Below are 115,343 nucleotides of genomic sequence, written 5' to 3'. Positions count from 1 at the left end.
GCGCATGCAAAAACACGTGCTGATTAATAACTCCTACCATCAGGCCGATAAAGAGCGACATGCCATTGAAGTGCTGATTCGTCAGCGCTGTAACGCGCTGGTGGTTCACGCCAAAGCTCTTGGCGATGCGGAACTGGCCGAATTAATGGATCAGGTGCCGGGGATGGTGCTGATTAACCGCCTGCTGCCGGACTACGCCCATCGCTGCGTGTGTCTGGACAATGTCAGTGGCGCAGTGATGGCTATCCGCATGCTGCAGCAACAGGGGCACCAGCGTATCGGCTATCTTGCTTCCAGCCACCTGATCGAGGATGTGGAACAGCGTCGCACTGGCTGGTTGCAGGCGCTGAAAGAGCAACATATCACGCCGCCTGACAGCTGGATGGCCAGCGCCGAGCCTGATCTACAGGGCGGCGAAGCAGCGATGGTGGAGCTGCTTGGCCGAAATTTACATCTGAGCGCGGTGTTTGCCTATAACGACAGCATGGCGGCAGGTGCGCTGGCCGCGCTGAAAGATAACGGCATTGCCGTGCCGCAGCATCTTTCCGTGGTCGGGTTTGATGACATTCCTGTTTCACGTTACACCGATCCGCAACTGAGCACAGTGCGTTATCCCATTATTTCAATGGCTAAACTGGCCACAGAACTGGCGTTAAAGGGGGCGGAAGGGCGCCTTGATAACAGTGCAGAACACTGCTTTATGCCGACACTGGTCCGCCGCCATTCAGTCTCTTCAGGATAAAATGTGGTGCCGATCACTAAGATGAACAATTGTGCGATGTAACCGTTTTCAATTTGTGAGTAAATTCACAGTTAATTAACATTACCTTCCTTATGATGGCAATCAGTTAGAAAAATTGAAACATCATGTAACACCGGCTGAATCTGCAATAACGGCAGGGCAAGCTGCAGTAAAATGATTTATCACACAGCATTCTGGACAGCGGTAAGGTACAGGGACGTCGGGTTTTGTTTTACAAATAATCGGCTTTGCGTAGAGTTGAACGCCTTGCCGGATTTCAGCGCCTTACTGGCAATGTGAGACGCAGAGTACGACCCTACAAAAAACCGGAGATACCATGAATAAGAAGGCTTTCGCGCTTACTGTCCTGGCCGCCAGCATGATGTGTGCTACTGACGCCCATGCAGCGGATACCCGTATCGGCGTGACCATCTATAAATACGATGACAACTTTATGTCCGTCGTACGCAAAGACATTGAAAAAGAAGCCCGGAACAGCCCTGACGTTAAGCTGTTGATGAATGACTCGCAGAACAGCCAGTCCACCCAGAACGACCAGGTAGATGTCATGGTGGCCAAGGGCGTGAAGGCGCTGGCTATCAACCTGGTGGACCCGGCGGCGGCGGCAGTGGTTATCAGCAAAGCCAAAGCAAATGATATTCCGGTGGTTTTCTTCAATAAAGAACCAACGGCTAAAGCACTGGCCAGCTATGACAAGGCCTACTATGTTGGCACCGACTCAAAAGAATCCGGTGTCAAGCAGGGTGAGCTTATTGAGAAACACTGGAAAGCAAACCCGAACTGGGATCTGAACAAAGATGGCGTGATTCAGTATGTGCTGCTGAAAGGTGAACCGGGCCACCCGGATGCGGAAGCCCGTACCAAATACGTGATTGATACGCTGAATAAAGACGGCCTGAAGACCCAGCAGCTGCACCTGGATACCGCCATGTGGGATACCGCACAGGCGAAAGACAAAATGGATGCGTGGCTGTCTGGTCCAAACGGCAACAAAATTGAAGTGGTTATCGCCAACAACGATGCGATGGCAATGGGGGCCGTAGAAGCGCTGAAAGCTCATAACAAAACTTCCGTGCCGGTATTTGGCGTAGATGCGTTGCCGGAAGCGCTGGCGTTGGTGAAATCAGGGGCGATGGCCGGTACTGTGCTGAACGACGCGCAAAACCAGGCGAAAGCCACCTTTGATATGGCGAAAAACCTCGCCGCAGGCAAATCGGCCACCGAGGGCACCAGCTACAAACTGGAAGCCAAAGTAGTACGCGTTGCCTACGTGCCGGTTGACAAAGACAACCTGGCACAGATCGCGAAGTAAACTGTCACGGGTATGGGCGCAGTCAGGTGCGCCCTTTTCCGGGGCAGCCGTCAGGTTCCGGTTTCACTCAATGTTAAGCCAGGTAGAATTATGGGCAGCGATAAACAACCCGAACAGCGCGAATATTTGCTGGAAATGACCAACGTCAGTAAATCATTTCCCGGTGTTAAGGCACTGGACAACGTAAATTTAAAAATCCGCCCGCATTCGGTGCACGCTTTAATGGGTGAGAATGGCGCCGGAAAATCAACATTATTAAAATGCCTGTTTGGTATATACAGCAAAGACAACGGAAGTGTTGTTTTCCAGGGCCGTGAAATCGATTTCAAAAGTTCTAAAGAAGCACTGGAAAATGGCGTTTCAATGGTTCATCAGGAATTAAACCTGGTGCTGCAGCGCACGGTAATGGATAACATGTGGCTGGGTCGTTATCCGCGCAAAGGTTTTTTTGTCGATCAGGACAAAATGTACCGCGATACCAAAGCGATATTTGACGAACTGGATATTGACATCGACCCACGTGACAAGGTCGTTTCTCTTTCTGTTTCGCAAATGCAGATGATCGAAATTGCCAAAGCTTTTTCCTATGATGCGAAAATCGTCATTATGGATGAGCCAACGTCATCATTAACGGAAAAAGAAGTTAACCACCTTTTTACTATTATTCGTAAGCTGAAAGATCGCGGCTGCGGTATTGTTTATATCTCGCACAAAATGGAAGAAATATTCCAGCTCTGCGATGAAATCACTATTCTGCGCGATGGACAGTGGATCGCTACCCAGCCGCTTGACGGACTGGACATGGATAAAATCATTGCCATGATGGTAGGACGCTCACTCAGCCAGCGCTTCCCGGATAAAACCAACACGCCGGGTGAAACCATCCTTGAAGTACGCAACCTGACGTCCCTGCGTCAGCCTTCTATTCGTGATATATCGTTCGATCTGCGCAAGGGTGAAATTCTCGGCGTGGCAGGGCTGGTTGGCGCAAAGCGTACCGATATTGTGGAAACGCTGTTTGGAATCCGCGAGAAGTCGGGTGGGACAATCAGGCTTCACGGTAAAAAAATTAATAACAACAGCGCCAACGAAGCGATTAACAACGGTTTTGCGCTGGTTACAGAAGAGCGGCGCGCAACGGGTATCTATGCTTTTCTGGATATCGGGTTTAATTCACTGATTTCAAATATCCGTAAATATAAAAACAGCCTTGGCCTTCTTGATAACAGCCGAATGAAAAGTGATACCCAATGGGTTATTGATTCCATGCGGGTAAAAACACCGGGGCATGCCACATCAATTGGTTCTTTGTCCGGGGGGAATCAGCAAAAAGTTATTATTGGTCGCTGGTTATTAACCCAGCCAGAAATTTTGATGTTGGATGAACCTACGCGCGGTATTGACGTCGGGGCGAAGTTCGAAATTTATCAACTGATTGCTGAACTGGCGAAGAGAGAAAAGGGCATCATTATTATCTCTTCCGAAATGCCAGAGCTATTAGGTATTACCGACAGGGTTCTGGTAATGAGTAACGGCATGGTGGCAGGTATTGTTGAAACCAAAACGACTACGCAAAACGAAATATTACGTTTGGCATCGAAGCACCTTTAATAAGGTAAGGGCTGTGACCATGAATGCTGTAAATAAAAAAAATGCGCTCACCTGGTTAAAAGAGGGTGGGATATATGTGGTGTTGCTGGTATTGCTGGCAATTATTATTTTCCAGGATCCGACATTCTTAAGTTTGACCAACCTGAGTAACATTCTTACCCAGTCTTCTGTCCGTATTATTATTGCACTTGGCGTAGCCGGACTGATCGTCACCCAGGGTACCGATCTTTCTGCCGGTCGTCAGGTGGGGCTGGCGGCGGTGGTGGCGGCGACGTTGCTCCAGGCCATGGACAACGCTAATAAGGTTTTTCCTCATCTGGACACGGTGCCTATTCCATTGGTGATCCTGGCCGTCTGCGTCATCGGCGGAATAATTGGTCTGATTAACGGCCTGATTATCGCTTATCTTAAGGTGACGCCCTTTATCACTACCCTGGGCACCATGATTATCGTTTACGGTATTAACTCGCTCTATTACGACTATGTGGGTGCCTCTCCGATTGCCGGGTTTGATGATAAGTTTTCCACCTTTGCGCAGGGCTTTATCCGCTTTGGTGACTTCAAGCTTTCTTACATCACTTTTTATGCGGCCATTGCCATTTTCTTTGTTTGGATCCTCTGGAACAAAACCCGCTTCGGTAAAAACATTTTTGCCATCGGCGGTAACCCGGAAGCGGCCAAGGTTTCTGGGGTGAACGTTAACTTCAACCTGATTCTGATTTATGCCCTGTCCGGTGTGTTCTACGCATTCGGCGGCATGTTGGAAGCTGGCCGTATCGGTTCTGCTACCAACAACCTGGGTTTTATGTACGAACTCGACGCCATTGCTGCCTGCGTGGTCGGTGGTGTCTCCTTCGCCGGTGGCGTGGGCACGGTTGCTGGCGTGGTAACCGGCGTACTGATCTTCACCGTTATTAACTACGGTTTAACCTATATCGGAGTGAATCCTTACTGGCAGTATATTATCAAAGGCGGCATTATCATTTTCGCTGTAGCGCTGGATTCACTCAAATACGCCCGCAAGAAGTAACTTTTGTTGTCAACACCAGGACCAGACGGTTTATACCGTCTGGTTTTTTTATCCCTGCATGAACACCACTTCCTGTGGAGGTGGTCAGCAATAAGCTGGCTCTGCCAGTCATGCTACTCATGGGAAAATCCGAATCTATTATCCCCATAACTGCCAGGGATTTAACCATGAGCAGATTCCAGAAAGCATCTCATGTGCTCTGGTGTTGTCAATATCATATCGTATGGACACCCAGGTACCGGTTTCGCATCCTTAGTAACAATGTTGGTAAAGAGGTCTGTAAGCCGATAAGGATCTCAGGTGAGCAGCCCGGGATAGAAGTAGTGGAGCTGAATGTCCAGACAGACCATGTCCCTTTGCGGGTAAAAGTGCCTCCACGGCTTTCGATTTCCCATGTAACAGGCGACTTAAAGGGTAAAACAGCCCTTCGATTGTTCAGTAAATTTCCCTGCCTGCGTAAGAACAAGCAGTGGGGGAATGATTTTTGGGCAAGAGGTTATTGTGTCGATACCGTAGGTATAAACGAAGAAATGATAATAAAGTACGTGAAGTATCAGGAAAAACATGAAGTTGAAGAGAGCCAGCTTCCACTGAAAGCAGTGTGAAGGGAAGGCTCTCTGAGTCTGGACTTAGTGCGCCCCTGTGGGGCGAAATCAATGCCACCTGCTATACAGGTGGTTTTTTACGGGTAGCGCAAACGCCATCCTCAGAATTTGAATGATGCGAGGGATTGTGCAAAAGTAATAACAGACTGGCAGTGACCTTCAGAAACATTCTGCCAGAGGTGCTATCACTCTGGCTTTAAAAGGGACTGCCCTGCTTCCCTGGTCATGTACTGAGCTTACCGCGGTGAGGGGCAATCCGGGCTGGCTTTCTGTTGTTAACAGGAAAGCAGGCTGCACCCGTGCTATTGCCAACAGTATCTGGTTTGCACAATGCACCTCCAGTGCTGCTGGCTCTGTCATTAACGCGCCGCTCGCAGGTGTATTTAATCTTATTCTGTGCACAGACAGTGTTTACCGCAGAAATCAAACCGGCGTGGTGCTGAAAGTATGAACGATCCTGCGGTGGGAATCCGACTAAATCACGATGGACGTCTGATTTTCCTCAGGCGGGCGCACAGAAAGCTGTTTGCAACAAAGAAGGATCTCTCACTGGTGTAATGATATGTGCAATGCTGTTCTATACGCCAAAGACAATGTCCTTCTGCGGCATATCCCTGACCAAAAATACAGCCTTAGAATGGAGCAATCAGTGTATGTCAGTGTCGTGATGGCAATCAGCGCAGCCACTGAGGAACGAGTGGGCAGCGACCTGGTGATGTCATATAAACGTAAGGTTATGGCTTTTCGGCACGGCAGGGAGAAACGGCCGCATCGGAATTCAGATTGCCGCCAGGGGGCGAGAACCGAAACGGCGGTCGGAACTGAGCGGGCGCAGGTTGCGCTACATCGGCAGGCGCGGCGGGTGCTTTCAGCTTTTGCTCAAGCTCCAGCAGCTGTTCCGGCGTCACCGCCGGATAGCTTTGTGCATCTTCCGGTACTTCGTATCGCGCTGGGATAGGCACCATTGGCCCCAGAAAACGAGGCTCACGCTTCATCAGATAAAGGTCGGTGAGCGCACCCAGCCGTGCGCCTACTTCCCGCAGACGAATATTCAGCATATTTTTGGGGGAGGGGACGGCGTAGCACTGCGCCTGAATGCCCATATGCATGGCGATAAACAGCGCCCGCTCGCAGTGGAAACGCTGCGTGATAATAATAAAGTCATTGGTGTCAAACACCTTGCGGGTACGTACAATAGAGTCCAGGGTGCGGAACCCGGCATAATCCAGCACGATATCCGAAGGTGGAACGCCTGCTGCGATCAAATCACGACGCATGGTCACAGGCTCGTTATAACTGTGCTGTGCGTTATCGCCACTCAGCAGCAGATAATTAACTTTGCCGCTGTTATACGCATTGAGCGCACCCTGAATGCGATAAAGATAATATTGATTAATACCTCCGCTACGATAATATTTTGCCGTTCCCAGTACCACGCCAACCTGACGGTGGGGCAGCGATTTCAGGCTGGAATAAACCCAGGGTACTGTTTTCGCGCTGATCCAGCGATCCAGGGCGAGCGCCGATGCAGCCAACAGAATAACGATGATAATCAGACCGTAAATCAAGCGTTTTACCATGCCGGACGCTGCTCAAAATTGGCGTAAAAAGGTGGCTCAAGGCTACTTTACCCAGCGAGGTGAAGCAAGCAGCATAACGGTACAGGGTAGGATTTTGTGCTTATGTTGCCCCAGACTGGCAGCACAGGCGAGAACTCGCCCGATGTTATAAGCCGCACTGGTGCTCACTAGTGATTATCGGACGTCGCGTCCGTTCGCCGGGCGAAGAGCCACCCGGCGAACGCCCTCAGATAGAGGTACGTCGATAGTGACGGTATTGCGGCAGCCAGAAGTTGGCGGAGATGGCGCGGGACAGGACATCCTCCGTGGTGGCAACGGCTACGCCGGCTTCCTGTGCCGCTTTGCCCACCGCCATGGCAATCACCTTTGACACGCCCTGAATATCTTTGACCTCGGGCAGCACCGGGCCTTTGCCATCGTTAACCAGCGGGGAACATTCCGCCAGTGCGCGGCTGGCTGCCATCAGCATCGAATCGGTTACGCGGGTTGCACCAGAAGCGATAACGCCCAGGCCAACACCGGGGAAAATATAGGAGTTATTACACTGGGCAATAGGGTATGTTTTTTCCTTCAGCGTCACTGGTGTGAACGGGCTGCCGGTGGCAACCAGCGCTTCGCCATTGGTCCATGTCAGAATATCCTGCGGCGTTGCTTCCACGCGCGAGGTGGGGTTGGACAACGGCATCACGATGGGCCGTGGGCAGTGCTTATGCATTTCCCGAATAATCTCTTCACTGAACAAGCCAGTCTGACCGGAGACACCAATCAGGATGTCCGGCCGGGCATTGCGGACCACGTCAAGCAGCGATAGCGAATCGGATGAAGAATCCCAGTCGCTCAGATTGTCGCTTTTCTGCACCAGCTTGCTTTGGAAACTGATCAAATTGGGCAATTTGTCGGTAAGCAGGCCAAAACGATCGACAATAAACACGCGGGCGCGCGCTTCATCGTCACTCAGGCCTTCCGATTTCATTTCAGCAACAATTTGCTCGGCGATGCCGCAGCCCGCGGAACCGGCCCCAAGGAATACCACCTTTTGCTCACTTAGTTTGCTGCCAGCCGCGCGGCTGGCGGCAATCAGCGTACCCAGCGTCACCGATGCGGTACCCTGAATATCGTCATTAAAGCAGCATACTTCATTCCGGTAACGTTCCAGCAGCGGCATGGCATTTTTCTGCGCAAAGTCTTCGAACTGCAGCAGTACATTCGGCCAACGACTTTTTACTGCCTGAATAAATTCATCAACAAACTGATCGTACTCTTCGCCGGTAATTCGCGGATGACGCCAGCCCATGTACAGCGGGTCGTTCAGCAACTGCTGATTGTTGGTGCCGACATCCAGCACGATAGGCAGGGTATAGGCCGGGCTGATGCCGCCGCAGGCGGTATAGAGCGACAGTTTGCCGATTGGAATGCCCATTCCGCCGATACCCTGATCGCCCAGCCCAAGAATTCGTTCGCCGTCGGTGACCACAATCACCTTAACGTTCTGCTTGGTGGCGTTTTGCAACATATCTTCAATATTTTCGCGATTCGGATAGGAGATAAATACGCCACGGGCGCGGCGATAAATTTCCGAGAAGTGCTCGCAGGCGGCCCCCACAGTTGGGGTATAGATAATCGGCATCATCTCTTCAAGATGATTGTCCAGCAGCCGGTAGAACAGCGTTTCGTTAGTATCCTGGATGTTGCGCAGGTAGACATGTTTATCGTTATCGTTTTTGAAGTCCTGGAACTGACGCCAGGCGCGTTGCGCCTGTTCTTCGATGGTTTCTACCGTTTCGGGCAGTAGTCCACGCAAATTGAATTCATTGCGTTCCTCAACGGAAAAGGCGCTGCCTTTATTTAATAGGGGAAATTCCAGTAAAATAGGGCCAGCATAAGGGATATAAAGTGGCCGTTTACTTTCGTGTTCGAGTTCCATGTCAGTAATACTCATTCGGAGGATAATGTTGTGGGGCAATCCTAGAATAATTCGCATGAAAGTACAGCTTTTGTTAGCAGCTATTCACAAGGGCTGTTGATTTTGTGCAATTGACAACATTAACGTAAAGGAATCAGGGTGATATCGCGGCACCCCAGCGCCTGAAGCGTTGCCTCAGTTGCGTGGCGCTGAATCAGCTTCGCATCAGCTTCTTCAGCCAGCATTGCACGCTGAATATCCTGCATGTCATAGCCGCTCATATTGAGCAGAATAAGCGCTGCCTGTAGTGGCGGAAGGCTGGGATTGAACGCGGCATTCTCGGCGTAGCTGCCGGAAAAAATGGTGCCATCAGCGGTTTGCAGGGCCACGCCGCTCAGTGCCTGAGAATAGGGTGCGTAACTGCGGTTAGCGGCGTCTAACGCGGCCCGGTGAAGGGGATTGCCCTTGATGACGAGACCGTGGTCTACTGGGTCGAGCAGCAGGGTGTGGATCGATAAATCGCGCGGGCCAAACGTGTCCGGCAGATAATCCACCAGCAGTGCAGGCGGGCGTCCGGGCAGATGAATCGACAGGGTGGTTGCGCTGTTCAGTTCATTCATAAACTGGCGACAGTGGCCGCACGGCGTATAGTTGATGGTCATTGCCACCAGCCTGGTTTCGCCGCGCATCCACGCATGGGTAACGGCGCTCTGCTCGGCATGCACGGTTTGCTGCATGGTTGCGCCGGGGAATTCCATATTAGCGCCAAACCATAAGTGGCCGCTTTCGCCCAGTGCGACAGCGCCAACGTTAAAGCCGGAAAGGGGCGTTACCGCGCAGGCGGCCGCCAGCGGCAGCAAAGCAAACGTCAGTTCACGGTGGTCAAGGCCGCTTTCGGACAAAATGGCGGAGACCTGGCCGGATGTAAAGTAGCCTGGAAAATCGTTGGCGTTGAGAAAAGGAAAAACGGCAGTCTGCAACAAAGGCGGCAGGCTGGCCAGGGCAGTCTGAAAACGGGATTGCATGGCAAATCTCTTTCACGATTACGGCCCGTTATCATGGCGGGCCGCGAGGTTTATTAATGTGATTTTTATCACGCTAATAATGCAGTTTATGAAACAAATATAAAAAATATGTGAATGGAATCAAAGTTCATTGCCAGAGATGTAACAACAGTGGAAACAGTAACGGTGCCAGTAAAGAGGTAATAATGCCGCAAATTACCAGTGCCAGCGAGCTGTAAGTCCCTTCCTGATAATCCAGCTCGGCACAGCGCGCTGTCCCCAACGCGTGGGAAGCATTGCCGATGGCCAGACCTCGCGCGGATTTCAGACGAATACGAAGTCTGTCCAACAGCATATGTCCAAATACCGCGCCCAGCACTCCGGCTATTAGTACGCAGATGGCGCTGATTGCCGGGACACCTCCTAGCGTGGACGATACCGCCATGGCAATCGGCGTTGTCACCGACTTTGGCATAACGGTGGCGGCGATCTGTGGCGTCGCCCCCATCCACAGCGCAATGGCGGTACCGGAGATCATCGCGGTCAGGCTGCCAATGAAGCAAATGCCAATAATCGATTTCCAGCGTGCGCGAATCTGATGCAGCTGCTCGTACAGCGGTACAGCTAGGGCTACCACTGCAGGCTGAAGTAGCTGATTCAGCACCTTACTGCCGTCGAAGTAGCGAGCGTAAGGCATATTGATGACCAGCAGTAACGGAATAATAGCCGCCATAGAAATCAGCAGGGGATTAAAAAATGAGAGGTTAACCCTGGCCGCCAGTTTACGTGCAGAAAAAAACGTTCCCAGCGTCAGCGGCAGGGACCACCAGATGTCACTCATCGCTCGCTCCCGGCTTGAGCGTCGCACGACCGTGCAGCTTGTGTGAAGCCAGACCGACGGTAATCAATACGATAAAGGTACTCAGCGCCACGGAAACCACAATCGGGCCAAACTGGGCGCGGAGAATATCGGTGTGTTCCATTACGCCAACGCTGATGGGAACAAACAGCAGCGCCATGTAGCGGATCAGCAGTCTGCTGCCTGGCTGTACCCAACGGACCGGCAGCAGCTGGCTGGCAAGCAGCGCAAACAAAAGCAGTATGCCGATAATGCTGCCGGGGATCATCACCGGTAACAGTGAGGCGATGCCGTTACCGGCCCACAGTGAGAGGTAAATAATCAGGAAAGCGCGAAGATAGCGCCCGCCTGCATAAAGCGTACTGCGCATGACAAGACCCTGTTTTTATTAGCATTAACCTTACGAGTAACGTGCTCTTTGTGTCACTAAGCGTATGTTCCTGAAGACACCCCACCTGCGTAAAAAAGGGCGGAATATCCGCCCTTGCTGTCTGGTGGTGCGATGGCGCTGCCGCAGGGTTATGTCACCTGCATGCCAGGCTGTGCGCCGCTGTCCGGGGAAAGCAGAAAAATATCGCTGCCTCCGGGGCCTGCTGCCATCACCATACCTTCAGAAATACCAAAACGCATTTTACGCGGTGCGAGGTTGGCGACCATCACTGTCAGACGGCCATTGAGCACAGCCGGATCTGGATAGGCTGCGCGAATACCGGAAAAAACATTGCGTGTTTCACCGCCCAGATCCAGGGTCAGGCGCAGCAGTTTGTCCGAACCATCGACAAATTCGGCGTTTTGTATCAGCGCAATGCGCATATCTACTTTGGCAAAATCATCAAACGTAATGGTTTCCTGCAGCGGCGCATTGGCCAGCGGCCGACTCAATGCCTGCTTATTTGCGGCAGCGTTGTCTTGTTTTGAGGCGTCCAGTAGCGCATTCACCTTGTCCATCTCAATACGCTGATAGAGTGCCTTAAAGGGCGCAACAGTATGACCTAGCAGCGGCTGCTCAATATCATCCCAGTTCAGAGACTGATTGAGGAAAGCTTCTGCACGTTCGCTCAGGCCCGGCAGCACCGGTTTTAGCCAGGTCATCAGCACGCGGAACAGATTGATGCCCATTGAGCAGATCGCCTGCAGGTCAGCCTCGCGGCCCTTCTGCTTTGCCACCGTCCATGGGGCCTGTTCGTCAACATAGCGATTGGCCGCATCGGCCAGCGCCATGATGTCACGGATGGCGCGGCTGAATTCACGACTTTCCCAGGCTTCAGCAATGCGGGCAGAGGCATCGGTAAAGGTTTTATACAGTGTCGGATCGGCCAGTTCAGCCGAAAGTTTGCCGTCGAAGCGTTTAGTGATAAAACCCGCATTACGCGACGCCAGGTTCACCACTTTATTGACGATATCGGCATTAACGCGCTGGACAAAATCTTCCAGATTGAGGTCGATATCATCAATGTGCGGTGAAAGCCTCGCGGCGTAATAATAACGCAGGCTGTCAGCATCAAGATGTTGCAGCCAGGTGCTGGCCTTAATAAAGGTGCCGCGGGATTTAGACATTTTCGCGCCGTTTACCGTGACATAGCCGTGAACAAACAGGTTGGTTGGCTTGCGAAAACGGCTGCCTTCCAGCATGGCCGGCCAGAACAGGCTGTGGAAATAAACGATATCTTTGCCAATAAAATGATACAGCCCGGCGTTTGAATCCTTGCGCCAGAATGCATCGAAATCGATGTCGCCGCGGCGGTCGCACAGGTTTTTGAACGAGCCCATATAGCCAACCGGCGCATCCAGCCAGACGTAAAAATATTTACCTGGTGCATCCGGGATTTCAAAACCGAAGTAGGGCGCATCGCGGGAAATATCCCACTGTTGCAGCCCGGCTGCAAACCACTCCTGCATTTTATTAGCAACCTGGGCCTGTAACGCCCCGGAACGGGTCCACGCCTGCAGCATGGTGCCGAATTCTGGCAGATCAAAAAAGAAATGTTCCGAATCGCGCATCACCGGCGTGGCACCGGAAACAGCAGACTTTGGATTGATAAGCTCCGCCGGGCTGTAGGTGGCGCTGCAAACCTCACAGTTGTCACCGTATTGATCGACCGCTTTGCATTTCGGGCAGGAGCCCTTCACAAAACGATCCGGCAGAAACATGTCTTTTTCCGGGTCGTAAAGCTGAGAAATAGTGCGGTTTTTGATAAAACCGTTCTCTTTCAGACAGGAATAAATCAGGGTGGACAGTTCACGGTTTTCATCACTGTGCGTCGAGTGATAGTTATCGTAACTGATATTGAAACCCGCGAAGTCGGTCTGATGCTCCTGACTCATTTCGGCAATCATCTGCTCAGGCGTGACGCCCTGCTGTTGTGCCTTCAGCATTATCGGCGTTCCGTGAGCGTCATCGGCACAGATGAAGTAAACCTCGTTGCCGCGCATTCGCTGGTAGCGCACCCAAATATCTGCCTGAATATGCTCGAGCATGTGGCCAAGATGAATAGGGCCGTTGGCGTACGGCAATGCGCATGTTACCAATAATTTTTTCGCGACTTGAGCCATAGTAAGAGCTGCTATACCTGTTAAAAAAGGGGGTTGATGGTAACCGAAAGGGGCTTCCTGCGTAAACCATCCCTCACCGCCTGAGGCATTTTTTGCATGTGCTGCACCTGTCCCCGCCATATCTGATATGCTCCGCTGAACAAAATTGCACAAACAGGAGCCGTGGCAATGTCATATCCTGAGGAAAAATACTCGCCGGAAGCGCTGTACGCGAAGGTGGCCGGTGTATTAAGCACCTTTGAGCATGCCACCCTTGATCAAAACCTCATCCAGCTGAACGCGTTGCGTCATTGTGTGTTGATGGACCAGACGCTGCATCTTGAACTGGTGATGCCCTTTGTCTGGCAAAGCGCTTTCGCAGCGCTAAAGGAAGCCAGCAGTGCAGAGCTGCTGCGTCTCACGGGTGCCACTGCTATCAGCTGGCGGCTGAATCATCATATAGCCACCCTGAAACGGGTAAAAAACCATGTGGGCGTCAACGGGGTTAAAAACATTATTGCGGTCAGTTCAGGCAAAGGCGGGGTCGGCAAGTCCAGCACCGCGGTGAATCTTGCACTGGCGCTGGCGGCGGAAGGGGCGAAGGTCGGCCTGCTGGATGCGGATATTTACGGCCCTTCAATTCCAGATATGCTGGGTACACGTGATGAACGTCCCACCTCGCCTGATGGCAGGCACATGGCACCAATCCTGGCACACGGGCTGGCGACGAACTCTATCGGCTATCTGGCCAACGATGACAATGCTATGGTCTGGCGTGGCCCAATGGCCAGCAAGGCGCTGATGCAATTGCTCAATGAGACCCTGTGGCCGGAACTGGATTATCTGGTGCTGGATATGCCGCCAGGCACCGGGGATATTCAGCTTACGCTGGCGCAAAATATACCGGTAACGGGTGCCATTGTGGTGACTACGCCACAGGATGTGGCGCTTGCCGATGCGCGTAAGGGAATTGTGATGTTTGACAAAGTCAGCGTACCAGTACTTGGCGTGGTGGAAAATATGAGCATGCACATATGCAGCCAGTGTGGTCATCGGGAAGCCATTTTTGGCACCGGAGGGGCCGAAAAATTAGTGGAGCATTATCACAGCCGCCTGTTGGCTCAGATACCGCTGCACATCACCCTGCGTGAAGATCTGGATGATGGACAGCCAACGGTAATTCGCCGTCCTGAAGGGGCGTTTACCGCGATATACCGCGAACTGGCCGGTCTGGTCGCCGCACAGCTTTACTGGCTTGGCGAGGTGATACCGGAAGGAATTGCATTCCGTACCATGTGATCCCGGTAAACACTTTTTGTGAGAACACGCACATTACCTGCGGCAATGCAGCAACAGATACGGCCCCTGGTCGCCTTCGCCGTTGTTGATTTGCTGCCAGCCGTGACGCTGATAAAACGTCAGCACGCGGCCATTGGCGCTCATGCACTTGAGCCTGCCGGTGGAGGTAAAGCCATTCTGTATCGCTTCCATTTCGTCAGTATGGCCCGCTGGTGCACTGCATGATCAACGATGTTGTGCAGGCACTGACCGCCAGTGTTTTACTGGCGTTGGGCGCTTCACCAGGGAGGGTTACTGAGCCACAGGAGGCGACGGAACTTGTCACGCTTGCCGATGCCGTGCTGATCAATGTTGGTACTCTGACCGCCGCGCGTGGTGAAGCCATGCTGGCGGCGGCAAATCGCGCCGGTAAACCCCGGACGCTCGATCCCGTGGTCGTGGGTGCCTTGACCTTTCGCAGTGATTTCTGCCAGCGCCTGCTGGTATACCGGCCAGCAGCCATTCGCTGCAATGTGTCGGAGATTAGTGCACTGGTCTGACAGGGCGGGGGTGACAGCCTGCACGCTGCTGAAGCGGCGCTGTGGTGGCGGTGGGTTACGTCATTGATGGCACGCAAGGTTTAAAAATACCGGGCGGCGCATCGCTGATGACGCGGGTGGTTGGCACTGGTTGCCTGGTTTGCCGCCCTGCCCGGTGGCAGGTTGACACACATTGCCAGCGCCTGTCGCATGATGAGCCTGGCGGTGGAGAGCGCCAGGGTCGCTGCCAGCGAGCCGGGCAGTTTTGGTCGGCAGTTTATTGACGAACTTTTCCAGCTGTCAGAGGCATGTGCGGTATGAACGCTGTTGATATGTGCACTATCGCTGATACGCGTTCCGGCCGTTTGGGCAGTTTTATCGTGTTGTTTTTCGACGAATGCTATCGTTTGTCTGAGGAGTGTGGGGGATGAAACGGATTAATGCGCTGACCATCGCAGGCACCGATCCCAGCGGCGGCGCGGGTATCCAGGCCGATTTGAAAACCTTCTCGGCGCTTGGCGCTTACGGTACCAGCGTGATCACTGCGCTCGTCGCACAAAACACCTGTGGCGTGCAGGCTTTCCACCGCGTAGAGCCGGATTTTGTTGCCGCACAGCTCGCCTCGGTGTTGAGCGATGTGCGTATCGACAGTGCAAAAATTGGCATGCTCAGTGACAGTGACAGCGATATCGTTGAGGTGGTGGCTGATCGGCTGCGGACTGCGGCGATCCCGTGGGTCGTGCTGGACACGGTGATGCTGGCAAAAAGCGGCGATGCGCTGCTTTCTCCACAGGCAATGACCACGCTGCGCCAGCGCCTGCTACCGCAGGTATCGCTGATCACTCCTAATCTGCCTGAAGCTGCGGCACTGCTGGCGTGTGATATTGCTCGTAGCGAAAGTGAGATGCGCCAACAGGGAAGAGCGTTGCGGACAATGGGTTGTCGTGCGGTGCTGATGAAGGGTGGACACCTGGATGAGGCAGAAAGCCCGGGCTGGCTTTTCACCGCAGAAGACGAGCAGCGCTTCTCTTCACCGAGGATAAACACGCAAAACACACACGGCACCGGCTGTACGCTTTCCGCGGCGCTGGCGGCACTGCGGCCACGTCATAGCGGCTGGCACGACACCGTAGTACAGGCTAAACGCTGGTTGCAGGGTGCGCTTGAGCAGGCTGATTCGCTGGAGGTGGGGAAGGGGCAGGGTCCGGTGCATCATTTTTATCGCTGGTGGTAATGGCATTGTGCAAATCATGCTGAAAAAAGAGCAGCGGTCGCGTGCGCTATGGCCTGATGTGCCGTGATGACGGCATGGTCCTTGATGACGGCACCACCGGCTGCCTTGGCGAGAATCACTTCCTGATGACCACCAGTACCGGCAATGCGTCCACCGTGTTGGAGTGGCTGGAGCTGTGGCCCCAGACCGAATGGCCGGGTTGACAGGTGTTTTTTACCTCGGTCACCGACCACTGGGCAACCATCATTCTGACCGGGCTGAAAGCGCGTGAGTTACTGGCCGGGTTCTGCGACATCGACCTGTCGCGTGACAGCTTCAAATTTATGGGCTGGCGAGGCGGCAAGGTCGCTGATGTCCCGGATGGTGCGTTGCGCACGGCGACCATAGCGAGCCGGAAAATGATGGTCAGGATTATCTGACTCTTCACTCAATAAGCCGTTGTAACTAAAACCGCTCCTGTTTATGGAAGGATCCCGCAGGTGATGGCCTGTCCTGCTCAGTGTCTGTGATGCACTTGTCTGCCCGTTGTATCTCGCTCAGTTGCTCACGCAGGCTGTCGATCAGCGCAGCAGGTAATCGTATCCGACAGACGCATAGGAATGCCCGATACAGACCGTAGCAGACTGGCATACCTCTTTGCCATCACTTCCCCGGACTCTGCCAGCAGGTCGTGTAGTGCGTTGGTTTGCATCAGCCCAGTTGAGAACGTACCCGGTGCGGTGCCAGGGATTCGATACGGCGAAGAATCCTAAATTACATGCAGTATTTCCTTCAGGTGCCGTGCCGGATTTGCGAGGGAAGTTTATCAGGGGCTGGGCGCACGGCTCTACAACCGATCCTGATTCTGGTCGTACGATTGGTAGCGATCAGGATCACGGCATTCCTGACCATGCGCATTGGGCTGGCATCGAGTCCTATTCCCGATTTGATATTTCGCATCACCGACAAGAAACAGTCCGGGAGGGGAAAAAATCAGGCAGTACGTAGCGCGAACCGGACAAATCTCTCAATCTCTCCTGCACCAGCAGTTAATATCGCGCCGGAAACCCGGCCAAAGAATCTGGCGCTGATGTACATTGTTACAACAGATCAGACTGACAATATCAAACCCGACCCTACGCCAACAAATATTGTAGTCACCCCTTCCTCACTCAATACTGGCGTTGGCAGTACGCAGCAGTTCACCGATCAGGTATTGCCTGCAGATCTGGCACCCAGCTTTCCGGTAACGTGGATTAGCACCAATACCGCAGCAGGAATTATTGACGGTAACGGGCTATTTAGGGCCGTTGGCCCAGGCAGCACGGACATTATCGCCAGCGTCAGTTCCGGGCTTAGTGTGCGTGTGACGGTTCGGGTAGATATTCTGCTAACCTCGATCTCGCTGGCTGTGATCCCCGATCAGATCGCGGGTAAAATTCAACTGCTGAATACCGGCACTATGCGTTCGGTGATCCCCGGGTGTTTTCAGCGTGGAAATCGTATTAATGATAATACCAGGGCGATGCCCCGGTCTGAGAGGGATTAATCATATAACCAGCGTCCAGCTCTGGCAGATTCAGCAAACATTCTCAGCGTGAATGGAGGGCGCTCAGAGATTATTTTTCTCATGATTTCGCGGCCTTTAGTTAATCGCTTCAGTAATGGTATTTTTATTATCGGACAGTAACGGTTCATATTGATTGCAGAAACATCAATACCAAATTTCTGACCAAAATCTTCAATCACATAAGGAAGTTCATCGGGAGCACAATAGTCCTGTAGATGCATGTCTAATTCCAGAGGGATTGGACGCCACTTCCAGTTAAGCGAAGTTGATAGCTCGTTACGAAAGAATTCAAGAACCTCTTCGTCCGTTACCATACCTTATCATTACCCCGAGCAATTTTATTGTAATCACGAACGGTTTTATATGAAATTTGTGATACATCAGAGGCTAAAATTACCCAGCCAACGACAGGAATAGTTCGGCCAACAAACGTACCTACTTTGGCTACCGTTCGGGGTTTCATTGTCCAGTGAGTGTAACCGGCACTGTTGCAAAAATAAGGAGGTGATAAACTCATCGTCACCTTTTGCTGACGGAGCAGTACATGAACCCATTCAAAGGCCGGCATTTTCAGCGTGACATTATCCTGTGGGCTGTACGCTTGCACTGCAAATACGGCATCAGCTATAGTGAACTGCAGGAGATGCTGGCCGAACGCGGTGTCAACGTTGATCACTCCACGATTTACCGCCGGGTTCAGCGTTATGCACCTGAAATAGAAAAACGACTGCGCTGGTACTGGCGTAATCCTTCCGATCTGAACCCATGGCACATTGATGAAATGTACGTGAAGGTGAATGGTCGGTGGGCTTATCTGTATCGTGCCGTCGACAACAGGGGGCGCACCGTCGATTTTTATCTCTCCCCACGTCGTAACAGTAAAGCTGCATACCGGTTCCTGGGGAAAATCCTCAACAACGTGAAGAAGTGGCAGATCCCGCGATTGATCAACACGGATAAGGCACCCACTTATGGCCGTGCGCTGGCGCTGCTCAAACGCGAAGGCAGATGCCCGCCTGACGTTGAACACCGACAGATGAAGTACCGGAATAACGTCATTGAATGCGATCACGGCAAACTGAAAAGGATAATCGGTGCCACGCCAGGATTTAAATCCATGAAAACGGCTTACGCCACAATAAAAGGTATTGAAGTGATGCGGGCACTACGCAAAGGCCAGGCCTCGCCATTTTATTATGGTGATCCGCTGGGCGAGATGCGCCTGGTGAGCAGAGCCTTTGAAATGTAGGGCCTTTCAGTAAAAACAACAGGACCTCATAGCGAACTTTGCAACAGTGCCGTTTGAAGGAGACCTTATTCGTTTGCGAACTCGCGAAGGTATGGCTATTACCCGTGCAAAAGGAAAGCTACGGGGAAAACAGCCAAAACTTTCTGATAAGCAGCAAAAAGAATTATGTCGGATGCATGATACAGGACAGTATTCAATCAGCGATCTCGCCGAGTTATTTTCAGTTTCACGACCAACGATCTACCGGACTATTGCACGTAACAACAGGTAACTTAAAATGATAAATATAAATTCATATACTCAAGGCGCTGGAGTTTCTTCGCTTAGTACTGCCTCTGAAACCTTTGAAAAAAAGCAATCAAGTGAAAAAGGAATTACAAAAGAAATAGTTTCTGTCAATAACTCTCTCGCAGAGCTAACCATATCCAGTAATAATCCATGTCTGACCACCTACAATATCAATGAAAAAAAACCAAAAGAGTCAGAAACAGCTCACCACCTTGCCGGAGAAATCATTAAAAATGTAAGGAATTCACATAATCCTGTGACTGGCGGCAACGTTCCTTTGAATAGCCAGAACACCAAATCAGAGCAGAAATCCAACATAATCAGAAGACTTCAACATAAACAAGAATCATTCGAAGATGCTGTCGAAAGATTTCCCACGTGTGATGTAAAGATACAGGAATTGCTTAAATCCATCAGGTCAGACAAAGAGTTATGGAAAGAAGTTAATGACAAACTAGAAATAAGAGTTATTAAAGCGAAAGATGAAGAAATCGTTTTTCATCCTGAAAATGAAAAAAAATAAAGATGGTCTGGTAAATATCATGTTTATCTCACAGTTAATAATGAAGATAAAAGGCTTGTTATAGACCCCTACATTGGCGGTGAGAAATCATGCGCTCATATTGATGAGCAGGATTTCATAAAATCATACTGGAAGGGTAAAGAAGGGAAGGAATATATATTGGAAACAATCGCGCCGGTTAATGAGAACTATGGCGATAATGATAATTACACTCCCGAGTTCTCAATATCTGATTACATAGATAATTTATTCGATCCTGATACTTTTGAATCACACAAATTCTATTACGGATAGACTTGTTTGATGGTATATGCAGAAACCGCGAATGCAATGATTGAAGAGCTGACGTTGTCGTAAGCCACATCGGAAGTCGCAAAATTTTGGCGGCTTCCCGCTTACAACACCTTATGCCATTAAATTATATCCTATATATAGCTAATCAGCACCATGATTATTTCAATGCTGATAAATCTCTGAAAGATGGTTATAAATTTTTTCATCACAGGTTTAATGGGGGAATTATCACATCGATAAAATTAAAGATTTCAAGACAGTTAAAATAGAATTGAAACATTACAACCAGGACAATAAAATGCATATTCTTAACACAGGAACATCCAGTGACATATCTCTTCAGTCTAATGTGCATGTAAAAACAACCTACCAAAACAATGAGCGAGGAAATATATCAAATAATATACATGAGGTAAAAAATTCACTTGCGTGCTTTGGCACAAAAAAACATACAGACAGTGCAAATATAATAAAGAACATACTCCGAGAGAGGATAGCATCTAAATGCTATTTAACTATGTTCTCAGAAGGATTTCATTTCAAAAAGGACAAATATAAACTTTCTCCGAATACAGGAAAGGAAGCCTTAGCATATTTAGATCGGATTTCAAGGGAAAATATTCATGAAATTATAAAACAGACTCAGCCTTTGTCTAAGAAGGAAAGGTTCCTGTTAGCTAAAATAATTGATACGGATGTTGTATTGAGGCATCAAACTAACTCTAACCTCTCAAATAAAGGCACACTTAATATATTTTCAAACAAAAAACTGCAATCATTAGACACTCCCCCAACGACGCGCGCTTTAGATGAAGAAATTACTGATTTATCGAATCATGATTTTGTATTTTTTGGCGTTGAATTCTCAGATAAAAACACCATCCACCCTATCAACACAAAATATAAAGGATGGGATTTTGGGTCTAATGCCTATATAGTTAAGGATGAGTTCAAACATGCTTATGTTACATTAGATCATCACTATGGTGGATATATTACCTCCGATTTTGAACATGAGCAAAAAGAATTCACATCACAATTTGAAATAGCAGAAAAAGAAATCTCAAGCATTTACACAAGCAACAAGAAAAATAATGATATTGCTATGTATTCTACGAAAAGCATGAAGCTCGCCATTGGATTAAATCTGATTAAATTTATACAAAACACTTCAGATATGAAACTAAAAGAGTTCGCTCTGAGTGGACAGCTAAGTACTCTGGATATTGACAGATTAATCAATTTCATATTTCAGCCAGAGTGTCATTTGCCAAGAATGATAAGTACAAAAAAATTTCAGGAGATTCGTTTGGCAGATATTTCATTGAAAGATGCAATAATGGCTGCGAACTTAACAAGAATTGACGAACTAGTAAAGGATAAAAAGGATGCATATAATGCTATAAAATTAGTTTTATTTCTACACAAAGAAAGGGAAAGCATGACTACTTTAATAGCTAAAAAAATCATTAGCTATATTCTGGATAAATGTTCTTTTACGAAAGAACTAAGAGAATCACTAGAGAGTGATGTGATTAAAATAATGAAAGGAAATGTTAAAAACAATGTATTATCGAAAGTGAATTTTTTCCATTTTCAGAGTGATTGAGGTTAAAAATAGGATAACGGAAATTTCGGCGGTTCCGGCGCAGAACCCCATTACACACCTTTACCCTCAGTGAACCGGGATGCATTATTGTCCGGCGAACCATTAAGCAGAGCCTGCCCCGGGGCTTTAAGAGAGCCGTCTCCGTTGATATAAGCATAAAGCGTGGTGGTGGTCATCCCCAGTTGCCTTGCCACATCTGCCGCAACAGCATTCTGATACGCCATCGTCAGTGTCGCACGATCCATTTTGCGGGGACGACCACCTAACCGCCCGCGCGCTCGTGCAGCCGCTAACCCGGCCTGAGTGCGTTCAGCAATCAGTTCGCGTTCGAATTCACCGAATGCGGCGAAAATACCAAAAGCGAGGCGACCATTGGCCGTTGTGGTGTCAATTTCAGCTCCGGCTCCCGCCAGCACCTTCAGATGGATACCCCGCACCCGTAAATCTTCAACGGTATTAACAAGGTGGCGCAAATCGCGTTCCAGCCGATCCAGTTTCCAGAGAACCAGGGTATTACCCGGCTGAAGTGCTTTAAGACAGGCCTTTAGTCCCGGTCGGGCATCACTCCTACCAGAGGCGATATCTTCGTATATCCGCTCAGGCTCAATTCCGGAAGAAAGTAACGCATCCCGCTGTGGCATGATGGTCTGTACGCCATCAGATTTGGACACACGGGCATAACCGTTCTGTAGCACAGGGGCACTGTTGCAAAGTTCGCTATGAGGTCCTGTTGTTTTTACTGAAAGGCCCTACATTTCAAAGGCTCTGCCCATCGGCCATTCACCTTCACGTACGTTTCGTCAATGTGCCATGGGTTCATATCGGAAGGATTACGCCAGTACCAGCGCAGTCGTTTTTCTATTTCAGGTGCATAACGCTGAACCCGGCGGTAAATCGTGGAGTGATCAACGTTGACACCGCGTTCGGCCAGCATCTCCTGCAGTTCACTATAGCTGATGCCGTATTTACAGTACCAGCGTACAGCCCACAGGATAATGTCACGCTGAAAATGCCGGCCTTTGAATGGGTTCATGTACTGCTCTGTCAGCAAAAGGTGACGATGAGTTTATCACCTCCTTATTTTTGCAACAGTGCCGTTGTATTTAGGATCTGAGCCGCAAGTCGCTTGTGGCAAGGGGAGCAGGTATTGAGGGAAAAAGAGTGCTGCATCATGGCGGGTGTTGAAGCATGAGGCTGTTTTGGTTCGAGAGAAAAAATAATGATGTCCGGTCATCTTTTTTTTGTTGGCTGATTGCTTTGATGCTGAGTTATTCGTTCTGCAAAACTCAACTGAAATCACTGTGAACAAAGGTGTGTTAAGCACAAATTCACTTGATATTATAAAATGCAGTAATGTGTTCTTATCATTGTAAATCAGTTTATTAAGTATTTAATGGCATATGATGGATATGCATAACGTTCTTCGCAATGTCGACGCCAACTGGCATAGGTTTCATAGCCCACTCCCTTCTGATTAATCGGGAAAATAGAATGTTATTCAGATTATGCACTCTGCTTAAAAAAAGATCGTACGTCGGTGAACCATCATCTGTGTCGGCGGTTGCTAAACAGGGTGTGCGGCTTAATAAGCACGGGCAAAAGCGGGATAACTCCTTATTGGTTATCCCGCTTGTTTTTTATCCTTAAGGGAAGTATGTTTCCACTGTCGGTGTGGGAGTAACAGCAGCCTGGTTGTTTTACCTTTCTGCCCTATGCCAGCAGTTCACAGGAAGGCGGCAGGCGGCAGGAAATGGCGCCCGGCATCACCTCAATAAGAAATGAGCGGCCTGTCAGCGGTTCACCATCCAGATTAAAGGTCATTTCATGCGGCGCGGTGATTTCCAGCCAGGGCAAAGAGGCACGGATAATGTTGGGATTATCGCCATCACCGCCAAAAATGGAATTCAGCAGCGTGGGCAGCACTTCCTGAGAGGTGACGATGCTCAGTTCCAGCTTGCCGTCATTGATTAATGCGCCGGGACATAGACGCTGACCGCCGCCCGCCAGACGACCGTTACCCACCGCCACCACCAGCGCATCGCCATGCCAGCTGAAATCCGGTCCGCACAGTTCACAGTTGTCGGCTTTCAGCGTGTCCATGCGCATCAGACCATGAATAAAGTAGGAGACGCCGCCCAGCGCAGATTTTAGTTTTTCCGGTGTTTCGGTGGTGATGCGTGCGCCAAAGCCACCGGACGCCATGTTGATAAAATAGCGTTGCTGATTAACCACCGCCAGATCAACCGGAGTAGCTTTACCGACTATCGCCAGCCGCAGGGCATTTTCCATCTCCTGCGGGATACCTGCGCTGGTGGCAAAATCATTGGCCGTACCCAGCGGAATGATCCCCAGCGCCGGACGCTCGCTGTCGGATAACGCGATCAGCGCGGTGGCAACCTCATTAATCGTGCCATCGCCGCCCCCGGCAATCACGGTGGCGGCCCGCAGCGACACGGCCTCCTGGACGTAACGTGCGGCGTCACCGTGTTCCCAGGTGACGCGCACTTCCAACGACACACCTTCCTGACGCAGGGTCTTAATGGCGTTGCGCAGGACTTCGTTACCTGCTCCTTTACCGTTGAGGACGACCAGCGTAAGCGAATGTTTTTTCATGTATTTTTCCTGTCAGAACGGGCTTAAAACTGCTTCAGTTATAGCATATTCAGCGGGAAACGGCGTGAAGAGAAAAAAACCTGTTCAAAATGGCACTGCTTTAGCCAACGTCGTGCAGGGCTATTTCAGCGTGATGGTAACGAAAGTGGGTAACTGCGGCACGAGTTCAGACCGCGCTGCGTTTTTTGATGGCGGGCGCGGCTCAGAGCGGCGCGGATGCGGGTTAGTCAGGCCTGTCGGGCATTGCAGCCGGGAAATTGCGTATCAGCAGCGCGAACGCCAGATCGATCTCTTCCGGTAGCGGGACCCAGACAAGGTGGCCGTTGCCGGGGGCAACGCTTACTGGCAGCGCCCTGGCGTTTTCCATATGTTGCAGCGGAAAGGTGATGTTTCCCGCCGGCGTCATTAATTCCAGGCTGTCGCCGACGCTGAATCTATTTTTAACCGTAACCTGTGCCAGCGTACCGCGGCGTTCGCCAGTTAATTCGCCGACAAACTGCTGGCGATCGGATGCGGAAAAACTTTGCTGATAGTTCTGGTAGCTGTCGTGGGTGTGACGACGAAGGAACCCCTCGGTGTAGCCCCGGTGTGCCAGCCCTTCCAGCGTCTCCAGCAGGGCGTTATCAAAAGGTTTTCCGAGGGCAGCATCATCAATCGCACGACGGTAAACCTGTGCGGTGCGGGCGCAATAGTAGTGGGACTTGGTGCGGCCTTCGATTTTCAGCGAATGTATGCCCATGGCGCTCAGGCGGCCCACATGCGCGACCGCCCGCAGATCTTTCGAATTCATGATGTAGGTACCGTGCTCATCCTCAAAGGCGGTCATATACTCGCCCGGACGCATGGTTTCTTCAATCAGAAACATGCTATCGGTAGGCTGGCCTTGACCGAGAGTCGGCTCAACGGTCTTCACCGGAATAGACTGATGCTGATGGACAATTTGCCCCAGCTCATCCTGCTTGCCTTCCAGCACTTTATATTCCCAGCGGCAGGCGTTAGTGCAGGTGCCCTGGTTTGGATCGCGTTTGTTGATATAGCCAGAAAGCAGGCAGCGGCCGGAATAAGCCATACAGAGCGCACCGTGAACGAAAATCTCCAGTTCCATATCAGGCACCTGCTGGCGAATCTCCTCGATTTCCTCCAGCGACAGCTCTCGGGAAAGGATCGCGCGGGTCAGGCCCATTTTCTGCCAGAATTTAACCGTCGCCCAGTTCACCGCGTTAGCCTGCACCGACAGGTGAATATCTGTCTGTGGAAAAGTGTCGCGCACCATCATAATCAACCCCGGATCGGACATGATCAGCGCATCCGGGCCCATGGCTACCACCGGTTGCAAATCGCGGATAAAGGTTTTCAGCTTGGCGTTGTGTGGCGCAATATTCACCACCACGTAGAATTTCTTGCCCAGCGCGTGGGCTTCATTAATGCCTGTGGCCAGGTTTTCGTGGTTGAATTCGTTATTGCGTGCCCGCAGGCTGTAGCGCGGCTGGCCGGCGTAAACCGCATCTGCGCCATAAGCAAATGCATAGCGCATATTTTTCAGCGTCCCGGCCGGGGAGAGCAGTTCCGGTTTGAACATAAGGATTTTCCGTTGAGATCTGATGTCAGGTCAGATATTGCCGTGCAGGGTGGTGCGGTGACGGCCTCGCTAAGTGCGAGCGCTCTGTGATAACCGCCGCGACCCTGCAAAATATGCGGGGATTGTGCATGCTGATGTCAACAATGTAAATTGCGCTAGATCAAGCGGTAGACATCTGCCTCCCAGCGATAGCCCATGCCGTAAACGGCGCGGATAAAAGGCTGGTTGGCATCCTGTGCTTCCAGCTTACGCCGCAGGTTCTTTATGTGGCTGTCGATGGTGCGATCGGTGACCACGCGGTAATCATCATAAAGATGATTGAGCAGCATTTCCCGCGAAAACACTTTGCCGGGTTCCTGAGCGAGGGTCTTCAGCAGACGGAACTCGGCGGGGGTCAGATCCAACGGGGTGTTGTTCCAGCGAGCCTGGAAGCGGTCCTCATCCACCACCAGCAGCGAAGTTTTCTTCGCTTCTTCAGGCGTATGTCGGCAGCGCTTAAGGATGGTTTTGACTCGGGCCACCACCTCTCGCGTGCTGAAGGGTTTACACACGTAGTCATCCGCGCCGATCTCCAGCCCCAGCAGTCGGTCAATTTCTTCGGTTTTAGCGGTAACCATAATCACGGGCAGCTCGGAAAAACGGCGAATTTCCCGGCATACCGATAAGCCGTCCATGCCCGGCAGCATCAAGTCCAGTAACAGCAAATCCGGCGGGGTTTTCTTCACCCAAGTCAGTACCTCATCACCGCGCAGCAGATGATGGGTGCGGTAACCGGCCGCCTGCAAATAATCAACCAGCAGCTGGCCGAGTTTTGGCTCGTCTTCAACGATAAGGATCAGTGGGGATGGTGAATTCATAATACTCCTGGCGCAGCGTGAGGGTAAACGACCCTCTTTAATGTTGTAGTCCAGGTAAGTGTACTGTAATTCTCATTCCTCCGGCAGGGGCGCTTTCGGCGCTGATGCTACCGTCATGCGCTTCCACGATATTCTGGCAGATTGACAGTCCCAGACCGGAGCCACCACTGGCACGATTGCGCGAACCTTCGGCGCGGTAAAAGCGTTCAAAAATCTGCCCGCGCTGCTCGTCGGTAATGCCTGGCGGGCTATCATCGAAACGGATAACCAGCTGATTTCCCTCGTTAGCAAGGGATATCGTCAGGCCACCGCCCGCATCGGTATAGCGCAGACTGTTTTCTGTCAGATTGGTAAACAGCTGCATCATACGCGTCGCGTCGCCAAACAGCACTGCCCGTTCAGGCAGATCTAGTGTGAGACTCAGATTGTGCTGTTTGTAGCGATGTCTGAAGTTACCCGCCACCATCTCCAGCAGAGGTACTAGGTTAATATCGCTTTTGCGGTAGGCCAGCGCGCCCTTATCGGACAGTGAAAGCTGATGGACGTCCTCGACCAGTTTGGTCAGGGTGCTGACTTCCCCCTGCAAAGAGGCAATGGATTCCGGCGTCAGTTTGCGCACGCCGTCCTGAAGTGCTTCCAACTCACCGCGCAGGATCGCCAGCGGCGTGCGCAGTTCATGGGAGATATCGGCCATAAAGGCCCGTCGCATACTTTCGTTTTTCTCCAGCGTGCTGGCCAGACGGTTAAAATCCTGTGCCAGCCGGCCCAGTTCGTCGCTGCAGTTTGCCGTTACCCGGCTGGTAAAATCCCCCGCCGCCAGCTGGTGGGTGCCTTCCACCAGACGCCTGACCGGTGCCAGAAAACCGCGCGACATCAGCCAGGTCACCAGCGCGGCTAACAGCATGGTCAGGCCAACGATAATCCAGCTGGTGCGTTTTTGTTGCTGGTCAAAGTTGATATCGGCGCTGCGGGTCAGGCGTTCCGGCGGCGAGCCAATCACCCAGCCAACAATATGCCCGTCGCGGGTGCTGATGTTACGGCGATGGCCTTCGGGCGGTAGCGGGTTGCGGGGACCAATCATCACATGGTACTGCTGGTCAATCACCCAGAACTGGGTACGCCAGCCGTGAGGCGGCAGCAGCGTGCTGGCGTCCGGGTTTTGCTCAATGGAATGCAGGATTTGAAAGGCCAGCTGGTTATTGCTACGCAAAAAATCCCAGTTGCCGTGCTGCTCATACTGGTCGGCCAGCGCGCCAGCGAGCAGGTTCAGCCGCTGCTCATTGCCTTTTTTGATGTAGTCGATAAAACCATGCTCGAAGCTAAGGCGCACTCCCCAGTGCATGGTGGCCAGCACCAGCATGCAGGTTGAAAAAATAGCGATAAACAGTTTGGCGGTAATGCCGATGCGCAAGCGGGCAAACATCATGATTTCCTCTGGCGGTTTAACGCCACATTTTTAGCGACATCCGGGGGAACACGTCGGAACACCAGCACAGGAAGGATAGTGACCACAGCCATGCAGAGCCAGCTTTAAATAAACGCCTCGCGTACGCCGGGTGTGCCTGCCAGCGCCTGCTGGCCGAATGTTGCCAGCAGCAGTCCTGTCACGGTGACGCCGATGCTGGTTGAAAGCTGCATAATCATCGACAGCAGACTGTTACCGCTGCTGGCCAGATCGTCAGGTAGCGATCGCAGCGTCAGTGTGTTCATGGTCGAAAAGCGAACGGCGTTAATCATCCCCAGTATAAACAGCACCAGCGGCAGCAACCAGCTCCAGCCCATCAATGCCACCAGCGGAAACAGTAACACCACAAGGCCAAGGGCGATGGTGGTAAATATCAGTACACGGCGATAGCCAAAGCGGTTAACAATCGGCACCACAATACGCTTTATACCCATATTGCCCAGCACCATGGGAATCATCATCAGTCCGGCATGAAACGGACTGAATCCCATGCCAATTTGCAGGAACAACGGGGCTATAAACGGCAGCATGGCGCTGCCAATCCGCCCGGTGAAATTGTCTGCGAGGCCGATAGCGTAGAGCGGGTGCCTGAATAGCGTCAGGCTGAACAACGCCTGCCCGTTGCCGCGGGCATGCAGCAGATAAGCAGACAGCGCGGCGATGCCGCCGGAAGCCAGGGCAGCAGCGGGGAAAAATTCAGCCCTTTCATACCATCCAGCGCCATCATCAGCGCGGACATGCCTGCGGCCAGCAGGATAAAACCGGTAAAGTCAAAGTGGCGTGGCGGCAGTTTCAGATTGGGCAACAGCAGCAGCGTGGCCACTGCCAGGCCAACCGGCAGGATAATCAGGAAGATCCAGTGCCAGCTGGCGTACTGCACCAGCACGCCGCCCAGCAGCGGCCCTACCTGTCCCGGCAGCGTGACAAAGGTCATAGCTGCCATGTATTGCTCGCGGGGGACCGTCTTCATGACCGTCAGTCGGCCTACCGGCACCATCATTGTGCCGCCGAAACCCTGTATCACCCGCGCGGCAATAAGCTGATTGAGCGTGGTTGCCTGGACGCAAAACAGCGATCCCACGCTGAACAGTACGATTGCGCTGAAAAAAACAGTTCGCACGCCAAAGTGATCCGCCAGCCAGCCGCTGACCGGCAGCATTATGTCCACGGTCAGCACATAGGCCACCACCACCGTATGCATATGCAGCAGGCTTTCGCCATTGAGGGCAGGGCAGTATTTACAATGGTGGTGTCCAGCGACTGCATAAAGAAGCCAAAGGCGACAATCCATAGTTGCCAGCGCACCACGGGGGAGAGGATCGTCCGGTCTGGCCTGGGCGCTGTTATCAAACACCGATGACTCCGTCTGGTTGAGGTCTGGGTTTACGCCGTAGTTTATCCATATACAAATAGACCACTGGCGTGGTGTACAGCGTTAGCAGCTGGCTCATCACCAGCCCACCCGCAATGGTGATCCCCAGCGGCTGACGCAGTTCTGCGCCGTCACCCGCGGTAAATACCAGCGGCAGCGCGCCGAACAGTGCGGCCAGCGTCGTCATCATAATTGGCCGGAAACGCAGCAGGCTGGCCTCAAATATGGCATCACGGGCGTTCAGTTTGTCGTTGCGCTGTGCCTCCAGCGCGAAATCCACCATCATAATGGCATTCTTTTTTACAATACCAATAAGTAACAGAATACCAATCAGCGCAATCAGGCTAAAGGGGGCACTGAACAGTTCCAGCGCCAGCAGTGCGCCCAGCCCCGCCGAGGGCAACGTCGAGAGAATAGTCAGGGGATGCACGTAACTTTCATAGAGTACCCCCAGCACGATGTAGACGGTGGCGATAGCGGCCAGAATTAGCCACAGCTGGCCGCTTTGCGTCTTCTGAAACGCCTGTGCTGTTCCGGCAAAGCTGCCGCGCACGCTGGCCGGCACGCCCAGCGCGGTCATGCTGCGCTCAATGGCATCGGAAGCCTGTGAGAGAGACACGCCTTCCGGCAGGTTAAAGGAAATCGTCGAGGCGGCGGACAGCCCCTGATGGTTCACCGAAAGTGGGGCGTTGGCCGGTTGCCAGCTGGCGAAGGCAGAGAGCGGAATGGGCTTGCCCTCGTTGTTGATAACGAACAGCAAATCCAGTGAACTGATGTCCTGGGTATAGCGCGGGTCAATCTCCATTATTACCCGGTACTGATTAAGGGGTTGATAGATGGTGGAGATCTGGCGCTGGCCGAAGGCGTTGTTGAGCAGACCGTTCACTTCAAGGACGTTTATCCCCAGCTGCGCGATGCTGGCACGGTCATAGATCAGCGCCATTTCTGCCCCTTTATCCTGTTGATCGGAGTTCACGTCAGCCAGCTCGGGCAGCGCGGCAAAAGCCTTGCGGATATCTGGCTCCCAGTTGCGCAAATCATCTAGGCTGTCTGAAAGCAGCGTGTACTGATAGCCAGCATTGGACTCACGGCCACCCATGCGTAAATCCTGCACCGCCTGCAAATAGAGACTGGCTCCCGGCTCTTTTGCCAGCCTGACCCGCAGTCGGGCCATCACCTGCTGCGCCGTTTCACCGCGTTGCTTTAGCGGCTTGAGTGAAATAAACATCATACCGCTGTTGGTGCGCGAACCGCCAGTAAAGCCCACCACGCTGTCCACCGCCTGATCATCACGAATAATTTTCATAAAATCCTGCAGCTTGCCGCGCATCGCCTGGAAGGAGATGCTCTGGTCAGCCTGGATATAGCCCATCAACCGCCCGGTATCCTGTTCCGGCATAAAGGTTTTCGGTATCGTGGCATAAAGATAAAAGGTCAGGCCTATTGTGGCGACAAACACCAGCAGCGCCCAGCGTGAATGGCCCAACACCCAGTGCAGAGAACGGCCGTAACTGCAATGAACCAGAGCAAACAGGCTACCAAACCGCTGACGCCGGGGGGGATGGACGGGACGGGCTTTCAGTAACCGTGCACACATCATCGGCGTCAGTGTCAGCGAAATCAGCAGGGAAAGGGCAATCGACACCGAGAGGGTCAGGGCGAACTCTTTAAAAAAACGGCCGATCACGCCGCCCATCAGCAGCAGCGGCAGAAAGACCGCCACCAGCGACAGACTCATCGACAGCACGGTAAAGCCCACTTCGTTGACACCGCGCAGGGAAGCCTGTAGCGGCTTCATCCCTTTTTCAATATGGCGGGTGATATTTTCCAGTACCACGATGGCATCATCCACCACAAAACCCGTGGCAATGGTCAGCGCCATCAGGGAGAGATTATTCAGGCTGAAGCCCAGCAGGTACATGGCAGCAAAGGTGCCGGTCAGCGATACCGGCACGGCAATTGCCGGGATCAGCGTGGCGCGACCGGACCGTAAAAAAAGAAACACCACCAGCACCACCAGAATGACCGCAATCACCAGCGACTGTTCCACTTCCGCCAGTGAGGCGCGGATAGTGGGGGAGCGGTCCTGGGAGATATCCAGCTGGATACTGGCGGGAATAATGCTGCGCAGTTTCGGCACTTCGGCACGAATTCTGTCCACCGTGTCGATAATATTGGCTTCCGGCAGCTTACGGATTATCAGTAAAATGGCCGGTTTGGCATTAGCCATACCGGCATTACGCACATCCTGTACTGAATCGGTAACGCTGGCGACATCCTGCAGGCGCACGACGGCACCGTTTTGGTAGTGTACTATCAGCGGCTGAAACTCAGCGGCTGTTTTCAGCTGATCGTTGGTTTTGACCTGCCAGCGCTGCTGGCTGTCTTCAATCATCCCCAGGGGACGGCGCTGATTGGCGTTGGCAATGGTTTGCCGCACCGCATCCAGCGACACACCCTGGTTAAACAGCGCCTGGGGGTTCAGCGCCACTCGCACAGCCGGGAGCGAACTGCCACCGGTTGCCACGTCGCCCACGCCGTCAATTTGCGCCAGCTTTTGCGCCAGCTGCGTGGAAGCATAGTCATACAGCTCACCCTGTGAATAGCTGTCTGAGGTCAGCGTCAGGATCATAATGGGGGCATCTGACGGGTTGGCTTTGCGCCAGCTCGGCCTTGAGGGCATGCCGCTCGGTAGCAGGCTTTGTGCAGCGTTAATTGCCCCCTGTACGTCGCGCGCTGCACCATTGATATCGCGGTCATAATCGAACATCAAAATAATGCGGGTGCTGCCCAGCGCGCTGGTGGAGGTCATTTCCGTCACCCCGGCAATGCGACCCAGAGAGCGCTCCAGCGGCGTGGCTACTGAAGATGCCATGGTTTCTGGCGACGCGCCCGGCAGCGAAGCCGACACCATAATCACCGGAAAATCCATCTGCGGCAGCGGGGCCACCGGCAACAGCCGCAGGCCAAGCAGGCCAGCAAGGGCGATGGCGATTGTGAGCAGAATGGTGGCGACCGGGCGATGAATAAACAGCGCAAAAAATTTCACGGCGTTTCCTCCCGCATACCCCGGCGGCGGCTGGCACGCGCCAGTCGGTCAAACAGCAAATAAATTACCGGCGTGGTAAACAGCGTCAGCACCTGGCTGGCGATCAGGCCGCCGACCATGGCAATGCCCAGCGGCTGACGAAGTTCGGCACCCTGGCCGCTACTGAGCATCAGCGGCAGTGCGCCGAACAGTGCCGCCAGCGTGGTCATCAGTATCGGGCGGAAACGCAGCAGGCAGGCCTGATATATCGCCTCATAAGGGGCCATCCCCCGTTCGCGCTCGGCGGCCAGCGCGAAGTCGATCATCATGATGGCGTTCTTTTTGACAATACCAATCAGCAAAATAATGCCGATAATGGCAATCACATCCAGCTCGTTGCCGCACAACATCAGCGCCAGCAGTGCGCCAACGCCTGCCGTGGGCAGGTTGGAGAGAATGGTGATGGGGTGAATAAAGCTTTCATAAAGCACACCCAGCACGATGTACATCACCACGATCGCCGCAATAATCAGCCAGACCGTGCTGGATAGCGCTGCCTGAAATGCCAGGGTGCTGCCCTGAAACTGGGTCATGATTTCAGCGGGCATAGCCAGTTCCTGTCTGGCTTTGCTAATGGCGTTGACCGCCTGTTCCAGTGAATAACCGTTGCTGACGTTAAACGAGAAGGTGGTGGACGGGAACTGGTCGAGATGGTTAATACCCAGTGGGCCGTACCGCTGTTCCGGGCGGGCAAGGGCACTGAGCGGCACCACAGTGCCATTGCTGCTTTTCAGGTGGATGGCGTCGAGTGCGGCCAGTCCCGGCGTGCTGCGGGTATCGTGTTCCAGCACCACGCGATACTGGCTGGACTGGGTATAAATCGTGGAGATAAGCCGCTGGCCGAAGGCGTTGTACAGTGCATTATCCACATCCGCCATTCCGATTCCCAGACGGCTGGCACTGTCGCGATCCACCCGGATAAAGGCTTCAAACCCACGATTCTGCCAGTCGCTGCTAATATCCTGTAGCTGGGGCAGGGCGCTCAGTTTCGCCATCAGCTGCGGCACCCATAAACTTAGTGCATCCAACGTGTTGGCCTGTAAGGTGAACTGATATTGCGTGCGGCTGACGGTGGTATCAATGGTTAAATCCTGTATCGGTTGCAGGTAGAGATCCACGCCGGGGAGCTGGGCCACTTCATGCTGTAATCGTTTGATCACCTGTTGGATACGGTCGTCACGTTCACTCAGGGGCTTAAGGTTGATTTGCAGTCTGCCGCTGTTCAGTGCCGAATTGGTGCCGTCCACGCCAATAAAGGCGGTAAGGCTTTCTACCGCCGGGTCTTTTATAATGCGTGCTGCCACCTGCTGCTGACGTTGCGCCATATTTTCGTAAGAGACGGACTGAGGGGCCTGCAAAGTGCCCTGGATAATGCCGTTGTCCTGCACCGGAAAGAAACCTTTAGGAATGATAACCCATAACAGCACCGTCAAGGCCAGCGTTGCCAGCGCCACACTCAACGTCAGCCACGGGTGGTTCAGCACTTTTGTCAGTATCCGGCCATAGGCGGCAATCACCCGGTCAAACAGCGCCTCGCTGGCGCGGGAGAATCGGTTTTGCTTACGCAGCGAGTCGGCATTCAGCATCCTGGCGCACATCATCGGCGTCAGCGTCAGCGAGACCACCGCTGAAATCAGGATCGACACCGCCAGAGTGATGGCAAATTCACGAAACAGCCTGCCAACAATGTCGCCCATAAACAGCAGCGGGATTAAAACCGCGATCAGCGAAAAGGTCAGCGAGATGATGGTAAAACCGATTTCTCCGCTGCCTTTCAGCGCGGCGTCCAGCGGCTTGTCGCCTTTTTCGATATAGCGAGAGATGTTTTCGATCACCACAATCGCATCATCCACCACAAAACCCGTCGCTACGATCAGCGCCATCAGCGTCAGGTTGTTGATGGAATAACCCAGAAAATAGATCACCGCAAAGGTGCCGATCAGCGACAGCGGTACGACTATGGCGGGGATAAGGGTGGCCGCGATATTGCGTAAAAACAGATAAATAATCATGACAACCAGCGCAATCGCCAGCACCAGCTCAATCTGGACATCTTTTACCGATGCTCGAATGTTAGTGGTGCGGTCGGTCAGAACCTGCATATCCACCGATGCAGGCAGCGTGGCAACCAGCCCCGGCAACATCGCACGAATGCTGTCGGCGGTGGTGATAATGTTTGCGCCGGGCTGGCGCTGCACGTTCAATACAATCGCGGGCCGCTGGTTAGCCCAGGCACCCAGCCAGCGGTTCTCTGCACCCTGTTCAATGGTGGCAATATCCCGTAACCGTACTGGCGAACCATTTTGATAGCTGACGATCAGCAGGCGGTAATCCTCAGCGGATTTCATCTGATCGTTAGCTGACAGTGTGACAGAACGCTCCGGGCCATCCAGACTACCTTTTGCCGAGTTCACGTTAGCGCTGCCGATCACGCTGCGCACCGTTTCACTGTCCAGCCCCCGCGCGGCCAGCGCCTGCGCGTTCAGCTTCACCCGCACAGCCGGACGCTGCCCGCCAGAAAGCGTCACCAGTCCGACGCCGGGCACCTGTGAAATTTTCTGGGCGATGCGCGTTTCCACCATATCCTGCACCTGAGTGAGCGGCATGCTGGTAGTGGTGACCGCCAGTGTCATAATCGGCGGATCGGCAGGGTTGACCTTGCTGTACACGGGCGGATTGGGCAAATCCGCAGGCAGCAGATTAGTGGCGGCGTTAATGGCCGCCTGTACTTCCTGCCCGGCGACATCCAGTTTTAGCGAGAGCTGAAACTGCAGGGTGATGACTGAGGCACCGCCCGTACTTTGTGAGGACATCTGCTTTAAACCAGACATCTGGCCAAACTGGCGTTCCAGCGGGGCGGTAACAGAAGAGGTGACCACATCCGGGCTGGCACCGGGGTAAAGCGTGACGACCTGAATGGTGGGGTAGTCCACTTCAGGCAGCGCCGAGACAGGCAACACGCGCCAGGCAAGGATTCCGGCAAGAAGGATCGCCACCATCAACAGCGTAGTGGCCACCGGACGCAAAATAAACTGACGGGAAGGGCCGCCGCCCTGAGGAGTCGGGGAGTGAGCCGTTTGCATCAGGCACCGGCTCCCTTTGCAGGGAGGCTACCGCTTGCCACCGATGGCGAATGAGGCGCAATCACCTCAACGCTGGCGCCTTCGGTCAGGCGATCGATGCCGTCGGTGACCACGCGTTCACCCGCGTTCAGCCCGGCGGCGATCACCACTCTCTGACTGTCTTCCGGACCCGGCGTGACGACTTTCTTGCTGACGTTATTTTCTGCATTAACCACCCAGACAAAATGGCCTTCATTGCCCATTTGCAGCGCCGCGGCGGGGATGACCACGGCATCGTGTAACGTGTTGATCTTCATTCGGGCGTTAACAAACTGATTAGGGAAAAGCGCATCGTCGGCGTTGGCAAAGCGGGCCTTCAGCTTAATGGTGCCGGTGGTCGTATCCACCTGATTATCTAAACCGAGCAGCGTACCGCGCGTCAGTAAGTGGCTGTTGCTGCGGTCCCAGGCTTCCACAACCACCGGGCCGCCTTTTTGTGCGGCGAGAATGCCGACAATGTCATTCTCCGGCAGGCTGAACACCAAATCGATAGGGTGCGTTTGGGTGATCACCACAATTCCGTTGCTGTCGCCGCTGGTAACGTAGTTGCCGACATCCACCTGCCGCAGGCCAACGCGGCCGGAAATTGGCGAGGTAACCCGGCTCCAGGTCAGATTCAGCTCGGCGCTGGCCACGTTAGCTTCATCGATTTTTAGTGTGCCTGACGTTTCGCTGACCAGCGCACGCTGGGCGTCCAGTTCCTGCTGTGAGACCAGCTTGTTTTTTGCCAGCTGCTCATAACGCGCCAGATCGCGGCGGGCGTTGGCAAGCGTGGCCTGGTCTTTCGCCAGTTGTCCTTGTGCCTGTGCCAGCGCAACCTGCCACGGACGGGGGTCGATTTCCGCCAGTAGCTGTCCCGCCTGTACCTCCTGCCCCTCATCAAAATGGATCGCGGTGAGCTCACCGTCCACGCGGCTGCGTAAGGTCACGATGTTAGCCGCTGTGACGGTGCCCAGACCGGACAGAAACTGTGGCACACTTTCGGTAACGGCTTCTGTTGCCTGTACCGGTGGCAGTGCTGCCCCATGCCGTCCCCCTTTGCCTCTGGTCTGCGACTGCCTGGCGACATCCGCATCTGTTGCCTGCATTGCCGTGTGGTTCAACCACCAGTATGTACCAGCGACAGCCAGCGACAGCGCAATGAAAAACCAAAAAAATTTACGGGAACGGCCTGTGCTTTTGTTCATGGTGGTTATCAGCTCTCCGGTAGCAAGGGTGAAGTCCTGGGGGAATGGCGTTAAGCCCCAGAGTGTAGCGAGTCTGGCAGGTAAAAAATTGAAGGAAATAAGGATAACGATTCAGCAAACGTAAGTATTAACTACCTGAAATTATTTTGTCCTGCATCAACTAAGCGTATCAGTAGCGTTTTGCTAAAGCGGCTGAGAAATTGCACTTTCCAGCGAGGCGGTGGTTATATCAGCCGCCAGCGAAGGTGCAATAAAATCCAGCGATGTGCGGGTTTGTGTTTCAGCCGACAGGGCAATTTTGCTCTCTTCGGCTGCACGAACCAGACGATAGCTCAAGCGCTGTTGCCAGACTTTCAGTAAATGTTTGACCTTTTCCGGCTCCTGCGCATCGCGAACCAGCTCCTGTAGCTGCTTACGACTGGCGGCGGCATAGAAGTCGCTTTGTGCGGGTACGTCGTTGATCGCAACAGCGTTCCACCACGGCAGCACGGGTAGCGCGATACCTTTTTCTGTTAAACCGCCCTGTCCCAACAGCGGCATCAGCTCTTTGAATGCCAGCATAATATCCAGGTCGTTACCGCCCACGCGGCAGCCGCTATGACCCAACAGGCTGCTGCTGCGATCAGATTGACTGTGCCATGTCGGTCCCATCAGTAACATCGAGCAGTCGGTGGTGCCGCCGCCGATATCCACCACCAGCACGCGAGTTTCAGCGGTTAATCCTGCTTCAAAATCCAGGCCTGCCGCCACCGGTTCAAACTGAAATTCAACCTGCCTGAACCCGGCACGGCTGGCGGCTCGTGCCAGTATCGCCTGTGCCTGACGGTTAGCGTCATCACCTCCCAGCCCCTGAAAGTTTATCGGCCGGCCAATCACCGCCTGAGAAATTGTGCTGCCAAGCTGTTGCTCCGCCTTCTGGCGGATATGCAACATGGTCGCGCAGACCAGATCCTCAAAGAACGCCACCTGTTGTGGCTTCAGCCCGCTGGCACCCAAAAAAGATTTGGGTGATTTTACAAACCACACTTCCTCCGGGTCGGCCATATAGTGAGCCAGTGAAGCCAGACCAAACTTCACGCTGTCTGGGGTAACGACGATATCTTCTTCACGGTTGAGGTTGATGGCGCGGCGCAGGATTGCCTGAGTGTCCGCATCGGGGGTCGGCACCTGGTGATGACGGAACAACCATTCACTGACTGCGTCACGCGATGGTGCACACAGCATGGAAGGCAACAGAGCGTCATCGTTTTCCATCGGCAACAGCGTGGGCACGCCGGCATTCATGACGGCTACCGAGCAGTTTGCTGTACCATAATCAAAGCCGATATACATCTGTCCCCCTCAACTGACAGTAAAAAAAGGGGCGACTTTAGCTCAGGGACATACAGAGAGCAAGGGCCGGCGTAAAAAACCACCTGCATAGCAGGTGGCATTGATTTCACCCCACAGGGGCGCACTAAGTCCAGACTCAGAGAGCCTTCCCTTCACGCTGCTTTCAGTGGAGGCTAGCTCTCTTCAACTTCATATTTTTCCTGATACTTCACGTACTTTATTATCATTTCTTCGTTTATACCTACGGTATCGACACAATAACCTCTTGCCCAAAAATCATTCCCCCGCTGCTTGTTCTTACGCAGGCAGGGAAATTTACTGAACAATCGAAGGGCTGTTTTACCCTTTAAGTCGCCTGTTACATGGGAAATCGAAAGCCGTGGAGGCACTTTTACCCGCAAATGGACATGGTCTGTCTGGTCATTCAGCTACACTACTTCTATCCCGGGCTGCTCACCTGAGATCCTTATCGGCTTACAGACCTCTTTACCAACATTGTTCCTGAGGATGCGAAACCGGTACCTGGGTGTCCATACGATGTGATATTGACAACACCAGGGCACATGAGATGCTTTCTGGAATCTGCTCATGGTTAAATCCCTGGCAGTTATGGGGATAACAGATTCGGATTTTCCCATGAGTAGCATGACTGGCAAAGCCAACTTATTGCTGGCTACCTCCACAGGAGGTGGTGTTCATGCAGGGATAAAAAGGCTGACCGCCGCGATTTACCATTTTTTATAAGACGGTTGGGGAAAACCGACAGCTGACCGCGACCGTTGTGCCTGGTGTTATAGCAGGCGAGTTCGACCTGCGACATAATTTCGCTAATATTACTGTTGCTGCCGTCAAGCAGAGTAATACCCGGCCTCGCGCCGATGGGATGGGTTCCGTTTTTCCATTTGAACACATAGCGGCTAACCGCCTGTACCAGCTCTCCGGTTATTTCCTGTGCCTGCTGCAGTGAACAGTCCGGTATCAGCACGCCAAATTCATCGCCCCCCAGCCGGGCAAGGAAATCATCACTGCCCAGGGTACGCTGCATCAGCAGCGAGATTTCATTTAACAGAGCATCGCCAGCGGCGTGGCCGAACTGTCGTTAACGGCTTTAAAGCGATCAAGGTCGATAAACACCAACGCATCTGTTTGCCGCTCATCCGCCGCCGATTGCAGTAACTTTTGCAGCTTTTGATCAAAACTGACGCGATTGGGCAGACGAGTCAGCATGTCGTGTGAGGCGCTGTAGGTCAGCCTGCGCATCATTATTGTCCGGGTGGGTAATTTGCTGGAAGTTCATGGCAGTCAGTTCTGTTTCCTGGTAGCCGGGCACGTTGCAGAGCGACTTATTAACCTGCAGCCAGAGTCCATCAACCGACAGTAGCGCCATGCTAGTCGCTGAGTATTCCATCGCGTGACCCGGAATAATCATCAGAAAAAAGGGTAACTACGGGGTATCGACTATGAATCCACTTCGTGCTGAACGGATATTCAGCAGATGCGGCGCCAGCAGCGTCATCATCGAGAGCGTGGCAAGAAAAACCATAAAGGCACCGAAGCGCGGCAGCCGTACCGCCCTGTAAAGCAGCAGCACCGCAGTCAGTTGCCACGGTAAATAGCGCAGCACGGAATAACATGATATCAGCGTACAAAACAGCGTTAACGGCGTCAATCCACTGCTGTGGATTGATTTTTTTCCGCAGCCACGCGTTTTGCTACAACAGACAAACCGGGCCGAGTGCCGGAATGCCAATACTTTCTGATACAACCCAAATGGAAAAGAAGCGAACGTTGTAATGCCCAGGGAACCAGCAGGCTGTCAGGCCACTGATTACCGGGATAACCACCACCGCACAGGCAAACATTTTTATCCAGCATGGCAGGGAATCCAGCGGTTTTTTTAGGGTCCAGAAGCTGTCGAAGCAGCAACCCGCCAAGCAGAGCCTGTCACAGGTTGAGTAACGGATATTTCAGGCTTTATAGCGACAGCCCGACCACCAGATAATTGGTCAGGATAATGCCAGTCAGACAGCTGGTTAGCAGCAACGGAAGGGATTGGTTTGCCTGACGAAAAACTTCCACGGTGAGCAGGGGGGGTAGGAAATCACATGGGGGAAATTAGCCCAATTACCTTGATCAGCTCGCCACAGAAAAAATTCAGGTTAAAAGATAATATGCCCGTCAGTACCGCATTGGCAACCCCGGAATCTGAACGGCTAGGGGGCAACAGGGTCTCGGTCGTCATTCACAAACCCGGCAGGGCAGCAGTTACGTCAGGGCAATGTTTAATCCCCGGGGAGGCTAACATAACCGACCGGGAATGCTTATGGTAATTCAACATTCATGTTTATTTGGCAGTAGTAAATGGCGTGGTTATTTAATGGAAGAAGCCTGCCGAAGTTTCAATAATTCATCCCGGGTCCACGCGTGATCGATGCCTGCAATCTTCACGGAGAGACGTTGCAGGAATTGCTGGGTAGTGGCAATGCGCCCATGGCCGAGCAGCAGAGGGACCATCAGGGCTACGCAGAGTTGCAGTGCGGAAAAGCCCTGTAACCTGGTACGCCGTTGACTGATTAAAAAAGTGGTACTGAGTATGAATCCAAGGATCAGGCCACTGATTACCTCGCTTTCTGAATGATAGTTGAGCATCAGCCGTGACAGGCCAACCATCAATGGGAGCACATAACCTACCCCCACGGCGAAGATACGCCACGCGCGTGCCAGGTGCCCTGTCAGCAGCCACAACATTACCGGCCAGAGCGTGGCAGACATCGTGCTGTGTCCGCTAAACCCAGTAAAATTAAACCGCGCACTGCCCATGCCAAACCCTAAGAAGGCGATTTTCGACAGGCTGACAATTGCCCCTGCCGAGCAAAATGTCAGGACCCACCAGACAGACGCACGACGAGCGCTGTTTTTCCAGCCAATCAAAAAAGCCATAATTACTGCGGTAGGAATAAGCAACATGCTGTCGCCAAAGTAGGTCAGAATATGCAAAGCAGGCTCAGGCACCGTGTATCCTTCTGTCAGGTTAGAAATACGAAGCGAATTGTATTCTGAACAGTTTAAAAGACAATCGATTAAAGGTATAACGGGAAAGTCTGAAAAGCTTCAGACGGTATTTTAGCTGGCATCACCCCTCCCGAATCCTTATAATTGCGCGCGAATTGATCCTCCCTTTGTCTCAGATAATCTGTAACCAGGCCTCTAATTTATGACAGATAAGTCGCATCAGTGCGTCATTGTAGGTATTGCTGGCGCTTCTGCCTCAGGAAAAAGTCTTATAGCCAGTACGCTTTATCGTGAAGTTCGCGAGCGCGTGGGTGACGAAAATATTGGCGTTATTCCTGAGGATGCGTATTACAAAGATCAAAGCAACCTGACCATGGAAGAACGGGTTAAAACTAACTACGACCACCCAAGTGCAATGGACCACCATTTGCTGCTGGCACACCTGCAGGTGCTGAAAGCGGGCCAGGCAATTGAGCTGCCGGTATACAGTTATGTCGAGCATACCCGTACCGCGCAGATCATAAGGCTGCCGCCAAAAAAAGTGATTATTCTGGAAGGCATTTTGTTGCTTACTGACGCACGATTGCGGCAGGAGATGAATTTTTCTATTTTTGTCGATGCGCCGCTGGATATTTGTCTGCTGCGACGTATGAGACGTGATGTCAATGAGCGAGGACGCTCAATGGATTCTGTGATGGCACAGTACCAGAAGACGGTCCGGCCGATGTTCCTGCAGTTTATTGAACCTTCTAAACAGTATGCCGACATTATTGTGCCTCGCGGGGAAAAAAACCGCATCGCGATAGACATTCTGAAAGCGAAGATCAATCAGTTTTTTGAATAATACGCTGGTCTTAACTGCAACTACTGTTGATTTGCAGTGCCCCGTGCGGGATGCGTCGGGGTTCTAGCCAGTACAGTTCATTTTGACTTTTAGGGAGTCGTTTCCGATGAGATTATGCGATCGTGATATTGAAACCTGGCTTGACAACGGGCAACTTGAGATTACACCTCGCCCCCCTTCAGAGCGTATAAACGGGGCAACGGTGGATGTGCGGCTGGGCAATCTGTTCAGAACATTTCGCGGGCACACCGCGGCGTACATCGATTTAAGCGGTCCAAAGACGGAAGTGAGTGCGGCACTTGATCGCGTGATGAGCGACGAAATTGTTCTCTCTGAAAGCGACGCATTTTTCCTGCATCCGGGCGAGCTGGCGCTGGCCGTGACCTTAGAATCAGTGACGCTGCCCGATAATCTGGTGGGCTGGCTGGACGGCCGTTCTTCGCTCGCGCGTCTGGGGTTGATGGTTCATGTTACCGCCCACCGTATTGATCCCGGCTGGCAGGGGCGCATTGTTCTGGAGTTTTATAATTCAGGTAAGCTGCCGCTGGCGCTGCGGCCGGGAATGCTGATTGGCGCACTGAGCTTTGAGTCGCTTTCCGGCCCTGCCGCGCGGCCTTATAATCGTCGGCAGGATGCTAAGTACAAGGGGCAGCAGGGCGCTGACGCCAGTCGTATCGATAAAGACTAGGAGAGCCTGAACTCATTTCTGGCCGGACGAGCGCCGGAATCTGAGTATGGCGCGAGGACAAGGCATGAGAAGATTTATTACCACGCTGGCCATTTTTTTGGTGGTCGTTGTGGCGGGTATGACGTCGCTGGTGCTGTTGGTTAACCCCAATGAGTTTCGCGATTATATGGTCCAGCAGGTGGAACAGCGCAGTGGCTACCATCTGGCGCTGAATGGCAATCTTCGTTGGCATGTCTGGCCGCAATTGAGCATTCTTTCCGGTCAGATGACGCTGACCGCGCCCGGCGCACAGCAGCCGATAGTGAGTGCCAGCAATATGCGCCTTGATATTAAGCTGCTGCCGCTACTGTCCCATCAGCTTGCCGTAAAACAGGTTATGTTAAAGGGGGCGGTAGTGCGTCTTACCCCTGAAAGTGACAGCCAGCGGCCCGTGGATGCGCCAGTAGAGCCCTCTAATACGTCGCCTGCGGAGATCTGTCAGGACTGGAGGTTTGATATCGGACAACTGCGTGTGGATGACAGCCTGCTCATATGGCAGCAAAGTAATGGTGAGCAAATAAATGTGCGCGATTTTAACCTCAGGCTTTCTCAGAATCCTCAGCGTCTGGCGAACATTGAACTGACCAGCCGTATCAACCGCGATCAGCGTGAGCTGTTATTGAACCTCAGTGCAGAGATGAATCTGAGTCAGTCCCCCGACCTTATAACCGCCACGGTCAATCAGCTGAATTATCAACTTACCGGCGCGGATTTGCCGAAAGAGGGCTTGCAGGGCCAGGCAAAAATGCAGGCCACCTGGCTTGCTGATAAGCAATCTTTCAAACTGCAAAATATTGCCCTGAACGCTAACGACAGCCAGCTTGATGGTACGGTTAGCGGTACGCTTGGCCGTCGTCCGCAGATCGCGGTCACATTGCATTCACCACTACTTAATATGGATTCACTGCTGGGGCTCAAAAGCAGCGCGGGCAGCAATGTCCAGGGCCTGGAAGCCCAGCGTGCGGGTCCTGCACCGGTTATTTCTCAAACTGAAGGCGAGGGCAACGGCAACACATTGCTGAATGCCCTGGACGGGATGCTTAACCTCAACGTCGATAAAATGCGCTGGCGTGGCATGGATCTGGACAGGGTGACGCTCAACGCCAGCAGTAAAAATGGCCTGGTACAATTAGCAACGTTAAATGGCAATATTGGTTCGGGTAGCTTCTCTTTACCGGGAACAGTGGATATGCGGAATCCGCAGACGAAAGTCGCCTTGCGCCCCGTGTTGCAAAAAATGGCGGTTGAACCTCTGCTGAAAGCCTTTGATTTACCACCTTCAGTGACCGGTGATATCTCGCTCACAGGTGATTTCAATGGCAATGGACTGAGCGTGCCTGCTTTCAGGCGTGCCTGGAAGGGGACGACGGAAGTCACTCTGGATAACGCGCAGATGAATGGCCTGAACTTCCAGCAGATGATTCAGCGTGCGGTGGAGCGGGGAAGTAACCGTGTCCGTGGGCCTGACAGTATTGAGGCGAGCAGTAATCTGCAACATATTACCGCGAGCGTGGCGCTGAATAATGGTCTGCTGGCGTTTGGTGATATGCAGGGGCAAACGTCCATGCTCAATTACAGCGGAAAAGGAAGTGTCAATATCAGTACTCAGCAGGCCGATCTTACCTTTGGCATCACCATGACGCAGGGCTGGCAGGGAGACATGGAACTGGTCAGCAGGCTACAACAAACGCCGATACCGCTTCGTATCTATGGTCCCTGGTCTGCATTGAACTATTCATTGCTAATTGATCAGGTGTTGCGGCAGCAACTGCTCGATGAAGCAAAAAAACGCCTCAAAGCCTGGTCAGACCGAAATCAGCCTGCTGGTTAAGCTACCTTCAGTGCTGCAAAAGCCCTGTGGTCAACTCTGCCCGGGTGACAGGCTTATTCAGCACAAGGTGGAACGATTTGAACTTTCTGCATCTATTCTGCTTCTCCGGGCAGCTGCTGCATATGTTCCATGAGCAATCCAGCAAGCGTTTGATATTCTCTTTTCCTCAAGAGGCAGGTAGGTCACCAGATCTTCCAGCGGCATATGACCGTTTGCCGTCCAGTTGCCATCGGCATTTTGTTGTATGTCATAACGAGGATCGAGCCTTTCCCCCTCATGGGGTAAATTACCCACAATGGTTTCCATTACATCACTTAATGTCACGACGCCTTCAACTGAACCAAACTCATCAATGACAAAAGCAAAATGCGTCCGGGCCGAACGAAACAGCTCAAGGGCCTGCAGCAGAGTAAGCTGCTCCGGGAAAACCAACGGATGACGAATGAGCGTAGGGCTATCCAGATGCTGGTAGTGCAACGTCTGTTGTGTGGAGATTAAAATTATTTTGATAGTAGTTAAGCGGATATTATTTAACAAACAGGAGGAGGACGCCAATAGTCGGTCGTGACGCAGACTTGCTGATCACGTATGCTTTGCGCTTTGGATGTAACATATGGCTAAAGTTGATGTCGTCTGCCCTCAGTGCAATGAAACTCATGCTGTACGATGTAACGGACATTCAGCATCCGGTGCCCAACGTTACATCTGCAAGCATTGTTCAAAGACCTTTCAGCTCAACTTTAGCTACGCCGGTGCCAAACCAGACACACACCAGACCATTGTTAATATGGCCATGAATGGTTACGGATGTCGCGATACCGCACGGGTCCTTGGTAACAGCCTCAATACGGTTCTGCGGCACGTAAAAAAATTTCGCCAAAGCAGGTAGCTGAGAATATCGACCCCGAAACGGAGGTTGTTATCTGCTGTGAAGCCGGTGAACAATGGTCTTACGTGCGGTGTAAAAGCAATCCCCGATGGTTGTTCTATGCTTATGGCCGTATCCGCAAACGTGCTCTGGCCCATGTCTTCGGTCCGAGAAATGCCCCGACCCTGCGACGATTGCTGGCCCTGTTAAGCAAATTTAACCTTGCCTTTTATATGACAGATGCGTGGCCGGTTTATAAAGTTCTGTTAAGTGCAACAGGCCACGTGGTGAGCAAGAAATATACCCAACGGACAGAACGACATAATCTTAATCTTCGCACACATATCAAACGACTGACCCGCAGAACAATTTGCTTTTCGAAGTCAGGGGAAATGCACGATAAGATCATCGGTTGGTATCTTACTCTTCATCATTATCAATAAATATGCGTCACGACCCAATAGTCAGCTGCGCGATTCAGGTTATTACTTATAAACTTTCGTCTTAAAATTATCTGAAAGATTGCTCGAGGATTTGATCGGATTTTTTCAGGGGCATTTGTGCAAATGACCGAAATACTCCCGGCAATGCTTAAAGGATAAAATTAAATTCAACAGGAAAAATCTTATTTTCATTCGGGGTTATTCTTGTATTTTATCAGGGTAGTAATGAGAGCAGGTAATGCTGATTTTGAGACAGGAGGTAGTCTTAATCCTAAAAGGCATATGAAAAGAGGAGGATGCTTGTAAACAGGCCAGTAATAACTAGTATAGCAACGTGTTAGTTAACGACATTCTCGGGGTTCAGTTTGGTGAGAGTGTGATAAGTATTTAACCAGGTAATAAATTGTGAAGGCGGTAAATGCGTAGCCGTGCCGAAGCAGACGTTAAGTGGATAAAGCTCATTGGCAGCTGCAAGTCAAGAGCGGTAGCGTGTCCCGAAGAAACAACAATACCAGTGTTGATAAGTTTTACATCACCACAGTTTCAGATTTTTGATCCAGATAACATTATGTTTAACTAATAACTCTGTTTTACTCACGCGAAATGAAAATATTTTTTTGGTACTAAAAATGGCTGGATAGTGATTGAGTGTAGTAAACGGATAATTACTTCCTGCCAAGGGAAGTAATTATTCACAGGCTATTAAATAAAAATCACGAGTTAACTATGAGTAACATAAAATTTACCTCAAAAGGATTGTTGATTAGATTGTCTTTATCCCTCTCTGATCTCTTTTCCTTCAACGCCTCATTATTTATTGCTATCTGGTTGATGAATGCGTTACCCGGTCATTTGCTCAACGAATATACTGCGCAAGATCTCCGCCTTACGATTATTACTCATATTATTCTTTCGTTAATTTGTGTCGGATGGTTCTGGGTTCGCCTGCGCCACTATACCTATCGCAAGCCTTTCTGGTTTGAGCTGAAAGAAATTTTCAGAAGTGTGCTGATTTTTTCTGTTATCGATCTTTCCATCACTGCGCTCTCAGAATGGGAACTGTCTCGCTGGATCTGGGTACTAACCTGGCTACTGGCGCTGATCTTTATTCCATCAGGACGTGCTGTGGTAAAACGCACACTTAATCGCTATAACCTGTGGAAGCGCCAGTCAATTATTATCGGCAGTGGTAAAAATGCCGAAGAGGCGTGGATGGCGTTGCAAAGCGAAGAAATGATGGGTTTTGACGTGGTGGCATTTTATGACGTTGATGGGGCGACATCCGCGCTGGAATTATTCTCCACTCCCGTCATTCGCACCGAGGCAGCGCTATGGGAGCTGGTCGACGTTGATACGCAATTAATTGTGGCAGTTGAATTCGAGCAAAGGCAGTATCGAGACCTGTGGTTAAAAAATCTGGCAAAGCATGACTGTCGTGCTGTGTCCGTTATACCTTCTTTGCGTGGTGTTCCTTTATATGGCACGGATATGGCTTATATTTTTAGCCATGAGGTGATGATTTTACGGGTCAGTAACAACCTTGCCAAACGTACCTCGCGTTTTCTCAAAAGAGCCTTCGATATTGTTGGCGCTATGAGCATCATGATTGCACTTATGCCTGCGCTGGCCGTCCTTATTTTCCTTGTATCGCGCGATGGTGGTAGTCCGATCTATGGTCATGAACGGGTAGGGCTGAACGGGCGTAAATTCAAATGCCTGAAGTTTCGCTCGATGGTGGTGAATTCCAAAGAGGTTTTGGAAGAAGTGCTCCGTACGGACCCTGTGGCGCGTGCAGAATGGGACAAAGACTTTAAGCTTAAGAACGATCCGCGCATAACCCGTGTCGGACATTTCATTCGTAAAACCAGCCTTGATGAATTGCCTCAGCTGTGGAATGTGGTTCGCGGAGAAATGAGCCTCGTGGGCCCCCGCCCAGTTATTGAAGATGAACTGGAGCGCTATGCGGGTGATGTCGATTATTACTATATGGCGAAACCGGGAATGACGGGCTTATGGCAGGTGAGTGGTCGCAATGACGTGGATTACGAAACGCGTGTGTACTTCGATTCGTGGTACGTAAAAAACTGGTCGCTGTGGAATGATATCGCCATTTTGTTCAAAACCATCGGTGTTGTTCTGAAGAGGGATGGCGCGTATTGAAATGGGTTGTTTCTTGGGTGACTGCCGCCAGAACAGTCACCGCTATGCGATTGGGCAGTTATCATACTTTCCATTGCATCCGGAAACCCTTCGATGTATGTCGGGCGTTGGCGATAATCGGACCGGCAAGGCAAAAAAAGTAAGAGGGGATATATGATAACGATAGTTAGTATGAGTGCCTGATCGGAAGATTGACCTTATTACTTTTGCATGACGCTACACTGCGGCGGATTCGCCACTATCAATCAAATTACTGATAGCGATGAGATAGATGATTACAATCAAAACGAAAGTGCTTCCTTTATTTATTACAGCTACCCTTCTTTCCGGATGCACAGTTGTGCCCGGTTCGACGCTTTCCACCAGCGGAAAGGATGTCATCAAACAGCAGGATAGCGATTTTGATATTGATAAATACGTTAACGTTTTTCCGTTAACCCCAGCGCTGGTTGAGCAACTGCGATCCAGGCCGATTGTAGCAAAGCCTAATCCCGAGTTGCAAAATGCACTACAGCGCTATGAATACCGTATCGGCGTGGGCGATGTACTGACGGTGACCGTCTGGGATCATCCTGAATTAACCACGCCAGCGGGACAGTATCGTAGCGCCAGTGATACGGGTAATTGGGTACATTCTGATGGCAGTATTTTCTATCCCTATATTGGACGCGTAGTGGTTGCAGGCCGCACCGTGCAGGAAATCCGCAGCGAAATCGCTTCCCGCCTGGCGCAATATATTGAAAGCCCCCAGGTAGACGTAAGTGTTGCCTCATTTAAGTCACAAAAAGCCTATGTTACCGGTGAGGTTACTACCTCTGGGCAGCAGCCTATCACCAACGTTCCGCTTACTCTTCTTGATGCCATCAATGCTGCAGGGGGTTTAACGGCAACGGCTGACTGGCGCAATGTGGTGCTGACCCACAACGGTAACGAAATGCCGATTTCACTGCAGGCTTTAATGCAAAATGGCGACCTGTCGCAAAACCATCTGCTTTATCCTGGCGATATCCTCTACGTTCCGCGCAACGACGATTTGAAAGTTTTTGTGATGGGTGAAGTGAAACAGCCTGCCACCTTGAAAATGGACCGCAGCGGCATGACGCTTGCGGAAGCCTTGGGTAATGCGCAGGGAATGGCTCAGACTGCTGCGGATGCGACGGGCGTATTTGTCATTCGTCCGGTGAAAGGGGCTAACCGCAGCAAAATTGCCAATATCTATCAACTGAATGTTAAAGATGCGTCTGCCATGGTGATGGGTTCTGAATTCCAGCTGCAGCCTTATGACATTGTTTACGTGACGGCGACGCCGTTGTCGCGTTGGAACCGTGTTCTTTCTCAGCTCGTTCCCACCATCGCTGGTATTTATAACGCCAGCGAGAATGCGCAAATTATTCACAACTGGTAACCACTGGAGAAGCTGATGATTAATTCAATTCTGGTGGTTTGCATTGGCAATATCTGTCGTTCCCCTACGGGGGAAAAAATGCTGAAAGCGGCGTTACCGTATATCAAGGTTGCATCAGCAGGGCTATATGCCATTGTCGATCATGCGGCAGATGATACCGCCAGCAGCGTTGCCAGCGAGCACGGTGTTTCACTGGAGGGCCACGTAGCCCGCCAGCTGACCTCGGCAATGTGTCGTGACTACGATCTGCTGCTGGTAATGGAAAAAAAACATATTGATCTGGTCAATCGCATTAATCCATCCGTACGCGGCAAGACAATGTTATTTGGCCACTGGCTTAATCAAAAGGAAATAGCGGATCCCTATAAGAAAAGCCGCGATGCCTATGAAGCCGTGTACGCATTACTTGAAAACGCTGCCCAGAAATGGGTCAACGCATTAAGCCGATAGTTGGGATTATCCATGAATATTAAAAGTAAGGCATCGTCAGCGTCGCAAGAGGAATCCACCGGGTGGGATCTGACGCACATTGTGGGACAGCTTGTTGATCATCGCTGGATAATTGTTGCCGTTACGGCTTTATTTATGCTGCTCGGCACGTTGTACAGTCTGTTTGCCACGCCAATTTACAGTGCGGATGCGATGGTTCAGATTGAAAACAAGAATGTGAACGCCGTTCTGAACGATTTGCAGTCGTTAATGCCGAATGCGCAGCCGATGTCAGCGACTGAAGTGGAGATTGTGACTTCACGCATGGTGATTGGCAAAACCGTTAAAGACCTGGGGCTGGATGCCTTTGTCCAGCAGAATTATTTTCCGGTGATTGGTAAAGGCTTTTCACTCTTATCAGGCAATAAGCCGGGTCAGCTGATAGTTACCCAGCTTGCGATACCCCAGGACTGGGAAAACCCGGAGCTTTCTCTTGAGGTAACTGGTGCAGACAGCTACGTCGTCAGTAAAGATGGCAGTACGCTGTTTAAAGGAAAAGTAGGGCAGCTTGAAAACCACGCTGGCGTTACGATGAAGGTTAACAGCATTGAGGCGGTCAAACCAGGAACTCAGTTCACCGTAACCAAACTGACTGATTTGCAGGCTATCAGTATGGTCACCAACAACCTGACCGTTGAGGATAAAGGCAAGGATACGGGCGTTCTCGGACTGGAATATCTGGGTGAAGACCCTGTTCAGATTAGCAAGGTGCTTAACCAGATTGTTACCAACTATGTTGATCAGAATATCGAACGCAAATCTGCTGAAGCGCAGAAAAGCCTTGAGTTTCTGAAAACCCAGCTGCCAAGCGTTCGCGCGAAACTGGATGATGCGGAAGATAAACTCAATACGTTCCGTCGTCAGAATGACTCGGTGGATATGTCTCTGGAAGCCAAATCGGCGCTCGATTCTTCCGTTAATATACAGACTCAGTTAAACGAGCTGACCTTCCGTGAGGCTGAAGTTTCTCAGCTCTTTACCAAAGACCATCCTACCTATCGCACACTGTTGGAAAAACGCCATACCCTGGAAGATCAACAAAAGAGTCTGAACAAGAAAATTGGACAGATGCCGCAAATTCAGCAAGAGATCGTACGACTTACCCGCGATGTACAGTCTGGCCAGGAAATCTATATGCAACTGTTGAATCGTCAACAGGAGCTGGATATCAGCAAAGCCAGCACTGTGGGCGATGTGCGCATTGTTGATCCGGCTGAAACGGCGGCTACCCCGGTTGCACCGAAGCAACTGCTGGTGATACTGGCGAGTATGATTCTGGGTATGGTGGTTTCCGTTGGCATCACTCTGGTTAAAGCCTTATTCCACCACGGTATTGAGCGCCCGGATGAGCTTGAGGAGCGCGGCATCAATGTCTATGCCAGTGTGCCGCTGTCCGACTGGCAGCGTAAACACGACAGCGAAGTTATTGCGCGGCGCGGGGCGCACAGCAAAACTGATCCCGCCAATTCGCTGTTGGCGTTAGGCAATCCTGCCGATATTTCCATTGAAGCTATCCGCAACCTGCGTACCAGCCTGCACTTCGCCATGATGGAAGCTAAAAACAATATCCTGATGATTACGGGGGCCAGTCCTGGCATCGGTAAAACGTTTATCTGTTCCAACCTTGCGGCCCTGGTAGGGAAAGCCAATCAGAAAGTGTTGCTAATTGATGCTGATATGCGCCGGGGTTACACCCATGAATTGTTAGGTGCATCTAACAAGATCGGCCTCTCTGATGTTCTGTCAGGCAAGGCCGCATTAGGTGAGAATATGATTCAAAGGGGTGCGTATTGTTTTGACTTTATTCCACGCGGTCAGGTGCCACCGAATCCTTCAGAGCTGTTAATGCACAGCCGCATGAATGAGCTATTGCACTGGGCAAGTACCAATTACGATCTGGTATTGATCGATACGCCGCCCATCCTTGCAGTCACCGATGCGTCGATAATTGGTAAGCTGGTCGGAACATCACTGATGGTGGTGCGTTTCGAAACCAACACCCTGAAAGAGGTTGAATTCAGCTATCGCCGCTTTATGCAGAACGGTATTGAAATCAAAGGTGTTATTCTCAACGCCGTGGTGCGCAAGGCTGTTAACGTGTTCAGCTATGGCTATGATTATTATGATTACAGCTACAAGCAGGATGCAAAAAGTTAAGTGACAAAGAGGAGCCTTTCTTCCGATGATGAACGGCTCCTGTTGCTGTTTAAATTGTCAGTTTTCCTGGCAGCTTGGTGTGGACGTAAAAAAGGTACGTGAGAATGAAGGATATTTTCTTCTCGATTGTTATCCCGGCTTATAATGCGGCTGAATCGATTGTAACCACGCTGGACTGTGTGGCTGCGCAGACATACCACAATTTCGAAGTCATCATTATTGATGATAAATCTTCTGATGCAGAGAAACTTGTCGCCGTCGTTAAGGCAGAGAAATACAGCCAGCTTAAAATTCAACTGGTTCTTTCGCAGGAAAAATTGTTTGGCTCTGCTGCCCGTAATAAGGGCGTCGAACTGGCGAGTGGAGATTACATCTGCTTTCTCGATGCGGATGATGAATGGCATGAAGATAAGCTGAAGGAGTCGCTGAAGACGATTACTAAGCTGGAAGCGCAGGGTAGACAGAAAACCATTATTTACAGTCAGGTCAATATTATTCAGGATGGGCAGTTTCTGAAGGTTATGCCGATGCAGCCCGTCTCAAAAAACGAGACGGTGGCTGAATACTTGTTCGGCTGCTATGGCTTTATCCAGACCAGCACTATCGTATTAAAACGCGAATATGCGTTGGATATTCAGTTCGACCCCAAATATATCCGCCATCAGGATTATGACTTCTGTATCCGTGCTGACAAAAAGGGCTATGAGTTTGTGATGATTGATAAGCCGCTGGCGAATTATCATCTTATTACGCAATTCGGCTCCAGGCAGAAAGGCGAGTCCGTGAAATATTCCTATTTTTGGCTGGATAATATGAAGCCCTGGCTGACGCAACGGGATATTCATACCTATAAGGCGTATAAACTTCCGCTACGATACAAGATGGATGGCAAATCTTTCCAGGCCAGCCTCAGTTTTGTACGCTATTTCTTCTTAACAAATAAATATAATCGCACCTATTTTATCAATCGTCTCAAGGATAAGATCAGAGAGCGCTTAGGCGGGAAATAGCGTTGGTGCTGTTGGCAATGCACTGACTTTATTGGGGAAAAGAATGGCTATATACTGGATAATAAGCTACACACTGCTTGTTTTTTGTTTTTTTGAACTGGCTACGATCGACCAGTTATCACAGCCCAAAACGAAAACTATCGTCACCTATTTCTTTTTTATCGGAACCGTTGTACTGATTCTGCTGGCAGGTATGCGGGGGCCGAATTCGGGGATAGACGACTGGCAATATCTGGGCTTCTTCCATGATTTTTCCAGACAAACCAGCATGAGTGGTTTTTCTGAGGTGGTGGACGTTTATCGTTACGAAAACGTATTTATGTTGCTGGCCTGGGTATTGAGCTGGTTTACACATGAAAGCTACTTTTTTTTGTTGTTCATTGCGTTTGTTTCCGTCACCACCAATGCATGGATATTTAAGAAATACTCACCGTTAATTCTGTGTTCACTCTGCCTCTACTCCGCGCACCTGTTTATTAACAAGGATATGAACCAGATCCGCTTTGGCCTGTCCAGCGCATTTGCGGTAGCAGCAATTTGCACGGCAGCAGGACGCCGTTATTTTCTGGCGTTTATATTTTTGCTGTTAAGCTCTCAGTCACAGTCAACCGGTTTTGTGACCGTGGTAGTGGTGCCGTTTCTGTTTATCAAAGAGCGAAAATACTTTGGCATCATGATGGTGTTCGCCGCGATTCCTTTAGGGCTGGTGGGAGGGCAAAAACTGTTTCTCGACTCGCTGGGCGTTGTACCCAATCTCGGTGATCGTGCGATGGCTTACAGCGGCACCGAATTTGATACTGCGCTACCGGTATTCAGTCTGGCAAACTTTAAAAATATCGCCTTTATCATTTTCTTTACGCTGGTTTATTTCCGCAAGCCTGTTATTGAGGCAAAAGATCGGCTGGTTTACATGTTGCTGATCGCTTATTCAGCTGGCGCTGCCATCCGTATTATCTTTTCTGACTTCTCAATTCTGGGGGGCAGGGTAGGAAATCTGTTCTTACATACGGAGCCGCTATTGCTGGCGTTCTTGATGATGCGGATAAGAAATCCCATCCTCAACTTTCTGCTTCTGGCAGGTATGACAACCTATTACCTGGCTTATAACACTATACTGTCGGTTCAGTCAGTGGACGGTTACAGCATTTCTCCGCTCTTTAAAATCTTCTGATTAACAGGCCAGATTGTTCTGGCCTTTTTACGTTACACCATTTTATGACAGACATGCAGGATCTCAGATGAAGACTCAAATCGGCACAGTTGGCATTGTCATTCCTATGTACAATGCGCGTCAAACCGTGTTGCGCGCGGTACAGTCGGTACTCGATCAAAGCTGGACGGACTGGCATATATACCTGATTAACGATAAATCAACCGATGATTCCCTGGCATTTGTTCAGGAGCATTGTCGAGACCCGCGCATCACTATTTTTAATAATGAAGTCAATCTTGGTGCGGCGGAAACGAGAAATGTTGGTTTAAAAGCCGCCAGCGAGGAAATTATTGCTTTCCTCGACAGCGATGATGAGTGGGAAAAAGACAAGCTTATGCTTCAGGTCCAGGCGCTGGCCGCTGGCGACGATCTGGTTATTTCTCATTATCGCTACCATTCGCGGACCAAATCCTACGACGTGATCTGGAATAAAGCTTATCTGATGAAAGACAGTTTCGTGAAAAAGCAGTTTCGCGTCTGCTTCTCTTCAGTATGCTACCGCCGCCCATCCCACAATGTTTTTTTCAGAAAAAAAGGCCATGAAGATTTTTTATTTCTCTATGAGTTGTTCGAACAGTATAAGCAGGCGAGAGTGATTGAGTGTAATCTGGTCAAATATTATGAGCTGGGTGACTCACTCTCACGTAATAAGAATAAGGCCGCAAAATGGCATCTTGATTTATTAAGATTTATCTATAAAAACAATCCGCTAAAAGTGTATTACTATTATGTCTGGTACATGGTTAATGGGGTTTTGTTCACGTTGAAGCACAGATAATCTGTGGGTCTGAAACGTCCATTCTTGCAATAAAAAACGCCTTACCTGCCCTGAAGGTGTGAAGAGCACAATAACAGGCAAGTTTTAACATTGAAGCGACTGAGGTGTTGGATCCGCGATGAAAAAAATAGTACTGGTGATTAAAGATGCATACTCCTACGCTGGAACTGAAAATATTTGCAACTTCATGTCTGAATGTTTTGGTGATGAACACGAGGTGACGATTTATTCGTTAGAGGGTTCTGGCCAGCCTTTTTACCCTTTTGAAAAGGTAAAAGACATTATCAGCTTTGACGGTGAGAAAAATCCAATAAGAAGCGCTGTGCAGCGTATTAATCAGCAGGGCTTTGATGCGGTTTTTCTTATCAGCATGGGGCGTCTCAGCGTGATGTTTGCGTTTTATAGCCTGCTATCGTGTAAGAAGAAAAAAGCTAAAACCTATGCCTGTGAACACATTGCAATTAATTCCTTCAGTAAATCGATTAAACTTCTCAAATATTTTTTCCTGCGCTATTACGACCGGGTTATTGTCCTTACTGATAAAGACGAAAAAGTCTTAACGCAGTGGGGCATTGCGGCAAAAACTATTCCTAACCCGGTGGTGTATAAGAATTTCCAGCGTACGGAACGCAAATATCAGGCGCTGGCAGTGGGTCGTCTTGATTTTCAAAAAGGATTCGATCTGTTGCTGGAACTCTGGCAGGACTTTATAGCAAATCAGCCTCAATGGAAACTGGTTATTGCGGGTGACGGTGAACTCAAAACCGAATTGATCGCTAAAGCATCATCGCTGAATATCAGTGACAGCATTTTCTTTGTGGGGAAGGTTGCCAATATCAATGATTATTACCGCGACAGCGATATGGCTTTAATGACTTCGCGGTATGAGGGGTTGCCTTTGGTACTGCTGGAAGCAAAATCCTGGTCTTTGCCGGTTATTGCCTATGATTGCCCTACCGGGCCACAGGAAATTATCAACAATAACCAAGACGGTTTTTTGATTGCTATGAACGACCGGCTCGGATTTATAGAAAAAATGAATCAGCTTGCCAACAACGATGAATTGTTCTTCGCAATGAGCGAGAAGACCAGAACGACCTCACTGAAATTTGATGGAAAGGTTATTAAAGCGTCGTGGTTGTCACTTGTTTAGTTTATCAGCCATTCCCCTGATTAATTATTGGTGATGCAATAAGACAGGCTTATTTCTACCGGCAGACACTCGTCAGAAGGGGAGTCGGTGAATAAAGCAGTGCATGCCTTAATCAGGATGGGAGTTGCCTATGGAAATCATATTAACACCTATCGGCCTATGACTACTATGGGATTACATCAATGAAAAGAAGAGAATTAATTACCGGGTTCTCATCAATTCTTGCAGCCCTTTCTGTGAGTTCGTTTTCCAGCCAGGCTGCAAAAAAAGACGTTTCTGTCAATCTGACCGACGTTAATGCGGATGATATCCCTAAAGAGGATGTTCCCATCCTGACACCTGAAACGGTCTATGCTATGCCGGAACGTTTCTGGCAAAACTTCAGTGGGAAACTTTACATTGGTAAAGTGGGCACAGACCCGACTCAACCGGGCAACCTGGCTGATTTGTTTTTGCGAAATGCCAGCGGCAAGCTGTTAAAAATTGAGCAACCGGTTACTCTTAATAAAGGTGATTTCCGGCATTTCATTGCTGATAACGCGGCATTGATTGCAAATCCTGCCCATTCTATGGCGGTGGTGGACGATGCGGGCAGCGTGATTTTTAATATCCCTGATGTCAGCAAACCCGATGCGGCAAATTTCAGTCAGCGTTTGTCACAGCCTGCGGGCTACCAGCTCATCGGCGAAATCGCTTCAGTTAATGAACTACGTAATACGCGTCCCTTGTTTGAAGGCGCTAAAGTCAAACTCAGCAGCTGGCATGAAGGTCTTGAAGTCGGCGGCGGGGAGTTCGTCGGCAGTCTGAGCGATGCCACGGATGATGGTGGGGTCAACTTTGCCGGTGCAGGGTTCCACTGGCGGCGGGTTGTCCATGATTTTAATCGTCTGACGCTGTTTGATTTTGGTGCCAGGGATGACGGAAAAACCGACACTTCACCGGCAATCAAGGCAATGTACAACTGGTCGGTGAAAGCCAACCAGCCGATCTGTGTGCAGTTTCCGGCCGGCACATTTCTGGTTAAGGGGTGCGATTTTTCTGCTGAAAACAGCCGTTTTTTCCGGGTTTCCGGTGCCATGGTCAACTTCGGCTATTTCCCTGCCACCACGATTATTTCTGACGGTGAGTCTGAGTTTATTTTTCGGGTTAATTCCCGCTGGGTGGAAATCAGTAATTTAATCGTTAATGGTCGCACGGATAAAAAGCCCAATAGCCAGGGATTTTTCAATAACAAATGCTCAGGTGGGCAGTTTTTCCGTGGTGCCTGCCTGCGTTTTGAAAACCTGGGCGGCACGTCGCTCAATCTGGTGGACACCCTGGACTGTAAGATTGACCAGTGGTACGCCAGTAAATGTACCGGCGATGTGATCAAGGCCATCTGGTCGGGACAAAAGCAGGGTAAGTGGGATCACAGTACGGCCATCGAGCTTTCCAACTTCAATGCGCAATACTGTACAAAAGGTATGGTGCTCAATCTTGATCGCTGCAGCCAGTCAATTATTCACAATGGCTGGATTGAGCATTCCGAAAATCCTGGCAACATCTCCAACGGGCAATGGATTATCGATGCGCTGAGTATCGAAACCTGCAAAAACCCGCTCATTGCACACAATTCACGTTTGAACATACGCCAGACCAACCTGCAGGCAGGTAGCTGGATTGATAACTCCTCTGCTGAAGGCGCATGGCTTTCGGCCTATGAACAGGGTTCAACCCGCGTTGAATCTTATGGCGTCGCCGTTGATGGCAGCATGAAGTACAACTACCTGACTTCACGTTTCCGCATAATCAACAACACCAACCAGGAGAAGTGGTACGAACTGGGCAATATTTTCACACCGGATGTCGGCGACAGCTGGGAAATTGAAATTTTTGGTCAGGCGGCATTCAGTAATGGTACCTATCGGGCGGTATTGCAAAAGGTGGTAGACGGCAACACGACGGGCGGCAAAGCCATCATTAATCTGCAGCGCAAGGCGCACCGTGCTGAAGGAAGCTGGCATGCAGAGGGCGCAAGCCCGGTGGTGGACGTGATGATTGAGACACCCTATGACACCGACACGCGTGTTTACGTCAAGTTAGCGGGATGGCTGGCGTCTGCTGGCGTGCTGATGAAATCGACGGCAAAAGATCGGTTTACAACCGGTAGGTGCGCACGTTTCGATAGCAAAATGCAGGAGGCCCAGTCGCCTTCCGGCGCGAACAGCCATCGTCTGGTACAACGATTTACATTGCACAATGGTAAAGCCGGGATAGGTGCCAATGAGCAGGGTGATTTGCTGGTGCAATCCCGATTGCTGAAACCCTGCGAGGTAGACACCTCGCAGGCGCAGGGGTTTGTCTCAATGGTGATTAACGGCCAGCAGGTGGCGGTTCCCTATTTTGCGATAAAAAAATAGGACAGGTGGGGGCTTTCCCCGCTCAATATTTGACAGTTTTGCAGGGTGTATTTTAGTTTTCGATATAAACCGGCTTTTTAAAAAATATTATTAATTAGTTAGTTATTGTTTTTTCTTATCTGCGGCATGGCAATTTTCTGGAGTGTTTATGAAGATTTTATTAGTCGGTAACCACACCTGTGGCAACCGTGGTGATGGTGCTATCTTGCGCGGCCTTATTGATTCGCTCATGCATGCCCAAAGCGATCTGCAGATTGAGGTAATCAGTCGTTATCCTGTCATTTCGAGCTATCTGCTCGGGCAGTCTGTTATTCCCGACGACCTTTTTCTGGCGTTAAAAAAAGGAAAAAACGGCCTGGCTGATAAAATTAAACGCCGGCTGATGCCAAAAATCATGATGTCGCATATCAGTGGTAAAGGGTGGCACAAAATGCTTCCGGTGCCGAAATACCTTCAGGATTTTAGCGAAAAATTGCGGCAGTACGATCTCATTATTCAGGTTGGCGGGTCATTCTTTGTTGACCTCTATGGACCGCTACAGTTTGAACATTCCCTCTGTGCTTTACTGGCGAAAAAGCCCATATATATGATTGGCCACAGTGTTGGTCCTTTCCAGAAAGAAAGTTTTAATGAAATTGCCAACTTTGTTTTCTCTCGGGTACAAAGCCTTGTACTGCGCGAAAGCGTTAGCCTTGAGATGATGAAACAGGGAGGCATCACCACTGAGAAAGTGGTTGCTGGCTCGGATACGGCTTTTCTGGTTCGTGCCCGCCATGTCAGCCAGCCCAGCCATACTCTGCAGCACTGGCAGAACATTATCTCGGCGAACAAAACCATTATTATCACCGTGCGTAAACTGGTGCCGTTCGACAAGCGTCTTGGGGTAACCCAGCACGAATACGAACGGGCATTTGCCCGGGTGATTAATGCCATGATCGACAAAGGCTATCAGGTGGTGGCGTTATCTACCTGTACCGGCATCGACAGCTACGGCAACGACGATCGTATGATCGCGCCTAATCTTCAGGAACATGTAAATCAGAAAGAGAAATATCATGTCGTCATGGATGAGCTTAACGACCTCGAACTTGGTGTATTACTGTCAGAGTGTTATCTGACGATTGGTACCCGCTTGCACTCCGCCATTATTTCAATGACCTTCGGCACGCCAGCTGTGGCGATCAACTACGAGCACAAATCGCTGGGCGTAATGAACCAACTGGGACTGCCGGATATGGCAATGGATGTTAAAAGCCTGATGGATGGCACAATTATTAAGAAAGTCAACACCATACTTGATGATTATGCTGCTGTTAAACAGCAGGTTAGCAGGGCTGTTTCTGAAGAACAGCAGCGTGGTGACCAACTTATCGCAGACATTCTGAAGACAGGCTAATCTGATGAAAATAACCTTTTTCACTATGCGTTTCCCCGTTTCGTCTGAAACGTTCGTCCTCAACCAGGTGACGTATTTCATCGACCAGGGTTATGATGTTGAAGTTATTTCCGTTTTCCCGGGTGATTTGACACACCGACATGGCGCGTTTGATCGCTATAATCTGGCTGAAAAAACCCATTATCTTTTGCCTGAAGACAAATCCTCCGGTACGGATAAGCTGAAGCAGCGCTTGCAGATTCTGCTGCCAAAACTGCTCAACCCCTGCACGATGCGTTCTCTCAACGTGAAGCGTTACGGACAGCAGTCGAGTAAACTGCTGCTCCCGGCGATTGTTGTGCGCAATGAAAAGCATTTTAACGCCGACCTGTTTCTGGTGCATTTTGGTTATGCTGGTGTGCTGGCCAACAAGCTACGCGAGCTGGGCGTGCTGCACGGCAGGCAGGCCACGGTGTTTCACAGCGTGGATATTTCCCGACGCCATATCCTTGATGAGCACAAGGTTGATTACCTTAATCTGTTCAGTCAGACCGACCTTCTTCTGCCGATCAGCCATCGGTGGGAAAACAAACTGATTGCCATGGGGTACCTGCCAGAAAAAATTCAGGTTTCACGCATGGGTATTGAACCGGAAAAATTTAATTTTCAGCCCAGGGAAGGGCTGCATTCTCCACTGCGCATACTTTCGGTAGCGCGCCTGACGGAAAAAAAAGGGCTGGGGGTTGCTGTTGAAGCCTGTCGTTATCTTAAAGCGCTGGGGGCCAGTTTCGAGTACACCATTATTGGCAATGGTGACATGGAAGAAACGCTGCGTGAGGCCATTCGTGCGGCAGATCTTGAAGATTGCATCAGCATGGTTGGCTTCAAACCGCAGGAAGAGATCAAAGGTTATCTTCACCAGACCGACATCTTTTTGCTGCCGTCGCTGACGGCGGCCGATGGTGATATGGAAGGCATCCCGGTTGCCCTGATGGAGGCGATGGCCGTTGGATTGCCTGTGGTGTCAAGCGAGCACAGTGGCCTCCCCGAGTTAATTGAGCACAATGTCTCAGGGTGGCTGGCCCCGGAGGGTGATGGACGTGGGCTGGGCGAGCTATTGTTAAAACTGGCAAACAGCGAAATGGATATCCAGCCGGTGGTGGCAGCAGCCCGCAAAAAAGTGGAAACAGAGTTTAACCAACATATCGCCTGGCGGGAGCTGGCAACGCTTCTGGAGGAATTTGCGTGAGAAGTTTTAAATCTCAGGCCCTATATGTGTTTGGCAGCACCTGTTTTGCCGCAGTGCTTCAGGTGGCTCAGTTAAACGTGCTGGCCCGCAGGCTTGAAGCTCATGAGCTGGGTATTCTCGCCATTATTAATGCCATTCTCGCGGTAGCGATGGTGTTACAGGATATGGGGTTGAGCAGCTATATTGTTCACCGTCAGAATATAACCCGTAAAGAGCAAAGCACTATTTACTGGGTTAATGTTTTTCTCAGTTTATTAGCGGGGTTACTGTTAATCTTGCTGGCGTGGCCCATTGCCTGTTTTTATCATATTGCACAATTAACGGGATTAATTATGCTCACCAGCCTCAATTTTTTGGTGTTGGGTTCATTGTCGCAATATCAGGCACATTTTATTAAAGCCAAAAGAGTGCTGGTGTTGGCTAAAATAGAAATGGCTACCAAGCTGGTGGCGTTTTTATTTACCGTCGCTTTGCTTTATTTAACATCATTTACCGTTTCGGCGGTTATTCTTGGTTTGTTCATCAGCGCAGTGCTGCGTATCTTATCGATGATAATCCTTGGAGATAAATCATGGCGTCCTACTTTTGAGTTCGATAAGGCGACCTTCTTTAGCTCAATCAGATACGGTGCTTACCAGTTAGGATCGCAGACAATAAATCAGCTGAGAACCCAGGCTGACTCTGTGATCGTGGGTAAAGTAATGGGGGCCGATATGCTGGGGATATATTCTCTGGCTAAGGAACTGGTATTGCAGCCGCTGAAGCTGGTTACGCCAGTGATTAACCGGCTGGCTCTGCCTCACTTTGCGGAAAAACAGCATGAACCCGCACAGCTTCAGCAGCTTTTTCTGAAAGGGACCTTCATGATTATGCTGTTCAGCAGCCTGATGTATCTGGCAATAGGAATTATGTCGCCAGTGATTGTCAGGTTGCTGTATGGCAGTGCGCATGAGACAGTTGCACAACTTATTCCACTGATGTTGCTGTTTGGCATGCTGCGGCCAATAGGCGGATGGACCGGTGCAATTGCTCAGGCAAATGGGCAGACCAACATCGAATTTTGGTGGAATGTGGCCGCAACTATTATTGTTGTGCTGGTACTGGCCACCATCTGGCTCTATCCCAACGTCTGGTATGTGGCGCTAACCCTGTCTGTCTCCCAGGTGCTGATGTCCACCTTTGTCCATCCGTTTTTTATTAAACCCGTAATAGGCATTCGTTTTGCCCCGTATGCCCGCCAGTGGATTTCAGTTTCGGTGGTGTTTGTCGGAATAATGGGATTAATCAGTTATTACGATTTGTTTATCAGACCTGAGTGGTTCAGTGGATGGTTTTAAGTAATTTGTAATATTTAAAAGTGACCTTTTCATCAGGTCACTTTTTTTACCTGCTTAATCGTCTGAATCTTTAGAAAGATAATTAATTTACGGACCATTGGCTTCTAAATTTTCAGATTAAGATTATACTGGCTAATCATCTATTTATTGCATAATCAATTGACGTTTTTTACTTCATTTATATGGAAAAAATATGACCAAGCTTAAAGCAGTTATCCCCGTTGCGGGTCTGGGTATGCACATGCTCCCTGCTACAAAAGCCATTCCTAAAGAGATGCTCCCTGTCGTTGACAAGCCGATGATCCAGTATATCGTCGACGAGTGCGTGGCGGCGGGTATCAAGGAAATTGTTCTGGTCACTCATGCATCCAAGAATGCGGTTGAAAACCATTTTGACACCTCTTACGAGCTGGAAGCCCTGCTTGAAGCGCGCGTGAAGCGTCAGGTGTTGAGCGAAGTTCAGTCTATCTGTCCACCTGGCGTAACAATTATGAACGTGCGCCAGCCTCAGCCGCTCGGTCTTGCCAATTCCATCCTTTGCGCACGCCCTATGCTGCATGATGATGCATTTGTGGTTATCCTGCCAGATGTGCTGTTGGATGACTCTACTGCCGACCCTCTGCGTTACAATCTGGCCGCGATGGTTGCCCGGTTTGAAGAAACGGGCCGCAGTCAGGTACTAGCGCACCGTATGCCTGAAGCCGATTTGTCTGAGTATTCTGTCATTAAAACGCAGGACGTGATGGATAATCCGGGTCAGACCAGCCAGATTACTGATTTTGTAGAAAAACCCGAAAATGCACAGGCGCTGGGTTCAGATCTTGCCGCGGTGGGACGCTACGTGCTCTCTGCTGACATCTGGACCGAACTGGAAAATCTCGAACCGGGTGCATGGGACCGCTACCAGCTCACCGATGCCATTGCCAATCTTGCTAAAAAACAGCCGGTTGATGCACATTTTCTGACAGGTAACAGCTTTGACTGCGGACGTAAACTTGGCTATATGAAAGCTTTTGTTTCATGGGGGCTGAGAAATAACGCGCAGGGCCTTCAGTTCCGCGAAGAAATCAAAAAAATTCTTTCTAAGTAATTGTTAATCATCATGATGGCCGTACATTAATGGGCGGTTGCGAGGAGAAAGCATGGCTATTTTAGTAACGGGTGGTGCAGGTTACATTGGTTCCCACACCGTGCTGACGCTGCTGGAACGCGGTGATGATGTGGTGGTCCTGGATAACCTGAGCAATGCCTCGGCCGAATCTGTCAATCGGGTGGAGCTACTGACGGGTAAAAAAGCCACGTTTATCGAAGGCGATATTTTGGACCGCTCCTGTCTGCGCGATCTTTTTGCCCAGCATAATATCACCGCAGTGATTCATTTTGCCGGATTAAAAGCGGTAGGGGAATCAACCCGTATGCCGTTGGAATATTATCAGAATAACGTTACGGGTACGCTTGTGCTTCTTGAAGAGATGCGCGAGGCGGGCATTAATCAGTTTATCTTCAGCTCTTCTGCAACCGTCTATGGCGCAGATGCGCCTGTGCCTTATGTTGAGACCACTCAGATCGGTGGCACCACAAGTCCTTATGGTACTTCAAAGCTGATGGTGGAACTTATTTTGCGTGATTATGCAAAAGCCAATCCTGATCTCAGTGTTATTGCACTGCGCTATTTCAACCCGGTTGGTGCGCATGAGTCGGGGCAGATTGGTGAAGATCCTAATGGTATTCCCAACAATCTTTTGCCTTATATTGCTCAGGTTGCTATTGGCCGTCTGGAAAAGTTGGGTATTTTCGGTGATGACTATCCAACAAAAGATGGCACTGGCGTCCGTGACTATATACACGTAATGGATCTTGCCGAAGGGCATCTTAAAGCGCTGGATCATCTGCCTGAAATCAAAGGTTACAAAGCTTATAACCTCGGTGCAGGAGAAGGGTATTCGGTGCTGGAGATGGTCAGGGCATTTGAAAAAGCCTCCGGTCGTTCGGTTGCGTATCAAATTTCTCCACGACGCGATGGCGACCTTGCGGCATTCTGGGCTGATGCCTCACTGGCGGATAAAGAGCTTAACTGGCGCGTTTCTCGTGGAATTGATGAAATGATGCGTGATACCTGGAACTGGCAGAGCCACAATCCAAACGGATATAAATAATCTTTTCTCTTGTCGTCAGCCCTGTTCAAAGCGGTAAAAACCACACTTTATATGTGGTTTTTACTTTGTGGGATAGCAATTCAGAATGGGTCCTGTCAGTATTCTTAACAGGGTGGTAATTAACCAGTATCAGTAGTGTGATTTGTTTTACTGGCTAATTCAGCGAGTATCAGGTTTACAGGACGCACTTGTATATCCTCTGAGTCGAAAATACGGACAGTATGATTTTTATATTATGTTTAAAATCAGATAATTTTGTGATTTTTCCTTAACATGAATCTGATGACTAATAAATGCAGGTGATTATCTTGTAATATAATTTACTAATAAAATATGCCCGTTTATTTTTATTCTTTATTATTTAAGTCCGGTCATAAATAAACTCAATGCTTCCTTGCAACAATGGGAAAGATACGAGTGGTCTAACCTTGCGTAGCTGGATTTTTAAACCACATTCTGGCACGAAACAGTTTTCCCTTTTCTGCCGAATTTTATACGATAAGAGATGAGCATTATTAACTGATGGCGCAATAAAAACTACAGCATCATCCTGCCTGAAAATGGGCCCTACGCTGAAACTGCCGAAATTTCCGCCATCTGAAAGATATGACTCATACGAACACGTCATTGTCAATGAGAATGTTTTTATTGCTAACTGAAAACCACACCCTGTGAGCGTGGTCATCAACAGGTTTTGGCTCTGCCTTAGCGCCTGTCTCAACAGAACGTTATTCCAGACAATAAGACCACAGGAAAAACACAAAAGGCCCCCGTCATTCTCAGGCGTCTTTTCCCGTCGGGTCAGGGTCCGGCGAAACCGGTTCATCCGGCTGTGCGTCCTCCCGGCGACGGGCCATGAAGTTCGTGGTTTACTGGCATCTCATTCCTCTTTACGGGGCGGGATATAAGGCTCGTCACGACGGCCCAACCGGTCTGTTTTGCCCGGGCGCTCCGTCGCCTTTGTCCGGGCAGAGTCCGGGTTTTTGCCCCGGGCATCCCGTCTGAAGAGCACCGGGTGTGTCCGCCACCAGTTTGATGTCATGCCTGTCTGCTGCTGCGACGCCCCGTGACAGAGGAAGCCCGCCGGCGTCTGTCATCAGACTGGGCTTTACGCCCTGTGTCCCTGTGTCCGTGGTGTTGCGTCCTGTTTTTTTGTCCTGGGCAGCGGTGATGTTGTCATACCGCCATCCACCGACAACCATGAGCAGTCCGTGCCGTCCGGGTGTTCACAGGCCAGTAATCCGTTCTGCCAGAAACGCCCGAAGACACCTGCGTCTCTCCGTTCCCGGAAGCGCCGGGGCGCAGAAGCTGATGAACCTATCCCTGTGGTATTGAGTGCATTCCACTGACAGGTTGTGCTGGGGACGAAGAAAATGGCGTTCATTGCGGCCCGATTATCAACACGTTTTCGGTGTGTACCCGGAGGATGGCGGGTTTTGTATTCCGGGATAAGCGGGGCCATTTTGTCCCGGAGTTCATCGCTAATCTTCCCTTTACCGCCTGCCATACTTTGCCCTCAGATATGACCGGGATGCATTATACGATGACGCTTTTTGGGACAGCGTCTTTTTTCCTTGGGGTTATAATGCCCGGAACGGCAAATTCAACACCATCAGATGGGGTACCGTGACTTACTTTAAGGGTTGCGGCAGTATCGATCTCTTGGTGTGGTTCCAGGTAAATAGTATATTGATATTTTCCATAAGACACACTTTTCAGTCTGTTAATTGATGTGGAAAAACATGAATATTGATCATGTGAACCAGTCATATTGTCCTCAATTGTACCTAATTTTTCTTTTCTGGGATAAAAACCTCCGACTACTATTATTTCATCAAGAGAACGATTGTCCTGCCGATAAACCATAACTGGTTCTTTATTTGTTCCCCATCTTCTGACTGAGAATCTTTTGTCCAAATCAAACGGACCATACATGCTCTCGTTCCACTATACACTGTCGTTTAAGATCAACAGGAGTAAAGTCAGTGGGCATTTCTATATGCAGCATAGCCATCCTCCCTGAAACTCCAGCACTTTTCATCATATTTTCTTCTGGAGTATTTATATAACACCCTCTTCTCTCTGCTAAAAAATCGGGGTTATCTTTTTATGACCCAATCTTTTTTACCAGTAACCATAAATCTTGAATCAACCTTCGTATTAAACCTTTCACTTAATTTGAAATAAACATTATTGTATTTTAAGTAAAATGTCCCTTTCGCCGACGTATATAATCCCGGTTGTGTTTCAGATGGCTTCAGCTCCTGAATTTTATTTTCTGGGATGCCATTCTTACTCGCATTAAGATTTTTTGTCAGCCCTTTAGAAAAATGCAAGCACGATGTGTCCGGTGATCTTCCCGGCAGGCAAGGTGAATAATTCACTGATAATTTCTTCTTTTCATTGACAACAAAATATTTTTTATCAAACCTTGATACCAGCATTATCGGTTTTTATAACACCACTTAAGCTGATATCTCTATTCATTTGCTGGAATGTAACGATAGAACTGATCACCGATTTTTATTGCATGAAAGAGTTCACCGAACTGTTTACTTGTTATGGTATATACCATGCTGATTCGGACTAATTCGACTAAGAGTAATATATTCTTCGGTGCTTACCATTGATATAAGTAAAATACTTACCATTTTCAATGATTAGCCCTCTATCTTCTCCTTTGATATTAACTGAATTTTTTTAAAAGATACCCCTCAGTTACTCTTAACTGACTTTCAATTATTTGTCCTTTTGAGTTTTTCGGGGAGGCATCTACGATACTTTTTCCCAAAGTAAGAAGTTGATCGTTTGATTCAGATAAATCATCCACATTCAGTTGCTTGTTTTTCGCTTCGGATTGAATGATGTTAAGGACGACAGCAACGTTGTCCTGAGTCGTTATTTCCAGGGTGAGTCACTTCATAATCAACCTCTCACTAAGCACGAACACTATGTTCAACGGGAAAGTATCTGCGCGCTGTATGGTTACCGCCCCGGGTCATCGGCGCTGTCTTCACCGCTTGAACAGCAGGCCGCCCACATTGTTCACCGCGATGTCGCTCCCGGCTTTCTCGTCACTGAGCTGATCATCTGGCTCAATGCGAATAAAATCATCCGCCCCGGCTACACCACGCTCCCGGATCGGGTAAGCAGGACTCTTTCTGATGAAAGGCAGCGGCTGGGGTGTATCCTCACTGAGCAGCTTGATGACACCATCATCGATGGTCTGAACAAGTTGATTGAACGCGATGATACTCTTTCCCGGCTGGCGATCCTCAGACAGGATGCACGTGATTTCGGCTGGTGCCAGATGGTTCAGGAACGGGAAAAACGGGCCATACTGGAGCCATTCGTACTGTAAAGCCTGCGACATCCTGCCGGCACTGCATATTTCCCAGCAGAATCTGCTTTAACACGTCAGCTTGGCGAATTTCTATACCGTTTATGATCTCCGTAAAATGAAGCCCGATCAGACCCGCTTTTAGCTGCTGTGCTATGCATGGATTCGTTACCGTCAGTTCAGCGATAACCTGATGGATGCGATGTTTTTCCATATGAAAAAGCTTGAGGATGAGAGCCGCCGCGTGGCCAGACAACTCATGGCTGATATGCAGGAAAAAAACCGGCGCGAAACGTCTAAAATTGGGCGTCTGCTGTCGCTTTATGTTGATGACAGCGTTCCTGAGCTCACCACCTTTGGTGAAGTCCGCCGCCGGGCCTGGAAAATAATGTCCAGGGAGACGCTGAAAAGCACCGTACAGCGTATGAGTGTAAAACCTGCCAGCAGACTGGTGCTGCAGTGGCAGGCCGTGGATGGCATGACGGTATTAATACGGCGTCGCCTGCGACCATTATATCTTTCGCTCGATCTCACCAGTATGGTCCGGGACAGCCCGTGGCTGAGGCGTTTAACTGGCTCAGAATGGTGTTCAGCAAAAAGCAGGCTCTTTTGCAGCAGCCACTTGAGGAATGCCCGCCGGAAACCTTACCGGCGCGGTGGCACCCGTATCTGCTGGGATGCGCTGAAAATGGTGAACCCACAGGCCTGAATGCCGGGCGCTATGAGTTCTGGCTCTATCGTCAGATAAGAAAGCGTTTTCAGTCGGGATAATTCCACTTCAACAACAGCCTCCGACATCGCCATCTTTCTGATGAACTGGCATCGGAAGGGGAACAGGCCGCGGTGCTGGCGGAAATGAACATCCCGTTCCTGCGGAAGTCCATTAAAACACAGCTAAAAGTTCTGTCATCCGAGCTGCACCGGCAGTGGAAAGCGTTTAACCGCGAGCTGAAGCAGGGGAAACTGAAACATCTGGAATACGATACAGAAACGCAGAAGCTGACCTGGCATAAATCAGTGGTCAGCCTTCATAAGGCGCAGAATAAGCGTTTTTATGAGCAACTGCCATTCTGCGATGTGACAGATGTCTTCCGCTTTGTTAACGGGCGGTGTCGGTTTCTCTCCACGATGAAACCGCTGCAACCCCGTTAAGCCAAAAAAGAAGCTGATGCAGACAGCCTGATGGCGATCATCGTTGCCCAGGCGATGAATCATGGTAACCATGTGATGGTGCGAACCAGCGATATTCCATTCCATGTGCTGGAAACCACGTACGAGCAGTATCTTCGCCTTGCGTCGCTTCTCACGGCCAATGATCGCATTACTGATACCCTTAAGGAACTGCCGATTTTTCCGCGCTATTCGTTTGATCCGGAGACGCTTTATGGAGCTGTTGACGGGCAGAAATTTGGTGTTGAGCGTCCGACAGTGAAAGCACGGTATTCACGTAAATATTTTGGTCGTGGTAAAGGCATGGTAGCCTGCGCGCTGCTGTGCAACCACATCCCAATTAACGGATACCTGATTGGCACAAATGACTACGAAAGCCACCATATCTTTGACACTTCAGCAGTGAAACCCACGACCATTACCGGTGACATGCACAGCATCAACAAGGTCAATTTTGCGATCCTGCACTGGCCTGGCCTTCGTTTTGAATCTCATTTCACCGACCTGAACAAGCAACTGCAGGAGCTGTACTGCACCAGAGATCCCTCGACATATAAGAAGTGCCAGATCCAGCCTGCCGGGCAGATTGATCTGGACCTTATCATTATCATTCGCGAAAAAACAATCTTGATCGCATCGTCGCCACACTGGGACTGAAAGAAATGACGCAGTGAACGCTAACCTGTAAGTTATGTACATATACAACGTCCAACCTAACAAGACAGGCGATATTTGAATACGATCGGCTGGTTCGCAGTATTTACACGCTGAAGTATCTGCACAATCCGCAGCTGGAACGCAACATCCGTCGCTCCCAGAACCGCATTGAATCTTATCACCAGCTGCGTGCAGCAGTTGCCAAAGTCGGCGGTAAGAAGCAGTTAACTGGGAAAAATGACACTGAAACAGAGTTCAGCAACCAGTGCGGGCAGCTGATTTCCAACGCGATCATTTATTACAACTCCGCAATTCTGTCACGATTACTGGAACGACTGGAAGCGGAAGGCAATGTCAAAGACATTGAGGCTCTGTCCCGGATATCGCCGGTGGCCTGGCAGCACATTTTGCTGAACGGACATTATACCTTCCAGAGCAGCGATGAAATTATTGACCTGGACGCGCTGGTTGCCGTGCTGAAACTGGAATAACAGAAAAATCTGGGGTTCCGGCGTAGAACCCCAAAATGTTTGCTGCAATGGCGTCAGGCATTGCTATTAAGCCAGATTTTCTAAACGACCATCGCCCGCTGGAAAACCAGTACTTTTATCTGTTGGGATTTATCTTTTCTGTTATGCGGTCACGCAACCATTTGGAATTGCCTGTTTTCTAATCTGTACAGTCTGGGTTTACAAAAGCGCGTTAGGATTAACCGGTAGATTAACCTCAGGTAGCTTGTGCCGAAAATCCTTATTTTAATTAGGTTTCATAATTGCAGAATGCTAGAATCAGCCGATATGACGCTAAACCCTGTTATGTTCTAATCTGCTTATATAACAGGAACTGTTCTGGTGTCAGGCTAGTACGGCAGCGGCAGATATCAGCGAGTGATAAAACGTTGCTTGTGATCTGACTCACAATTTCATAATGCGCTCTGAGACGCTTACTCAGGGGCGGTAGCATGCCTGAAATCTATGCTACTGATATACAGATAATACCCAATAATTTTAGGTTATTGTTCCAAATCACTTTTGTTTTAGAGACTTGCTATGAAGATTTTGATCACTGGCGGTGCTGGATTTATTGGTTCAGCAGTTGTAAGACATATCATTCAGCACACGCAGGATTCCGTTATCAACGTGGATAAATTGACCTACGCGGGCAATCTTGAGTCCATTAAAGATGCCAGTAACAGCGAACGTTACCATTTTGAGAAGCTTGATATTTGTGACACAGACGCTCTGTTAAACGTCATGAATAGATTGCGGCCGGATGCTATTATGCACCTGGCGGCGGAAAGCCATGTTGACCGCTCGATTACAGGTCCAGCCGATTTTGTACAAACCAACGTGGTTGGAACGTACAGTCTGTTGGAAGCGACTCGCCAATACTGGAATACGCTTGATGATACAAAAAAACAGGCATTCCGTTTTCATCACATCTCTACAGATGAAGTTTATGGTGATTTACCTCACCCTGATGAAATGAGTGGCGATCTTCCTCTCTTCACCGAAACCACGCCTTATGACCCCAGTAGTCCCTACTCTTCGACTAAAGCAGCAAGCGATCATTTGGTGAGAGCATGGGGCCGAACCTATAAGCTCCCAGTTATTGTCACCAACTGTTCCAATAATTATGGACCATACCACTTCCCGGAAAAATTAATCCCGCTGATTATTATCAATGCGCTTGAGAAAAAGCCTTTGCCGGTCTATGGCAAAGGCGATCAGATTCGCGACTGGCTCTACGTCGAAGATCATGCGTGTGCGCTGTACAAGGTTGTGACCGAAGCAGAAGTCGGGAGCACGTACAATATTGGTGGGCACAACGAGAAGAAAAATCTGGATGTGATTGAAATGGTTTGTGCGCTGCTTGATGAGTTGCAACCCACTGAAGGACGTTATGCCGATCTCATTACTTATGTAAATGACCGTCCGGGACACGATCGCCGTTATGCGATTGATGCCAGCAAGATTCAGCAGGAACTGGGTTGGAAGCCACTGGAAACCTTTGAAAGTGGTTTACGCAAAACCATTCAGTGGTATCTGAACAACAGCGAGTGGATCAATAACGTAAAAAGCGGCGCCTATCAAAGCTGGATTGAACAAAATTACGAGAAGCGTCACTAATGAAAATCCTTTTGCTGGGCAAAAATGGTCAGGTAGGCTGGGAGTTACAACGTGCACTGGCACCGCTTGGCACACTGACCGCTCTGGATCGCCATTCATCTGATTTCTGCGGTGACCTGGCAAATCCGACCGGCATTGCAGCAACAATTCATGCCCTTAAACCAGATGTGATTGTCAATGCTGCGGCGCATACTGCCGTTGACAAAGCAGAATCAGAGCCAGCGCTTGCGGCAACGCTTAATACTGCAGCGGTCGCGGTAATGGCGGATGCTGCTGAAAAAGTGGGTGCGCTGCTGATCCATTATTCCACTGATTATGTGTTCAATGGTGAGGGAGAAACACCCTGGTCTGAAGATGATGCCACTGCCCCTTTAAGCGTTTATGGTAAAACCAAGCGGGAGGGTGAAGAGGCCATCGTCAATACCTGTAGTCACTACCTGATATTTCGTACCAGTTGGGTCTATGCAGCCAAAGGCAATAATTTTGCCAAAACAATGTTGAAGCTGGCAGCCGACAGAGATGAACTTTCAGTTATAAACGATCAATTTGGGGCACCTACCGGTGCAGAACTGATCGCAGACTGTACTGCCCACGCTCTGCGCAAGGCTAAAAATAATCCTTATTTTTCAGGTATTTATCATTTGATTGCAAATGGTACCACGACCTGGTATGAGTATGCGTCTTATGTTATTAGTGTCGGAAGGGAAAAAGGTCTTGCACTCAAAGTGCGTAAAATCAATGCGGTTACCACTGACGCCTTTCCAACTGCAGCCAGGCGCCCTGCAAATTCCCGGCTTAATATTACTAAGTTCCAGCAGCGTTTTGGGCTTATCCTGCCGGACTGGCGGGTAGGTGTTGAGCGAATGCTTTCTGAAATCATTGGCTAAAATTATGTTCGGCATAGATAAATGTTGTTCAATGGGTGTAAGGCATTATGACAAAGAATAAAGGTATTATCCTCGCGGGCGGCTCTGGGACAAGGCTCTACCCGGTAACCATGGCAGTCAGTAAACAACTGCTACCTATTTATGATAAGCCGATGATTTATTACCCTCTGTGCACACTGATGATAGCCGGCATTCGTGATATTTTGATCATCAGTACACCGCAGGATACGCCACGCTTCGAAAGTTTGCTGGGTGATGGTTCGCAGTGGGGATTATCTATTCAATATAAAGTGCAGGAAAGCCCGGATGGCCTTGCACAGGCGTTTATTCTTGGTGAAGAGTTTATTGGTGAAGATTCCTGTACCCTGATCCTGGGGGATAATATTTTCTATGGCAATGATTTGAGCAGCCAGCTCTACGAGGCCTGTAAGAAGAAACAGGGCGCTACCGTTTTTGCTTACCATGTTCAGGACCCAGAGCGCTATGGCGTTGTCGAATTTGATGAGCAGGGTAAGGCCATTTCGCTGGTTGAGAAACCTGAGCATCCTAAAAGTAATTATGCTGTAACGGGTCTTTATTTTTATGACAACAGCGTGGTGGAAATTGCCAAATCACTCAAACCTTCGGTGCGCGGTGAACTGGAAATTACTGATGTTAATCGTATCTATATGGAAAAAGGGTTGTTGTCTGTGTCGATCATGGGACGTGGCCATGCATGGCTTGATACCGGTACGCATCAAAGCATGATGGAAGCGAATAACTTTATCCAGACTATAGAAACACGGCAGGGATTAAAGGTGTGCTGTCCTGAAGAGATTGCGTTCCGTTTGCAGTTTATCGATGTGGATCAGCTCCGTCATCTTGCAAAACCGCTCAGTAAAAATGAATATGGCAAATATCTTCTGGCGTTAGCAGAAGGAAGATTCTGATAATGAAAGTGATTGAAACGAAGATCCCTGAAGTGAAAATCATTGAACCCGCCGTGTTTGGTGATGAGCGTGGTTTTTTCATGGAGACGTGGCAACAAAAACAATTCGAAGAGCTGGTCTCGCCACGTTCTTTTGTTCAGGACAATCATTCTAAGTCAGCGCCGGGTATTCTCCGTGGCCTGCATTATCAAACTGAGAATACGCAAGGGAAGCTGGTCCGGGTTGTTGCCGGAGAAGTTTTTGACGTAGCAGTTGATATGCGTCAATCATCTGAAACGTTTGGTCAGTGGGTTGGAGTGTTGCTTTCTGCTGACAATAAACGTCAGTTATGGGTGCCAGAAGGTTTTGCACATGGATTCTATGTCACCTCAGAATCAGCTGAGTTCGTTTATAAGTGCACTGATTACTATAATCCGGCTCATGAACATACTTTACTTTGGAACGATCCTGAAATCGGTATTGAATGGCCACTGTTATCAGCAAGCACACCTTTACTCTCTGCAAAAGACATGGTAGGAAAGTCATTCAATGAAGCAACCTATTTTTAATAAGTTCATTGATTGATGACGCTTAATCATTCATTTCTGGTCATCAATTAACCATGATGATGGTTAACGATTCAAGAACGATATTAAGAGTTGAAGAAAATATCTTTTGATGACCTCAATGACAGTATAATGTGGCAATGAAATGTTAAATGATGATAATGTTAGCATCCTCTTATGTAGTTATAATGGTGAGAAATACCTTCAAGAACAACTTGACTCTATTATAAGACAAACATATAAAAACTGGACGCTTTATATATCTGACGATGGATCTACTGATTCTACTTTGAATATTATCAGTGAATATCAGAGTAAATTGCCTGTAAATAAACTGGTTTTACTGGAAGGGCCTTCAAAGTGCTTCGCCGAAAATTTTCTTTCTCTTATCAAAAATCCTGACATTCAATCACGTTACTACGCTTTCAGCGATCAGGATGATATCTGGTTGGAAACCAAGCTGGAAGTAGCGGTAGACGCCGTTAAAGAGGCTGAAAAAAATGCCTCCACTGAATTTATTCTATACGGTGGCCGTACAAGATTAATCAATGAACATAAAGAAGTTATTGGTTGTTCAGCAATGTTTAATCGGGCATTCAGGTTAGAAAACGCACTTCTGCAGAGCTTTTCTGGTGGCAACACCATGCTATTCAACCATGCGTTGAAGCTAAAAATTCAGACATTGCCTGACTCTATTTCTATTGTTTCCCATGACTGGTATCTCTATCTGATTTGTTCCGCTTTTGGTGGAATGACTATTTATGATCCTGAACCACAGATACTTTATCGGCAACATTCGAACAATATAGTAGGGAGCAATCTCGGCGTGCTGTCTAAAATTGAACGTTTATGGCGCTTATATCAAGGGCAGTTCGCAGAATGGAACAGGATTAATCAACGTAGCTTGAATTTTTACTATAATGAGCTACCTCGTCAAAGTCAGAAAATTCTCGATCACTTCTACAGCTGTAGAGGAAAAAGCGTTTTTACCAGAATACGATGTTTTCATGCTTGCCGGAGTTATCGCCAGTCTGTAATTGAAACTTGCTTTTTCTATATCATGAATGCGTTTGGAAAATTATTTTAAACCATGCAAACCATTATTACGGTGAAAAAATGAAAGGTATTGTGAGATATTTTTATAATCTTGCTATGAAGATCTTTTTCTATAGTTACTATGCTTTTCTGTCTGTTTGCGATGATATAAAAACGAAGAAAATCCATAATGTTGTTCATAAGGCAGAGTTTTCTGAAGGCAAAGTAATGTTGCTTGCCCTGTATGAAAAAAATGAACTGAGAAGAGATACAATTGAATTACTTAAAGAAGCGAAGTCACAGGGAATTTATATTGTTGCAGTAAATACGCTCAGGTTAAGTGCTGAAAATTATCAACCTGAACTTATCGATGTTTATATCGAACGTGATAACTTTGGTCGTGATTTTGGTAGTTATAAAACAGGCATGAATTATATTTATCAGAATAAAATTGCCGAAAAATGTCAAAGACTGTTGATCATTAATGACAGTGTGTTCTTTTCAAAAAGGGGATTAAAGCGCTTTATCTCCCAACTTTATAACACAGAGACTGAAGTGTTGGGTGCAACTGAAAACAGAGAAATCTCTCACCATCTTGGGTCATTTTGTATTTCCGTTACTGGCAATCTTATCCGTAAAGATAAATTCAGGGATTTCTGGGAAAACTATAAATTATCGAATGTAAGACCTTTTGTTATTAAGCGGGGTGAGTTTAAACTTAGCTTGGTACTGAAATCTTTAGTTAGTACTGAAGAAAACTTTAAGGCATTGTATGATGTCAATTATTTTGAAAAAGTGCTTACTCAGGACGAGTCATTATTTAAAAATTATTTTGTTTTCCGTCGTGAAGGTGATCGCCGATACTGGACGAGCGTTCGTTTCCTGATCGAGTATTTTGAATCAGATTTTGTATTGAAGTCATATTATAGAAAATATCTGAAAGATTTAGATGATGCTGAGAGACCCAATCAGGAAATAGAAGTAAGAAGACGCAGAAATGACAAAAATGATGATGAGATCGTTGAAGAAAAAATAGATTTTGTGAGTTTTGCTACATTTATGACAGGTGTGAACTTTGAGGCGCTCCCGCATGGTAATGTGCTGAAAAGGCGTCTGATGAGTATATACCTTGACGACTTTACAAGGGGTTCACAGATTCATAATAATTGTATTGCTCTGCATTATCTTGGGTTACCAATTATTAAGCTTGATTTAATCTATCGATCCGTATGTAATTTTAGCGATTTACTCAAGTTAAAAGATCAGATTGATGAGTCACAACAGGATGAATTTATGACGCTGATGATGAGCCGGTTGTCAGGTGGAAAATTCCTTTTCGGTATGAAACGAAAAGCGTACGACTGGGGTATTTTGTAAATGTCTTTTTTTCGAAATTCACCTGGCATTAACGATCTTGTCAGCACGCTTAGATCTTTCCATATTGTACGGGTAATGGGCGGTCAGGATATTCGACAACGTTATAAGCGTTCGCGTTTAGGTCCATTCTGGATAACTATCAGCATGGCGGTAATGATTACTACCATGGGGATGGTTTTTGCTAATCTGTTCAAAACGCCACTGCATGATTTTCTGCCTTATTTAACGCTGGGTCTGGTCATCTGGGGATTCTTGTCGGGCTGTATTACTGAAGGTTGCGATGCACTGATTTCAGCAGAAGGAATAATTAAACAGCTTCCTGTCCCATTGCATGTGCATGTATTAAGAGTAGTATGGAAGAATTTCATTATTTTTATGCACAATATTGTTATTTTTCCTTTAGTGTTGTTTGCTGTATCAAAGGGGATTAATTGGAATGTTCTGCTGGTTGTCCCTGGTTTTGTCATACTGGCTTTAAATGTCTCCTGGCTGTTAATGGTACTGGCGCTGATTTGCGCACGTTTTCGTGATATGACCCAAATCATTATGAGCCTGATGCAGGTTGTTTTTTATTTAACGCCAATAATCTGGATGCCACAACTTCTGACTCACAGAGTTGGCGCAACATTACTTAATTTTAACCCATTCTATCATTTGATGGATGTTGTGCGTGCACCGTTATTGGGGCAGATTCCTTCCGTAACAACATATTGTGTTACAGTAATCATGGCCGTGATTGGCATCGCATTTTCCACGATGATGACCAGTAAGTTTAAATATCGCGTTCCATACTGGGTGTAGGGTTTTTATGGCTATTATAAAATTTAGTAATGTAGGTATTGATTTTCCTATATTTGATGCAGCGTCACGGTCTATTAAAAAGAATTTTATAAATTTTGCCACCGGTGGAAAAGTTGGTGAGAGCAATGGGAAAGTTGTTGTTTCAGCGCTGAATAACCTTAATTTTGAAATTAATGACGGTGAACGTGTAGGTCTGATTGGGCACAATGGTGCTGGTAAAACAACGTTATTACGTATGTTCAGCCGCGTTTATCATCCGACCACCGGGAAGGCGAGGATTGAAGGTGAAATCGGGTCGCTTATTTCTATCTCATTAGGGATCAATCCGGAATTTACCGGGCGGGAAAATATCTATATTCGCGGAGCGTTGCTCGGTCTCAGAAAAAAAGAAATTGCCGATAAAATTGATGAAATTATAGCTTTCACCGATCTGGGTGATTTCATCGACATGCCAGTCAGAACTTACTCATCAGGCATGCAAATGAGGCTTGGCTTCAGCGTTTCAACCATTTTTACGCCTGAGATATTATTAATGGATGAATGGCTTTCCGTAGGGGATGAAGGTTTTAAAGAAAAAGCGGAAAGTCGTTTGAGCAACATAATTAACGCGACGAAAATCCTGATCCTTGCCAGCCACAGCTATGAACTGATGGCCAGGGTGTGTACAAGAATACTTTGGCTTGAACACGGTACGGTTAAAATGGACGGAAAACCGGACGAGATCTTGCCCTTGTATTTTAAAACTCACATCAATAAAGCTGATTTAGTCTGAAAACGGTGCGGTTACCCTTGTTGATTAAAGGAGTTAAAGCTTTCTAACTTGTTATTTTTAAAGAAATATTACCAATTACACCAATCACTACCTATCATCGGCTATCCTGAGTTAACATGTTTCACACTTTGTTATACGGCGTATCTGATTTACGCCGTGGGTGTCCTTCAGACAGGAGTATGTAATGTCCAAGCAACAGATCGGCGTTGTAGGTATGGCAGTAATGGGACGTAACCTGGCTCTCAACATTGAAAGCCGTGGCTACACCGTATCCATCTTTAACCGCTCTCGTGAAAAAACGGATGAGGTTATCGCTGAGAACGCAGGCAAAAAGCTGGCCCCCTACTACACCATCGAAGAGTTTGTTGATTCTCTTGAGAAACCCCGGCGTATCCTGCTGATGGTTCAGGCTGGTGAAGCAACTGACAAAACCATTGCATCTCTGACCCCACACCTCGACAAAGGTGACATTCTGATCGATGGCGGTAACACCTTCTATAAAGACACCATTCGCCGCAATCGTGAGCTATCCGACCAGGGATTCAATTTCATCGGGACGGGTGTTTCCGGTGGCGAAGAAGGTGCATTAAAAGGCCCATCAATTATGCCAGGTGGGCAGAAAGAGGCTTACGAACTGGTTTCGCCTATCCTCGATAAGATTGCTGCACGTGCAGAAGGTGAAGCCTGTGTAACCTACATCGGCCCTGATGGCGCGGGCCACTATGTAAAAATGGTACATAATGGTATCGAGTATGGTGATATGCAGCTTATTGCGGAAGCCTATTCTCTGTTAAAAAATGCCTTAAATCTGACCAATGACGAGTTGGCGAAAACCTTCACTGAATGGAATAACGGTGAGCTTAGTAGCTATTTAATTGATATTACGAAAGAGATATTCGTTAAGAAAGATGAGTGTGGTCAGTACCTTGTCGATGTCATTCTTGACGAGGCAGCGAATAAAGGCACAGGTAAGTGGACAAGCCAAAGCTCTCTGGATCTCGGGGAGCCACTGTCTCTGATTACAGAATCGGTATTTGCGCGTTACCTTTCGTCGCTGAAAGCCCAGCGCGTAGCGGCCTCAAAGGTACTGAGCGGGCCTCAGGTCAACGCTTTCTCAGGTGATAAAACTGAATTTATTGAGAAAGTACGCCGTGCCCTGTATTTGGGTAAAATTGTCTCTTATGCTCAGGGCTTTTCTCAGTTGAAAGCAGCGTCAGGCGAAAATAACTGGAATCTCAATTACGGTGAGATTGCTAAAATTTTCCGCGCTGGCTGTATTATACGTGCCCAGTTTCTGCAAAAAATTACTGATGCCTACGCTGACAATGCTGATATCGCCAATCTGTTACTTGCATCGTATTTCAAAAACATTGCGGACGAGTACCAGCAAGCTCTGCGAGATGTCGTCGCCTGGGCGGTGCAGAATGGTATACCTACACCAACTTTCTCGGCAGCCATCGCTTATTACGACAGTTATCGTTCAGCAGTGCTTCCCGCTAATCTGATTCAGGCGCAGCGGGATTATTTTGGGGCGCATACTTACAAGCGTACCGATAAAGAAGGTGTATTCCATACTGAATGGTTGGAATAAAATATCGTTTATGAAAAAGCTTCCTTCGGGGAGCTTTTTCATCCCTGCATGAACACCACCTCCTGTGGAGGTGGTCAGCAATAAGTTGGCTCTGCCAGTCATGCTACTCATGGGAAAATCCGAATCTGTTGTCCCCATAACTGTCAGGGATTTAACCATGAGTAGACTCCAGAAAGCATCTCATGTGCTCTGGTGTTGTCAATATCATATCGTATGGACACCCAGGTACCGGTTTCGCATCCTCAGGAACAATGTTGGTAAAGAGGTCTGTAAGCCGATAAGGATCTCAGGTGAGCAGCCCGGGGTAGAAGTAGTGTAGCTGAATGACCAGACAGACCATGTCCATTTGCGGGTAAAAGTGCCTCCACGGCTTTCGATTTCCCATGTAACAGGCGACGTAAAGGGTAAAACAGCCCTTCGATTGTTCAGTAAATTTCCCTGCCTGCGTAAGAACAAGCAGCGGGGGAATGGTTTTTGGGCAAGAGGTTATTGTGTCGATACCGTAGGTATAAATGAAGAAATGATAAGAAAGTACGTGAAGTATCAGGAAAAACATGAAGTTGAAGAGAGCTAGCCTCCACTGAAAGCAGTGTGAAGGGAAGGCTCTCTGAGTCTGGACTTAGTGCGCCCCTGTGGGGTGAAATCAATGCCACCTGCTATGCAGGTGGTTTTTTACTGCCCGGATAAAATCGCGTCCTGTGAAGCACTGCTCGATCCTTCAAAACCTGTTGTGGTTAATTATTGCGATGTTACCTGCTGTTGGGACTGGACATATTTTAAACCTTCGTTAAAGAAAACGCTTGTGCAGGTGCTGTACCCGCCTATAAAGGATTTTATCCGCACACTCTCGGTACGACAAATTACGCTTACATACGCGAAACAGATGGACGGATGGATGACATTCAGGAAAAACGGCCCTACACCGATAACCACATGGAAGAATATGCTTCAAGCGGCGCCTGCTATTTCGCCACGGCGAAAATAATATTGACGCCTTTTTTACCATGCCTGAACAGAATCTGAATATTGGCGGAGAATATTATGTCAACCTGGCATATAAGCGACTATTAGCGAATAAACAGCCTGTGGTGGTCTATCCTGTTCAGCATTTTATGCAGTGGGGTACCCCAGAAGATCTTGCAGGATACAATGTCTGGTCAAATGTTTTCCACAAATCCATTGAGTCTGGAAAAATACAACCGTCTCCTCAGGGCACCATTGTTATTCCCATGGCGGACCTTGGACAGCGTTTCAGCAGGGAGGGCTATACCCTGACTAAGAGTCTGTCCCAAAAGGCGTCATCGTATAATGCACCCCGGTCATATCTGAGGGCAAAGTATGGCAGGCAGTAAAGGGCAGATTAGCGATGAACTCCGGGACAAAATGGCCCCGCTTATCCCGGAACACAAAACCCGCCATCCTCCGGGTACACGCCGAAAACGTGTTGATAATCGGGCCGCAATGAACGCCATTTTCTTCGTCCCCAGCACAGCCTGTCAGTGGAATGCACTCAATGCCACAGGGATAGGTTCATCAGATTCTGCGCACCGGCGCTTCCGGGAACGGAGAGACGCAGGTGTCTTCGGGCGTTTCTGGCAGAACGGATTACTGGCCTGTGAACACCCGGACGGCACGGACTGCTCATGGTTATCGGTGGATGGCGGTATGACAACATCACCGCTGCCGGGACAAAAAACAGGACGCTACCCCACGGACACAGGGAAACAGGGCGTAAAGCCCAGTCTGATGACAGACGCCGGCTGGTTTCCTCTGTCACGGGTCGCAGCAGCAAACCGGCATGACATCAAACTGGTGGCGGACACACCCGGTGCTCTTCAGACGGGGCGTCCGGGGCAAAAACCCGGACGCTGCCCGGACAAAGGCGACGAAGCGCCCGGGCTGAAAACAGACCGGTTGAGCCGTCGTGACGAGCCTTATATCCCGCCCCGTAAAGAGGAATGAGATGCCAGTAAACCACGAACTTCATGGCCAGTCACCGGGTCGTCGGGAGGACGCACAGCCGGATGAACCGGTTTCGCCGGCCCCTGACCCGACGGGAAAAGACGTCTGAGAATGACGGGGCCCTGTTGCATTTTTCCCGTGGTCTTATTGTCTGGAATAAAGCCCTGTTGAGACAGGCTCTTAACCGCTTATTCCGGTATCAGGACGTCCAATGGTTGCTCAGGCTGCATATGATTTGCCTGCGACGCAGCAGCATGTTTTTGTTTTACGCGAGGGCATGGAAGGTTATCAGGCTGTGTCATCAGAGCTGAAGGCGCTTTACCCTGATGCCATTATCAAAACAATTGATAAAGTGACAGAAGATCAGGCCTGCCCTGCGCTGATTGACTTTGAGGCATTAGCAGAACAGGGCAAGCCTGTATCTGGTGCCATTACCACCGGTACCTGCGACCACGCCGCACTTTATGATGCCAATAAATTTCAGCAGTTGGTCAATGACCCGACGATTGATGTTATCGTCCGGGGTGTACGTGGTTACCCTAATGTGGCTTCTTATCCCCAGATGTTTGGCTGGATCGATGCTGAAAATGGCCTGATACGTACCATTTGGGTAAAAATGCCTTTAAGTAACTCTGCCTCAGATACTGTGGTTTTGGGAACTTTTACTTTTCGTAGAGCAGAAGATTTCCACCGTGCGGTGGCGCGGCTGATTTCGCGTGATGGCTGCATCAACGGTGAGTTTTACATTGATACCCTCATCTATGAGGCCATCGCACTCGGTATGCGCTGTGCGCTTTTTGACGTTGACAGCTGCCTGTGTTCGGGAGCACCAAACGATCTGCGGACGTTTGAATACTGGCAGTCCTGCTTTGAGAAATGGAATGGTCATCCTTATCGGTTGGAACAGGACAACCGTATTCCTGCGGATAAAGTCAGCGGGCTGTCATTGAAATATAAAAAGATGCAGCCAGAATTACCAAAGGCTCCAGCACTCTCAAAAAAGAGTTAGCGGTATTTCTTATTGTCGGTTCGTTGACTGTACTGGTTGACTTTTTCGACGTATCACCTCTTGCTGAGTCTGAACAACAACTTCCTGCGAAAATGAATTTTTACTGGCCTAAACAAGCGGTTCTGGCAACGGCGATAACTGTTGACCCGTCATAAGATATCATCATTACCCGGTTACCTCGCAGCATTCATGAAATAACGCATAACGTGTTGCCACATGGAGAATAATGTTTGCCTGGCCAAAACAGTCAGGCGGAAGGTTTCGCCTGACTGTACCCTCAGTAAGCCTATGATCTGTCCGTAGCTGACGCCGCTATCTGCGGCTATTTATGCCGTTGACGCAGGTTATCAATGATGGTGCTCAGATTAAGATCCTGATCCTGCAGCAGCACCAGCAAATGATAAATCAAATCGGAAGCTTCATTGGTCAGCTCAGTGCGGTCATTAATGGCCGCTGCCAGTGCAGTTTCCACACCTTCTTCCCCTACCTTCTGCGCAATACGCCTGGTGCCGCTGGCATACAGGCTGGCCGTGTAAGAACTTTTTGGATCGGCGTTTTTCCGCTCGGCCAGCAACTGCTCAAGCTGATACAGAAAAGTCCAGTCAGATGCTGCAGGAGAGAAACAGCTGGAGGTCCCAAGGTGGCAGGTTGGGCCTGCTGGATTTGCCAGCACCAATAGCGTGTCGTTATCGCAATCCGGGGTGATGCTGACCACATTAAGGAAGTGTTCAGAGCTTTCACCTTTGGTCCATAAACGCTGTTTGGTGCGCGACCAGAACGTTATCTTGCCGCTTTCCAACGTCCTTTCCAGCGCCTGCTGATTCATATAACCGTGCATCAATACTTCGCCAGAAACGGCATGCTGCACGATCGCCGGCATCATACCGTCGGTCTTCACCCAGTCGAGCCGGGCCAGCTGTTGTTCTGTTAACATGCGCGGATCTCCACACCTTTTTCAATCAGGAAGGCTTTCAGTTCATGGATATTAATAATCTGTTTGTGGAACACCGACGCAGCCAGTGCGCCATCCACATCAGCATCGCGAAAGGCTTCATGGAAATGCGAAAGGGTGCCTGCGCCACCGGAGGCAATCAGGGGCACATTACAAACCTCGCGAACCTTTTGCAGCTGAATCAGATCGTAGCCGTTTCGCACGCCATCCTGGTTCATCATATTAAGCACGATTTCACCAGCTCCACGCTTTTGCACTTCCTGCACCCAGTCCAGCGTTTCCCACTGGGTGACGCGGGTACGGCTTTCGTCTCCGGTATATTGGTTAACGTGGTATTTGCCGCTTTCGCTGTCATACCAGGTGTCAATTCCGACCACGATGCACTGTACGCCGAAGCGGTCAGCAAGGCGGGTAATCAGTTCAGGATCGGACAGCGCCGGGGAGTTGATGGAAATTTTATCTGCGCCAAACGAGAGTATTTGGGCGGCATCCTCCTCGGTCTTAATCCCACCCGCTACGCAGAAGGGAATATCAATGACCTCTGCCACGCGTGACACCCAGCTTTTATCCACCACCCGGCCATCTGAAGACGCGGTGATATCATAAAAAACCAGCTCGTCTGCGCCTTCCTGAGCGTAGCGCTGGGCTAACGGCACGATATCACCAATGATCTCATGGTTGCGAAACTGTACGCCTTTGACCACCTGACCATCACGCACGTCCAGGCAGGGAATTATCCGTTTTGCCAGCATTGTATTGCCTCCGTCACGGTGAAATTTCCTTCCAGCAGCGCACGGCCAACGATGACCCCTTGTGCACCGGAACCGTGCAGGGCGCTGATATCAGCCAGCGAGCCGATGCCCCCGGAAGACTGAAACGCAATTTGCGGGTAGCGCGCGGAGACCTCCCGGTACAGCGCGACATTCGAGCCGCTCAGTGTGCCATCGCGGGAAATATCGGTGCACAAAACGTGTTTCAGGCCCGCAGGCTGAAACTGTTCGATAACCTCTTCCAGGGTTATGCCCGTGGCTTCCTGCCACCCGCTGATCGCCACTTCCTTGCGGTTTTCGCTGTCAATGCGAACATCCAGCGCCAGCACGATAGCTTCCGGGCCATATGCATTAATCCACGCCTGCACCTCTTCAGGCTGCCGGACCGCGGTGGAGCCGACCACTACGCGGCTGGCACCGGCAGTGAGCAGGGCATCGACATCTTCTCTGGTGCGGATGCCGCCGCCAATCTGCACCGGTACGCTGACGCCTGCCAGCAGTTTTTCCAGCAGCGGGATCTGCCGTGCGGCCGGATCTTTGGCGCCAGTCAGGTCGACCAGGTGCAGAACCCCGGCACCCTGTGACTCATAATCCTGTAAGTGCGGAAGGGGATCGCTGCCATAGTCTCGCTGCTGTGCGTAATCACCCTGATGCAGACGCACAACCTTGCCGTCAATCAAATCTAATGCGGGAATAATCATGCCCGTTACATCTCCAGAAAGTTTTTCAACAGCTGTGCGCCTGCTGCGCCGGAGCGTTCCGGGTGAAACTGCACACCAAAGAAATTGTCTTTTTGCACAGCGGCGGTAAAGGGTTCACCATAGTTACATTGTGCAATGGTGTTGGCGTTTAGCGGCATGGCATAGCTGTGAACAAAATAGAAATATGAGCTGTCCGGGATACCCCGAAACAGATGGTTACCGACCTGAGCGGAGATCTGGTTCCACCCCATATGCGGCAGTGGCAGGCCAACGTCCTGCATCTGAATCACCGGTTGTTCGATAATGCCCAGCGTGGGAATGCCTCCACTTTCATCGCTTTGCGTGCCCAGTAGCTGCATGCCGAGGCAGATACCCAGCACCGGCTGAGTACAGGTTTTAATCAGCGGGATCAAACCCCGCGCCTGCAACTGGGTCATGGCAGCCTGGGCGGTGCCGACGCCGGGCAGAAAGAGCTTGTCGGCCTGAAGCACAATATCAGCCTCGCGGCTGACCTCTGGCTGGTAGCCCAGACGCTGAATCGCCCATTTTACCGAGGAGAGATTGGCGCAGCCAGTATCGAGGATCACCACTTTCATTTACAGCACTCCTTTCGAGCTGGGCAGGGTGTTGCCGTCAACGCGAATTGCCTGGCGCAGGGTGCGGCCAAAGGCTTTAAACAGACTTTCCACGCGGTGATGATCGTTCTTACCCTTGGTTTTCAGGTGCAGCGTGCTGGCCATGGAATAAGATAGCGAGCGGAAAAAGTGTTCCACCATCTCGGTGCTTAAATCACCCACGCGCTGATAATTAAACTCAGCTTTATATTCCAGATGCGGTCGGCCGGAAATATCCAGCGCGCAGCGGGCCAGACATTCATCCATCGGCAGAACAAATCCAAAACGGCCAATGCCGCGTTTGTCACCCAGTGCTTTCAGTAGCGCTTCCCCCAGCGCCAGCCCGGTGTCTTCTACCGTGTGGTGATCGTCAATGTAGAGATCGCCTTTCACATGAATATTCATGCGGAAGCCACCGTGTATAGCGATCTGGTCAAGCATATGGTCAAAAAAACCGACGCCGGTATTGAACTGGCTGTCTCCTTCGCGATCCAACCAGACTTCAGCGCGAATTTGTGTTTCTTTGGTATTGCGCTCAACCAGCGCATGGCGATCACGTTGCGTGAGCTGCTTACCAATAGCCTGCCAGTTGAGGCTGTCTCTGCAATAGTGCAGGCCCGCAATACCCATATTGCTTGCCAGTTGCAGGTCGGTAGTGCGGTCACCAATAACAAAGCTGTTGCTCGTGTCCATTGCGCCTTCCGCCAGCCACGGCGTCACCATACTGGTTTTCGGTTTGCGACAGTGGCAGTTATCTTCCGGCTTATGTGGGCAGATCAGCACCTCATCAAACGCAATACCCTGGGAGGTCAGCACCTGCATCATCAGCGTGTGCGGGCTATCAAAATCCACCTGTGGGAAACTGTCGGTGCCCAGACCATCCTGATTGGTGATCATGACCAGCCGAAACCCGGCCTTCTGCAGCGCCAGCAGGGTGGGGATAACATCCGGCTCAAAGGCCAGCTTATCCATGCGGTCCACCTGAAAATCCTCGGGTGGCTCAGAGATAATCGTGCCGTCACGATCGATAAAAAGAACTTTGTTGCTCATGCTTGCTCCAGGGAAACGGATGCGCCGGGCAATGCCATCAGTGCGGCGATAGTACGGTCACACTCTTCACGGGTTCCCACCGAGATGCGCAGGCATCCTGAGAGCCCCGACTGTTTGTTTTGATCACGCAGAATAATGCCCTGATCCCACAGTGTTTTAAAGACCATGCCTGAGGCAGAAAACCGTGCCAGCACATAGTTGGTGTCACTGTTCCAGACATGTTCAACGCAGGGGCAGTTGCGCAGATCGGCGATTAGCTTCTCGCGGTTGGTGATAAGCGTACTGACGTGTTCTCGCATCAGGTCCAGACCGTCATCGCTCAGGGCCAGCGCCGCGATATCGGCAACCGGTGTCGCCAGCGGATAAGGCGCAATGACCTTCATCAGTAGCGCAATGACGTCCGCATTGGCCAGGGTAAAGCCACAGCGTAGCCCGGCGAGGGCAAAGGCTTTTGACAGCGTGCGTAAAATAACCAGATGCGGGTACGCTTTTAACCAGCCGCTGAGTGTGGCCTGCGGGCAAAACTCTATATAGGCTTCATCGGCCACCACCAGCGCCTTACCACGGGTCATCTCCAGCAACTGACGAATGTCCTCCGGGTTAATCAGGTTGCCAGTAGGATTATTGGGGCTGCAAACGTAGACGAGCTTGACGCCATCCAGCTTCTGCGAAATAGCCGGAAGATTCAGCTGCCAGCTGTTCTGCGCTTCTACCGTGCGATATTCGACACCAAAGGTCTCCGCGCTGACGCTGTACATACCGTAGGTGGGTGGACAAAACAGCACGGCATCTTTGCCCGGTTCGCAGAAGGCGCGGATCAGCAGCTCAATCCCTTCATCGGCTCCCCGGCTGACCAGCAGCTGGTCGCGGGTGACGCCAGCGTAAGCGGCATAGCGTTCAATCACCAATTTTGGCTGGCATTCAGGATAGCGGTTCAGCGTCTGCTGGCTGAGGTTAAAGGGTACCGCCAGCGGATATTCATTGGCGTTTAACCATACATCGCCATTTCCGCCCAGACGTCGGGCAGACTGATAAGGGATAAGTGCCCGCACATTCGCGCGTGCAAGCTGCTCAATCGGGGTGCTCATTTTTGCTCCTTAAGCGCGTTAAGACGCAGGGTAACGGCATTTTTGTGGGCGATAAGCTGCTCTGCGGCGGCAAGGATCTCAATGGTGGGGGCCAGCGCACGGAATCCTTCTTTAGTAAGCTCCTGCACCGTCATGCGCTTCTGAAAGTCAGCGAGCCCAAGGCTGGAGCAGGTTGACGTGTAGCCGTAAGTTGGCAGCACATGGTTAGTCCCGGAAGCATAGTCACCTGCGGATTCCGGCGACCAGTCTCCAAGAAATATCGACCCGGCACTGGTGATATGCCCGACCCAATCGCGGGCGTTGCGGGTCTGGATAATCAGGTGTTCAGGCCCGTAACGATTACTGATTTCCACGCACTGTGGCATATCTTCTGCCACGATCAGCCTGCTGCTTTCCAGCGCTTTTCTTGCCGTTTCCGCACGAGGCAGCGTGGTCAGCTGTTGCGCGACGGCTGCAGCCACGGCTTCGGCCATCTGTAATGAAGGCGTCAACAGAATGACCTGAGAATCAGGGCCGTGCTCGGCCTGTGAAAGCAGGTCTGAGGCAACAAAATCGGGCGTTGCCTCGTCATCGGCGATCACCAGCACTTCTGAAGGGCCAGCCGGCATATCAATGGCGGCACCGTCCAGTCGCTGGCTGACCTGACGTTTTGCTTCCGTGACGTAAGCATTGCCCGGTCCGAAAATTTTATCCACTTTAGGGACTGACTCAGTCCCCAGTGCCAGTGCGGCAATGCCCTGTGCGCCGCCAGCCTGAAAGATCTCTTCCACGCCACAGAGCGTTGCCGCATAGAGAATTTCGTCGGCAATCGGCGGCGGTGAGCAGAGAACTACCCGCTGGCAACCGGCTATGCGGGCTGGTGTTGCCAGCATGAGTACAGTGGAGAACAGCGGTGCGGAGCCGCCCGGAATATACAAGCCTACGGAAGCGAGCGGACGCGTGATCTGCTGGCAGCGCACGCCGGGCTGGGTCTCAATATCGACCGGTGGCAATCTCTGCGCGAGGTGAAAGGTTTCAATATTACCGACCGCAACCACCATCGCCTGTTTAATCTCATCACTCAGTCGCGCGGTGGCATCGGCAATCTGTTGCTCAGTGACGCGCAGCGCGGTTACGTCAGTCTTGTCAAAGGTGGCACTGTAGTGGCGCAGGGCGGCGTCGCCTTCTGCTTTGACCTTTTCGATAATATCGCGCACGGTTAGCGCGATACTGTCAGAAGCGCTGAGGGCGGGACGGCTTAACAGCGCCTGCTGTTGTTCTGGCGTGCATGTCTGCCAGTCGATGGGGGTGGCAAAGTCAGTCATGAATTACTCCATCATCTTCTCAATGGGCAATACCAGAATCGAACTGGCACCCAAGGTTTTCAGTTTTTCCATGGTTTCCCAGAACAGCGTTTCGCTACTGACCATATGAACGGCAACGCGGCTTTGATCCCCGGCCAGCGGCAATACGGTAGGGCGTTCAGCACCCGGCAGCAGAGAAATGATATCTTCCAGGCGGTCGCCGCGTGCGTGCAGCATGATATATTTTGACTCACGAGCCTGAATTACGCCCTGGATTCGCGTCAGCAGTTTATCTATCAGCTCCTGCTTTGCCGCTGGCATTTCGCCATCCCGTTGAATTAGGCAGGCTTTGGAGCGGTAAATCACGTCGACTTCACGCAGGCCGTTGGCTTCAAGGGTTGCTCCGGTGGAAACCAGATCGCAAATTGCATCGGCCAGACCCGCCCGTGGGGCGACTTCAACGGAACCATTAAGCAGGCATGACTTAAATGAAACGCCCTGTTTGTCGAGATACTTCTTGAGAAGGTGAGGATACGAGGTGGCAATACGGGTGTTTTGTAAACATTTCGGCCCCGTGTATTCATCATCAACGGGCATTGCCAGCGACAGGCGGCAACCACCAAAATCGAGGCGACGCAGGGTAAAATAGCGCGGATCTTCGCCCTGGGCACGTCGGGTAAGTAATTCTTCTTCGAGGACATTTTCACCAATAATGCCCAAATCTACCACGCCGTCCATAACCAGACCGGGAATGTCGTCGTCGCGTACGCGCAAAATATCAATTGGCATGTTTTCTGCGAAAGCTATCAGGCGCTGCTGCTGTAAATTAATTTTTATTCCGCAGCGCGCCAGCATTTCGCGGGAATCATCACTTAAACGGCCAGATTTTTGCATAGCTATGCGTAAACGGGTGTTATCTAACATGGTACTTATCCTCTTTACCTGTCTGACTGGAGCCGTAGTGCGTAGCTCACAGCGCATTTTAATAGCCCAAAAAAAAACCCCGGAAGGCGATCTTCCGGGGGCTCTCTCACGTCCTGCACCACTGGAAGATCCTGAATGTCTTCCAGCACACATCGCCTGAAAGGCTAGTCAGGATGATGGTGATGATGATGGTTAAACTGAACGCGTTTCATAAATTTTCCTGGATGAATGGATATTTATTTCGTGAGCGATAACCTAACCAGATTGCGTCCCACACGCAACATTTTTTTGTCAACCATGAAAAATTCTCCCATCATCTGCAGGTTATCATTCATGTCGGGCTGGCGTAATGTAGCGTTTGTCAGTGTGAATAGTCATGGGAGCAGAAAAGATGAGAAAAGTTGCGATAGTCGGTTTGGGCTGGCTGGGGATGCCGCTGGGATTATCATTGATGGCGCACGGCTGGCATGTCACCGGCACCAAAACCACCGCGGACGGAGTGGAAGCAGTAAGAAAGTGCGGCATTGAGGGCTATTGCCTGAAGCTGAACCCCGAGCTGGTCTGTAAAGCAGACGATCTCAAAGCATTATTAAACGCGGATGCGCTGGTGATTACCTTACCGGTAAGCCGGACAGCGGAAGGAAGTGGAGCCTACCTTCTGGCGGTTCAGCAAATGGTCGACAGCGCGCTGTCCTTTAAGATCCCCAGAATTATTTTTACCAGCTCAACATCAGTTTATGGCAATGGCGAAGGGGCAATGAAGGAGAACAGCCCGCTGCAACCCACTACGGTAGCAGGCAAAACGTTGAAAGAGCTGGAAGCCTGGCTGCATGATTTACCTGGCACCTCGGTGGATGTTCTTCGCCTTGCCGGGCTGGTGGGGCCTGGACGCCATCCGGGCCGCTTTCTTGCCGGAAAAACTGGCCTTGCCGACGGCAGTCATGGGGTCAATCTGGTTCATCTGGACGATGTGATCAGCGCTATAACGCTGTTACTGCAAACGCCCAAAGGGGGGCGTGTCTACAATCTTAGTGCATCGGCACATCCTGCGCGCAACGTGTTTTATCCGGCCGTTGCCCGCCAGCTCGGCCTCACGCCGCCCGTTTTTATGGCGCAAACGGACGCGGGCAGCGGAAAACTGATCGACGGCAGCAGACTATGTCAGGAACTGGGATTTGACTATCAGTATCCCGATCCGATGAAAATGCCCCTGTGACGTTACACTCTGTTTTTGAATGATTTTTACTGAATGGTCTGGGTTTGCCGGGCCAGTGTTCAATAGATTTCAAGCCCGGAAATTTTCAGAGATCGTCCTGTTGCATTTTATCATTCCAGCTCACCACGCCATTACGCAGCATAACGGGGGAACAGTCGCGGCCATGCTGGCCTCTTTAATATTGTCTGCTTCCGGTAGCATGATGCTCTGCGGATTTTCGCTGTGAGCTAATTGAGCAACCAGCGCTTCTGCCAGAACATCATCGTGCAGGCCAGTATGGCTCAACGTACATTCGGCCAGGACACCAACCTGGCCGGTAAAGGCAGGAATCTCATCAAAACGATTTAAAATCAGCACCACGGTGGCGCCCTGCTGATGAAGGATCGCCGGCACGTCAGCCAGACTGGATCGGGAAGCCACATCCAGCCCGTTGAAAGGATCATCAAGAATTAACAAATCATGCGGCGACATCAGTGCCTGACACAGCAAGGCTTTACGGGTTTCCCCGGTAGAGAGATATTTGAAACGACACGCCAGCAGGTGGTTGATGCCAGACTGCCCGGACAGACGCTGGCAGAGAGCCGAATTTTTATTCTCTCCTCGATGATTTGCTGAGTGGTTAGCCCGGTATCATCTTCGTCCACGCCGGGCATATCGGTGTTATTGCGCTGCCATTCATCGGCAACCAGCGCTTGCAGCTGTTCAGGAGAAAGCCGGACAGGGCGGGAGAACTGATTGACTACATCGCCCTTGATTGCGTTCAGTTCACCCGATAACACACGCGCCAGCGAAAACTTACCGCTACCGTTAGCCCCCACAAAAGCCCGGCTTTCACCGACATTAAGGGTAATATCACCCAGCGTCAGATTGCGGTACTCATTAAGATAAAAAAGACTTTGCGAAATATGCAATGTTGACATGGTTTATTCCATTTAATGCCTTGTCTACAGACTATGGACAGTCTGTCCGGCGCGTGTCAAACGTTCACAGGGTTTTCGATGCCGCACAGGCGGTGTTATGCTGATAAAAATAAAACGCACAAAAGGGCAGTGCAGTTTTTTTTGTTGCCGATACAATGGCCCCTTTCTGCCAAACGGCAATGGAGACAATCATGCTGGAATTACTGATTGGTCTTGGTGAGGCTATTCTGATGGTGCCCGTGGCCATGGCAATCATCCTGGGGCTGATTTATGGACTGGGTGAAATCTTTAACGTTATCTCTAAAATAGGTCATCGTGATGACCAGCTCGCGAAGAATCGCCGGTAATCTCTCTGCCTCCTCACGCCCGCATCAACGGGCGTTTGTTTTTTGCATCGGTTCAACTTCCGGCCATTCCTGCCGATAATTCCAGTGACAGTGTTTTTTGCTTCGTTATAGTATCAGACGTGTAACGATCCTCTCTGGAGAACACCATGTCCGTGAAATTACACCATTTTGTTTTGTGTACCGCGATCGGTGCCTGTGCTGTCATGCAGGTGTCTGCGGCAGATAATATTACCGTGTTTGCTGCGGCATCATTGACCAACGCGCTCGACAATATTGCGGATCAATACCAAAAAGGCAAAGACGTAAAGGTGGTCAGTTCTTTTGCCTCTTCCTCAACGCTGGCTCGTCAGATTGAACAGGGTGCGCCGGCCGATCTGTTTATTTCTGCGGACCAACAGTGGATGGACTATGTGGCAGACAAAAAAAGCATCGATCCTGCCAGCCGTGTCACCCTGCTGGGTAACGATCTGGTGCTGGTAGCGCCTGCGGCAGTCCCGACGTTAAAGGTAACGATATCTGCCTCTACCGACTGGAAAAGCTTGCTGAAAGGTGAACGCCTGTCGGTTGGCGACCCGGATCACGTGCCTGCTGGCATCTATGCTAAAGAGGCGCTGCAAAAGCTGGGGGCCTGGTCTGAACTGGAGCCTGTCCTCGCACGGGGAAACAGCGTGCGTGCCGCGCTGGCGCTGGTTGAACGCAGTGAAACACCTTACGGTATCGTTTATGGCTCGGATGCACTGGCCAGTAAAAAAGTCACGGTGGTCGGTGTGTTTCCTGAAAACAGCCATAAACCGGTGGAATACTCAATGGCAATGACTGGCAAGCAGCATACTGCGGCAGTGACAGCGTTTTATCACTATTTACAGGGGCCGGAAGCAGCGGCCGTGTTCAAACGTTACGGATTTACGCCAAAATTATGATAACCGATCCCGAATGGCAGGCCGTCGCCCTCAGCCTCAAAGTGTCCACCGTGGCGGTGCTGTGCAGCCTGCCTTTCGGGATACTGATAGCCTGGTTGCTGGTACGCTGCCGCTTTCCCGGCAAAACGCTGCTTGACAGCCTGATCCACCTGCCGCTGGTTCTGCCGCCAGTGGTGGTTGGCTACCTGCTGCTGCTGGGGTTTGGTCGTCGCGGCCTGATAGGTGAACACCTTTATAACTGGTTTGGCTTCACCTTTGCGTTCAGCTGGCGCGGTGCCGCGCTGGCGTCTGCGGTGATTGCGTTTCCGTTAATGGTCAGAGCGATTCGCCTGGCGCTTGAGGGCATTGACAGCAAAATTGAACTGGCTGCCCGCACGCTGGGTGCTGGTCGGTGGCGGGTATTCTTCACCATTACGTTGCCGCTGATGCTGCCGGGAATTATCGCGGGAATGGTGCTGGCCTTTGCCCGTTCGTTAGGTGAGTTTGGCGCTACCATTACCTTTGTTTCTAACATTCCCGGCGAGACCCGCACCTTGCCTTCCGCAATGTATACACTGATTGAAACGCCAGGGGCCGAGAACGCTGCCGCCCGACTTTGCGTGATTGCGATTGTGCTGTCACTGTCATCGCTATGGGCGTCGGAATGGCTGGCTCGCCGGGGCCGTAAGCGGCTGGGGGGCGAATGTTAGAACTCAATTTTACCCAACGCCTGGGCAATCATCGGCTTAACATCCATGCCCGGCTCCCTGGGAAGGGGATCACCGCTATTTTTGGCGTTTCCGGCGCGGGAAAAACCTCGTTAATTAACGCCATCGGCGGACTGTCGCAGCCGCAGGAAGGCCGTATCGTCCTGAACGGTCGGCTACTCAGCGATGCGGCCTCCGGGCTGTTTCTCCCGCCGGAAAAACGTCGCGCTGGCTATGTGTTTCAGGATGCCCGGCTGTTTCCCCATTATCGGGTGCGCGGTAACCTGACCTACGGCATGCCAAAATTGATGCGTGCCCGGTTTGATCCCCTGGTCAGGCTGTTGGGCCTTGAGCATCTTCTGGATCGCTTTCCGGGCGGATTGTCGGGCGGAGAAAAACAGCGTGTGGCCATAGGCCGGGCGGTGCTTACCGCGCCAGAAATACTGCTGATGGACGAACCGCTGGCGTCGCTGGATCTGCTACGTAAGCGGGAGCTATTGCCCTGGGTACACGCGCTGGCAAAAGAGGTGGCGATGCCGATTCTGTATGTCAGCCACAGCCTTGATGAAATTTTGCAGCTGGCGGATCATGTATTGCTACTGGATAACGGCGAGGTCAAGGCGCTGGATACGCTGGAGAAAGTCTGGGCCAGCAGCGCGATGCGCCCCTGGTTGCCCCGTTCGGAACTCAGCAGCGTACTGCGTGTACAGGTGCTGGATCAGCATCCACACTATGCGATGACGGCGCTGTCGCTGGGCGATCAGCATATCTGGGTCAGCCGGGTGGATGCGCCGCTGAAAACGCCAATGCGCATCCGCATCCAGTCAGATGATGTCTCACTGGTCCTGCAGCAGCCGCTTAACAGCAGCATTCGCAATGTTATTCCGGCACAGGTTGCAGAACTGATGGAAATTGACCAGCAGATAGAGGTCAGGCTGCTGGTGGGATTAAGTGAACTCTGGGCAAGGATTACACCATGGGCAAAAGATGAGCTGATGATCAAACCGGGAATGTGGCTCTGGGCGCAGATTAAAAGCGTGGCCATCACTCCCTGAACCCATTACAGCACCTCATGGTAAATTGTTTCTGCTATGCCTGGCTCCAGATTGCTGCCGATAACCCGGCCCGCACGGATTTTTATTGCGTCGTCGGCGTTGCCCATTGCCACGCCGAGGCCGGCCGTTTCCAGCATGCTCAGGTCGTTGTAGTTATCACCAAAGGCCAGCACGTCGCTCATTTGCAGTCCTTCCGCCGCCACCCACTCAGCCAGGCGTTTCCCTTTACTGTTACCGGATTTAGCAATATCCACCTGATCCTGCCATGACCATTCGCACGCCAGTCCCAGCCTTGCCTGTATGCTATCAACACAGCGTTGCAGAGCGACCGTGTCGGTGTGCGACAGGGCAAATTTCCAGATGTTATCTGCCCGCTCTGCCTCTTCTGCCAGACTGTCCACTTTTGTGAACAGAGGGCGCTGCTGTTCAGGCAACGACAGCCCCCACTGAATAGTGCGGGTAACATGGACAGTTTCTGTCTGCCAGAGCATGGCGTTATCGACATAAAGCAGGCCGTGAATGCCGGCTTCATCCAGCAACTGAATAACCTGTTGCGCCTGCGCGTTGGGCAGTGGATCGGATTTGAGAACCCTTTTTGCATGATAATCATACAAATAGGTGCCGTTACAGCAGATTGCAGGTGTATCAAGGGCCAGTGCCTGATAAAAAGGATGAATGGCAACATGATGGCGACCGGTGACAATAATCACTTTGACGCCAGCCTCGCGGGCCTTTTGCAGTGCGATCAGAGACTCAGGAAGAATCGTTTTGCGGGGCGTTAACAGGGTGCCGTCGAGGTCCAAAGCAATGATGCGATAGCTCATAAAGAGGTCCGTAAGTGGCTGATAGGGAAAGATCGAGTGTACACCCTGTGCTGCCCTCAACAAAATTGCTCACGATAATCGATTCACGCGACAGGGAAAAACAGGCTACCCTTTGCTGCGAAGACTATCCCGAAACAAGGAGTACCGATGAAACAAGTCGTCTATACCGCCAGCCCGGAAAGCCAACAAATTCACGTATGGCAGCTTAATGATGATGGTGCGCTGGCGCTGTTGCAGGTGGTGGATGCGCCAGGGCAGGTGCAGCCGATGGTGGTCAGCCCGGACAGCCGTTTTCTCTATGTTGGCGTGCGCCCAGAATTTCGTATCGTGGCCTATAGCATCGACGGTGACGGTAAGCTGAGGGAAGCGGGCCATGCCCCGCTGCCGGGCAGTCCGACACATATTTCCACCGATCGCCGGGGGCGGTTTATCTTTGTTGGTTCCTACAATGATGCCTGCGCCAGCGTCTCGCCAATTGGAGAAGATGGCCTGCCGGGTTCGCCACTTCAGGTTATCAATGGGTTGGAGGGGTGCCACTCGGCGAATATCGATTTGGATAATAAAACGCTGTTTGTGCCGGCGCTGAAACAGGATCGCATTTGTTTGTTTGACCTGAATGAAAATGGCGAACTGCACCCGCATATCCAGCCTCAGGTTGCGACTGTTGCAGGTGCCGGCCCGCGGCATATGGTGTTTCATCCCGGCAAACAATATGCTTACTGCGTTAACGAACTCGACAGTACCGTGGATGTCTGGCAGCTGGGCAATGCAAACGGAGAAGTGGCACGGGTACAAAGTCTGGATATGATGCCTGCTGGTTTTAACGGCACGCGCTGGGCGGCGGATATTCATCTGACGCCTGATGGCCGTCATCTTTACAGCTGCGATCGTACCGCCAGTCTGCTGACCCTGTTCAGCGTTACGCGGGATGGTGGCAGACTGACGGTGGAAGGACACCAGCCCACTGAAACCCAACCTCGCGGCTTTAATATTGACAACAGCGGTCGTTTTCTGATTTCAGCTGGACAGAAGTCGCACCATATTGAAGTTTATAAAATCAGTGAATCTCAGGGATTACTGGAGCCACTGGCGCGTTATGCCGTGGGGCAGGGACCGATGTGGGTGACTATCGCGCAAATCTGAGCATTGCGGGTAATAAAGGGGCGAGCTATCGCCCCTTTATTTTTCAGGCGTCCGGCTGGCTATAGACAGCCGTTATTGACGCACTGCCCAGCTGATGAAAATGGATATTAAAGCCAAGGTAAGCCCCGCTGGCGTTTTCATCCACCTCCAGTCTTTCCACGTCGAGTGCATAAACGGTGAAAATATAGCGATGACTCTCGCCTCTAGGCGGTGCTGCGCCGCCGTAGCCCGCTTTACCAAAATCTGTGCGTGTCTGTACTGCTCCGTCGGGCAGCTCAGACAGGCCGGAACCGGCACCCTGTGGCAATACGCGGGTATCGGCGGGCAGGTTAGCTATGCCCCAGTGCCACCAGCCAGAACCGGTTGGGGCATCCGGGTCGTAGCAGGTCACCGCAAAACTTTTTGTACCGAGGGGAACGTTGTCCCAGGCCAGATGCGGTGACAGATTGTCACCGCTGTAGCCCATGCCGTTAAAAACCTGACGCTCCGGCAATTTGTCGCCATCATTGAAGTCCCGGCTAAACAGTTTCATTCCACCTCCTAGTGTTTATGGTTGTAGCAGTTTAAGCAGCGCAGTGGCTGCGGCGGTGGATGAGGCCGGATTCTGTCCGGTGACCAGCAGACCGTCGGTGAGGGTGAACACGCCCCAGTCTTCGGTCTTCTCGTAGTGGGCACCCAGCGCCTTCAGCTCATCCTCGACCAGAAAAGGTACCACATTTGTCAGTCCAACGGCGTCCTCTTCACTATTACTGAAGCCAGTTACGCGTTTACCGGCCACTAACCGGGTGCCGTCGGTATTTTTGGCGTGGCGTAACACGCCGGGGGCATGACAAACCGCCGCAACGGGTTTGCCATTGGCATAAAAGTTTTCAATCAGCTCAATGCTGTGGCGATCCTCCGCCAGATCCCAGAGTGGACCGTGACCCCCGGGATAAAACACCGCGTCGAAGTTGCTGCTGTCAATGGTTGCCAGTTGTTGTGTATTCGCAAGCGCCTGTTGCGCCGCGATATCCTGGCGAAAACGTTGGGTATCGGCCGTTTGCGCATCTGGTTGATCGCTGAAGGGATCGAGCGGCGGCTGACCGCCCGCAGGGGATGCCAGCACGCCACTGACTCCCGCATCGCGGAATACATAATAGGGGGCGGCGAACTCCTCCAGCCAGAACCCGGTCTTTTTGTCGGTGTCACCCAGTTTGCCGTGGGAGGTCAGCACCATCACGATTTTCATTCTGTTCTCCTCAGGGGTGGTCGCCAGCGACTTTTATCAACACCTTGCCAAAATTTTTGCCTGCCAGCATACCAGTAAAGGTTTCAGGTGCGTTATCCAGCCCGTCAGTAATATCCTCAGGGAAAGTGAAGCGATTTTCCGCAACCCACTGGCTCATTTGTTTAAAAAATTCATCGAAGCGATGACCATAATCCTGGTTAATAATAAATCCCTGAACGCGCAGACGTTTACGCAGGATAGCGCTTTGAAATTGTGGAAGCTGGTCAGGGCCTGAAGCGGCGTCAGTGCGGTTATAATGGGCAATCAGCCCGCACACCGGAATGCGTCCCTGCGTGTTCATCAGCGGCAGGATAGCGTCAAAAACCTTGCCGCCAACGCTTTCAAAATACACATCAATGCCATCGTGGCAGTAGCGTTTGAGGGATCCTGCCAGGTCGGTGCTGTGATGGTCGATACAGCGGTCAAAACCCAGTACGTCTTCTGCGTAGCGGCATTTCTCACTGCCGCCAGCAATGCCCACCACATAACAGCCTTTCAGTTTAGCAATTTGCCCAACGATTGACCCCACTGCCCCGGTGGCAGCGGCGACTACCACGGTCTCGCCCGGCTGCGGGTTGCCAATATCCAGCAGCCCCATATAGGCGGTAAAGCCCGTCATGCCCAGCAATCCTAATGCCCATGAAGGGTGGTTAAGTACCGGCCCACTGAGCCTGAACAACCCTTTACCATCGGACAGGGCAAAGTCCTGCCAGCCGTTCTGGCTGACAACCCAGTCGCCAGGTTGGTAATCATCATGGCAGGACTGTTCAACCACAGCGACGGTTCCTGCACTTATCACTTCATTTATCTGAAGGGGGGCAACATAAGAGGGGGCATCGTTCATCCGGCCGCGCATATAAGGATCGAGTGACAGCCAGACTGTGCGCAACAGAACCTGTCCTGCTGACGGAACGGGACGATGTTCTGTTTCCATGCGGAAATTCGTGGAGCACGGTGCGCCGTGGGGACGAGAAGCGAGTACGATACGACGATTGATATGTTTGTCTTGCGGCATATTTTCCTCTTTTATTAAGCATTTTAGTCTGTAAAATGGTGGTGCATCGGCGGGATTTATGCATTTTTTCAGAGTTAGGTAGCGATTCTGACTGAGTTTTTTCTCATAAACAACAAAAAATTTGATTTTCCATTATAAAATATTTTTTAGTAATCTTTCTGTTGCTTTTCAGAGCGTATTTGCTGTGCCTCTGATTATCATTTTTTTGATAACAAAAGGGTTATTTAAAAAATGTAAAAAATCAGCACTGCAGTGATGACCGCTATTGATAAGATCAGTGGGTTAAACGCATTTTTTTACAGGAATTAGTATTGAAATAAACATTGGCTTATCAGCTGTATTTTTTTGATTAAGACTCAGGTTATTGCTTTAAGAATAAATCTGACGTGTTTTTTCCAGTTATATCGCCAGCGTGTTTATTTATTAATTAACATCGCCGTGTTTTTCTCTTTTTGATTGGATTAAAATAATTTTTTGTTATTTACATCTGGCCAGGAAAAATTAGAGAATGCAACCGGAAAGAGGATGATGATTACAACCAGTCAGGCATTATCCTATTTTTGAAAAGAGTGATATCAGGAAATAAAACCGCAGGATCGCGGATATCAAGAGGGACTGAAATGAATAAATTACAATTAGTCAGTATAATTAGCCTGCTCACGGGTGCAGTGTTTTCCGGGCAGGCGATAGCAGCAACCAGCAATGCCGTTGCGGGTGGAATAATTACTTTCAGCGGTGCGGTCAGTGACGCCACCTGTGATGTTACCACCAATAATGGTTCTGATTTTACTGTGGTTGTTTCACCGGTTACCCGTGATGCACTTGGTACCACCACAGGTGTGATTAGCTCAGGCAGCACACCCTTCACCATTAATGTAGCGGGCTGTACTGGTTTTGATAACAGCAGCTCGGCGGCGCAGGCGCTGAACATTATTTTTACCGGCTCTAACGTTTCAGATGATATGAATTATTTGAAAAATGAATCCGGCTCGGCACAGGGTGTCGGAATTGCGATTACTCAGGATGGCACTTCCATCGTCAAAATGAATGAGGCTATCAGCACCGGTCTGAGTACCACGAAATCTTCAGCTGTAAGCGCCTACGATACGGGTGCGAACGGAGATATCAGTTTGTACGCCAACTACTATAACTATGGTGGTAGCGGCGTCACCACGGGGTCGGTGGTGACGACGGCAACCTACACATTTAGCTACGAATAATTTGCTGGCGGGAAGGCACTCGCCTTCCCGTTTTTTTTATTTATTTCAGGAGCGGCCGTGAGAACAGTGATTCTTCTTATCGGGTGTGTCTTTTTTATTCCTGGTGTTAATGCCAATGTCATTATTAACAGTACACGCGTTATTTTTCCGGCAGAAGCAAAAAGCGTGTCGGTTCAGCTTATTAATAAAAGTCAGGGTCAACATCTTATCCAGGCATGGGTAGATGATGGACGACAAAATGAAAAGCCGGAAAATATCGTTACACCTTTTATGATTTTCCCTCCCGTGGTGAAAGTGAACGGTAACGAGGGACAAATACTAAAAATTAGTCGTGACAGCACGGCCGATAAATTACCGCAGGATCGTGAATCTGTATTTTGGCTCAATGTGCTGGATATTCCGCCTACACCAGAGAATCTCGATGCAAGTCTCAATTACATGCAGGTGGCCATTCGCAACCGTATAAAAATATTCTGGCGCCCACAAAAATTAATGATTTCGCCTCAGTCCATCGCCCAACATCTGGGACTGAAAGCACAGCATCCGGCAGTCTGTATTAATAATGACTCCCCCTATTATTTAACCGTGGTGCAGCTGATGAAATGGGATGGGAAAAGTAGCCGGGTACAGCAGGGAAAAAGACAGGATAATTTGTTGGAAAAAACCTTGTTCATTCCACCTTTCAGCTGCACGGGCGTTGCGGAAAAACCACTCAGCCCCGCACCGGGTCATTATCAGTTGGTTTACATTGATGACTTCGGAGGCCGAACACCCGTCGTTGTGACGCTAAAAAAATAAAACGGATTTTTCAGGGGATACCATGGAAGCGCTGGGCCGATTACTCTCGCAGGCTATTTTAACCGTATTCATTTCTGGCGGAATAATGAGCCTGCTGATGTGCAAGGCGGAAGCCAGCGCACGTTTTAATACCAGCCTGATGGCTGGCAACTCTGCTCTGGCAGACTGGAATAACAGTGAAAAACGCCTTTCTCCGGGTATTTATGATCTGGACATCTATGTTAACGGCGAGTGGCGCGGCACTTTTCCGGTCTGGGTTGCCGACAGTCATACATTTGCCGTCCAGCACGCCGCTATTACTGCGCTGTCAGTAAAGCCTCTGCCGAAGGGTAGTGAAGAGCGCGACTGGACAGACCTTTCTGCACTGCTGTATGGCGGCAGCGTCAGTCTGAATACCGGCTTATTACGTCTCAATCTGACGATACCTCAGGCATATGTTATTGCTCAACCGCGTCGCTGGGTCGCGCCAGAGCGATGGAACCCGGGTATTAACGGTGCTTATACTAACTATCATCTCAGCTATTACCACGCAGAACGCAAAGACGGCTTTGGTAGTGCGGATAATATTTTTCTCACGTTGAAAAGCGGGCTGAACCTGGCCGCCTGGCAACTGAGCGACAACAGCAATTTCCTGCGCAACAGAAAGAATAAAGGGTCGTGGAGCAATAATTCACGCTATATCGAGCGAGCGTTGCCGTCGTACCGCTCGCTTATTCGTGTCGGTGACGGTTACACCAATTCACCCTTGTTCGATAATCTGCGATTTCGTGGAGTAACCCTGAAGCAGGAAGCGAGAATGTATCCTGACGCTTATCGGACCTATATGCCCGTGATTCGCGGCACCGCAGTGAGTAACGCGGTGGTTAAGGTTTATCAAAACAGTACGCTGCTCTATCAAATTAACGTGCCGCCCGGTCCATTTGAAATTACCGATTTAATGCCGTCAGGCGCGCGTAACGATCTGACCGTTGAAGTGGACAATTCGGACGGCTCCCTTGAGCGCTTCATTGTGCCTTATTCGACCGCCAGCGACATGCTGCGCATGGGGTCGGCAGAGTGGCTGGTAACCGCAGGCAATGTGCAGATCCACGGCGTTGATTATCACCCCGGTTTTCTGCAGGGAAATGCCGCCTGGGGTGTTAATAACTACCTGACCGGCTATGGTGGTGTCACGCTGGCCAGAGATTATCAGTCCCTGCAGCTGGGGAGTGCCATTAGTGTGCCGCTGCTGGGTTCATTTTCCGGCTCGGTGGATGTGGCGTCGGCAGAGCCGCAAGAGGGTGGAACGCGCCACGGCCAGCGCCTGAAATTATCCTGGAGTCGCTATTTTCCTGGGGATCTTAATCTCACGCTGGCGAGCTGGTATTACCACACGTCGGACTATTACTCTTTTTATGATGCGGTGCAAACCCGCGCTATCAGCCAGCATAAAACCGCCACGACGCACTGGAAGCGCAATCGGCAGACCTTCAGCGCCAATCTTGATCAGACGCTAGCGGAGGGCTGGGGACGGGTGGCTCTCAGCGGTTTCTGGCGACAATACTGGAACAGTGAACAATCATCCCGACAGTTCAGCCTGACGTGGAGCAACACCTTCCATCATGCCAACTGGAGCCTGGCGCTGCGACGGAATTTCTATCATCTTGACAGCATGGACAGCAGGGATGAATACGATGAGCAGCATTACGGTAATCACAGAAGCTACGATGAGCGGCGCATCGACCTCGCCGTCAATCTGCCTTTCGTCCTTTCAGGCAAGCGCACCGGGCTGACGCTACGCAGTTCAATGAAACAGGGCAAATACAATGGTATTCAGACGGGGATAAACGGCACGACCTCTCGCGTTGATTACAATCTCAACTACAGTGAGGACCGAAGTGAGGACACCGCCGCTGTTGGCTGGTGGAGCACGTGGCGAACGCCTTATGCGCGCGTTAACCATAATTTCAGTCAGGCTTCTCATTATCGTCAAATTGGCGGCGGGGTCAGCGGCAGCGCACTGATATGGCGCGAAGGTCTGCTGACGTCTGCCAGTACGGGAAATACCTTTGCTATTCTGGATGCGCCGGGGATTGTCGGTGCGACGGTGAACGGTAATGCAGACAATAAAACCAACCGGCAGGGACGGGCGCTGATACCGTCAGCCACGCCTTATAAAATGAACAGTTTTCGCCTTGAACAGGGGGATGCCGGAAATGACTGGGCGGAATTAAAGGGCAATATCGGTTTTGTGGCACCCTGGGCCGGCAGCATCAGCTACCTGCGTTATCAGACTGATACCCGTAAGGTCTTTGTGATGCCTGCCCGATTCGAAAATGGAGAACCGCTGCCGTTTGGCACAGATATCACCGACGTTGCAGGGGAACCGTTGGGCTATGTCGCCCAGGGAAGCAAGCTATATATCAAGGCGGACCAGCTGCCCGAATGGCTGGTCATTCGCCTCAGCGACGGGCAGATGCGTAAAAGTTGCCGTATTCACCACCCGACAGCGGAAGGAAAAAACAGCTGTGTGCTCTTTGAAGAGACTTATCGGTAACCGGTCTAAAGGGACGTTAATCATGAAAAATATATTGCGCTTATGTTGTAGCTTACTGCTGCTGTTCACTTACGGGGCGTGGGCCGGCTGCGCCCTGATCTCTGGTTCAACGGTGCAGGCGACGGATACGCTTAACCTTTCAGATTTACTGACCAGCCAGGACACGCATTCAGAAACGCGAGCGGCAACCTGGCAGGCACCGGTGAACTGCTATGTTTTTATCCTTAAATCGAATAATGTGCATTACATCAGTCCGTTAGCGCAAGGATACTGGATCCGCTTTACCGACTCGGCGGGCAGTGACCGCTGGATAAAATTGCAAACTAGCGACTATACCAGCATGGAAACGTACAAAAACGGTCGGGTGGTGTTGAATGGTGCTGACTACAGCTATGTTCTGACGGCAACCCTGCTGAACGGCGATCCGGGTGTAACGGACACCAATTACTACACTATTGCATCGGGCGGCATCGCCACCATCGTGCCAATGGTAATACACAATGCCAATCTGGTCGGTCTCACCGGACAGGTACCGACAATGGATGAGGTGGCACGGGTGGTGGCATCGGGCAACTGGAACAATGATTATCTGGGCTATCAATCGCTAACGGTGACGTTTAATCCTGCACAAACCACCTGCCAGATGCCCGATCAAACGGTAATGCTTCCTCGGGTATCGCTAAACTTACTCGGTCAGGGATTCGAAGATGGCAGCACGGCCTTTACGCTGCCAGTCAGCTGTGCGAACACCCTGGCGGGCGGAGCGACACGCCCGGTAAATGCCTGGCTTTCCAGTGCCGATCTGGTTAACGGCAATCAGTATATCATGCGCAACGGTGTGTCGGGTTCATCCGGCGTGGGGATAGCGCTGACCACTGACAGCGGCAGTCCGGTCATGCTGGCTGACCCAGGCAATGCCGCGCGGGCCACGTCGCTGCTGACCCTTGCCCGCGGCGACGTAATCACCGATACCGCCATTGAAATGCATGCCTCTTACAAAATTTTTGACGCTGCGTCTCTTAGCCCGGGCAGCGTTATAGCCACAGCTACGCTATGGTTTGATTATGACTGACTGCTTTGGCTGAACAGGGAAGGGTCATCCAGCGCCTCGGCAATCGCCTCAATCAGCTTTGTCAGTGCTTCAGGCGTGATCGTATAAGGTGGCATCATATAAATCAGCCTGCCAAAGGGACGTAGCCAGACGCCACGGGCAACGAAGAACGCCTGGATAAGGGCCATATTGACCGGATGATGGGTTTCAATCACGCCGACAGCACCCATCACCCGGGCATCGGCAACAGCGGCTTTCTCTTTTAGCGGCAGCAGTGCGGCGCGAAGCAGGCTTTCTATGGCGGCAACCTGCTGCTGCCAGTGGTTTTCCTGCAATATGGCCAGGCTTTCGCTGGCGACGGCACAGGCCAGCGGGTTGGCCATAAAGGTCGGGCCGTGCATAAAGCAGCCCGCTTCGCCGTTGCTGATAGTCTCTGCCACGTCGCGCGTGGTCAGTGTGGCAGACAGCGTCATGGTGCCCCCGGTCAGCGCTTTACCCACACAGAGAATATCAGGAGTGATCCCTGCATGCTCGCAGGCAAACAGCCTGCCGGTACGGCCAAACCCGGTGGCAATTTCATCGGCAATCAGCAGCAGGCCCTGACGATTGCACAGTTCCCGTACCCGCTGCAGATACTGAGGATGATAAAAGCGCATGCCACCTGCACCCTGTACCACCGGCTCCAGAATAACTGCTGCCAGTTCCCCCGCGTGGGCGGTAATCAGTCGGGCAAAATCATCCACGTCCTTTTCCTGCCAGCTGTCGCCAAAACGACATTGTGGAGCGGTGGCGAACAGATGAGCAGGCAGATAACCCTGATACAGGCTGTGCATTGAGTTGTGCGGATCGCACACCGACATGGCGGCAAAGGTATCGCCGTGGTAACCATTGCACAGCGTGAGAAAACGCTGGCGACGTTCCCCCCGTGCTTGCCAGTATTGCAGCGCCATTTTCATGGACACTTCAACCGCCACGGAACCTGAATCCGCCAGAAAAACACACTCCAGACCCTGCGGCGTCATTGCCACCAGCTGGCGGCACAGCGCCACCGCTGCCGGATGGGTAATGCCACCGAACATCACGTGTGACATCTGATCAATCTGTGACCGCATCGCCTGATTGAGGCGTGGATGGTTATAACCATGAATCGCCGCCCACCATGAGGACATGCCGTCAACCAGTTCGCGTCCGTCGTGCAAAAAAAGCGAGGTTCCTCGCGCGGCCACCACCGGATAAACCGGTAGCGGATGTGACATGGAGGTGTAGGGATGCCAGATGTGTTCGCGGTCAAACGCCAGATCGGATGGGGTCATAAAATGTCTTGTAAACCAAATTCAAAAAAATTAGTTTACAGCCATAATCAGGCAATAACCACAAACGACCAATTCTTTTTGGAGCAAGCAATGGCAAATCGCTGGACAATCGCGCAGGCTCAGGCCCTGTTTGATAAGCCTTTTCTCGACCTGTTGTTCGAAGCACAGCAGGTGCATCGCCAGCATTTTGATCCCCGTCAGGTTCAGGTCAGCACGCTGCTGTCGATCAAAACCGGCGCCTGCCCGGAAGACTGCAAATACTGCCCGCAAAGTGCGCATTACAAAACCGGACTGGAAGCCGAGCGGCTGATGGAAGTCGAAGAGGTACTGACTTCTGCACGTAAGGCGAAGGCCGCCGGTTCTGACCGTTTCTGTATGGGGGCGGCATGGAAAAACCCGCACGAGCGCGATATGCCCTACCTGGAGCAGATGGTGAAAGGCGTGAAGGCGATTGGGCTGGAAACCTGCATGACGCTGGGTACCCTGAGCGGGGACCAGGCCGCACGTCTCGCCAGCGCCGGGCTGGATTTTTACAATCACAACCTCGATACCTCACCGGAATTTTACGGCAGCATTATTACCACGCGCAGCTATCAGGAACGCCTGGATACGCTGGGTAAAGTACGGGATGCCGGGATTAAAGTGTGTTCCGGCGGTATTGTTGGCCTGGGCGAAACGGTGAATGACCGTGCCGGGCTGCTGGTGCAGCTGGCCAATCTGCCCACGCAGCCGGAAAGCGTGCCGATTAATATGCTGGTCAAGGTTAAAGGCACGCCCCTGGCGGACAATGATGATGTTGATCCGTTCGACTTTATCCGCACCATCGCTGTGGCCCGCATTATGATGCCGGGGTCGCATGTGCGCCTTTCCGCAGGGCGTGAGTCGATGAGTGAACAGACTCAGGCCATGTGTTTTATGGCCGGGGCGAACTCCATTTTCTACGGCTGTAAACTACTGACCACGCCAAACCCGGAAGAAGATAAAGATTTGCAACTGTTCCGTAAGCTGGGCCTGAACCCGAAACAGACTGTCACCGAGGCGGGTGATAACGAGCAGCAGCAGGCGCTGGCGGGTCAGCTGATGCAGGCCGATGCCGATTTGTTCTATAACGCGGCGCTGTAAATGAGCTGGTCGCACCGTATCAGCCTCGCGCTGGAAAACCGCCGACAAAAAGGTCAGTTCCGCCAGCGCTGTGCTATGCAGGCAGAGGATGCCCGTACGCTTTACGTTAACGGGCGGCGCTATCTTAATTTTTCCGCAAATGATTACCTTGGTCTGAGCCACGATGCCAGAATTATCGCTGCCTGGCAGAATGGTGCGGCGCGCTACGGCGTTGGCGCAGGGGGATCCGCCCACGTCACCGGCTATGGTCAGCCTCAGCAGCAGTTTGAACAGCAGCTGGCCGACTGGCTGGACTTTCCGAAGGCGCTGCTGTTTATTTCTGGTTTTGCTGCTAATCAGGCGGTGATTGCGGCGCTCGCTGCGAAAGAAGACCGGATCTTGGCGGATAAGCTGGCCCATGCCTCGCTGCTTGAGGCTGCGGCCCTCAGTCCGGCCCTGCTACGGCGCTTTGCCCATAATCAGCCGGCGTCGCTGGCAAAACTGCTGTGCATTTCGCCGCCGGCGGGAGAGACGCTGGTGGTCACCGAGGGTGTCTTCAGTATGGACGGCGACCGTGCGCCGCTGGCTGAACTGCACCGGCTTACTTGCCAGTACGGAGGCTGGTTAATGGTGGACGATGCACACGGTATTGGTACCTGCGGCGAGCAGGGCAGAGGCAGCTGCTGGCAGCAGCAGGTTCAGCCGGAACTGCTGGTGGTGACATTTGGCAAGGCTTTTGGCATTAGCGGAGCGGCAGTGTTATGCAGCGAGGAGACGGCGGATTATCTGTTGCAATTTGCCCGCCACCTGATTTACAGCACCGCTATGCCGCCCGCGCAGGTTTGCGCTTTGCAAACCGCGCTTTCCTGCATTCAGCAGGGAGATGAACTGCGGCAGCGGCTGCGTCAAAACATCCGGCTGTTCCGCGAAGGTGCCGGACAGCTGGGGATGACTGTCGCGCCATCCACCACAGCGATTCAGCCACTTATCATTGGCGATGAGCAGCGTGCGATGACGCTGGCGGAAAGCCTGCGGCAACGGGGATTCTGGCTAACCGCCATCCGGCCACCGACGGTGTCGCCGGGTACCGCCAGGCTGCGCATCACCCTTAATGCCTGCCATCAGCCAGAGGATATTCACCATTTGCTGGAGGTGCTGCATGACGCACATCGTTAATAAACAGGCTGTCGCCAGGGCATTTGGCCGGGCGGCCTCTGGCTATGATCGCTACGCGGGGTTGCAACGTAGCAGCGGTGAGCAGCTGGCCCGCTATGCCCGTCAACGGCAGGGGCAGAATGTGCTGGATGCGGGCTGCGGAACCGGCTGGTTCAGCCAGCGCTGGCGTTACGCCGGAAACGAGGTCACTGCGCTGGATTTGTCAGCCGAGATGTTACTTCAGGCTCAATCACAGCAGGCCGCCGATCGTTATCTAACGGGTGATATTGAAGCCTTGCCGTTTGCGCAACCGTGTTTTGATCTCTGCTGGAGCAACCTTGCCGTGCAATGGTGCAGCGATTTGAGTCTGGCTCTGCATGAACTTTACAGGGTGACGCGACCAGGGGGCCAGGTGCTGTTTTCCACGCTTGCCGCCGGATCCCTTAATGAACTTAATATTGCCTGGCGAGGGCTGGACTCAGTCGTACCGGTTAATTGCTTTCTCAGCGTTGATGACATGTGCCAGTCAGGAAAATTGCTGCCGGTGCAGTGGCATTATCAAACCCTGACGCAGGGCTTTCCTGACGTACTCAGCGCGCTGCGCTCGCTGAAGGGGATTGGGGCCACCCATCTGCATCAGGGACGCAACGGGATGTTGCTCAGTCGCCGTCGACTGCAGCAACTGGCACAACACTGGCCGCAGGACCGACGCGGTTTTCTGCTCAGTTACCATCTGGCGTATGGAGTAATTCATTGTGACTAAACGCTGGTTTATTACCGGAACAGATACGGAAGTGGGTAAAACCGTTGCCAGTCAGGCGTTATTACAGGCGGCGCGGGCGGCGGGTTTTTGTGCCGTTGGCTATAAGCCGGTCGCATCCGGCTGTGAGATGACGCCGGAAGGGCTTCGCAATGGTGACGCACTGGCGCTGCAACGCAACAGCGCGCTGTCGCTGCCCTATGACGACATCAATCCGCTGGCTTTTTCAGAGCCAACCTCACCCCATATTGTCAGTGAAGTTGAGCAGCGGCCGATCCTTTTTTCTCAGCTTTCAGCCGGACTGACAAAACTGACTCGCCAGGCCGACTGGGTATTGACGGAAGGTGCCGGTGGCTGGTTTACTCCGCTTTCTGCCCGTGCCAGCTTTGCCGACTGGGTGGTGCAGGAGCAACTGCCAGTGGTGCTGGTGGTAGGGATTCGATTGGGCTGTATTAATCATGCGATGCTTACCGCACGCGCCATTGAGGCATCCGGGCTGCGTCTTGCAGGATGGATTGCCAATGGTGTGCAGCCTGCGGGCAGGCGACATGCTGAATATCTGGCCTGGTTACGGCAGCATCTGATGGCACCGATGCTGGGGGAAATCCCCCATCTGATCGACCCCGCTGATCTTGACAGGTTAGGGCAGTATCTCAGCCTGCCTGAATAGTCCTGCCAAAACATCTTCGTTTCGCGTAGTCTTAAGGACGGAAATCCAGCCTGAAAATGGGTTTCTGTCTTGAATTAATCAAGGTTTTTAATACATATATACTGTTTTGTTAGCTTGCTTTTGAATTTTCTTCGCCATGAAGTTGTGGGTTGAACGGATAAGGTAACAGGTCCGCTGAACGATGAATGAATAATCACGATTTTTGAAAAAATGCGCTGCGCAACCATCACCATAATTAATTATAATCAACGGTTTTAATCACTACTGCTTTTCACGTAAATGAAAGGATGAGAAAAATGCCGTTAAAGCCAATTGTGATCCCCCCTGTACCGCGACACCACAATTTTACTTATCAACTATCCGGGTCTAATCAGGATTATAACCATAATAAAGTCATCCCGGAAAAGCTGTCGTCAGTAAAAAATGGTAACGATGAATATAATTACTCTCCTTTGCACCAGCCATCCGCCAGAGGGATGCTTTCTGGCACAGGATTTTCGCTTTGTGGGTTTATTACAGGTTGTTCGAGGACGCCGAATAGTACGTTCGATTTATTAGAGGATGAAAGGGTCTGCGTTGATGGCAAGATGGTATCAGCAATGGAAAAAGATCATGGTCAACTGTATGGTATTAACGCATTTCAGGAGCCGCTTTCCCTGGGGGAAATGGAAAGCGAAAGCGTGTGAAATAAAATAATAACGTATCGGAATAACATTGTTTTTCAGCAGCCTGTCAGAGTAAGTCATTATTGCTGTGGCGGTACGGGTTTTCATTAATCTTTATGCCAGGCGGCGCTGGTTTTTTACTGCGATAGCAATAATAACTCCGTGGTGGCTTCAGGCGTTATATCGCATTACGTTAACAGGTTGCTTTTATAATATGGATACACGCTTTCTCTGAAATGTTTTCCATTCACTGCGTTGTCCCCGATGGAAACAGTGCTGTTTGTTAGACGCCTGAGTAACCCGCAAGGCCATTCTGTTACTGATTTTCTGCTGTTCATGCGGCACTGCTTTTCAGGCAGGGATACATAAAGGGGGGCATCGCTGATGCTCGCCTTTGGCATGCTGCCCGTTAAATGTTCTCAAATCATTATGAGGCGGTGAGCCATGTGTCGATAATCCGCTGATTCAAATCGGTCACTTTGCCATGGGCGACATTGCGTCCCCTGTGCAGCAGCAAAAAATAATCGGCCACGCGGCGAATAAAAGAAATCCGCTGTTCCAGAAGCAGGATTGTCAGGCCGAAATCATGATTCAGCCTGTGGATAAGATTGCCCATTTCCTCCTCCAGCCATGGAGACATCCCATCGGTTGGCTCATCCAGAATCAGCAATTTAGGCTTTAACACCAGCGCTCTGGCCAGCACCAGCTGTTGCTGCTGATCCAGCGGCAATTCGCCGCTCCGGTGATGCCGCAAAGAATAAAGCGCGGGAAAAAGATCGTAGATCATCTGAGGAATCGCACGATGCCGATGGTGTCCAGCCCCGGCAAGCAGGGCGATTTGCAGGTTTTCTTCCACGCTGAGTTGGGAGAAAATCTGACACCCCTGAGGGACATAGCCAATGCCGAGCGCGGCCCGCCGTTCGACGGGCTGCAACAGTAAGTTCTGAGGAGGCAGATTGGCTTCCTGCCATGTCATCGAGCCGCTGTTAATGGGCAGGTGGCCCATGATGCAATTCACCAGCGTTGTTTTACCCATCCCCGGCTGACCAACCACGCCAGTGCAGGTGCCAGCTGGTAAATCCAGATCTACATCCCACAGAATATGGTTTTGCCCGTAAAACTGATTGATTGAACGCAAACTCAGCATCTGACACTCTCCTTCATAAACACCCGGTATGATCTCACCTGAACGCATCGGCTTTCCGCGACATTTCATACGTTCTTCATTGCCTGACGTACTATGGCGTCGTATGCTGAGGCGACCAGTAAGATAGTGCAATTAATATGCCATTTACTATTAGCGCCAACGCCCTGTTGGCGCTAATAGTAAATGGCGAAAATAGTCAGAGTTGTTAAACAATTGCCCCAGGTCATTTTCATTTGCACTCTTATGGTGCCTGGTACTGATTACTTTTGACAAAGATACTGTCCCGTTGGGCGCTCAGGCAGCGTGAAAAAATGGCAAAAAAAGATGGTTCTTATACGCTGAATGTGCTTCTCATCTGCAAATTTGGTCATAACCGGGACAAAAAAAATTCAAAAAAAATATTTACGACCAGACAGGTCGGGACTTAACAGATTACCCACAGCAGATGGCTCAGGCGCTGTAATCAGTTATCCACTATTCCTGTGGATAAGCTTGTGTATGAACAGATGAAAACCTGCGGGAAACGAGAGTGGGCGCGGCCTGAGCTTATATTGCTTTTAAAGCTGCCAAAATATAATTTTCTTTATTATTCAAATAATTAATTAAAAGCAAGCTGCGCCGAATCGACCAGGGTTTTCACCGGATTATTTTGCCATGGCATATTGACAAATGTTAAAAACCTGGGATGGCTGGGGATAATTTTCTGGATTTCTGACCGAATACGTTTTGCTCTGCTGTCCCACGACGCTTCACAATCATTGCAGGTGCATTATGTAATAATACTGTTTATGTATCCAGTATTATTTGCTGGCAAAATTGACCATGCAGAGTAAAATCAGATCCCGGTCGGTATCATTCTTCAGCGAGTCCTCATGCAATGAGCAAAGTCTTTAAACTTAAGTCCGATTTCAATCCTTCTGGCGATCAGCCGGAGGCTATCCGTCTTCTGGAAGAGGGGCTTGAAAATGGTCTGGCGCACCAGACGCTGCTTGGTGTGACCGGATCGGGTAAAACCTTTACCGTGGCCAACGTCATCGCCGACCTCAATCGCCCGACTATGGTGCTTGCACCCAATAAAACCTTAGCAGCCCAACTTTACGGTGAGATGAAGGAATTTTTTCCAGATAACGCGGTGGAATATTTCGTTTCCTACTATGACTACTATCAGCCGGAAGCCTACGTTCCGAGTTCTGACACCTTCATCGAAAAAGATGCATCGGTTAATGAACATATTGAACAGATGCGGCTGTCAGCGACCAAAGCGCTGCTTGAGCGGCGGGACGTCATTGTTGTAGCGTCAGTCTCCGCTATTTATGGCCTCGGCGACCCGGACCTCTACCTGAAGATGATGCTGCATCTGACGCGGGGAATGGTCATCGACCAGCGGGCCATTTTACGTCGGCTGGCCGAACTACAGTATACCCGCAACGATCAGGCTTTCCAGCGAGGCACCTTTCGCGTGCGCGGCGAAGTCATTGATATCTTCCCAGCAGAGTCTGACGATTACGCGTTGCGCGTCGAGCTGTTTGATGAAGAAGTCGAGCGCCTGTCTATCTTTGACCCGCTGACCGGGCAGATCGGCTCGGTAATCCCACGCTATACCATTTATCCGAAGACGCATTACGTCACCCCGCGTGAACGTATTCTTCAGGCGATGGAAGAGATCAAACTTGAACTGGTGGATCGCCGCAAAACGCTGCTGGACAATAACAAGCTGCTGGAAGAACAGCGGATCTCGCAGCGCACACAGTTCGATCTGGAAATGATGAACGAGCTGGGCTACTGCTCAGGCATTGAAAACTATTCCCGCTATCTGTCGGGGCGCGGGCCGGGTGAGCCGCCACCGACGCTGTTTGATTATTTGCCCGCCGACGGCCTGCTGGTCATTGACGAATCCCATGTCACCATTCCACAAATTGGCGGGATGTATCGCGGTGACCGGGCCAGGAAGGAAACCCTGGTTGAGTACGGTTTTCGCCTGCCGTCCGCGCTGGATAACCGTCCGATGAAGTTTGAAGAATTTGAAGCGCTGGCTCCGCAAACTATTTACGTTTCCGCGACGCCGGGTAATTACGAGCTGGAAAAGTCAGGCGGAGACGTGATCGATCAGGTGGTGCGCCCAACCGGGCTGCTTGACCCACTGGTTGAAGTGAGACCCGTTGCTACCCAGGTGGACGATCTGCTCTCCGAAATCCGTAAAAGGGTGGTGATTAACGAGCGGGTGCTGGTGACCGTTCTGACCAAGCGAATGGCGGAAGATCTCACCGAATATCTGGAAGAGCACGGCGAACGGGTGCGCTATCTGCATTCGGACATTGACACCGTAGAGCGTGTGGAGATCATCCGCGACCTGAGGCTGGGCAAGTTCAATGTGCTGGTAGGGATCAACCTGCTAAGAGAAGGGCTGGATATGCCGGAAGTGTCGCTGGTTGCTATTCTCGATGCCGACAAAGAAGGCTTCCTGCGTTCTGAACGTTCGCTGATACAGACTATTGGCCGCGCGGCGCGTAACGTTAATGGCAAGGCGATCTTGTATGGTGACAGGATCACGCCGTCCATGGCAAAAGCGATAGGCGAAACGGAACGGCGGCGTGAAAAGCAGACGCTTTATAATCAGGAGAAGGGCATCGTTCCACAGGGGCTGAACAAGAAAATCGCGGATATTCTTGAGCTGGGTCAGGGAATTGGCAAGAGTAAAAACAAAACCCGTGGTAAAGCCTCGCGCAGCATAGTGGAAGAGGATGCGGCGGTGATGGATATGTCGCCGAAAGGCCTGCAAAAACAGATTCAGCAGCTTGAAGCAAAAATGCAGGAGCATGCGAGGAATCTGGAGTTTGAAGAGGCGGCCCAGGTGCGTGATCGGCTGCATCAGCTGCGCGAGCTGTTTATCGCGGCTTCCTGAACGCTGCGATAGTGTCACGCCTGCGTTAACAGCACGAACCTTTAGCCAGAATACTTTATGCAT

The 115,343-nt window shown here is 50.6% G+C and carries 94 protein-coding genes, 13 pseudogenes and 1 other annotated feature (1 of these 108 running past the window's edge); of the genes and pseudogenes, 63 read left to right on the top strand and 44 right to left on the bottom strand.

The features are described 5' to 3' along the window. From galS to tnpA (LU633_RS16830), 5 genes are all read left to right on the top strand, one after another. A protein-coding gene (gene galS, locus LU633_RS16850) for an HTH-type transcriptional regulator GalS (protein ID WP_016189900.1) crosses the window boundary here: on the top strand, positions 1-742 show its 3' portion. Its footprint begins 257 nt before the window's first position; the window shows 742 of its 999 coding nt (coding positions 258-999); its start codon lies beyond the left edge, outside the window; the stop codon is at positions 740-742. A 337-nt stretch (positions 743-1,079) separates the two neighbouring features. Then, entirely contained in the window at positions 1,080-2,075 is a 996-nt protein-coding gene (gene mglB, locus LU633_RS16845) for a galactose/glucose ABC transporter substrate-binding protein MglB (protein ID WP_016189899.1), read from the top strand. Between the two features lie 90 nt (positions 2,076-2,165). Continuing rightward, positions 2,166-3,686 (top strand): galactose/methyl galactoside ABC transporter ATP-binding protein MglA, encoded by a 1,521-nt coding sequence (gene mglA / locus LU633_RS16840; RefSeq protein WP_016189898.1) that lies wholly within the window; start codon positions 2,166-2,168, stop codon positions 3,684-3,686. A gap of 19 nt (positions 3,687-3,705) precedes the next feature. Next, positions 3,706-4,716: a galactose/methyl galactoside ABC transporter permease MglC gene (mglC, locus tag LU633_RS16835; RefSeq protein WP_016189897.1), complete on the top strand. Its 1,011-nt coding sequence runs from the start codon at positions 3,706-3,708 to the stop codon at positions 4,714-4,716. Between the two features lie 167 nt (positions 4,717-4,883). Further along, entirely contained in the window at positions 4,884-5,321 is a 438-nt protein-coding gene (gene tnpA, locus LU633_RS16830; RefSeq protein WP_046371950.1) for an IS200/IS605 family transposase, read from the top strand. Between the two features lie 734 nt (positions 5,322-6,055). Here the strand turns inward: tnpA (LU633_RS16830) and sanA are convergent. The 6 genes from sanA to metG form a co-directional block, all read right to left on the bottom strand. Further along, on the bottom strand, positions 6,056-6,901 hold the full coding sequence (gene sanA, locus LU633_RS16825; RefSeq protein ID WP_016189895.1) for an outer membrane permeability protein SanA: 846 nt from the start codon (positions 6,899-6,901) through the stop codon (positions 6,056-6,058). A 226-nt stretch (positions 6,902-7,127) separates the two neighbouring features. After that, the gene (locus LU633_RS16820) at positions 7,128-8,825 is read right to left on the bottom strand and encodes an NAD-dependent malic enzyme (protein WP_016189894.1); all 1,698 of its coding nucleotides are present in this window, start codon (positions 8,823-8,825) and stop codon (positions 7,128-7,130) included. Positions 8,826-8,944: 119 nt separating this feature from the next. Beyond that, positions 8,945-9,829 (bottom strand): cytidine deaminase, encoded by an 885-nt coding sequence (gene cdd / locus LU633_RS16815; RefSeq protein WP_016189893.1) that lies wholly within the window; start codon positions 9,827-9,829, stop codon positions 8,945-8,947. A gap of 127 nt (positions 9,830-9,956) precedes the next feature. Then, positions 9,957-10,649, bottom strand: coding sequence for a CidB/LrgB family autolysis modulator (locus LU633_RS16810; RefSeq protein WP_016189892.1), 693 nt, complete (start codon positions 10,647-10,649; stop codon positions 9,957-9,959). Continuing rightward, positions 10,642-11,037, bottom strand: coding sequence for a CidA/LrgA family protein (locus tag LU633_RS16805; RefSeq protein WP_016189891.1), 396 nt, complete (start codon positions 11,035-11,037; stop codon positions 10,642-10,644). The genes LU633_RS16810 and LU633_RS16805 overlap by 8 nt, the downstream gene beginning before the upstream one ends. 149 nt (positions 11,038-11,186) lie before the next feature. Continuing rightward, positions 11,187-13,220: a methionine--tRNA ligase gene (gene metG, locus LU633_RS16800; protein WP_016189890.1), complete on the bottom strand. Its 2,034-nt coding sequence runs from the start codon at positions 13,218-13,220 to the stop codon at positions 11,187-11,189. Positions 13,221-13,388: 168 nt separating this feature from the next. On the opposite strand from metG, the gene apbC reads away from it, so the two are divergent. From apbC to LU633_RS16765, 7 genes and pseudogenes are all read left to right on the top strand, one after another. Further along, on the top strand, positions 13,389-14,498 hold the full coding sequence (gene apbC / locus LU633_RS16795; RefSeq protein ID WP_016189889.1) for an iron-sulfur cluster carrier protein ApbC: 1,110 nt from the start codon (positions 13,389-13,391) through the stop codon (positions 14,496-14,498). Between the two features lie 18 nt (positions 14,499-14,516). Then, positions 14,517-14,723 (top strand): hypothetical protein, encoded by a 207-nt coding sequence (locus tag LU633_RS16790; protein WP_152664180.1) that lies wholly within the window; start codon positions 14,517-14,519, stop codon positions 14,721-14,723. Next, a pseudogene (locus LU633_RS16785) lies at positions 14,720-15,337 on the top strand (hydroxyethylthiazole kinase). The gene LU633_RS16790 and the pseudogene LU633_RS16785 overlap by 4 nt, the downstream one beginning before the upstream one ends. Before the next feature lie 106 nt (positions 15,338-15,443). Then, the gene (gene thiD / locus LU633_RS16780) at positions 15,444-16,250 is read left to right on the top strand and encodes a bifunctional hydroxymethylpyrimidine kinase/phosphomethylpyrimidine kinase (protein WP_016189886.1); all 807 of its coding nucleotides are present in this window, start codon (positions 15,444-15,446) and stop codon (positions 16,248-16,250) included. A 41-nt stretch (positions 16,251-16,291) separates the two neighbouring features. Further along, entirely contained in the window at positions 16,292-16,453 is a 162-nt protein-coding gene (locus LU633_RS16775) for a hypothetical protein (protein WP_232426805.1), read from the top strand. 3 nt (positions 16,454-16,456) lie between these two features. After that, positions 16,457-16,669 carry a hypothetical protein gene (locus LU633_RS16770; protein ID WP_040465294.1) on the top strand — a complete coding sequence of 71 codons (213 nt, stop codon included), beginning with the start codon at positions 16,457-16,459 and terminating at the stop codon, positions 16,667-16,669. A gap of 470 nt (positions 16,670-17,139) precedes the next feature. Continuing rightward, positions 17,140-17,778, top strand: coding sequence for an Ig-like domain-containing protein (locus tag LU633_RS16765; protein ID WP_016189885.1), 639 nt, complete (start codon positions 17,140-17,142; stop codon positions 17,776-17,778). Here the strand turns inward: LU633_RS16765 and LU633_RS16760 are convergent. After that, a complete protein-coding gene (locus LU633_RS16760) occupies positions 17,775-18,113 on the bottom strand; it encodes a DUF1493 family protein (RefSeq protein ID WP_040465293.1) in 339 nt (112 codons plus the stop codon). The genes LU633_RS16765 and LU633_RS16760 overlap by 4 nt on opposite strands. Beyond that, a pseudogene (locus tag LU633_RS26265) lies at positions 18,107-18,280 on the bottom strand (STM2901 family protein); the annotation flags it as partial. The gene LU633_RS16760 and the pseudogene LU633_RS26265, both read right to left, overlap by 7 nt. A 63-nt stretch (positions 18,281-18,343) precedes the next feature. On the opposite strand from LU633_RS26265, the gene LU633_RS16755 reads away from it, so the two are divergent. From LU633_RS16755 to LU633_RS16740, 4 genes and pseudogenes are all read left to right on the top strand, one after another. Further along, a complete protein-coding gene (locus tag LU633_RS16755; protein WP_016189882.1) occupies positions 18,344-19,048 on the top strand; it encodes an IS6 family transposase in 705 nt (234 codons plus the stop codon). Between the two features lie 22 nt (positions 19,049-19,070). Continuing rightward, a pseudogene (locus LU633_RS16750) lies at positions 19,071-19,319 on the top strand (Hin recombinase); the annotation flags it as partial. 6 nt (positions 19,320-19,325) lie between these two features. Further along, positions 19,326-19,859: a hypothetical protein gene (locus LU633_RS16745; RefSeq protein WP_016189880.1), complete on the top strand. Its 534-nt coding sequence runs from the start codon at positions 19,326-19,328 to the stop codon at positions 19,857-19,859. Positions 19,860-20,451: 592 nt separating this feature from the next. Then, positions 20,452-21,762 (top strand): T3SS effector OspC family protein, encoded by a 1,311-nt coding sequence (locus LU633_RS16740; RefSeq protein ID WP_016189879.1) that lies wholly within the window; start codon positions 20,452-20,454, stop codon positions 21,760-21,762. Positions 21,763-21,812: 50 nt separating this feature from the next. Here the strand turns inward: LU633_RS16740 and LU633_RS16735 are convergent, their stop codons facing one another. The 16 genes and pseudogenes from LU633_RS16735 to LU633_RS16660 form a co-directional block, all read right to left on the bottom strand. After that, positions 21,813-22,403: a recombinase family protein gene (locus LU633_RS16735; protein ID WP_046372259.1), complete on the bottom strand. Its 591-nt coding sequence runs from the start codon at positions 22,401-22,403 to the stop codon at positions 21,813-21,815. Between the two features lie 128 nt (positions 22,404-22,531). After that, positions 22,532-22,795 (bottom strand): annotated as a pseudogene (locus LU633_RS16730) (IS6 family transposase); the annotation flags it as partial. A gap of 677 nt (positions 22,796-23,472) precedes the next feature. Next, positions 23,473-24,375, bottom strand: coding sequence for a lipid kinase YegS (yegS, locus tag LU633_RS16725; protein WP_016189876.1), 903 nt, complete (start codon positions 24,373-24,375; stop codon positions 23,473-23,475). A gap of 223 nt (positions 24,376-24,598) precedes the next feature. Beyond that, positions 24,599-25,954 carry a prephenate-dependent tRNA uridine(34) hydroxylase TrhP gene (trhP, locus tag LU633_RS16720; RefSeq protein ID WP_016189875.1) on the bottom strand — a complete coding sequence of 452 codons (1,356 nt, stop codon included), beginning with the start codon at positions 25,952-25,954 and terminating at the stop codon, positions 24,599-24,601. Positions 25,955-26,109: 155 nt separating this feature from the next. Further along, positions 26,110-26,811, bottom strand: a complete 702-nt coding sequence (baeR, locus tag LU633_RS16715) for an envelope stress response regulator BaeR (RefSeq protein WP_016189874.1) — start codon at positions 26,809-26,811, stop codon at positions 26,110-26,112. Between the two features lie 37 nt (positions 26,812-26,848). Continuing rightward, on the bottom strand, positions 26,849-28,234 hold the full coding sequence (gene baeS / locus LU633_RS16710) for an envelope stress sensor histidine kinase BaeS (protein WP_016189873.1): 1,386 nt from the start codon (positions 28,232-28,234) through the stop codon (positions 26,849-26,851). Next, positions 28,234-29,542: pseudogene (gene mdtD / locus LU633_RS16705) on the bottom strand (multidrug transporter subunit MdtD). The gene baeS and the pseudogene mdtD overlap by 1 nt, the downstream one beginning before the upstream one ends. Positions 29,543-29,622: 80 nt before the next feature. Then, the gene (gene mdtC / locus LU633_RS16700; RefSeq protein ID WP_016189870.1) at positions 29,623-32,697 is read right to left on the bottom strand and encodes a multidrug efflux RND transporter permease subunit MdtC; all 3,075 of its coding nucleotides are present in this window, start codon (positions 32,695-32,697) and stop codon (positions 29,623-29,625) included. Beyond that, entirely contained in the window at positions 32,694-35,819 is a 3,126-nt protein-coding gene (locus LU633_RS16695; RefSeq protein ID WP_016189869.1) for an MdtB/MuxB family multidrug efflux RND transporter permease subunit, read from the bottom strand. The genes mdtC and LU633_RS16695 overlap by 4 nt, the downstream gene beginning before the upstream one ends. Further along, positions 35,819-37,045 (bottom strand): MdtA/MuxA family multidrug efflux RND transporter periplasmic adaptor subunit, encoded by a 1,227-nt coding sequence (locus LU633_RS16690; protein WP_016189868.1) that lies wholly within the window; start codon positions 37,043-37,045, stop codon positions 35,819-35,821. Before LU633_RS16690 ends, LU633_RS16695 begins: the two co-directional genes overlap by 1 nt. Before the next feature lie 186 nt (positions 37,046-37,231). After that, positions 37,232-38,377, bottom strand: a pseudogene (gene yegD, locus LU633_RS16685) (molecular chaperone); the annotation flags it as partial. A 173-nt stretch (positions 38,378-38,550) separates the two neighbouring features. Continuing rightward, positions 38,551-38,967: pseudogene (gene tnpA, locus LU633_RS16680) on the bottom strand (IS200/IS605 family transposase). An 83-nt stretch (positions 38,968-39,050) separates the two neighbouring features. Continuing rightward, a pseudogene (locus tag LU633_RS16675) lies at positions 39,051-39,604 on the bottom strand (diguanylate cyclase domain-containing protein). Continuing rightward, positions 39,570-39,764, bottom strand: a complete 195-nt coding sequence (locus tag LU633_RS16670) for a PAS domain S-box protein (RefSeq protein WP_232426825.1) — start codon at positions 39,762-39,764, stop codon at positions 39,570-39,572. The pseudogene LU633_RS16675 and the gene LU633_RS16670 overlap by 35 nt, the downstream one beginning before the upstream one ends. A gap of 57 nt (positions 39,765-39,821) precedes the next feature. After that, the gene (locus tag LU633_RS16665; protein WP_232426804.1) at positions 39,822-40,001 is read right to left on the bottom strand and encodes a hypothetical protein; all 180 of its coding nucleotides are present in this window, start codon (positions 39,999-40,001) and stop codon (positions 39,822-39,824) included. Positions 40,002-40,747: 746 nt separating this feature from the next. Next, the gene (locus LU633_RS16660; RefSeq protein ID WP_046372258.1) at positions 40,748-41,344 is read right to left on the bottom strand and encodes a phosphatase PAP2 family protein; all 597 of its coding nucleotides are present in this window, start codon (positions 41,342-41,344) and stop codon (positions 40,748-40,750) included. A gap of 247 nt (positions 41,345-41,591) precedes the next feature. On the opposite strand from LU633_RS16660, the gene udk reads away from it, so the two are divergent. The 3 genes from udk (at position 41,592) to asmA (ending at position 44,791) form a co-directional block, all read left to right on the top strand. Beyond that, positions 41,592-42,233, top strand: a complete 642-nt coding sequence (gene udk, locus LU633_RS16655; RefSeq protein WP_016189860.1) for a uridine kinase — start codon at positions 41,592-41,594, stop codon at positions 42,231-42,233. Between the two features lie 106 nt (positions 42,234-42,339). Continuing rightward, positions 42,340-42,921 (top strand): dCTP deaminase, encoded by a 582-nt coding sequence (gene dcd, locus LU633_RS16650; protein WP_016189859.1) that lies wholly within the window; start codon positions 42,340-42,342, stop codon positions 42,919-42,921. Between the two features lie 64 nt (positions 42,922-42,985). Then, a complete protein-coding gene (gene asmA, locus LU633_RS16645; RefSeq protein ID WP_040465389.1) occupies positions 42,986-44,791 on the top strand; it encodes an outer membrane assembly protein AsmA in 1,806 nt (601 codons plus the stop codon). A 95-nt stretch (positions 44,792-44,886) separates the two neighbouring features. On the opposite strand, the pseudogene LU633_RS16640 reads toward asmA, so the two are convergent. Further along, a pseudogene (locus tag LU633_RS16640) lies at positions 44,887-45,241 on the bottom strand (transporter associated domain-containing protein); the annotation flags it as partial. A 163-nt stretch (positions 45,242-45,404) separates the two neighbouring features. Between LU633_RS16640 and LU633_RS16635 the strand changes: the two are divergent. The 15 genes from LU633_RS16635 (at position 45,405) to galE (ending at position 64,983) form a co-directional block, all read left to right on the top strand. Further along, positions 45,405-46,102, top strand: a protein-coding gene (locus LU633_RS16635; protein WP_233481930.1) for an IS1 family transposase whose coding sequence is annotated in 2 segments (ribosomal slippage) — positions 45,405-45,654 and positions 45,654-46,102 — 699 coding nt in all. Because the reading frame shifts where the segments join, the coding sequence is not laid out codon by codon here. A gap of 726 nt (positions 46,103-46,828) precedes the next feature. Beyond that, entirely contained in the window at positions 46,829-48,262 is a 1,434-nt protein-coding gene (wbaP, locus tag LU633_RS16630) for an undecaprenyl-phosphate galactose phosphotransferase WbaP (RefSeq protein ID WP_016189855.1), read from the top strand. A 271-nt stretch (positions 48,263-48,533) separates the two neighbouring features. After that, positions 48,534-49,667 carry a polysaccharide export protein gene (locus tag LU633_RS16625; RefSeq protein ID WP_016189854.1) on the top strand — a complete coding sequence of 378 codons (1,134 nt, stop codon included), beginning with the start codon at positions 48,534-48,536 and terminating at the stop codon, positions 49,665-49,667. A 15-nt stretch (positions 49,668-49,682) separates the two neighbouring features. Next, the gene (locus tag LU633_RS16620) at positions 49,683-50,117 is read left to right on the top strand and encodes an arsenate reductase/protein-tyrosine-phosphatase family protein (protein WP_016189853.1); all 435 of its coding nucleotides are present in this window, start codon (positions 49,683-49,685) and stop codon (positions 50,115-50,117) included. A gap of 12 nt (positions 50,118-50,129) precedes the next feature. Continuing rightward, positions 50,130-52,313, top strand: coding sequence for a tyrosine-protein kinase Wzc (wzc, locus tag LU633_RS16615; RefSeq protein WP_016189852.1), 2,184 nt, complete (start codon positions 50,130-50,132; stop codon positions 52,311-52,313). 104 nt (positions 52,314-52,417) lie between these two features. After that, positions 52,418-53,323 (top strand): glycosyltransferase family 2 protein, encoded by a 906-nt coding sequence (locus LU633_RS16610; RefSeq protein ID WP_016189851.1) that lies wholly within the window; start codon positions 52,418-52,420, stop codon positions 53,321-53,323. 43 nt (positions 53,324-53,366) lie between these two features. Next, positions 53,367-54,494 carry an EpsG family protein gene (locus LU633_RS16605; protein WP_016189850.1) on the top strand — a complete coding sequence of 376 codons (1,128 nt, stop codon included), beginning with the start codon at positions 53,367-53,369 and terminating at the stop codon, positions 54,492-54,494. Positions 54,495-54,561: 67 nt separating this feature from the next. Further along, positions 54,562-55,314, top strand: a complete 753-nt coding sequence (locus LU633_RS16600; RefSeq protein ID WP_016189849.1) for a glycosyltransferase family 2 protein — start codon at positions 54,562-54,564, stop codon at positions 55,312-55,314. A 118-nt stretch (positions 55,315-55,432) separates the two neighbouring features. Beyond that, positions 55,433-56,467 carry a glycosyltransferase gene (locus LU633_RS16595; RefSeq protein WP_016189848.1) on the top strand — a complete coding sequence of 345 codons (1,035 nt, stop codon included), beginning with the start codon at positions 55,433-55,435 and terminating at the stop codon, positions 56,465-56,467. A 182-nt stretch (positions 56,468-56,649) separates the two neighbouring features. Then, positions 56,650-58,866: a phage tailspike protein gene (locus LU633_RS16590; protein ID WP_016189847.1), complete on the top strand. Its 2,217-nt coding sequence runs from the start codon at positions 56,650-56,652 to the stop codon at positions 58,864-58,866. Positions 58,867-59,014: 148 nt separating this feature from the next. Beyond that, positions 59,015-60,262 (top strand): colanic acid biosynthesis pyruvyl transferase WcaK, encoded by a 1,248-nt coding sequence (gene wcaK, locus LU633_RS16585; protein ID WP_016189846.1) that lies wholly within the window; start codon positions 59,015-59,017, stop codon positions 60,260-60,262. Between the two features lie 4 nt (positions 60,263-60,266). Further along, positions 60,267-61,490: a glycosyltransferase gene (locus LU633_RS16580; protein WP_016189845.1), complete on the top strand. Its 1,224-nt coding sequence runs from the start codon at positions 60,267-60,269 to the stop codon at positions 61,488-61,490. Then, on the top strand, positions 61,487-62,827 hold the full coding sequence (locus tag LU633_RS16575) for an oligosaccharide flippase family protein (protein WP_016189844.1): 1,341 nt from the start codon (positions 61,487-61,489) through the stop codon (positions 62,825-62,827). Before LU633_RS16580 ends, LU633_RS16575 begins: the two co-directional genes overlap by 4 nt. 193 nt (positions 62,828-63,020) lie before the next feature. Continuing rightward, entirely contained in the window at positions 63,021-63,917 is an 897-nt protein-coding gene (gene galF, locus LU633_RS16570; RefSeq protein ID WP_016189843.1) for a UTP--glucose-1-phosphate uridylyltransferase GalF, read from the top strand. A gap of 52 nt (positions 63,918-63,969) precedes the next feature. After that, positions 63,970-64,983 (top strand): UDP-glucose 4-epimerase GalE, encoded by a 1,014-nt coding sequence (gene galE / locus LU633_RS16565; protein WP_016189842.1) that lies wholly within the window; start codon positions 63,970-63,972, stop codon positions 64,981-64,983. A 718-nt stretch (positions 64,984-65,701) separates the two neighbouring features. Here galE and LU633_RS16560 read toward each other — a convergent pair. After that, positions 65,702-66,490 (bottom strand): annotated as a pseudogene (locus tag LU633_RS16560) (IS5 family transposase); the annotation flags it as partial. 29 nt (positions 66,491-66,519) lie between these two features. Continuing rightward, on the bottom strand, positions 66,520-66,918 hold the full coding sequence (locus tag LU633_RS16555; protein WP_016189838.1) for a hypothetical protein: 399 nt from the start codon (positions 66,916-66,918) through the stop codon (positions 66,520-66,522). Between the two features lie 910 nt (positions 66,919-67,828). Between LU633_RS16555 and LU633_RS16550 the strand changes: the two are divergent. From LU633_RS16550 to LU633_RS16490, 13 genes and pseudogenes are all read left to right on the top strand, one after another. Further along, positions 67,829-70,641: pseudogene (locus LU633_RS16550) on the top strand (Tn3 family transposase); the annotation flags it as partial. Positions 70,642-71,199: 558 nt separating this feature from the next. Beyond that, a complete protein-coding gene (rfbB, locus tag LU633_RS16545) occupies positions 71,200-72,279 on the top strand; it encodes a dTDP-glucose 4,6-dehydratase (protein ID WP_016189831.1) in 1,080 nt (359 codons plus the stop codon). After that, the gene (rfbD, locus tag LU633_RS16540; protein ID WP_016189830.1) at positions 72,279-73,166 is read left to right on the top strand and encodes a dTDP-4-dehydrorhamnose reductase; all 888 of its coding nucleotides are present in this window, start codon (positions 72,279-72,281) and stop codon (positions 73,164-73,166) included. The genes rfbB and rfbD overlap by 1 nt, the downstream gene beginning before the upstream one ends. A 47-nt stretch (positions 73,167-73,213) precedes the next feature. Further along, positions 73,214-74,095, top strand: coding sequence for a glucose-1-phosphate thymidylyltransferase RfbA (gene rfbA / locus LU633_RS16535; protein ID WP_016189829.1), 882 nt, complete (start codon positions 73,214-73,216; stop codon positions 74,093-74,095). A 2-nt stretch (positions 74,096-74,097) separates the two neighbouring features. Then, positions 74,098-74,643 carry a dTDP-4-dehydrorhamnose 3,5-epimerase gene (rfbC, locus tag LU633_RS16530; RefSeq protein ID WP_016189828.1) on the top strand — a complete coding sequence of 182 codons (546 nt, stop codon included), beginning with the start codon at positions 74,098-74,100 and terminating at the stop codon, positions 74,641-74,643. A gap of 142 nt (positions 74,644-74,785) precedes the next feature. After that, on the top strand, positions 74,786-75,727 hold the full coding sequence (locus LU633_RS16525; RefSeq protein WP_046371948.1) for a glycosyltransferase family 2 protein: 942 nt from the start codon (positions 74,786-74,788) through the stop codon (positions 75,725-75,727). A gap of 29 nt (positions 75,728-75,756) precedes the next feature. Further along, entirely contained in the window at positions 75,757-77,052 is a 1,296-nt protein-coding gene (locus LU633_RS16520) for a rhamnan synthesis F family protein (protein ID WP_016189826.1), read from the top strand. Positions 77,053-77,127: 75 nt separating this feature from the next. Next, positions 77,128-77,853 carry an ABC transporter permease gene (locus LU633_RS16515; RefSeq protein ID WP_233480414.1) on the top strand — a complete coding sequence of 242 codons (726 nt, stop codon included), beginning with the start codon at positions 77,128-77,130 and terminating at the stop codon, positions 77,851-77,853. 7 nt (positions 77,854-77,860) lie between these two features. After that, positions 77,861-78,625 (top strand): ABC transporter ATP-binding protein, encoded by a 765-nt coding sequence (locus LU633_RS16510; protein ID WP_016189824.1) that lies wholly within the window; start codon positions 77,861-77,863, stop codon positions 78,623-78,625. A gap of 184 nt (positions 78,626-78,809) precedes the next feature. Further along, positions 78,810-80,216 (top strand): NADP-dependent phosphogluconate dehydrogenase, encoded by a 1,407-nt coding sequence (gene gndA / locus LU633_RS16505; RefSeq protein ID WP_016189823.1) that lies wholly within the window; start codon positions 78,810-78,812, stop codon positions 80,214-80,216. Between the two features lie 157 nt (positions 80,217-80,373). Next, positions 80,374-80,790, top strand: a pseudogene (tnpA, locus tag LU633_RS16500) (IS200/IS605 family transposase). Between the two features lie 764 nt (positions 80,791-81,554). Continuing rightward, positions 81,555-82,348, top strand: a pseudogene (locus LU633_RS16495) (IS5 family transposase); the annotation flags it as partial. Between the two features lie 182 nt (positions 82,349-82,530). Beyond that, positions 82,531-83,187 (top strand): glycosyltransferase family protein, encoded by a 657-nt coding sequence (locus tag LU633_RS16490; RefSeq protein WP_233481929.1) that lies wholly within the window; start codon positions 82,531-82,533, stop codon positions 83,185-83,187. A gap of 322 nt (positions 83,188-83,509) precedes the next feature. On the opposite strand, the gene hisIE is transcribed toward LU633_RS16490, so the two are convergent. The 9 genes from hisIE to hisL all read right to left on the bottom strand — a co-directional run bounded on the left by hisIE (position 83,510) and on the right by hisL (position 90,781). Next, on the bottom strand, positions 83,510-84,121 hold the full coding sequence (hisIE, locus tag LU633_RS16485) for a bifunctional phosphoribosyl-AMP cyclohydrolase/phosphoribosyl-ATP diphosphatase HisIE (protein WP_016189817.1): 612 nt from the start codon (positions 84,119-84,121) through the stop codon (positions 83,510-83,512). Continuing rightward, positions 84,115-84,891: an imidazole glycerol phosphate synthase subunit HisF gene (gene hisF, locus LU633_RS16480; RefSeq protein ID WP_016189816.1), complete on the bottom strand. Its 777-nt coding sequence runs from the start codon at positions 84,889-84,891 to the stop codon at positions 84,115-84,117. Before hisF ends, hisIE begins: the two co-directional genes overlap by 7 nt. After that, positions 84,873-85,610 carry a 1-(5-phosphoribosyl)-5-[(5-phosphoribosylamino)methylideneamino]imidazole-4-carboxamide isomerase gene (gene hisA / locus LU633_RS16475; RefSeq protein ID WP_016189815.1) on the bottom strand — a complete coding sequence of 246 codons (738 nt, stop codon included), beginning with the start codon at positions 85,608-85,610 and terminating at the stop codon, positions 84,873-84,875. The genes hisF and hisA overlap by 19 nt, the downstream gene beginning before the upstream one ends. Before the next feature lie 5 nt (positions 85,611-85,615). Continuing rightward, positions 85,616-86,206, bottom strand: coding sequence for an imidazole glycerol phosphate synthase subunit HisH (gene hisH, locus LU633_RS16470; protein ID WP_016189814.1), 591 nt, complete (start codon positions 86,204-86,206; stop codon positions 85,616-85,618). Then, complete coding sequence (hisB, locus tag LU633_RS16465; protein ID WP_016189813.1) at positions 86,207-87,274, bottom strand: bifunctional histidinol-phosphatase/imidazoleglycerol-phosphate dehydratase HisB; 1,068 nt, start codon at positions 87,272-87,274, stop codon at positions 86,207-86,209. Continuing rightward, positions 87,271-88,362: a histidinol-phosphate transaminase gene (hisC, locus tag LU633_RS16460; RefSeq protein ID WP_016189812.1), complete on the bottom strand. Its 1,092-nt coding sequence runs from the start codon at positions 88,360-88,362 to the stop codon at positions 87,271-87,273. Before hisC ends, hisB begins: the two co-directional genes overlap by 4 nt. After that, complete coding sequence (hisD, locus tag LU633_RS16455; protein WP_016189811.1) at positions 88,359-89,666, bottom strand: histidinol dehydrogenase; 1,308 nt, start codon at positions 89,664-89,666, stop codon at positions 88,359-88,361. Before hisD ends, hisC begins: the two co-directional genes overlap by 4 nt. A gap of 3 nt (positions 89,667-89,669) precedes the next feature. Then, positions 89,670-90,569: an ATP phosphoribosyltransferase gene (gene hisG, locus LU633_RS16450; RefSeq protein WP_016189810.1), complete on the bottom strand. Its 900-nt coding sequence runs from the start codon at positions 90,567-90,569 to the stop codon at positions 89,670-89,672. Between the two features lie 67 nt (positions 90,570-90,636). Next, positions 90,637-90,758, bottom strand: a sequence feature (His leader region). Beyond that, positions 90,734-90,781 carry a his operon leader peptide gene (gene hisL, locus LU633_RS16445; protein ID WP_118665699.1) on the bottom strand — a complete coding sequence of 16 codons (48 nt, stop codon included), beginning with the start codon at positions 90,779-90,781 and terminating at the stop codon, positions 90,734-90,736. (Overlaps the previous feature by 25 nt.) 179 nt (positions 90,782-90,960) lie before the next feature. Between hisL and LU633_RS16440 the strand changes: the two genes are divergently transcribed. Then, positions 90,961-91,785 (top strand): SDR family oxidoreductase, encoded by an 825-nt coding sequence (locus LU633_RS16440; protein ID WP_016189809.1) that lies wholly within the window; start codon positions 90,961-90,963, stop codon positions 91,783-91,785. Positions 91,786-91,905: 120 nt separating this feature from the next. Here the strand turns inward: LU633_RS16440 and LU633_RS16435 are convergent, their stop codons facing one another. Both LU633_RS16435 and LU633_RS16430 read right to left on the bottom strand, forming a co-directional pair. After that, positions 91,906-92,256, bottom strand: a complete 351-nt coding sequence (locus LU633_RS16435; protein ID WP_051124327.1) for a hypothetical protein — start codon at positions 92,254-92,256, stop codon at positions 91,906-91,908. Further along, positions 92,256-92,705 carry an ATP-binding cassette domain-containing protein gene (locus tag LU633_RS16430; RefSeq protein ID WP_051124326.1) on the bottom strand — a complete coding sequence of 150 codons (450 nt, stop codon included), beginning with the start codon at positions 92,703-92,705 and terminating at the stop codon, positions 92,256-92,258. The genes LU633_RS16435 and LU633_RS16430 overlap by 1 nt, the downstream gene beginning before the upstream one ends. Positions 92,706-92,896: 191 nt before the next feature. On the opposite strand from LU633_RS16430, the gene LU633_RS16425 reads away from it, so the two are divergent. From LU633_RS16425 to modC, 4 genes are all read left to right on the top strand, one after another. Further along, entirely contained in the window at positions 92,897-93,052 is a 156-nt protein-coding gene (locus tag LU633_RS16425) for an AcrZ family multidrug efflux pump-associated protein (RefSeq protein ID WP_016189808.1), read from the top strand. A gap of 146 nt (positions 93,053-93,198) precedes the next feature. Further along, entirely contained in the window at positions 93,199-93,972 is a 774-nt protein-coding gene (gene modA / locus LU633_RS16420) for a molybdate ABC transporter substrate-binding protein (RefSeq protein WP_016189807.1), read from the top strand. Next, positions 93,969-94,661 (top strand): molybdate ABC transporter permease subunit, encoded by a 693-nt coding sequence (modB, locus tag LU633_RS16415; RefSeq protein WP_016189806.1) that lies wholly within the window; start codon positions 93,969-93,971, stop codon positions 94,659-94,661. The genes modA and modB overlap by 4 nt, the downstream gene beginning before the upstream one ends. Further along, positions 94,655-95,713 (top strand): molybdenum ABC transporter ATP-binding protein ModC, encoded by a 1,059-nt coding sequence (gene modC / locus LU633_RS16410; protein ID WP_016189805.1) that lies wholly within the window; start codon positions 94,655-94,657, stop codon positions 95,711-95,713. Before modB ends, modC begins: the two co-directional genes overlap by 7 nt. 5 nt (positions 95,714-95,718) lie before the next feature. Here the strand turns inward: modC and LU633_RS16405 are convergent, their stop codons facing one another. Continuing rightward, complete coding sequence (locus tag LU633_RS16405) at positions 95,719-96,537, bottom strand: pyridoxal phosphatase (protein ID WP_016189804.1); 819 nt, start codon at positions 96,535-96,537, stop codon at positions 95,719-95,721. A 147-nt stretch (positions 96,538-96,684) separates the two neighbouring features. On the opposite strand from LU633_RS16405, the gene pgl reads away from it, so the two are divergent. Beyond that, positions 96,685-97,680, top strand: a complete 996-nt coding sequence (gene pgl, locus LU633_RS16400; protein ID WP_016189803.1) for a 6-phosphogluconolactonase — start codon at positions 96,685-96,687, stop codon at positions 97,678-97,680. Between the two features lie 43 nt (positions 97,681-97,723). Here the strand turns inward: pgl and LU633_RS16395 are convergent, their stop codons facing one another. The 3 genes from LU633_RS16395 to LU633_RS16385 are packed head-to-tail and all read right to left on the bottom strand — an operon-like array spanning position 97,724 to position 99,962. Further along, positions 97,724-98,212, bottom strand: a complete 489-nt coding sequence (locus LU633_RS16395; protein ID WP_016189802.1) for a kinase inhibitor — start codon at positions 98,210-98,212, stop codon at positions 97,724-97,726. A 15-nt stretch (positions 98,213-98,227) separates the two neighbouring features. Further along, positions 98,228-98,908 (bottom strand): type 1 glutamine amidotransferase domain-containing protein, encoded by a 681-nt coding sequence (locus LU633_RS16390; RefSeq protein ID WP_016189801.1) that lies wholly within the window; start codon positions 98,906-98,908, stop codon positions 98,228-98,230. A gap of 10 nt (positions 98,909-98,918) precedes the next feature. Continuing rightward, the gene (locus LU633_RS16385) at positions 98,919-99,962 is read right to left on the bottom strand and encodes an NADP-dependent oxidoreductase (protein ID WP_016189800.1); all 1,044 of its coding nucleotides are present in this window, start codon (positions 99,960-99,962) and stop codon (positions 98,919-98,921) included. Between the two features lie 620 nt (positions 99,963-100,582). Here LU633_RS16385 and LU633_RS16380 point away from each other — a divergent pair. Genes LU633_RS16380 through LU633_RS16365 form a run of 4 tightly spaced genes read left to right on the top strand, consistent with a single transcriptional unit; the run spans position 100,583 to position 105,588 of the window. Further along, positions 100,583-101,182, top strand: a complete 600-nt coding sequence (locus LU633_RS16380; protein WP_016189799.1) for a fimbrial protein — start codon at positions 100,583-100,585, stop codon at positions 101,180-101,182. 57 nt (positions 101,183-101,239) lie between these two features. Continuing rightward, positions 101,240-101,980 carry a fimbrial biogenesis chaperone gene (locus tag LU633_RS16375; RefSeq protein ID WP_051124325.1) on the top strand — a complete coding sequence of 247 codons (741 nt, stop codon included), beginning with the start codon at positions 101,240-101,242 and terminating at the stop codon, positions 101,978-101,980. Positions 101,981-102,002: 22 nt separating this feature from the next. Then, positions 102,003-104,516 (top strand): fimbria/pilus outer membrane usher protein, encoded by a 2,514-nt coding sequence (locus tag LU633_RS16370; RefSeq protein ID WP_016189797.1) that lies wholly within the window; start codon positions 102,003-102,005, stop codon positions 104,514-104,516. A 22-nt stretch (positions 104,517-104,538) separates the two neighbouring features. Beyond that, positions 104,539-105,588, top strand: coding sequence for a fimbrial protein (locus LU633_RS16365; protein WP_016189796.1), 1,050 nt, complete (start codon positions 104,539-104,541; stop codon positions 105,586-105,588). On the opposite strand, the gene bioA is transcribed toward LU633_RS16365, so the two are convergent. Further along, positions 105,579-106,880, bottom strand: a complete 1,302-nt coding sequence (gene bioA / locus LU633_RS16360; RefSeq protein WP_016189795.1) for an adenosylmethionine--8-amino-7-oxononanoate transaminase — start codon at positions 106,878-106,880, stop codon at positions 105,579-105,581. The two genes, LU633_RS16365 and bioA, sit on opposite strands and share 10 nt — an antisense overlap. 90 nt (positions 106,881-106,970) lie before the next feature. Between bioA and bioB the strand changes: the two genes are divergently transcribed. The 5 genes from bioB (at position 106,971) to LU633_RS16335 (ending at position 111,252) form a co-directional block, all read left to right on the top strand. Further along, the gene (bioB, locus tag LU633_RS16355; protein ID WP_016189794.1) at positions 106,971-108,002 is read left to right on the top strand and encodes a biotin synthase BioB; all 1,032 of its coding nucleotides are present in this window, start codon (positions 106,971-106,973) and stop codon (positions 108,000-108,002) included. Beyond that, positions 108,003-109,157 carry an 8-amino-7-oxononanoate synthase gene (gene bioF / locus LU633_RS16350; RefSeq protein ID WP_016189793.1) on the top strand — a complete coding sequence of 385 codons (1,155 nt, stop codon included), beginning with the start codon at positions 108,003-108,005 and terminating at the stop codon, positions 109,155-109,157. After that, positions 109,141-109,899 carry a malonyl-ACP O-methyltransferase BioC gene (bioC, locus tag LU633_RS16345; protein WP_016189792.1) on the top strand — a complete coding sequence of 253 codons (759 nt, stop codon included), beginning with the start codon at positions 109,141-109,143 and terminating at the stop codon, positions 109,897-109,899. The genes bioF and bioC overlap by 17 nt, the downstream gene beginning before the upstream one ends. Further along, on the top strand, positions 109,892-110,566 hold the full coding sequence (gene bioD, locus LU633_RS16340) for a dethiobiotin synthase (protein WP_016189791.1): 675 nt from the start codon (positions 109,892-109,894) through the stop codon (positions 110,564-110,566). Before bioC ends, bioD begins: the two co-directional genes overlap by 8 nt. A gap of 296 nt (positions 110,567-110,862) precedes the next feature. Continuing rightward, the gene (locus tag LU633_RS16335; protein WP_152664179.1) at positions 110,863-111,252 is read left to right on the top strand and encodes a hypothetical protein; all 390 of its coding nucleotides are present in this window, start codon (positions 110,863-110,865) and stop codon (positions 111,250-111,252) included. Between the two features lie 406 nt (positions 111,253-111,658). On the opposite strand, the gene LU633_RS16330 is transcribed toward LU633_RS16335, so the two are convergent. Then, complete coding sequence (locus tag LU633_RS16330; RefSeq protein ID WP_016189790.1) at positions 111,659-112,378, bottom strand: ABC transporter ATP-binding protein; 720 nt, start codon at positions 112,376-112,378, stop codon at positions 111,659-111,661. An 877-nt stretch (positions 112,379-113,255) separates the two neighbouring features. Between LU633_RS16330 and uvrB the strand changes: the two genes are divergently transcribed. Then, positions 113,256-115,280: an excinuclease ABC subunit UvrB gene (uvrB, locus tag LU633_RS16325; protein WP_016189789.1), complete on the top strand. Its 2,025-nt coding sequence runs from the start codon at positions 113,256-113,258 to the stop codon at positions 115,278-115,280. Positions 115,281-115,343: the final 63 nt, after the last annotated feature.

The sequence above is a fragment of the Erwinia tracheiphila genome, assembly GCF_021365465.1.
GTDB classification, from domain to species: domain Bacteria; phylum Pseudomonadota; class Gammaproteobacteria; order Enterobacterales; family Enterobacteriaceae; genus Erwinia; species Erwinia tracheiphila.
This window is presented reverse-complemented; position numbering and strand designations above follow the sequence as displayed.

Coding starts and splice junctions, on each gene's coding strand:
- LU633_RS16810 (WP_016189892.1), bottom strand. CDS start 10,649: ATGAGTGACATCTGGTGGTCCCTGCCGCTGACGCTGGGAACGTTTTTT.
- LU633_RS16740 (WP_016189879.1), top strand. CDS start 20,452: ATGCATATTCTTAACACAGGAACATCCAGTGACATATCTCTTCAGTCT.
- LU633_RS16755 (WP_016189882.1), top strand. CDS start 18,344: ATGAACCCATTCAAAGGCCGGCATTTTCAGCGTGACATTATCCTGTGG.
- LU633_RS16660 (WP_046372258.1), bottom strand. CDS start 41,344: ATGTTGCTTATTCCTACCGCAGTAATTATGGCTTTTTTGATTGGCTGG.
- LU633_RS16405 (WP_016189804.1), bottom strand. CDS start 96,537: ATGAGCTATCGCATCATTGCTTTGGACCTCGACGGCACCCTGTTAACG.
- baeR (WP_016189874.1), bottom strand. CDS start 26,811: ATGAATTCACCATCCCCACTGATCCTTATCGTTGAAGACGAGCCAAAA.
- hisIE (WP_016189817.1), bottom strand. CDS start 84,121: ATGTTAACAGAACAACAGCTGGCCCGGCTCGACTGGGTGAAGACCGAC.
- LU633_RS16805 (WP_016189891.1), bottom strand. CDS start 11,037: ATGCGCAGTACGCTTTATGCAGGCGGGCGCTATCTTCGCGCTTTCCTG.
- LU633_RS16365 (WP_016189796.1), top strand. CDS start 104,539: ATGAAAAATATATTGCGCTTATGTTGTAGCTTACTGCTGCTGTTCACT.
- hisA (WP_016189815.1), bottom strand. CDS start 85,610: ATGATTATTCCCGCATTAGATTTGATTGACGGCAAGGTTGTGCGTCTG.
- LU633_RS16510 (WP_016189824.1), top strand. CDS start 77,861: ATGGCTATTATAAAATTTAGTAATGTAGGTATTGATTTTCCTATATTT.
- modC (WP_016189805.1), top strand. CDS start 94,655: ATGTTAGAACTCAATTTTACCCAACGCCTGGGCAATCATCGGCTTAAC.
- uvrB (WP_016189789.1), top strand. CDS start 113,256: ATGAGCAAAGTCTTTAAACTTAAGTCCGATTTCAATCCTTCTGGCGAT.
- LU633_RS16620 (WP_016189853.1), top strand. CDS start 49,683: ATGATTAATTCAATTCTGGTGGTTTGCATTGGCAATATCTGTCGTTCC.
- LU633_RS16600 (WP_016189849.1), top strand. CDS start 54,562: ATGAAGACTCAAATCGGCACAGTTGGCATTGTCATTCCTATGTACAAT.
- galF (WP_016189843.1), top strand. CDS start 63,021: ATGACCAAGCTTAAAGCAGTTATCCCCGTTGCGGGTCTGGGTATGCAC.
- LU633_RS16520 (WP_016189826.1), top strand. CDS start 75,757: ATGAAAGGTATTGTGAGATATTTTTATAATCTTGCTATGAAGATCTTT.
- hisB (WP_016189813.1), bottom strand. CDS start 87,274: ATGAGCAACAAAGTTCTTTTTATCGATCGTGACGGCACGATTATCTCT.
- modA (WP_016189807.1), top strand. CDS start 93,199: ATGTCCGTGAAATTACACCATTTTGTTTTGTGTACCGCGATCGGTGCC.
- bioB (WP_016189794.1), top strand. CDS start 106,971: ATGGCAAATCGCTGGACAATCGCGCAGGCTCAGGCCCTGTTTGATAAG.
- hisH (WP_016189814.1), bottom strand. CDS start 86,206: ATGAAAGTGGTGATCCTCGATACTGGCTGCGCCAATCTCTCCTCGGTA.
- LU633_RS16610 (WP_016189851.1), top strand. CDS start 52,418: ATGAAGGATATTTTCTTCTCGATTGTTATCCCGGCTTATAATGCGGCT.
- wcaK (WP_016189846.1), top strand. CDS start 59,015: ATGAAGATTTTATTAGTCGGTAACCACACCTGTGGCAACCGTGGTGAT.
- LU633_RS16820 (WP_016189894.1), bottom strand. CDS start 8,825: ATGGAACTCGAACACGAAAGTAAACGGCCACTTTATATCCCTTATGCT.
- yegS (WP_016189876.1), bottom strand. CDS start 24,375: ATGAAAAAACATTCGCTTACGCTGGTCGTCCTCAACGGTAAAGGAGCA.
- asmA (WP_040465389.1), top strand. CDS start 42,986: ATGAGAAGATTTATTACCACGCTGGCCATTTTTTTGGTGGTCGTTGTG.
- LU633_RS16595 (WP_016189848.1), top strand. CDS start 55,433: ATGAAAAAAATAGTACTGGTGATTAAAGATGCATACTCCTACGCTGGA.
- LU633_RS16395 (WP_016189802.1), bottom strand. CDS start 98,212: ATGAAACTGTTTAGCCGGGACTTCAATGATGGCGACAAATTGCCGGAG.
- LU633_RS16385 (WP_016189800.1), bottom strand. CDS start 99,962: ATGCCGCAAGACAAACATATCAATCGTCGTATCGTACTCGCTTCTCGT.
- LU633_RS16380 (WP_016189799.1), top strand. CDS start 100,583: ATGAATAAATTACAATTAGTCAGTATAATTAGCCTGCTCACGGGTGCA.
- bioA (WP_016189795.1), bottom strand. CDS start 106,880: ATGACCCCATCCGATCTGGCGTTTGACCGCGAACACATCTGGCATCCC.
- sanA (WP_016189895.1), bottom strand. CDS start 6,901: ATGGTAAAACGCTTGATTTACGGTCTGATTATCATCGTTATTCTGTTG.
- baeS (WP_016189873.1), bottom strand. CDS start 28,234: ATGTTTGCCCGCTTGCGCATCGGCATTACCGCCAAACTGTTTATCGCT.
- LU633_RS16580 (WP_016189845.1), top strand. CDS start 60,267: ATGAAAATAACCTTTTTCACTATGCGTTTCCCCGTTTCGTCTGAAACG.
- LU633_RS16605 (WP_016189850.1), top strand. CDS start 53,367: ATGGCTATATACTGGATAATAAGCTACACACTGCTTGTTTTTTGTTTT.
- mglA (WP_016189898.1), top strand. CDS start 2,166: ATGGGCAGCGATAAACAACCCGAACAGCGCGAATATTTGCTGGAAATG.
- bioC (WP_016189792.1), top strand. CDS start 109,141: ATGACGCACATCGTTAATAAACAGGCTGTCGCCAGGGCATTTGGCCGG.
- metG (WP_016189890.1), bottom strand. CDS start 13,220: ATGGCTCAAGTCGCGAAAAAATTATTGGTAACATGCGCATTGCCGTAC.
- hisC (WP_016189812.1), bottom strand. CDS start 88,362: ATGAGCACCCCGATTGAGCAGCTTGCACGCGCGAATGTGCGGGCACTT.
- LU633_RS16435 (WP_051124327.1), bottom strand. CDS start 92,256: ATGTCGCCGCATGATTTGTTAATTCTTGATGATCCTTTCAACGGGCTG.
- rfbB (WP_016189831.1), top strand. CDS start 71,200: ATGAAGATTTTGATCACTGGCGGTGCTGGATTTATTGGTTCAGCAGTT.
- LU633_RS16330 (WP_016189790.1), bottom strand. CDS start 112,378: ATGCTGAGTTTGCGTTCAATCAATCAGTTTTACGGGCAAAACCATATT.
- thiD (WP_016189886.1), top strand. CDS start 15,444: ATGAAACGGATTAATGCGCTGACCATCGCAGGCACCGATCCCAGCGGC.
- udk (WP_016189860.1), top strand. CDS start 41,592: ATGACAGATAAGTCGCATCAGTGCGTCATTGTAGGTATTGCTGGCGCT.
- wzc (WP_016189852.1), top strand. CDS start 50,130: ATGAATATTAAAAGTAAGGCATCGTCAGCGTCGCAAGAGGAATCCACC.
- rfbD (WP_016189830.1), top strand. CDS start 72,279: ATGAAAATCCTTTTGCTGGGCAAAAATGGTCAGGTAGGCTGGGAGTTA.
- LU633_RS16590 (WP_016189847.1), top strand. CDS start 56,650: ATGAAAAGAAGAGAATTAATTACCGGGTTCTCATCAATTCTTGCAGCC.
- LU633_RS16695 (WP_016189869.1), bottom strand. CDS start 35,819: ATGCAAACGGCTCACTCCCCGACTCCTCAGGGCGGCGGCCCTTCCCGT.
- LU633_RS16625 (WP_016189854.1), top strand. CDS start 48,534: ATGATTACAATCAAAACGAAAGTGCTTCCTTTATTTATTACAGCTACC.
- LU633_RS16515 (WP_233480414.1), top strand. CDS start 77,128: ATGGGCGGTCAGGATATTCGACAACGTTATAAGCGTTCGCGTTTAGGT.
- gndA (WP_016189823.1), top strand. CDS start 78,810: ATGTCCAAGCAACAGATCGGCGTTGTAGGTATGGCAGTAATGGGACGT.
- bioF (WP_016189793.1), top strand. CDS start 108,003: ATGAGCTGGTCGCACCGTATCAGCCTCGCGCTGGAAAACCGCCGACAA.
- LU633_RS16335 (WP_152664179.1), top strand. CDS start 110,863: ATGCCGTTAAAGCCAATTGTGATCCCCCCTGTACCGCGACACCACAAT.
- LU633_RS16690 (WP_016189868.1), bottom strand. CDS start 37,045: ATGAACAAAAGCACAGGCCGTTCCCGTAAATTTTTTTGGTTTTTCATT.
- hisG (WP_016189810.1), bottom strand. CDS start 90,569: ATGTTAGATAACACCCGTTTACGCATAGCTATGCAAAAATCTGGCCGT.
- LU633_RS16735 (WP_046372259.1), bottom strand. CDS start 22,403: ATGCCACAGCGGGATGCGTTACTTTCTTCCGGAATTGAGCCTGAGCGG.
- LU633_RS16430 (WP_051124326.1), bottom strand. CDS start 92,705: ATGTCAACATTGCATATTTCGCAAAGTCTTTTTTATCTTAATGAGTAC.
- wbaP (WP_016189855.1), top strand. CDS start 46,829: ATGAGTAACATAAAATTTACCTCAAAAGGATTGTTGATTAGATTGTCT.
- mglB (WP_016189899.1), top strand. CDS start 1,080: ATGAATAAGAAGGCTTTCGCGCTTACTGTCCTGGCCGCCAGCATGATG.
- modB (WP_016189806.1), top strand. CDS start 93,969: ATGATAACCGATCCCGAATGGCAGGCCGTCGCCCTCAGCCTCAAAGTG.
- galE (WP_016189842.1), top strand. CDS start 63,970: ATGGCTATTTTAGTAACGGGTGGTGCAGGTTACATTGGTTCCCACACC.
- mglC (WP_016189897.1), top strand. CDS start 3,706: ATGAATGCTGTAAATAAAAAAAATGCGCTCACCTGGTTAAAAGAGGGT.
- LU633_RS16425 (WP_016189808.1), top strand. CDS start 92,897: ATGCTGGAATTACTGATTGGTCTTGGTGAGGCTATTCTGATGGTGCCC.
- cdd (WP_016189893.1), bottom strand. CDS start 9,829: ATGCAATCCCGTTTTCAGACTGCCCTGGCCAGCCTGCCGCCTTTGTTG.
- LU633_RS16670 (WP_232426825.1), bottom strand. CDS start 39,764: ATGGCGCTACTGTCGGTTGATGGACTCTGGCTGCAGGTTAATAAGTCG.
- LU633_RS16765 (WP_016189885.1), top strand. CDS start 17,140: ATGCGCATTGGGCTGGCATCGAGTCCTATTCCCGATTTGATATTTCGC.
- LU633_RS16440 (WP_016189809.1), top strand. CDS start 90,961: ATGAGAAAAGTTGCGATAGTCGGTTTGGGCTGGCTGGGGATGCCGCTG.
- pgl (WP_016189803.1), top strand. CDS start 96,685: ATGAAACAAGTCGTCTATACCGCCAGCCCGGAAAGCCAACAAATTCAC.
- tnpA (WP_046371950.1), top strand. CDS start 4,884: ATGAGCAGATTCCAGAAAGCATCTCATGTGCTCTGGTGTTGTCAATAT.
- rfbC (WP_016189828.1), top strand. CDS start 74,098: ATGAAAGTGATTGAAACGAAGATCCCTGAAGTGAAAATCATTGAACCC.
- LU633_RS16555 (WP_016189838.1), bottom strand. CDS start 66,918: ATGTATGGTCCGTTTGATTTGGACAAAAGATTCTCAGTCAGAAGATGG.
- hisD (WP_016189811.1), bottom strand. CDS start 89,666: ATGACTGACTTTGCCACCCCCATCGACTGGCAGACATGCACGCCAGAA.
- trhP (WP_016189875.1), bottom strand. CDS start 25,954: ATGTTCAAACCGGAACTGCTCTCCCCGGCCGGGACGCTGAAAAATATG.
- LU633_RS16760 (WP_040465293.1), bottom strand. CDS start 18,113: ATGGTAACGGACGAAGAGGTTCTTGAATTCTTTCGTAACGAGCTATCA.
- apbC (WP_016189889.1), top strand. CDS start 13,389: ATGTCATATCCTGAGGAAAAATACTCGCCGGAAGCGCTGTACGCGAAG.
- hisF (WP_016189816.1), bottom strand. CDS start 84,891: ATGCTGGCAAAACGGATAATTCCCTGCCTGGACGTGCGTGATGGTCAG.
- LU633_RS16525 (WP_046371948.1), top strand. CDS start 74,786: ATGTTAAATGATGATAATGTTAGCATCCTCTTATGTAGTTATAATGGT.
- LU633_RS16390 (WP_016189801.1), bottom strand. CDS start 98,908: ATGAAAATCGTGATGGTGCTGACCTCCCACGGCAAACTGGGTGACACC.
- LU633_RS16370 (WP_016189797.1), top strand. CDS start 102,003: ATGGAAGCGCTGGGCCGATTACTCTCGCAGGCTATTTTAACCGTATTC.
- rfbA (WP_016189829.1), top strand. CDS start 73,214: ATGACAAAGAATAAAGGTATTATCCTCGCGGGCGGCTCTGGGACAAGG.
- dcd (WP_016189859.1), top strand. CDS start 42,340: ATGAGATTATGCGATCGTGATATTGAAACCTGGCTTGACAACGGGCAA.
- LU633_RS16745 (WP_016189880.1), top strand. CDS start 19,326: ATGATAAATATAAATTCATATACTCAAGGCGCTGGAGTTTCTTCGCTT.